Genomic DNA, 112,753 nt, shown 5'->3' on the forward strand with positions numbered 1-112,753 from the left:
CGGGTGGAGTTCCGGATCCGGCCGAACGAATTTTCGTTCGTCTTCGGGGATGGTCACTGGTTGACCACGCGGGATCCAGGGAGGCCGTTCACGACGAAGGCGGCGCTGGCGCGCGACATCACGCACCGCTATCTGACCAAGGGGGTGTTCCATCCGAGTCTGGAGACGACCTATGGGGCGGACTTCCGGGTCGATGGCGGCAGGTGGCGTGCGGTGTCGGGGACGGTGACGATCCAGGGGCCGGAGCTGGATCTGGAGGCGGTGACCGCGACTCCGGTGCTGGTCGACTGAGTGCGCCGCCGAGCGGCCGTCCCCGCCGGCCCGCAGGTCGGCCGACGCGAGCCTCACTCCCCGACGTATCGCGCGCCGACCATCTCCCGAATGGTGTCCATCTGCCGCAGCAGCGTGAGGGACTGCGCCCAGGGGACGAGAGGCGACTCCCGGAGCCCGGCGCGCAGGCAGCGGCCGACCTCGGCGGCCTCGTTGCCGTATCCGCGTCCGATGACCGGCTCGTCGCCGACGATCTCGACGACCGGCGCGGTGGAGGAGGAGTCGTTGGTGGAGCCCACGGCGTACTCCGTGAAGACGGCGCGCGTCGGGTGATGGAAGTCGGCGAGCTCGATCCGGCCGCGGTCGGTGGCGATGGCGGCCGCCCGCGAGGACCACGAGGACATCGACGAGTTCATCGTCGCGAGTACGCCGCCGGCGTACTTCCCCGTCATGACGATGTCCACGTCGAAGCTGCCGGCGTCCGTCTCGCGCACGTCGGCCTGGGCGGTGAGCGACTCGGCCTCGCCGAAGAGCAGGTGGGCGAAGGTGAGGGGATAGATGCCCATGTCGAGCAGTGCGCTGGCGCCGAGGGTCGGGTCGAACATCCGGTTCGACGCGTCGGCGCTCACGACGAAGCCGAGCTCGGCGTGGAGGAGCCGCGGGGTGCCGAACCGGCCTTCGCGCAGCCCCTCCTGGAGCTTGCGCACCACCGGGTGGCAGGCGGTCCACATCGCCTCCATGAGGAACCGGTCGTGCTGCCGGGCCAGCGCGATCATCTCCTCGGCCTCGGTCACGTTGAGGGTGAGCGCCTTCTCGCAGAGCACATGCTTGCCGGCCTCGAGCGCGAGCCGGGCGTGCTCGAGGTGCAGTCCGTGCGGGCTGGCGATGTAGACCACGTCCACCTCGGGATCGGCGACCAGATCCTCGTAGGAGCCGTGGGCGCGCACGGGTCCGCGCGCGTCGTACGCCGCCGCGAACTCCTCCGCCGCGGGCAGCCGCCGGGAGCCGACCGCCGTCAGGCGCGCGTCGGGGACCAGGAGCAGGTCAGTGGCGAACGAGTGCGCGATCTTGCCGGTGGCCAGGATTCCCCAGCGGATCGGCGCGGTGGAGGTCATCGCCTCACCCTAGTCACGTGAGGTTGGAACGATCCATGCCACCTTTCGCGTGGTGAACCACATCGGTGTAGTTCGTCGCGTAAGGTGGTCCCCGGATCGAAGTCGTCGAGGTTTTGGGGGATCCAGGATGGACGCCGCTGACGCCCTTCCCAACGGTGAGGCTGAGGGTGCGTCGCGCCTGAGCGAGCGCGACCAGCAGATCCTCGACTTCGAGCGCAACTGGTGGAAGTACGCCGGGGCCAAGGAGGCCGCGGTGCGGGAGAAGTTCGGCATGTCCGCGACCCGCTACTACCAGGTGCTCAACGCGCTCATCGACCGTCCCGAGGCGCTCGAGGAGGACCCGCTCCTCGTCCGCAGGCTGCGCCGGCTCCGCGCCGCGCGCCAGCGCCAGCGCTCCGCCCGCCGCCTCGGATTCGAGATCTGAGCATGCGCAGGCGTGACCAGCGCGGCATCGCGCTTCCTTCCCCGGTCGTGCTCCTGAGCATCGTGGCGGTCGCGATGGCGGTCGTCGCGTTCATCGTCACCAGCGGTCATGGCGACGACGAGAAGGAGATCACCCCCGCCGCGTCGACCCACAGCTCGGCGCCTGCGTCGCCGACGACGTCCGCCCCGGCGACGCCCCACAAGCCGAAGGCCAAGCCGAAGCCGAAGGTCGTCCGGTCGAAGGTCTATGTCGAGGTCTTCAACAACACGAACATCCGTGGCCTCGCCGGTCAGGTCGCCGGCAAGGCCAGCACCATTGGCTGGAACGTCGTCGGCGCCGACAACTGGATGGGCACCGTCCCTGCGACGACCGTCTACTACCCGCCGAAGCTGAAGGCTGCCGGCAAGAAGCTCGCCCTCGACCTCGGGATCAAGCGCACCCATGTCGCCGAGTCTGACTCGATGAAGGGCGACCGCCTCACCATCGTGCTCACCGGCCCCCTCTCCTGAGCGGCGAGTCCTGAGCCGCGAGAGTTCCGTCACGATTCAACCGGCGGCCCCTGACGCCGTCGCCGGCCACGTGGGACCCTGGGAGCATGGAGTTCACCTCGCCTGAGGGCGAGCAGAAGTACGCCGCCTTCCTCGCCTCGGCCGCCGGAGCGGTGGTGGCCCTCGACTTCGACGGCACGCTGTCGCCGATCGTCGAGGATCCGACGAAGGCCCACATCCATCCCGATGCCGGCGAGGTGCTCGTCGCGCTCGCGGAGAAGGTCCAGGCCATCGCGGTCGTCACCGGCCGCCCCGCGCGCCAGGTCCTCGACCTCGGCGGGCTCGAGGAGGTCGGCGACGCGCTCGCCGAGCATGGCAAGGAGCTCTACGTCTTCGGGCAGTACGGCAACGAGCGGTGGAGCTCGTCGCGTCGTACGATCGTCGGCCCTCGGCCGCCGGTCGGGCTCGCGACCTTCCTTCGCGAGCTTCCCCGCGCCTTGCGTACGGCGGACGCGGCGGACGCCTACGTCGAGGACAAGGGCCTCGCGGTGGCCGTCCACACGCGCCGCCTCGACGACCCGGACGGTGCCTACACGCGCCTTCTCCCGCTGCTGCGCGAGCTCGCCGAGGCACGCGACCTCGTCCTCGAGCCCGGCAAGCAGGTCATCGAGGTCCGCTCCGGCGGGATGGACAAGGGACTCGTCGTCGACAAGCTGGTCGACGACCTCCACGCCAAGGCGGTCCTCTTCGCCGGCGACGACCTCGGCGACGTCGAAGCGTTCGAGTCGGTCGCCGCCTGGGCGAAGAACGGACTGGCGACGCTGCTGGTCTGCTCGGCGTCGACCGAGGAGAGTGCCCTCGTGCCGCTCTCGGACGTCGTGGTGCACGGTCCCGACGGGGTCCTCGACCTGCTGCGGCGGCTCACTGCCGACGCGTCCTGACTGGCTCGCCGGCCGCCGAGCGGGCTGACTGTCCAGCAAGGTATGCAGCCGAACGCGCGCATCCCTGGCGGAACTCCACGAGGGAAGCGGCAACTCGCCTGCATACCTTGATGAACAGCCACCCTCGAGGCCGCCGCCGCTGACCTCTCGGCGTGTTCGCCGCGGGCGAACGGTCGAACCGGAGGGAACATCCGCATCCCCTCAAGAGTTGAGCCGCTATCACTCAACTCTTGCAGTACTGATTCCGAGGGGGAGGCCACGCACGTGACCAGTTTGCCCGTTCTCTTCATCCCTGATCTCGTCCTCCTGCCCGGCATGGTCGTCCCGATCGCCCTCGACGAGGCCGCCCAGGCCGCCGTCGATGCGGCCCGGGCCAGTAGCGACGGCAGGCTCCTCGTCGCGCCCCGCCTCGAGGACCGCTATGCGTCGTACGGCGCCATCGCCTCCATCGAGCGCGTCGGACGCTTCTCGGGTGGCGGCCCGGCGGCCGTCCTCCGCGCCGAGCAGCGCGGCCGGATCGGCTCGGGCGTGACCGGCCCCGGGGCCGCACTCTGGGTCGAGGTCGAGCCGGTCGCCGACGACGTCTCCGGCACGCCGTCCGATCGTGCCCGTGAGCTTGCCGAGGACTACAAGCGGCTCGTCGTGGCCGTCCTCCAGCGTCGTGAGGCGTGGCAGGTCATCGACCAGGTCACCCGCATCACCGACCCCGGCCAGATCGCCGACACGGCCGGCTACGCGTCGTACCTCTCCGACGACCGCAAGCGCGAGCTGCTCGAGACCCCCGACGTCGAGGAGCGGCTCGAGAAGCTCATCGCCTGGACGAAGGACCACCTGGCCGAGTCCAAGCTGACCGACAAGATCAGCGAGGACGTCCGCGAGGGCATGGAGAAGAGCCAGCGCGAGTTCCTGCTCCGCCAGCAGCTCGCCGCCATCCGCAAGGAGCTCGGCGAGGGGGAGCCCGAGGGTGCGGACGACTACCGCGCCAGGGTCGAGGCGGCGGACCTGCCCGACCACGTCCGGGAGGCCGCGCTGCGCGAGGTCGACAAGCTCGAGCGCGGCTCGGAGCAGAACCCGGAGACCTCCTGGATCCGGACCTGGCTCGACACCGTCCTCGACCTGCCGTGGAACGTCACGACGCAGGACTCCGCCGACATCAAGGGTGCCCGCGAGATCCTCGACGCCGACCACCACGGCCTCGACGAGGTCAAGGAGCGGATCGTGGAATACCTCGCGGTCCGCGCGCGCCGCGCCGACCGCGGGCTGCAGGTCGTCGGCGGCCGCGGCAGCGGCGCGGTCATCCTCCTCGCCGGACCTCCGGGCGTCGGCAAGACGTCGCTGGGCGAGTCGGTCGCCCGCGCGCTCGGACGGACGTTCGTCCGGGTCGCTCTCGGCGGCGTCCGCGACGAGGCGGAGATCCGGGGTCACCGGCGGACCTACGTCGGCGCCCTGCCCGGCCGCATCGTGCGCGCCATCAAGGAGGCAGGCTCGATGAACCCGGTCGTCCTGCTCGACGAGGTGGACAAGGTCGGCGCCGACTATCGCGGCGACCCGGCCGCCGCGCTGCTGGAGGTCCTCGACCCGGCGCAGAACCACACCTTCCGCGACCACTACCTCGAGCTCGACCTGGACCTCTCCGACGTCGTCTTCATCGCGACCGCCAACGTGGTCGAGACCATCCCGAGCGCGCTGCTCGACCGGATGGAGCTCGTCACGATCGACGGCTACACCGAGGACGACAAGGTCGCCATCGCCCGCGACTTCCTGCTGCCGCGGCAGCTGGAGCGGGCGGCGCTGACCGCCGACGAGGTGTCGATCTCTGACGACGCGCTGCGCGAGCTCGCGGCGAACTACACCCGCGAGGCCGGCGTACGCGTCCTGGAGCGGCTGATCGCGAAGGTGCTGCGCAAGGCGGCGACGCGGCTCGCCACCGGGGCGGCCGACCACGTGGACGTCGACGTCGACGGGCTGAAGGAGCTCGTCGGCCGGCCGCAGTTCACGCCGGAGTCGGCCGAGCGTACGGCGGTGCCCGGCGTCGCGACCGGGCTGGCCGTCACGGGTCTCGGCGGCGACGTGCTCTTCATCGAGGCCTCGGCCTCCGACGGGCAGCCCGGGCTCACCCTGACCGGTCAGCTCGGCGAGGTGATGAAGGAGTCGGCGCAGATCGCGCTCTCCTTCGTCCGCAGCCACGCGGCGGAGCTGGGCGTCGATCCGGCCAGCCTCGACCGGCAGATCCACGTCCACGTCCCGGCCGGTGCCGTCCCGAAGGACGGACCCTCCGCGGGCATCACGATGGTGACGGCGCTGACCTCGATGGCCACCGGTCGGCCGGTGCGCGCGGAGGTCGGCATGACGGGCGAGGTCACCCTCAACGGCCGGGTCCTGCCGATCGGCGGGCTCAAGCAGAAGCTGCTCGCTGCCCAGCGGGCGGGCCTGACCGAGGTGTTCATCCCGCAGCGCAACGAGCCCGACCTCGACGACGTCCCCGCCGAGGTCAGGGAGGCGCTCACGATCAACGTGGTGGGCGACGTCCTCGACGTCGTACGCGGGGCGCTCGAGCCGGTCGCCGGCGACGCGAGGCCGATAGCGCACAGCGACGCCGCCTGACGCCTCCTGACCAACGCGACCAAAGTGTCACCGTGACACTTGCCGAAATGGGTGGCAGTTCGGAGCTGTCACCCATCGCGCAAACTGTCACGGTGACACTTGGCATCTGCGCATGACGTCCGGATTCTGGACTTGATGCCCAGCATCTGAGAACCGGGTTTCTTGGCGCGAGATCCGCTCCCGTACAGTGACGACTGCTCATCGAGAGGGACTGAGGGAACGGCCCAGCGAAGTCCCGGCAACCGACCACGAGCCTCCTCCCTGTCCAGGGCGGGTCGTGGAGCAGGTGCTAATTCCGGCCCGGCGCGAGGGACGCGTGGGGAAAGATGAGGAGGAGGTTTCTCATGAGCGCTGTTGCCCCGGAGACGACGACCACCGGTCTGCGCGAGGGCGCCTTCGGCAACGCCGTGGCCCTGTCGTGTCGTGAGTGCGGCCACCGCATCGACCTCGGTCCCCACTACGCCTGTCCGGAGTGTTTCGGCCCGCTCGAGGTCGCCTACGACTTCCCGGCCGTGACCCGCGAGGAGATCGAGGCCGGTCCGCGCAACATCTGGCGCTACAAGGCGCTGCTGCCCGTCCCGACCGACATCGAGCAGAGCCCCAACACCGAGCCCGGCTTCACCCGCCTCCTCAAGGCCGACAACCTCGCCCGCGAGCTGGGCATCGACACGCTCTGGGTCAAGGACGACAGCACCAACCCCACCAACTCCTTCAAGGACCGGGTCGTGGCCTGCGCGCTGAGCGCGGCCCGCGAGCTCGGCGCCACCGTCTTCGCCTGCCCGAGCACGGGCAACCTCGCCAACGCCGTCGCCGCCGCCGGCGCGCGCGCCGGGATCAAGACCGTCGTCTTCATCCCGAGCAACCTCGAGCAGCCCAAGCAGGTCAACTCCGCGATCTTCACCTCCAACCTGGTCGCGGTCGACGGCAACTACGACGACGTCAACAAGCTCGCCCAGGAGATCGCGGCGGAAGAGGACGGCTGGGCGTTCGTCAACGTCAACGTCCGCCCGTTCTACGCCGAGGGCTCCAAGACGCTCGGCTTCGAGATCGCCGAGCAGCTCGGCTGGCGCCTGCCCGACCAGGTGGTCATCCCCGTCGCCTCCGGGTCCCAGCTGACCAAGGTCGACAAGGCCTTCCAGGAGCTCATCAAGCTGGGCCTCGTCGAGGAGAAGCCCTACAAGATCTACGGCGCGCAGGCGACCGGCTGCAACCCGGTGGCGACCGCTTTCAAGGCCGGCGTCGACGCGATCCGTCCGGTCAAGCCGGACACCATCGCCAAGTCGCTGGCCATCGGCAACCCGGCCGACGGGATCTACGTCCTCGACTCCGCCCGCCGCAGTGGTGGCGCCGTCGAGGAGGTCACCGACGACGAGATCCGCGAGGCGATCGTCCTGCTCGCGCGCACCGAGGGCATCTTCACCGAGACCGCGGGCGGCACCACCACCGCCGTCCTCAAGAAGCTCGTCGAGACCGGTCAGCTCGACCCGACGCTCGAGACGGTCATCATCAACACCGGCCACGGCCTCAAGACCCTCGACGCGGTCAGCGGTGCGGTCGGTCCCGCGGCGACCATCGCGCCGTCGTACGACGCCTTCGCGGAGACCGGCATCGGACAGGCCTGAGCCGGTCGGCCGGATCCGGCCGCACCATGCCCGGCGGTTCTCCGTGCGCTGTTAGCGCGGGGTTAACAATCGTCCGGTAGCACAGGGGTATGAGCGCACGCCCCGACCCCACGCCCTCGCAGGAAGCCAAGTGGCTCGGCCTCGTCGCCGCGACCGCCGGTGTCGCGGGCGCGGTCGGTGTCATCGGGGCCGCCGCCGGCGCCGGCTTCGTGACGCTGCTCAAGCGGCAGGCCGCGCACGCCCGCGACGTCATCGGCAAACCGCTCGGCGAGACCGCGCCCGACGCGGACAAGACCTACAAGAAGACGTACGGCGGCACCCCGGTCGAGCTGCTGCTCCTCGGCGACTCGATCGCGGCGGGCCTGGGGGCCGAGACCCCGAAGGGCACCCTCGGCGCCCGGCTCGCGAAGGGGATCGCCAAGAGGACCGAGCGTCCGGTCCGACTTCGGACGGAGGCGGTGGTCGGCGCCGAGACGTCGATGGTCGCCGAGCAGGTCGCCGGCCTGCCGCCGACCTATCGTCCCGATGTCGCCGTCGTCATCGTCGGCGGCAACGACGTCACCCACCGGGTGCCGGCCAGCGAGTCGGTCGCCGACCTCGTCGAGATCGTGTCGACGCTGCGCGAGCGCGGCGCCCAGGTCGTCGTCGGCACCTGCCCGGACGTCGGCGCCGTACGCCCGCTGCCACAGCCGCTGCGCACCCTCGGGCGGCGCGTCGCGCGCCAGCTCGCCGAGCGGCAGGCCGAGGGTGCCCTCGCGGCGGGGGCGCACGTCGTGTCGCTGGCCGAGGTCGTCGGCCCGTTCTTCATCACCAACCCCGACGAGATGTTCAGCATCGACCGGTTCCACCCCAGCGCCGCCGGCTACAAGCGGACCGCGAAGGCGATGCTGCCGTCCGTGCTTGCGGCTCTCGGCTACGTCGAGGAAGTGCCCTTCGGCCACCTGCTCCCGATCTCCGAGCCGGTGCCCGAGGCCGCGGCCGACGATCCCGAGCCGGATAATCCGGGACGTTCGGGTCGGTCTACTCGCGAGTAACCGACTCGAACGTACCGGAGTACCTCGCCTCGTGAGGTCATCACGACCCCGGGCAGCGCGAGGACCTGATCGCGTTCTACGAGCGCCGCGGCTACCGCCGGACGGGGGAGATGTCGCCCTTCCCCTACGGCGACGAGCGCTTCGGGATCCCGCAGCGCGACGATCTGCAGTTCGAGCGTCTGGTCAAGCCGCTCGACTGAGCCAGCGACCTCAGGCGTTCTCTTGCACTCGCCTAGGCCGAGTGCTAAACATGAGGCTGGCACTCGTAGCATGAGAGTGACAACGCAGGACCGGTGACGTTGAGGCTCCGTGTGATGGCGAGAAAGGGTTCGCCAAAGCCGGGGTCGGCCGTCGCGGGCAACCCATCGGTCTGACGTCCAACGAACTTCCCAAGCGAAGGATCGCAGGAGCAATGCCGAAGCTGATTGCTTTCAACGAGGAGGCCCGCCGCGGGCTGGAGAAGGGTATGAACACCCTCGCCGACGCGGTCAAGGTCACCCTCGGCCCCAAGGGCCGCAACGTCGTGCTCGAGAAGAAGTGGGGCGCCCCCACGATCACCAACGATGGTGTCTCCATCGCCAAGGAGATCGAGCTCGAGGACCCCTACGAGAAGATCGGCGCCGAGCTGGTCAAGGAGGTCGCGAAGAAGACCGACGACGTCGCCGGTGACGGTACGACGACGGCGACCGTCCTCGCCCAGGCGCTGGTCCGCGAGGGCCTGCGCAACGTGGCCGCGGGTGCGAACCCGATGGGCCTCAAGCGCGGCATCGAGGCCGCCGTGGCTGCCATCTCCGAGCAGCTGCTCGGTCAGGCCAAGGAGGTCGAGACCCGCGAGCAGATCGCGGCGACGGCCACCATCTCCGCCGGTGGCGACACCACCGTCGGCGACGCCATCGCCGAGGCGATGGACAAGGTCGGCAAGGAGGGCGTGATCACGGTCGAGGAGTCGAACACGTTCGGCATCGACCTGGAGCTCACCGAGGGTATGCGCTTCGACAAGGGCTACATCTCGGCGTACTTCGTCACCGACCCGGAGCGCATGGAGACCGTCCTCGAGGACGCGTACATCCTCATCGCCAACCAGAAGATCTCGAACGTCAAGGACCTGCTGCCGGTCCTGGAGAAGGTCATGCAGAGCGGCAAGCCGCTGCTCATCCTGGCCGAGGACGTCGACGGCGAGGCCCTCTCGACGCTGGTCGTCAACAAGATCCGCGGCACCTTCAAGTCCGTCGCCGTCAAGGCCCCGGGCTTCGGTGACCGCCGCAAGGCCATGCTGCAGGACATCGCGATCCTGACCGGTGGCCAGGTCATCTCCGAGGAGGTCGGCCTCAAGCTGGAGTCGACCGGCATCGAGCTGCTCGGCCAGGCCCGCAAGGTCGTCATCACCAAGGACGAGACCACCATCGTCGAGGGTGCGGGCGACGCCGGCCAGATCGAGGGTCGGGTCAACCAGATCCGTGCCGAGATCGAGAAGTCGGACTCCGACTACGACCGCGAGAAGCTCCAGGAGCGCCTCGCCAAGCTGGCCGGCGGCGTCGCCGTCATCAAGGTCGGCGCGGCCACCGAGGTCGAGCTCAAGGAGCGCAAGCACCGCATCGAGGACGCCGTCCGCAACGCGAAGGCGGCCGTCGAGGAGGGCATCCTCGCGGGTGGTGGCGTGGCGCTCGTCCAGGCCAGCAAGCAGGCCTTCGAGAAGCTCGAGCTCGACGGTGACGAGGCCACCGGTGCCAACATCGTCAAGGTCGCCGTCTCGGCGCCGCTGAAGCAGATCGCCGTCAACGCCGGCCTCGAGGGCGGCGTCGTGGCGGAGAAGGTCGCCGGCCTCGAGCCGGGTCACGGCCTCAACGCCGCCACCGGTGAGTACGTCGACCTGCTGGCCGCGGGCATCATCGACCCGGCCAAGGTCACCCGCTCGGCGCTGCAGAACGCCGCGTCGATCGCCGCGCTGTTCCTCACCACCGAGGCCGTCGTGGCCGACAAGCCGGAGAAGGCCGCCCCGGCGGGCGACCCGACCGGCGGCATGGGCGGCATGGACTTCTGAGTCCGAGCACCAGCTCACGCAGGGCCCTTCCTTCTCCAGGAGGGGCCCTGCGGCCGTCTCAGGACCTCGTCGCCCTCTCAGGAAGCCACCCGGTGAACTCTCAGGTTCGCCCGCGTGAATGATGGAGACATGAGCACCCAGGCTCCGCGAGAGGACGGCCCCGACTATCGGCTGCTCGTTCTCGCGGCCATCGTTCCCGTCCTGGTGATCGCCGCGATCCTCGTCCGTGTGATCGCGAACCGTCCCCACGACTCCAACGCCCACCCGGCGACCCTGACCCTCAACGTGCCGGCGCAGGCGCCGACGACCCCCTGCGGCACGCCCGACGCCAGCGCCCTGGCCGCACAGGCGAGCGCGGTGGAGGCCACCGTCACCTCGATCGACGGCAGCACCGTGACGTTCCAGCCCAAGCGGTTCTTCCGCGGCAGCGCCGAGCGCGTCCAGCTGCGACAGCTCGGCGACGCGACGCCGAGCGCGCTGCAGCTGCCGACCTTCGAGCAGGGCCGGACCTACCTCCTGGCCGCGGGGAGCGACGGCACCCTTGCCGGCTGCGGCCTGAGCGGCCCCGAGTCGTCGTCGCTCGAGAAGCTCTACACGAGCGCGTTCGGCTGACCTGCCGGCCCGCTGTCGCGGCCCGACGGCCACGCCACGGCGGAGCGGCGCCCGTCCGTCGTGTGACCGTTCTGACGCTGCGCGTGTATCCCCACGTCCGCCACCAGCGGTGGAGCATCATGGGGGCATGAGCCCCAGCGTCGCGCCCCGGACGGAGCAGAAGTCCCTCACCCCACCGCCGCCGCGTCGGTCGCCGGTGAGGTGGGCCGTGGGCGCACTCGCAGCCGCCGTGGTGGTCGTGGCCGCGGTCGCGTCGGTCGTGCTCTGGACCCATGAGGACTCCAAGGGCCACCCCGAGGACGACGGCGGCCTGAAGGCGGCGCCCTCGTCGGCGCCGTCCGCCGGCGCGTCCACGGCGCCCTCGACCGGGGCCTCCGCGACCGCCGGGCCCGGGGCGACGAAGCCCGTCGTCCTCACGGTGGTGCCCCAGCGGGGCCGCTGCCTGCTCCCCAGCGCCGACCGGCTCAAGGCGAGCGCCGCTCTCGCCTTCCAGGGCACCGTCGCCGAGATCGACCGAGGCGACCACACCGCCGTTCTCGACGTGACGCGGTGGCTCTACGCCGACGGCTTCGGCGGCACCGACACGGTCCGTGTCGACCTGCCGGCGGCCGGGACGGAGTCGACGCCGACCTTCAAGGTCGGCCACACCTACCTCGTCGCCGCCACCGGTGAGGGCCAGGTCATGGGCTGTGGCTTCTCGGGCGAGAAGAGCGGTGACCTGTCCACCCTCTACGGCCGCGCCTTCGTCTGAGCCGCACGCGACGGACGATGACCCTCCACGGACTCCTTCTCGCGGCCGGCGCCGGCCGACGGATGGGTCGGCCCAAGGCGCTGGTCGACGACTGGCTGCCGCGCTCCGTCGCGGTCCTGCGCGGGGGTGGGTGTGACGACGTCACCGTCGTCCTCGGCGCCGCCGTCGAGGAGGCCCGGCCACTGCTTCCCGACGACGTCCGGGTCGTCGTCGCGATGGACTGGGCCACGGGCATGTCCGCGTCGCTGCGCGCCGGTCTCGACGCCCTGGCCGCGCAGCACCACGGCGCCGCGACCGGAGCCGCCGACGCCGCGCTCGTCCACCTGGTCGACCTGCCCGACGTCGGCGCCGACGTCGTCGGCCGCGTGGGACGGTTGGCCGCCCCGGACGCGCTCGCGCGGGCGTCGTACGACGGCGTGCCGGGTCATCCCGTGCTGATCGGGTGCGACCACTGGGCGGGTGTCGTGGAGACCCTGGTCGGCGACCAGGGCGCGAAGGGCTACCTCGCCGCGCACGGCGCAGCCCTCGTGGAGTGCGGTGACCTGGCCGGGGGACAGGACGTCGACCGCCGCTGACGTCAGGTCGTGAGTGTCAGCGCGGTCCATGGGCCCCGCTGACACTCACAACACGAGGCCGCGACCGCTCGGCGGAAGACCCAACCGTGACCCAACGCACATCCGGCTACGCTCGAGATCATGGAGGAGCTCGACGCGGTGCCAGATCCCGTCCCGGACCCGGGAGCCGTGTCGGAACGGCTCGGATCGACGGGCTACCTGTCCGACCCGGAGCTCGCGACGGTCGTCTTCCTGGCGTTGCGGATGCAGCGGCCGCTCCTCCTCGAGGGTGAGCCGGGGACGGGCAAGACCGCGCTGGCCGAGGCGATCTCCGAGGCGTTCGCGCTGCCGCTGGTGAGGCTGCAGTGCTACGAGGGCATCGACGCGACCCAGGCGCTCTACGACTGGGACTTCCCCCGTCAGATCCTCCACCTGCGTGCGCTCGAGGCCGCCGGCCAGGCCCGCAACGGACAGAGCGTCGAGGAGGCCGAGAAGAGCCTCTACGACGAGCGCTTCCTGCTCGCCCGGCCGGTCCTCGCCGCGCTCCAGCAGAGCCCCGCAGTGCTTCTCGTCGACGAGGTCGACCGCGCCGACGACGAGTTCGAGGCGTTCCTGCTCGAGGTGCTCTCGACCTACCGGGTCTCGATCCCCGAGCTTGGGACGGTGGCCGCCGCCGTACCCCCGATCGTCGTCCTCACCTCCAACCGCACCCGTGAGCTCCACGACGCCCTCAAGCGGCGCTGCCTCTACCACTGGATCGACCATCCCGGCCTCGAGCGCGAGGTCGCGATCGTGCGCAGCCGTGCGCCGGAGGTCTCCCGTGAGCTCGCCGAGCAGGTCGTCGGTGTCGTGCAGCAGCTGCGGAGCGACAGCCTGCAGAAGCCACCCGGGGTCGCCGAGACCCTCGACTGGGCGCGGGCGCTCCACCACCTCGGCACCCAGCGGCTCGACCTCGCCACCGCGGCCGCCACGCTCGGCGCGCTCGTGAAGTATCGCGAGGACGCCGACCGCGTCCGTGCCGCGCTCGACCGGATGCTGGCATGAGAACACCCCACGACGCCGACGAGGTCTTCCTGGCGTTCACCCGGGCGCTGCGCGCGGCAGGGGTGCCGGTGACGCAGGACCGTGCGCAGGGCTATCTCGAGGCGGTCTCGATCGTCGGCGCCGGCGACGCTGCGGCGGCCTACGCCGCCGGCCGGGCCACGCTCTGCGCCGGCCCGGACGACCTCGCCCGTCACGACCAGGTGTTCGAGGCGTGGTTCGGCGTCCTCGACCCGCGGCTGACGCCGCCACCGGTCGCTAGGGTGATGACGGCGGCTCAACTTCCCGAGACCGCCGGGACCGGAGATGAGGGGGCTGGTCCCGACGGTGAGCCGGTCCGGGCCCGGGCCAGCGATGCCGAGGTGCTCCGTCACCGCGACGTCGCCGGCCTGGACCCGGCCGAGCGCGCACAGCTCGCCGCGATGATGGACCGCCTCGTCGTACGGCCGCCCCGCCGTCGTACCCCTCGCCAGCAGGCCTGGCGACGCGGGCGGGTCGACCCGACCCGGACCCTCCGCGCGAGCCTGCGCCGGATGGGGGAGCCGGCCGACATCCGCTGGCGCCGGCGCGGCACCCGGCCGCGTCGCGTCGTCGTGCTGGCCGACGTGTCCGGCTCGATGAGCGCGTACGCCGACGCCGTGCTGCGCGTCGCGCACCGGATGGTCACCTCGGCGGCCCGGTCCGCGCAGGCCAGGGTCGAGGTCTTCACCCTCGGCACCCGTCTCACCCAGCTGACGCGCGCCCTCGCGCTGCGCGACGCGGACCGCGCGCTCGTGGCCGCGGGCGACGCCGTACCGGACTGGTCCGGCGGCACCCGGCTCGGGGAGACGCTCCAGCGCTTCCTGGACCGTCACGCCGGCCTGGCGCGCGGCGCCGTCGTGGTCATGATCAGCGACGGCTGGGAGCGTGGGGACACGAGCCTCCTCGGGGAGCAGATGGCGCGGTTGCACCGACTCGCCCACCGGGTCGTGTGGGTCAACCCCCACCGTGGGAAGGACGGCTACGAGCCGGTCCAGGCCGGCGTGCTCGCCGTCCTCCCGCATGTCGACGACTTCCTCGCCGGGCACTCCCTGGCGACCTACGAGGAGCTCATGGAGGTGATCGCTCGTGCGTGACGTCCTGGACGAGCTGATGACGTGGTGGGACTCGGGGGAGACCGTGGGGATGGCGACGGTGGTCGCCACGTTCCAGTCGGCGCCGCGGCCGCCCGGTGCGTCGATGCTGGTCGGGCCCGACGAGACGGCCGTCGGGTCGGTGTCGGGCGGGTGCGTCGAAGGGGCGGTCTACGAGCTCGCCAAGGAGGTCGTGGAGTCCGGCACTCCGGTCCTGCAGCGGTACGGCGTCTCCGACGACGACGCCTTCGCGGTCGGCCTCACCTGTGGCGGCATCCTCGACGTGTTCGTCGAGAAGGTGGATCGGTCGACCTTCCCCGAGCTCGGCGAGGTGGCCGCCGACCTCCGGGCCGGACGCCCGGTCGCCGTCGCGACCGTCATCGAGCATACCGACCCGGCGGTGCTCGGGCGGCGGATGATCGTGCGTCCGGGGGTCGACGCCGGCGCGCCGTCCTCGACCACCGGGAGTCTCGGTAGCGCGCGGATGGACGACGCCGTGCACGACGACGCCCTCGGTCTGCTCGCGCACGGCACCAACTCGACACTCACCTACGGCACCGACGGGGAGCGCCGGGGTGAGGGGATGCGGGTCTTCGTCTGGGGCTTCGCGCCGAAGCCGCGGATGCTGGTCTTCGGGGCGATCGACTTCGCCGCGGCCGTGGCACGGGTCGGGTCGTTCCTCGGCTACCACGTGACGGTCTGCGACGCGCGTCCCGTCTTCGCCACCCACTCGCGCTTCCCGGATGCCGACGAGGTCGTCGTCGACTGGCCCCACCGGTTCCTCGCCAAGGAGTCGGAGGAGGGCCGGATCGACCCGCGCACCGTCATCGCGGTGCTCACCCACGACCCGAAGTTCGACGTGCCCCTCCTCGAGGTCGCACTCCGCCTCCCCGACGTGGCCTACATCGGGGCGATGGGGTCGCGACGTACGCACGACGACCGGCTGGCGCGGCTGCGCGAGGCGGGCATCACCGATGAGGAGCTGGCGCGGCTCTCCAGTCCGATCGGCCTCGACCTCGGCGCTCGTACGCCGGAGGAGACCGCCATCTCCATCGCGGCCGAGATCATCGCCGGGCGCTGGGGCGGCAGCGGCGAGCGGCTCGCGACCACGGCGGGCCGCATCCACCGCGAGGCAGCGCTGTCATGAGGTCGCGCGTGTCATGAGCTGAGCCGCCCGCCCAGCAGACCGGGCCGGTCCGAACAGAAATCTGTTCGGAGCGGGGCGGGCGCTACCACTCACTGGAAGACCCGTGGACGCCTCGCTTGGCGCCGCGCTGTGATGGAGGTCACATCAAGCTCGGGAGGCGTCGATGGCACGCACGTGGAAGCAGCTCGTCGCGGCAGTAGCAGGACTGGCGAGCGCGGTGACGCTCGCGGCCGGGTCACCGGCACTCGCACATCCGCCGGGCAGCCATACGCCCAACGGCCATGCGCCCAGCGGGCATGCGCCCAATAGCCATGCGCCTGCCAGTCACCGGTCCGCCGGCCACCCGACCAAGCCGACCCGCGCCGCGACCATGACCGAGCAGCGCTGCGAGGCGCTGGCCGATCTCCGCGTCCCGGCGCGCCGGATCGGCCTACCGACCAGCGGCGCGGAGATCGAGTCCGCGACGTGGAGCAGCAGTGGCGGGACGGGCGGCGGGGCGACGTACTGCCAGGTCGTCGGCTGGATCCGCCCCGTCCACGAGGGCTCCCCGTCGATGCAGTTCGAGGTCAACCTCCCGGCGGTCTGGAACCTGCGGACGCTGCAGATGGGCGGCGGCGGGTACGACGGCAGTCTCGTCACCGGGCTGGACCCCTACACCGCCCAGCCGGCGGGCGAGGAGACGCCGCTGCAGCAGGGCTACGTGACGCTCGGGAGCGACGGCGGCCACCAGGGTGGACCGGGCTTCGACGGGACGTTCGGCCTCGACGACGAGGCGCTGCTCAACTACGGCAAGGCGTCGGTCAAGAAGACCCACGACGCAGCCGCGGTCGTCATCAGGGACGCCTACCGCCGCATCCCGGCGTACAGCTACTTCATCGGCGGCTCCCAGGGCGGCCACGAGGCCCTCGACGCGGCCGCGCGCTACCCGAAGGACTACGACGGGGTCATCGCCAACTACCCGGCCTACAACGTGACGATGATGCACGAGGGCGCGGTCAACTTCCGTGACGCGCTGTATGGCGACGGCGGCGTCGGCTGGCTCAGCCCGGCGAAGACGAAGACGATCACCGACGCGGTGTACGCCGCCTGCGACGGCCTCGACGGGGCGACCGACCAGATCATCAGCGACGTGCGCGGCTGCGACCGCGCCTTCGACCCCGATACCCTGCGCTGCCCGAGCGGCACCGACGAGGGCGACTCCTGCCTCTCCGACGCCCAGTTGGCGTCGGCGAAGAAGATCGCGACCGACTACGACCTCGGCTTCCCGATCGCGGGCAACCGGATCTTCGCGAGGAGCGCGCTCTTCGAGGGGGCGCTCTACCAGGGCTTCTCCGGCTTCGGCGCGAGTCCCCAGCCGTCGAACCCGATCAGCGGGACCGAGGCGCTGCAGTACATCGTCCTCGACCAGACCTCGAAGTACATCGTCACGCGCGACCCCTCGCTCGACACGATGACGTTCGACCCGGCTCAGTGGAAGCGCCGCATCCAGCAGGTCGGGAGGATCATGGACGTCACGGATGTCAGCCTCAAGCCGTTCCTGCGCCGGGGCGGCAAGATCATCCTCACCCACGGGACCGCGGACGACTTCATCACGCCGCACAACACGATCCAGTACTACGACCGCCAGGTCCGCCAGCTCGGAGCGCGCACCCTCGACTCGTTCCTCCGGTTCTACGAGATCCCCGGCTTCGGTCACGGCCAGGGCCCGTTCGACGCGACGTACGACGGGCTCGAGGCGATCCGGGGATGGGTGGAGAAGGGCCACGCGCCGGCCGGCCTCGTGACCTACGACGGCAACGCCGGTGCCGACCGGTCGCGGCCGCTGTGCCGCTACCCGACCTGGCCGCGGTACGTCGGCCACGGCTCGCTCGACGACGCCTCCTCCTACACCTGCACGAGGTGATCCCGGGGCGAACCGAAGCCCGTGAGCCCGGTCACAGACCGGTGCTACCGTGGCCGCACCTATACGAGAGCCGGAGGCTGCGGTGGTCCAGTCCGAGGTGGAGCGGTCCGACTGGCCGGACCTGCAGGAGCGACGTGTCCAGGCGGTGCGCGCGTGGACCGCGTTCGTCGAGAACGGTGACGCCGCGGCGGCGATCGTCCGCCCCGAGATCCTCTCCAGCTGGACCCGCTCGGGCGCGTCGGTGAAGCCGGACGTGGCCGAGGCGCCGCTCGCCGACGAGTCCGAGACGCGCGACTACTGGCGGGAGTCACCGCTGCAGGTCGCGGTCGAGCGGGTCGAGGAGGAGCTGCGGCGTACGGCGGAGGACGGTGACCTCGTCATCGCCGTCACCGACCCGGACACCCGCATCCTGTGGACGTACGGCGGCCGGGTGATGCGCCGCAAGGCCGAGACGGTGAACTTCGTGCCGGCCGGGCGGTGGGACGACGAGTCCGTCGGCACCAACGCCCTCGACCTGGCGCAGCGCAGCGGCGCCCCGGCGATGGTCTTCAGCGCGGAGCACTACGCGGAGGCGGTCCACAACTGGGTCTGCTGGGCCGCGCCGGTCCACGACCCCGTCACGGGAGCGCAGCTCGGCGTCATCGACCTCTCCACCACCTGGGACCGCACCCACCCGATCGGCCTCGCCACCGCCCGCATGACCGCGCGGCTGATCGAGTCGGCGATGCCGCACGTGCCGATGCCGCGCACCCCCGCCGGCTCACTCGCCGGGCCGTCGGAGGACCTCCGCGAGCCCGGCCTCGTCATGACGCTGCTCGGCTCGGTGGAGACCTGGCTCGACGGTCAGCGGCTGCTGCTCAACCGCCGCCAGAGCGAGGTGCTCGCGCTGTTGGCGCTCCATCCCGACGGCCTCTCGCTCGAGCAGCTCCACGCGATGCTCTACGGCGACCAGGCGGTGACCTTCTCCACGCTCAAGGCGGAGGTCTCCCACCTGCGCCACGCGCTCGGCGGCCAACTCTCGTCGCGTCCCTACCGCCTGCTGATGCCGGTCGCCACCGACGTCGAGGACGTCCTGCGGCTCCTGCGCCGGGGCGACGTCGCCGCCGCGGTCGAGGCCTACGGCGGCGACCTGCTCCCGGGCACCAACTCGCCGGCGCTCGCGGAGATGGGGGAGTACGTCGCCGTCGCGGTCCGCGAGGCGCTGCTCGCCGACCCGCAGCCGGACGCCGTCGTCCGCTACAGCGAGCTGGCGCCCTACGACACCGAGGTCGTCGAGGCCTGCCTCGCCCTCCGACCGATGCTGGGTGGGCGCCCGCACCCCGCCGTACCCCTCCTGAAGGGCCGCCTCGCCGTCGCCACCCGCTGAGCGCACCTGGAGCACGCGCTCCGCTGCGTTGTCGGCCCTCGCCGACCCGCTTCGCTTGACGGTCGCCTTCGGGTCTCCGCCTTGCGGCGCACGCACTCCAGGCGCGCTGAGCGCACCTGGAGCACGCGCTCCGCTGCGTTGTCGGCCCTCGACGACCCGCTTCGCTTGACGGTCGCCTTCGGGCCTCCGCCTTGCGGCGCACGCACTCCAGGCACGCTTCGGAGCGAGCCCCGGTCACCGACGCCCGGGGCGCCGCGGCAGGAGGCAGGCGGCCGACCGGGCGCGCAGGGCGCCGAGCCAGAGGCCGGCGCCGTAGGCGAGGTCGTCGAGCCGGCGGGCGAGGAGCTGGTACGGCGCGCCGGGGTGCTCGACCTCGGCGAGGACCGTGTCGACGAGGAGTGCGGTGACGACGGCGCGGCGGACCGTGCGTGAGGGCAGGAGGAGCGCGGTGAGGGGCCACCAGTGGCGCAGCAGGAGCGCGGACTCCTGCCGGATCGCCCAGCCGAGCCCCTGTGCGGCCAGCCGACCGGCCAGCAGCCGGCGCGCGCCGGGATCGTCGGGCGCCTCGGGGAGTCGCCGGTCCAGCTGCCACCAGCCGTAGCCGACGCCGGCGGCCGCGATCGGCCACGACCAGCGGCGCCGGACCAGGACCGCGGCGGCCGCAGCGGCCCCGGTGACCGTGAGCACCGCTGGTGCTCCGTGGCGTCCGTGCCGGGCCGCGAGCGGGGCACCACCGGTGCCATAGACGAGCTTGCGGCCCAGCCAGTCGCGGACGGTCGTCCGGGCGTCGTGGTGGGCGACCTCGGCGGGGTCGTAGCGGACCCGGTGGCCGGCGCCGACCAGTCGCCACACCAGGTCGACGTCCTCGCCGACCCGCAGGCCCTCGGTGAAGCCGCCGATCGGGTGGTCGCGGAGCGCGGCGACCCGACCCACGAGGCAGGCGCTGGGCAGCCAGCCGACAGCGGCGCCCGGCTCGACCGAGCACGCGCGGGTCCCGAGCGCGAGGGAGGAGACCTCCTCGTCGTACCGTTCGAACCAGCGCGGCCGCCCGCCCGACCGTCGTGCGACCGCCCGGCTGCGGACGAGGGGGCCGACGAGGGCGACCCGGGCGTCAGCGAGGTGGCGGGCGAGCCGGACGAGCATCGCGGCGTCGGCGACGACGTCGGAGTCGACGAAGGCGACGTAGGGCGTGCGCACCTGCGCCAGGCCGGCGTTGCGTGCGCTCGCGGGACCGACGTTGACGGTCAGCGGGAGGACCTCGGCCCCGTGGTCGGCGGCGACCTTCGCGACGGCGCTCGGCTCGAGCGAGGCGTCGTCGACGACGAGGACCCGGAGTCCGCGGAGCGGGGCCAGGCAGCGGTCGAGCTGCTCGGGGCGGTCGCGGACCGGGACCACCACCGTGAGATCGGCGCCGCGCTCGGTCGGAGCGGCCGACACCGGGCCGGCGGGCGGGTCGAGCACCGGGTCGGCGATGTTGGCGTCGACGAGTCTGCCGGCCAGCGCGTCCGACACCGCATCGGTGACCCGCACCCGCCCGTCGACGATGCGTCGTCCGGCGGCGGGCGCCAGCCGCAGGGCGCGGATCGGCGAGCCGCCGACGAGGAGGCGCCCGTCCGGGCCGCCCAACCGGCGTACGTCGTCGCGCACCCGGACCTCGAACCCGATCGGGAACCTCATGGTCTGGCTCATGCCCGGAAGCCTCCGTCCGCGTGCACGACCGAGCCGTTGACGGCCGCCCCTTCGCGCGAGCAGCAGAACGCGATCGTGGCGGCGATCTCGGCCGGCTCCAGCGGCCGCTGGAGCAACTGGTGGGCCGCCAGGTCGTCGACGTCGGCGTCCGGGTAGAGCCGCGCGGTCTCGGCGAGCATCGGTGTCCGCGTGGAGCCGGGGGAGACCGCGACGGCGGTGACGCCGGTGCCGGCCAGGTCGGCGGCGAGGCCCCGGACCATGCCGACGACCGCATGCTTGGCGGCGTTGTAGGCGGCGAGGTGGAAAAGACCGTAGGACCCGGCCGCGGAGGCGACCGCGACGAAGCGACAGCCGGAGGGGTCCGGGCCCGCGAGCATGGCGGGGACTGCGGCGGCCGCGGTGTTCCAGACCCCGCGGGCGTTGGCGTCCCACAGCAGCGCGAGCTGGTCGTCCGCGGTCTCCCACAGGGGCTGCCCGCCGCCGACGAGGCCGGCGGCCGCCACCGCCACGTCGAGGCGGCCCCACCGGCCGACGGCCTCGGCCACGGCGGCCTCGAGGGCGGCGCGGTCACGTACGTCGGCGACGTGGGCGACCGCGTGGTCGTACGGCGCGACGACCGCCTCCAGGTCCGCACGGGCCGGCATCGGGTAGGGCTCGGCGTCGGGTCCGGCGCACCAGTCGAGCGCGAGGACGGCGTAGCCGTCCGCGGCGAGCCGTCCCACCACCGCGGCTCCCATGCCGCGGGCCGCCCCGGTGACCAGGGCGACCCGCTCGACCGTGGTCACCGGCCCAGGGTGAGGTGGAAGCCGTCGGGGACGATGAGGTCCTCGGGGGTGAGCTGGGAGATGTCGGACTTGCCCAGGCCGAGCAGGGCGGAGTCGATGCCGCCCTTGAGGACGTCGAGGACGTTCTCGACGCCGGCCTGGCCGTTGGCGGCCAGTCCCCAGAGGTAGGCGCGGCCGATCATGACGGCCTTGGCGCCCAGGGCGAGGGCCTTGACGACGTCGGAGCCGCGGCGGATCCCGCCGTCGAGGACGACGTCGACCTGGTCGCCGACGGCGTCGGTGACCGACTTCAGGCAGCGGATCGTGGCGGGGGTGCCGTCGAGGTTGTTGCCGCCGTGGTTGGAGACCGAGAGCCCGTCGACGCCGGCGTCGACGGCGCGGCGGGCGTCGTCGACGCGGGTGACGCCCTTGAGCAGGAACGGACGCCCCGAGAGCGCCTTCCACTCCTTGCCCATCCACGCCACGTCGTCCCAGGAGGGCGGCGGGGTGGTCATCCACTCGTAGTAGGCGCCGAAGAAGGTCGGTGCGGAGCCTCCGGGCGGCGCGAGGTTGGGGGCGGTCAGGTCGGGGACGACCCCGGCCTGGGCGAACTGCTTCATCCAGCGGACCTTGGTGGCCACCCGGGGGGCGAAGCGGAGCATGGTCTTGAGGTCGACCTTCTCCGGGATCTCCGGGCTGCCCCAGTCGCGTCCGATGGAGAAGGACCAGTCCAGGGTGGCGATCAGCGCCTTCGCGCCGGCGGCGTGGGCGCGTTCCATGCGCTGGATCATGACGTCGCGGTCCCCGGTCCAGTACATCTGGAAGAAGGTCTGGTCGTTGACCGCGCAGACCTCCTCCACCGACTTCGAGGCGAAGTTGGACAGCCCCATGATGGTGCCGCGCGCGGCCGCGGCCCGGGCCACGGCGACCTCGCCGTCGGGGTGGACGGCCTGGACGCCGGTCGGCGAGATGATCACCGGCAGCGCGATGTCCTGGCCCAGCACCCGGGTGTTCATGGTGCGGTCGACCTGGTGACCGGCCACGTGCGGGGCGAGCCGCAGGTCGGCGTAGGCCCGCTGGTTCTCCTCGATGGTCTGACCCCGCTCCGAGCCGGCCACCAGGGCGCCGTAGACCGGCTTGGGCAGCCGCTTGCGGGCCCGTTCCTGGGCGACCGCGACCGACTCGAACCAGGGGTTCTGCTTCCAGGGGTTCTCGATCTTGAGCTTGTTCATGAGGAGAGGTCCATTCCAGCCAGCGGGCTCTCGTCGCAGGCGCTGGCCGGAGGCCGGCGCTGGAGCGTGAGCAGGACGGGCGCGTTGCGCGGGGGTACGACGCGCGAGTGGTCCTGGCTGGCGGCGGGGACCTCGCGCGGGGCGGTGAGCGCGTGCTCGCCGTAGCCCTGGACGCACTCGGGGTCCGGGCCGTCCAGCGGCAGGCCGGTGAAGAACTTCGCCGCCATGCAGCCGCCCCGACAGGAGTCGTAGAAGGAACAGGAGGCGCAGGCGCCGCCGGTCTGCGGGGCACGCAGCTCGGCGAACAGCTCCGAGTCCTGCCAGACCCGCCCGAAGCCGCCGTCGGTCAGGATGTTGCCGGCCAGGAACTCCTCGTGGATCGCGAACGGGCAGGCGTAGACGTCGCCGATCGGGTCGATCAGGCACACCACCCGGCCCGCGCCGCACAGGTTGAGCCCGGGCAGCGCTCCGCTACCATCCTCGGGCCCGAACGCGGCGAGGTGGAAGAACGAGTCGCCGGTCAGCACCTTCTCGCCGTTGGCCATCAGCCAGTCGTAGAGCTCACGCTGCTGGGCGGGCAGCGGGTGGAGCTCGTCCCACACGTCCGCGCCGCGGCCCGAGGGACGCAGCCGCGTGAGCCGCAGGGTGGCGCCGTAGCGGTCGGCGATGGCCTTGAACTCGTCGAGCTGGCCGATGTTCTCCCGGGTGCACACCACCGAGACCTTGGCGTCGGCGAAGCCCGCCTCGTGCAGGTTGCGCAGCGCGGTGATCGCGGTGTCGTAGGACCCGGGGCCGCGGACCCGGTCGTTGACCTCGGCGGTCGCACCGTCGAGGGAGATCTGCACGTCGACGTAGCCGCCGGTCGCCGGGCCGGCGAGCCAGCGGGCCCGCTCCGGGGTGAGGCGGACGCCGTTGGTGGAGAACTTCACCCCGACGTGGTGGGCCACGGCGTACTCCACCAGCTCCCAGAAGTCCGGGCGCACGGTCGGCTCACCACCGCCGATGTTGACGTAGAAGACCTGCATGCGCTCCAGCTCGTCGATGACGGCCTTGCACTGCTCGGTCGAGAGCTCGCGGGGGTCGCGGCGACCCGAGGAGGACAGGCAGTGGGCGCACGCCAGGTTGCAGGCGTAGGTCAGCTCCCAGGTCAGGCAGATGGGCGCGTCCAGGCCCAGCTCGAACTGCTGCACCAGGCTCGCCGGCGCGGTGGGGGAGCCGGCGGCCATGGCAGGGCGCGGCGCGGCGGGACGTTCGGGGGCGAGGGTCATGACGCCCTCCTCTCAGCACCCGAGCCAGGCTCGGTGCGGGGTCGGATCATGTCGGTGCGCGCCAGGCCGGTCAGCGCGGCGAGGTACGCCGGCCGCTGCTGCTCCGGGACGCCCGCGGCGTCCATCGCCGCAGCGACGTCGGGCGCGTCACCCAGCGCGCGGACCAGCGTCACCAGCGCGGGGGTCTTGAGGAAGGTCAGCTTCCGGTTGCCGAAGTGGTAGGCCAGCGCCCCGAACGGCTCGGGGCGGAGCGCCACCGACGGCGAGAGCTCCCAGCCGTCGGTGACGCTCACCAGCGTGTCCGCCTCGGACATCAGTACACGCCGCACATGCCGTCGATCGAGACCTCCTCGATGAGGCTCTCGGCGGTCAGGTCGTGCTGCTGGTCCTGCTCGAGCTGCGGGTCCATCTCGGTTCCTCTCCTGCGGCAACGGGGGTTGCGTTCTGTGACTCAAGACACATTAATGGCACTCGTGGTCACAAGCGCCAGCCCTTCGTCGCACTTCTTCCGTCCGGTGGAAGGAGTGGCCCCATGGACCGCCCGGTGACGGTCGGGGCGCGCGGTCGCCCCGGCGTCACCTCGCACGGTGAGATCGAGCAGGCCGCGTTCCGGCTCTTCGCCGAGCACGGCTTTGCCGCCACGACGTTGGACGCGATCGCGGCGGAGGTGGGGGTGGGCCGGCGCACGCTCTTCCGCTACTACCGCTCCAAGAACGACATCCCGTGGGGCCGGTTCGACCGGACGCTCGCCGGGTTCCGCGCCCTGCTCGACGCCCAGCCGAGCGACCTGCCCCTGCACGAGGCCGTCCATCGCGGCGTCGTCGCCTTCAACGAGTTCCCCGAGGACGCGCAGCCGCCGCATCGCGAGCGGATGCGCCTCATCCTCACCACCCCCGAGCTCCAGGCCCATTCCGTCCTGCGCTACCAGGAGTGGCGCGAGGTCATCGCCGACTATGTGGCCCGCCGGACGGGTGCTGCCCCCACCGACCTCCTACCCCGGGTCGTCGGTCAGGTCTCGCTGGCGCTCGCCCTCTCGGCGTACGACGCATGGCTGGCCGACGCCTCGACGCCGGTCCCGGTCCTCATCGACCGGGCGATGACCGGCCTGCGCGACTACCTCGGCGGCGGTGGCTGAGCGCGTCAGAAGAACTCGTCGAGGAGCTGGTAGTAGTGCAGCCGCCACCGCTCGGCCTCGACGGGGTAGGTGGCGAGGAAGCGGGCCGCGCACTCGTGGCCGTACTGCGGGTTGAGGTGACGCGACTCCATCGACCGGGTCATGAGTGCGAGGTCGGCGTGACAGTCGGCGAGGCCGAGCCGGCTCACGTCGACGACCCCGGTGACGTCGTACGTCTCGGGGTCGACGAGGACGTTGTCGAGACAGAAGTCGCCGTGGCAGACGACGAGGTCGAGGTTCTCCTCCAGCGACGCGCGCAGCCCGCCCGCGGCGAGCTCGTCGAAGACGTCCATCGCGCTCCGGCCGAGCCTGACGAGGTCGAAGTCGGACTCGTCGACCAGGCCGGCGTCGACCCGCTCGGCCGCCTGTGGCAGCGTCACGTCGAGCCGCCGGTCGAACGGACAGTCGTCGACGTCGAGGTCGTGGAGGTCGGTGAGGTACATCGCGATCGACGAGGTGACGCGCGCGGTGGCGTAGGCGGGGACCTGGCTGGCCGGCATGCCCGGCACCGCGCCGGTCACCAGCGTCGAGGTCTCCGCGTCCTCGTGCCAGTCCACGACCTCCGCAGTCTCGAGCCCGGCGCTGCCGAGCCAGGCCAACCGGTCCCGCTCGTGCGCGAGTTCCTCGCGCGCCAACGAGTCGGTCGCCGACTTCGCGAAGCAGCGCCCATCGGGACTGCGGCGTACGACGGTGTCAGAGTGCCCGTGCGCCACGACGTGCCAGTCCTCCACAACTGTTCACTGTAGGGAATCGGTGACAGGAATGTTGCTCGCTCGTGCAGATCGGGGTGGGTCGGCGTCGGTCCCGCCGACCGGCTTGGTCGCCAACCAGTACCCAACCCTCGCGTTTCTAGTGTGAGCCTCACCACACCGACGTGGCACGCGTCCAGAACGGGAGTGCTCATGACCCGGATCAACGTCACCGTCGACGGCATGAAGGTGGCCGACGACGTCGAACCTCGCATGCTGCTCGTGCACTACCTGCGCGAGCGTCTCGGCAAGACCGGCACCGTCGTCGGCTGCGACACCAGCAACTGCGGTGCCTGCACCGTCCATCTCGACGGCCAGTCCGTGAAGTCCTGCAACGTGCTCGCCGTCCAGGCCGACGGTCACGAGGTGACCACGGTCGAGGGCCTGGCGCAGGACGGGCACCTCCACCGGGTGCAGGAGGCCTTCCGCGAGTGTCACGGCCTCCAGTGCGGCTTCTGCACGCCCGGCATGATCATGGCGAGCGTCGACCTGCTGGGCCGCAACCCGCACCCCTCCGAGGAGGAGATCCGCGAGGGTCTCGAGGGCAACCTGTGCCGCTGCACCGGCTACCACAACATCGTCCGGGCCGTGCAGTTCGCCTCGGGTCACCTGGCCGCCGCGGTGACCGCCGGCGGCGGCGCGACCGAGGAGGTGGCGCAGGCATGACCGCGACCGAGGCTCGCCCCGACCGCAGTCCCGAATTCGGGGGCAACGAGATCGGCCGGGACCGGCGCCGCAAGGAGGACGCCCGGCTCATCACGGGACGCACCCGTTGGACCGACAACATCACGCTCCCCGGGATGCTCCATCTCGCGATGGTGCGCAGCCCGTTCGCCCATGCGCGGATCACCGGCGTCGAGACCGCCGCCGCCAAGGACTCCGTCGGCGTGGTCGCCGTGCTCACCGGCGCCGACTTCGACGAGAGCCTCGGCGTCTGCATCAACGCCTGGCCGATCACGCCCGACCAGAAGGCGCCGACCCACCCACCGGTCGCGACCGACCGGATCAGCTTCGCCGGCGAGATCGTCGCCGTCGTCGCCGCACGCTCGGCCGCCGAGGCCCGCGACGCGGCCGACCTCGTCGAGGTGGAGTACGACGAGCTGCCGGCCGTCGTCGACCTCGAGGAGGCCGTGAAGGACGAGGTCCTGGCCCACCCGGACCTGGGCACCAACAAGAGCGCGCTGTGGGTCTTCGACTCCGCTCAGGCCGGCACCGGCGGCAACGTCGACGAGGCCATCGCGGCGGCACGCGACGGCGGCATCGTGCTCGAGCGGACCTACCGCCAGCAGCGGCTCATCCCGGCCTTCATGGAGCCGCGCTCCGTGGTCGTCGACCCCACCGGTGAGCAGATCACCGTCTGGAGCGCCACCCAGATCCCGCACATCCTGCGGTTCGCGCTCGCCGCGACCACGGGTGTGCCCGAGTCCAAGATCCGCGTCATCGCGCCCGACGTGGGCGGCGGCTTCGGCGGCAAGCTCCAGCAGACCCCGGAGGAGATGCTCGCCTTCGCGGTCGCCCGGCGCCTCGGCAAGCCGGTGAAGTTCACCGAGACCCGCTCCGAGTCGCTCATGAGCGCCCACCATGGTCGCGACCAGATCCAGAAGCTCACCCTCGCGGCCACCAAGGACGGCCGGGTGACCGGCCTCAAGGTGGAGCTGACCGCCAACCTGGGCGCCTACGTCGCGTTGGTCGGCGGCGGCGTGCCGGTCCTCGGGGCGTTCATGTTCAACGCGATCTACAAGTTCCCGGCCTACCAGTTCAACTGCCAGACGGTGCTCACCAACACCACCTGGACCGACGCCTACCGCGGCGCGGGGCGGCCGGAGGCGACGTACGCCATCGAACGGCTGATGGACGAGCTCGCCGCCGAGGTCGGCGTCGACCCGCTCGAGGTGCGCGAGCGGAACTGGATCACCCATGAGGAGTTCCCGTTCACCACCGTCGCCGGGCTCGAGTACGACTCCGGCAACTACGAGGCCGCCACCGCGCGCGCCAAGGAGATGTTCCGGTACGACGAGCTGCGGGCCGAACAACAGGCCCGCCGTGCCTCGGGCGACCCGGTGCAGCTCGGCATCGGTGTCTCGACCTTCACCGAGATGTGCGGCCTGGCGCCCTCGCGGGTCCTGGGCTCGCTCGACTACGGCGCCGGCGGCTGGGAGCACGCCGAGATCCGGATGCTGCCGACCGGCAAGGTCGAGGTCGTCACCGGTGCCAGCGCCCACGGCCAGGGGCACGAGACGGCGTTCAGCCAGATCGTCGCCGACCGGCTCGGGGTGCCGTTCGAGGACGTCGAGATCCTGCACGGCGACACGATGGTCGCCGCCAAGGGGCTCGACACCTACGGCAGCCGGTCGCTCGTGGTCGGCGGCGAGGCCGTGGTCCGCGCCGCCGACAAGGTCCTCGAGAAGGCCCGGCCGATCGCGGCCCACCTGCTCGAGGCCAGCGTCGACGACCTGGAGTTCAAGGACGGCCGGTTCGGCGTCCGCGGCACCGACCAGGGCATCGGGCTGACCGAGGTCGCCGCCGCGGCCTTCGCGGCCCACAACCTGCCGGACGGGGTCGAGGCCAACCTCGACTCGGAGGCGACCTACGACCCGGTCAACTTCAACTTCCCGCACGGCACCCACCTGTGTGCGGTGGAGGTGGACACCGAGACGGGCGAGACCCGGATGCGCAAGTACGTCGCTTGCGACGACATCGGCGTCATCATCAACCCGCTCATCGTCTCCGGGCAGGTGCACGGCGGCTTGGTTCAGGGCATCGCGCAGGCGCTGTGGGAGGAGGCGGTGTACGACGACACCGGCACCCTCGTGACGGGCTCGTTCGTCGACTACCTGCTGCCGACCGCGGCCGACACGATCAGCTTCGACATCGACCACACCACGTCGCCGGCGACGACGAACTCGCTCGGCACGAAGGGCGTCGGCGAGGCCGGCACGATCGCGTCGACGCCGGCGGTCGTCAACGCCGTCGTCGACGCGCTCCGGCCGTACGGCGTCCACGACGTCCGCATGCCCTGCACGCCCGAACGGGTGTGGCGGGCCATCCGTGAGGGCGGGGCCGGCGGCGACACCACCGGCGCCGCGGCGCCTCACTTCGATGCCTCGACGGGCATGGAAGGCACCGTCGACCGCACCGACGGATCCAGCCCGGAAGGAGGAGACCAGTGATCCCCGCACCGTTCGACTACGTCGCCCCGACCACGCTCGAGGAGGCGCTCACCGCCCTCTCCGAGCACGGCGACGTCGCGAAGATCATCGCCGGCGGTCAGAGCCTGCTGCCGGTCCTGCGGATGAGGCTCAACGCCCCCGAGTGGGTGATCGACCTCGGCAGGATCGAGACGCTCCGCGGCGTACGCGACGACGGCGATGCCCTCGTCATCGGCGCGATGACCCCGCACTCGGTCGTCGCCGCGGATCCACTGGTGGCCGAGCACGCCGCGCTCCTGGCCCGGGCCACCGCCACCGTCGCCGACGAACAGGTCCGTCACCGCGGGACCTTCGGCGGCGCCCTCGCCCACGCCGACCCGGCCGGGGACCTCGGTGCTCCGGCGCGGGCGCTGGGGGCGCAGCTCGTGATCGCGGGACCGGGCGGCACGCGCACGGTCGAGGCCGACGACTTCTTCCGGGGTCTCTTCGAGACCGCGATCACCGAGGACGAGATCCTCACCGAGGTGCGGATCCCGAAGCACCCCGGCTGGGGCGCCCACTACGAGAAGTTCGTCCGGGTCGCCCACCAGTGGCCGATCGTCGCGGTCGGCGCCTCAGTGAAGGTCGAGGGCGGCACGATCGCCGGCGCGGCCGTGGGCCTGACCAACATGGGCAGCACCCCGTTGCGGGCCCGCGCGGTCGAGGCGGCGCTCGTGGGGCAGGCAGCCACGGAGGAGGCCTGCCGGGCGGCCGCGGAGAAGGCGGTCGAGGGCGCCGAGCCGCCCTCGGACCTCAACGGCGACGCCGACTACCGCCGCCACCTCGTCACCGTCCTCACCCGGCGCGCGCTGCTCGCCGCCATCGCCGACGCGGGGGCGTGATCCTTCCGCTGGGAAGCACGACCCATCCCCAAGAGCGCGCCCGCTGGCTAGGTTGGTCAGCGGGCGCGCCCCAGCCTGACCGACGCAGCCTGACCGACGCAGCCTGATCGACGCAGCCCGTCCCGAACCGTCATGAGGAGATCCGTCCCGTGGAGCTGACGCACACGTTCACCGTCCCGACCACCATCGACGAGACCTGGGCGAAGTTCCAGGACATCGCCGACCTCGCCGAGTGCTTCCCCGGGGCCCAGGTCACCTCGGTCGAGGGCGACAGCTTCGAGGGGACCGTGAAGGTCAAGCTCGGGCCGATCGCGCTCGTCTACGCCGGGTCCGGCACCTTCACCGAGAAGGACGAGGCCGCCCACAAGCTGGTCGTCGAGGCCAAGGGCCGCGACAAGCGGGGCAACGGCACGGCCGGGGCCACGGCCACGCTGACCATGAACGAGGACGGCGCCGGCACCGCCGTCGAGGTCCACACCGACCTGGCCATCACCGGCAAGCCCGCGCAGTTCGGCCGGGGCGTCATGCAGGACGTCTCCGACAAGCTGCTCGGTCAGTTCGTCGCGTGCCTCGAGCAGCGGACCGCGACCGAGCAGACGGCGCCCGAGCCCGCGGCCACGACGCCGCCCGAGGGTGCCGCGACGGCGGAGGACGGTGCGGCCTCGATGGTGACCGAGGAGCCGGCCGCCGCGTCGGTCAACCCGGCCTCGCCTGCTGCGGCCGAGGCGGCGGCGCCGCAGGCGTCCGCCCCGCGCCCGGCGTCCGCGCAGCCGTCCGCGCAGCCGTCCGGGTCGACGTCCGGGTCGAGCCGCGCGGGCGGCAACGACGACGCGCTCGACCTCGGTGCGACCGTGCTGCCGGTGCTGATCAAGAGTTATGGCAAGCAGGCCGCCGTCGGGCTCGCGGGACTCCTCGGCCTCGTCCTTCTCGTCCGGCTGCTTCGCCGCCGCTGACGCGCTCGTCGGGGAGTTGTCAGGGGATCTGTCGGCTTGTCAGGTGTCTCGTCCCCTGACAAGCCGACAGATCCCCGGCCAGCCGGGGAAATGCGCGGCCGCCGGCCGCCGCCCGCTCACCACTGGAAGTCGTAGCCGAAGTCGTCGTAGTCGTCGTCGTTCTGCGACTGGCTGCGGTCGTCGCGACCGCGGTCGTTGTTCTTCTCGAGCTTCTTGAGCTTGTCCTTCTCCTTGGGCGACGGCGGCGGTGGCTGCGTGGTCTTCTGCTGCTGTTTGCCCTGCTGCGGGGGTGTCTTCAGCTTGTCCTCGAGCCGCTTCTTCACCGCCGCGGCGTCCTTCGACTCGCGCGCCCCGAGCCCGGCGTGGGTGGGACAGTCGCCGGCGTCGAGCGTCGCGATGCCGTCCTTCCAGGCGTCCTCGGCCTCGTCCCGCGAGCCGGCGCCGGCGGCGGCGTCGCCGATCTTCTCGTCGGCCAGGGCGAGGTTGATCCGCACCGTGCACTCGTGCTCGTGGGGGACGGTCTCCAGCGCGGCGGTGTAGTAGCGGGCGGCCCGCTCGTAGTCGGTCAGCAGGAAGGCCGCGTCGCCGGCGTCGTACGGCGCCAGCCAGCGTTCCATGATGTTGACCGACTGGTTGGCGGCGTACTCCTCGAGCGCGACGGCGCCGCGCCGCTCGTCCCAGGCCGCCTGCCCTGCGGTGTCGTGGTGGGTCATCGCCACGACCTTCCCGAAGAACGCGATCGCGAGCGCCGCGGGCAGCAGCCCGGCGAGATGGAGGACCCGGCGGCGGTGGGCGCGCGGGTTGTCGGACGTCATCGCAGCAGCCCCCTGACCTCGCGGGCGGTACGACGGTGGGGCCACAGCTCCCACAGCAGCAGCGGGACGAGCGCGATCCCGAACGCCCAGGTGACCTCACGCTTGTGACGGCTGCTGCCGCCGGAGGTCGCGGGCGTGGCGTGGAACGACGCGGCGACCTCGGCGAGACCGGCGTCGTCCTGGCGGGCGCGCTGCCGGACGTCGACGCCGAGCTGACCGGCGACCGTGCGCAGGTTGCCGGGGTCGGCGTGGGACACCGCGTCGCCGCCGTCCTGGTCCGTCATGTAGCCCTCGCCCGGGTGGTCGTCGTCGATCCGCATCCTGCCGCCCTGCTCGGTGCCGTAGCCCAGGACGATCCCGCCGTCGACGTACTCCTTGAGGGAGCCGAACGACGCCTGGGTGCCGGAGGAGGTGTTCTCCCCGTCGCTCACGAAGACGACGAGCCGGCGGTGGTCGGGATACTGCTCGACGTCGTCGCTGAGCGTGGACCGCATCGCCTCGATCGGGCTGTCGATCCGCGAGCCGGCGCCGTCGTAGGGGCCCTCGGGCTCGATGGTCTCCGCCCACGCGTCGAACGCGCTGGTGTCGGAGGTGAACGGCAGCTGCAGCCGGACCACCTCGCCGCCGAAGGTGATGGCGGCGAAGCGCGCGCCCGGCAGGTCGTGCGCGAGGGTGGTGAGGTCGTGGACGGCGAGGTCGAGCCGCGGCTTGCCGCCGGGCCCGTCGAGGGCGTCCATCGAGCGGGTCCGGTCGACCACGACGAGGACGTCGAGGTCGCTGTGCTCCAGCGTCGCCTTGGCCTCGCCCCAGCCCGGCCGGACGAGGATCAGGACCATGACGACGACGATCAGCACGCGGCGTACGACGGTCAGCGCGAGCCTCCACGTGGACGACCTCATGCCGCACCTCCGCCGAGCCGGCGGGCGAGCGCGACGCCCCAGCCGCCGAGAAGCATGAGCACGCCGAGGCCGGTGACGGCGATCGCTGCCCCGGGCCGCTCGTCGACGGTGATCTCGGGAGGCTGCCGCACGCGGGCGGCCTCGAGCTGCTCGATGCTGGTGACGATGCGGTCCACGGAGCCGTCCTCCCCGAGGAGGGCGAAGGTGCCGCCGGTCGAGGTCATCGCGTTCGCGAACTCGTCGCGGCGCGAGCCGCCGGGGGCCAGGTCGAGCGAGCCGATGCCGTAGAGCCGGACGTCGTGGTCGCGGGCGTAGGCCGAGACCTCGGGCCAGGTGAAGATCGGCGCGCCACCCTGCGGGTCGTTGTCGGAGGCGACGATCACGGCCCGGCCACGCTTCTGGTCCGCATGGTCGAAGCGCTGGGTGCAGGAGACGATGCCGTCGGTGATGATCGACGCCCGGCGGCCGAGGAACGTGCCGGCCAGGTAGTCGAAGTCCTGACGGGCGAATGCGTCGGACGCCTCGGCCAGCTGCCGCTTGACGAACGCATAGTCGTCCGTGAGCGGGAAGACCGTCACCGCGGCGTCGCTCCACAGCACGAGGCTCACCCGCTCACCGCGCAACCCGTCGACGATCTGCCCGAACGCGTCGAGCACCTGGACGTCCTCGTCGAACATCGACGTGGAGGCGTCCAGGCAGAGGACGACGTCACGGTTGGCAAGGCTGCGCTCGGTCACCGCGGTCGCCTGGGGACGCGCGGCGAGGAGGATCGCGCCGGCCGCGGCCACCAGCACCGCCACGGTCTGCCACGTGGCCAGCCAGGACTGCTGACGGGCCAGGGTGCGGAAGCGTGCCAGGCCCCGGATCCGCTCGGAGTGCGCGACGAGCATCGCCTCGCGCGGCGTGCGGGAGCGCCCGCGCCAGCAGGACCAGACGACCAGCGCCGCGACGACGAGCACGGCCAGCACGACCGCCAGCCACGGCCATCTCAACCCGGGGTTCAGGTCCACGTGCCCACCAGCTCCCGGGCCCGGCGGACCGCCTCGGGGAAGCGGTCGGCGGCGTGGCCCTCCTCGCTCGGGGCGAAGGCGGGGGGATACATCAGCTCGACCGCCTGGGCCAGCGGGACGACGCCGGCCGCGCGCAGGTCGGCGAGGGTCATTCGGTCGGCCGGCACCGGCGTCACCTCGCCGACGTAGGACCGCACGGTGTGGCTGACCCGCTGGTGGCCCTCGCGGGCGCTGAGCGCCCCCTCGTAGACCGCCTTCTCGATCCGGTCGAGCTCGGCGAGGTGGACCGGCCGTGGGTCCGGCCGGGGCGCCGGCGGCGTCCACGCGACGGCGGGGGGAGGCGTACGCCGGCGGCCCCACCAGGTGACCGCGACGTAGTAGACCGCGACCACCAGCAGTCCGGCCAGGGCGAGCCAGAGCCACAGGTCGGAGTGGCTGATCGGGCCGTGGAACTCGGTGGGCAGGTCGTCAGTGTCGGGCATGACGGTGCCTCTCCAGGAGTCGGAAGACGGCGCCGAGGGCGCTCCGCTCGTCGCGGACGCGCTCGTAGGCGATGGCGAGCCCGTCGAGCACCTCACGCATCCGCGCGTCCTCGGCGGCCGCCAGGGCGGCGTACTCCTCGGCCAGGCGGCGGTCGTGCAGCCAGTCGGGCAACCGCGCCCCCGAGGCGACCTCGACGGTGCTCGAACGCCCGGCGTCGGTCGTCGGGTCGAGGTCGTCGAGGGTCACGAACAGCACCTCGTGCTGGACCGCCAGCCGCCGCAGCGCCGCGTCGAGACCCTCGGAGACGGTGTGCTCATCGCTGACGACCACGAGGATGGCGCGGCGCCGGACGGTCCTCGCCACGTAGCGGAGCAGGGCGAGGAGGTCGGACGCCGGCGCCGTCGGCGTGATGGCGTCGTGGATCGCGGCCAGTCCCTGCTCGAGCGCGACCTCGGTGTCGGCCGAGGGGCGGAGGTGCTGCTGCTGCCCGTCGCCGTGGACCACGGCCACCTTGTCACCGTGGCGGACGGCGAGCCAGCCGACGACGCCGGCGACGAAGACCGCGAGGTCCCGCTTGCTCGCGGCGGTGGTGAGCTGGGCGCTCATCGACCGTCCGGTCGAGACCGCCACCACGACGAGGTGCTGGCGCGTGGCGGTGAACCGCTTGACCAGCAGCTGGCGCGTGCGGGCGGTCGCCTTCCAGTCGATGTCCTTGACGTCGTCGCCGCGGACATACTCCCGCAGGTCGTGGAAGTCCATGCTCCGCCCGAGCTGCACGGAGGCGTACTCGCCCTCCAGCAGCCCCACCACCTTGCGGTGGGCGTGCAGCGCGACCCGCGCCTTGATCCGCGGCAGGTACGTCGTCATGGCCGGTGCCTCACGGTCGTGGTCCGCCGCTCACGGGCTCGGGACGGCCCGGACGACGGCGTCGACGAGGGTCTCGGGGGCGACCCGCTCGGCGAGGGCCTCGAAGCTGAGGTGGAGCCGGTGGCGCAGGACGCTGTGGCGCAGGTCGCGGACGTCGTCGGGGGTGACGTAGCTGCGGCCCTGCAGCAGCGCGACCGCGCGGGCGGCCTGGAAGAAGGCGATGCTCGCGCGCGGGCTGGCGCCGATCTCGACGTACGCCGCCGCCTGCGGGCCCAGCAGCCCCCCGACGTTGCGGGTGGCGGCGACGAGGCTGACGATGTAGCGCTTGATCGCGGGATCGACGTAGACCCGCTTCGCCAGCTCCTGCAGCTCGACGATGTCGTCGGGGGAGGCGACCGGGGCGGTGTCCTCGTGGTCAGGTCCGAGGGTGCCGGACTCGATCCGGTCGAGGACGACCAGCTCGTCGGCCTCGCTCGGATAGGTGACCACCTCCTTGAGCAGGAAGCGGTCCATCTGGGCGTGGGGGAGGACGTAGGTGCCCTCCTCCTCGATCGGGTTCTGGGTGGCGAGCACCATGAACGGCCGGGGGAGCGGGTGGACGACACCCGCGATCGAGGTCTGCCGCTCCTGCATCGCCTCGAGCGTCGCCGACTGCGTCTTCGCGCTGGAGCGGTTGATCTCGTCGAGGAGGACGAAGTTGGCGTGCACGGGACCGAGTTGAGTCTCGAACTCGTGGTTGCGCGGGTCGTAGACCTGGGTGCCGATGATGTCGCTCGGCAGCAGGTCGGGGGTGCACTGGATCCGGCTGAAGCGGGCGGCGACGGTCTGGGACAACGTCGAGGCGGCCAGCGTCTTCGCCAGTCCCGGCACGCTCTCGAGCAGGACGTGCCCCTCGGAGAGGAGCGCGACCAGCAGTGCGCTGCGCAGCCGCTCCTGACCGACGACCCGCTCGCTGAAGGCGGTGGTGATCCGGCCCAGGGTCTCGGCGGCCCGCGCGAGCTCGGTCTGGGACGGCGGCGGTGCGGCGGTGGCGGCGGTCGCAGTCATTCGGGGCCTCTCAGAGGTGATCGCAGGACACCGTCGATCTTCCCCCTTCGAGCCAACGGAAACGTCAGGCGACCAGAATGGTCTCCTGGCTCGCGTCCGGCTGCGGCCGCTGGCCGTTGACCTCGGGCGTGAGCTGCGGCTCCAGTCGAGTCACCGAGACGGCGCCGACCAGCAGACAGCCGGCGGTCAGCAGCGCGACGTACACCCATCCGAGATGGGCGCCCACCAGCGCCCCGGCGATCGGCGGCGCGATGATCGCCGGGAGCTGGAAGCAGGCCGCGTTGAGCGCGTTGAACCGTCCGCGCAGGTGGTCGTCGGCCAGCTCGTTGACGATCGCCGGAACGGTGGGCTGCAGCAGCGTCTCGCCGAGCCCGAAAACGGTGGCGCAGGCGACGACGAGCAGCGTCGCGGCGATCGTGCCGGGCACCATCCCGGAGAGGCCGAGCAGGAGCCACGAGACGGCCCAGACCAGGCCCATGACGGCGACGACACGCGTACGACGACGCCCCTCGATCCGCTGCATGACGACGAGCTGGAGCAGCACGATGATCGCCGTGTTGCCGGCGAACGCGAACCCGAGCGCGCGGGTCGACACCTGGCTGATCGAGGTCGCGAAGGCGGTCATGCCCGCGTTGAGCTGGGAGTAGCCGACGAACGACGACACGAAGGTCAGGAGCAGTAGGGTCGGGACGGCCGGCTTGGTCAGCACCTCGCGGTAGCCGGCCTTCGGCACGTCCCGGGAGCGCTCCGGTCGCCCGGCGACGTGACGCAGCGGCCCGAGCAGCAGCACGAGACCGGGCAGGTAGCTCGCCGCGTCGCCGAGGTAGACGAGCTGGAACGTCCAGGCGTGGTGCACGTCGACGAGGACCCCGCCCACCAGGCCACCGAGGCCGATGCCGAGGTTGAGGAGCGTGAAGTTCACGCCGAAGTAGCGCTGCCGCATCCCGGGCGGGATGACCGAGGCGATCAGCGTCTGTGCGGCCGGGAAGCTGGTCCCGAAGGCGAGGCCGTTGAGCACGAGCGCGATCGCCGCGACCGGCACGGTGGTCGCGAACGCGAGCACGACGTCGCTGGCGAGCATCGTCGTCAGCGTGGCCGCGAGCATCCGGCGCGCGCCGATCCGGTCGATGAGCGCGCCACCGGGACCGACGACGAGGAAACCGACCAGCGGAGGGAGGCCGAGCAGCAGACCGGCCGTGGAGAGCGAGAACGCCCGGACGTCGTGGAGATAGACCACCGCGAACGGGAGCACCAGGCCGCTGCCGAGGAACTCGAGGACCACGATCGAGAGGAGCATGCGCCCCTCGCGGGGGAGGTCGCTCCAGAAGGAGAGCAGGGAGGGGCGAGCGGGCGCGGGCGGCGTGGACATCGTCCGCAATTCTTCCGGCGATCGGCGTCGCTGGCGAATCAATAAATCGCTCAGAAGACGTTGAGGGGGCGGAACTGCACCGAGATCCGCGGCCCCGCGCCAGCGACCTTGGGCACGGCGTGCTCCCAGGTCCGCTGACAGCTCCCGCCCATCACGAGCAGGTCGCCGTGGCCCATCTCGATCGAGAGCGAGTGCCTGCCGTCGCCCGGCGCCCCGCTGCGCGGCCGGAGCACGAGCCGACGCGGGTCGCCGACCGAGACGATCGCGACCATCGTGTCGCTCATCCGGCCGCGGCCGATCCGGTCGCCGTGCCAGGCGACCGAGTCGCGGCCGTCGCGGTAGTAGCAGCAGCCCGCGCTGACGAACGGCTCACCCAACTCGTCGGCGTAGTGGGCGCTCAGCGCCTCGCGTGCCGTGGCGAGCGTGGGATGCGGCAACGCCTCGCCGGGGAAGTAGGTGTGCACTAGGCGGGGGACGTCGACCATGCGGTCGTACATCTGGCGTCGCTCGGCCCGCCACGGCACGTCGCGCACCAGCGCGTCGAAGACGTCGTCGGGGTCGGGCAGCCACGCGCGGCGGACGTCGACCCAGGCGCCGCGGGTCAGCGGCGTACGCGTGAATCCGTCGTCGCCGAGCGGCTCCTCGGCGGCCGGTGCGAAGAGCGTGGCCTGGAAGTCCATGCCGTCACTGTAACCCCTTGGATCGAATAGGTGTTCGAAGTTCTCCATTCGCCGGACGCGGGCGGGATTTCGGACCTACTGTGTGCGCCATGGAGCAGGCGGTAGCGGCTCAGGGGCGATCACTGAAGCACGTGCAGGTCAGAGAGTACGTTCGCGCGCTCGTCGCGGGTGACTCCCCGGGCACCCCGGCGCCGTCGGAGCGCGAGCTCGTCACCCGCTTCGGCGTCGCGCGCATGACCGTGCGCCAGGCGATGGACGCGCTCGTGGTCGAGGGACTCCTGGAGCGCATCCCCGGGCGCGGCACCTTCGTCGCGCGCCCGCGCCGTTCGCCCAGCACCGTCGTCGGCCTCACCGAGGAGATGGCCCGCCGCGGCGTCACCGTCGAGTCACAGACGCTGCTCGCCCGCCGCGAGCACGCAGGGCCGGGCGTCGCTCGAGCCCTCGGGCTCCATGAGGGCGACAGCGTCGTCCACTGGCGACGGCTACGCCGCGCCGAGACCGAGCCGTTCTGCGTCGAGGACGTCTACCTCGAGGAGGGGCTCCTGCCCGGGCTCCTCGACGGCCTGCTGCCCAGCAGCCTCTATGCCCAGCTGGCCCACCAGGGTCTGCGCCCGACCTGGGTCGAGGACGCGGTCACCGCCGACGTCGCCGCGGGTGAGGAGGCCGGCATGCTCGGGCTCAGCCACGGTGCTCCCGTCCTGCGCCGTCAGCGGCGCGCGCTCGCCTGCGACCGCGTCGTCGAGGTCTCCCGGTCGGTCTTCCGCGCCGACCGCTACACGCTCCGGCTCCAGCTCGGCCGGGCCGGCTGAGCGCACGGCGGCAGGCTCAGAGCGCGCCCAGGGGAGCGACCACCACGCCGCTGTCCTCGCAGACCCACACCGGGTCGGGACCGCCGAGGTCCGGCGAGATGCTCAGCGAGTGGAGCGGCGCGTCCGAGGGACACGTCGTGCAGATCGGCCACCGCTGCGGGCCGCCGTTCAACGCACCGTCGAAGAGCGCGTCCTGCACGTCCTGGGCGACCAGGCCGGCGACGTACACCAGACCCTCGGGCCACTGCTCGGCCCACCAGCCACGCTCCGACATCGCCTCCTCGAGGATCGACACGGTGCCCGGGGTGGCGAGGGCGCGGGACTCGAGGTCGCGCAGCACCTTCGCGCGCGCGTCGAACAGAGCAGTGGTGTCCATCGCCTCCATGGTGGCGTACCCGTCCAACCGGGTGCGGTATTGATGGAGGGTGACCGTCCTCATCGACCCGCCCAACGCCGCCGGCCACGGACGGCTGTGGTCCCACCTCGCGAGCGACGCGTCGTACGACGAGCTGCACGCCTTCGCGCGGAGCGTCGGCATCCCTGAGCGGCGGTTCGACCGGGACCACTACGACATTCCCGCTGAGGCGTACGACGCCATGGTGGCCGCCGGGGCCACGCCGGTGCCGAGCCGGGAGCTGGTCGCACGGCTCGTCGCCGGTGGCCTGCGCCGGCGCAAGAGCGAGCTCAGGCGGCGCTGACGGCCGGCTCGTCGCCGGTGGGCTCGGTCGGCTCGGTCGTCGCGGTCAGCCGACCGCCTGGGCGGCCAGCGCCGGCTCCAGCGCGGTCAGCTCTCGCTCGAGGTTGGCCCGCGCCTGGGTCTCCCAGCGCTCGCGCGCGTAGGAGGTGTGGAAGAGGCTCTCCTTGGCGAGCAGCCCGCGCAGGACCTGGGCGCGCCCGGCGGTGAACTGGTCGTTCGGCAGATGGGCGTACTCGACTCGGACCGCGGCGGCGTACTCGTCGTACCGCTCCCGGTCCGCGGCCAGGATCGCCAGGTCGGCGTCGGAGAGCACGCAGCCCTCCGTGTCGGTGTCGGCCGGGTCGTGGAACTCGGTCAGCCGGACGAGCCGGGCGACCTCCTGGACCAGCGTGGGGGAGGCGTACGCCGGCAGCGCGTCCTCCGCCCAGGCCGCCGAGCGCTCCTCCGCGTCACGCTCGCCGTCGTAGACCGCGTCGTGGAACCACGCGGCGAGCTCGACGGCCGCCCGGTCGAAGGTCACCCCGGCGTGGGCGAGCTCGTCGATCCGGGCGAGCACCTCCGCGAGATGGCGCGTGTCGTGGTAGTGCCTGCTGGGGTCGGCGTACGCCGCCAGCAGGTCGTCCTTCAGAGCCGCTGCCTCAGGCAGCGGCCAATCTTGAGGCAGCTCCATGCCGCGCAACGATAGCCCCGCAGATCCCGGCCGACGACCCTTGCTCCGAACTCGGGACGATCTCAGGCCGTGTAGGAGCGCAGCCACATGGTGTGCGGCGACGCGCCCAGCTTCTCGAGGGTCTCCGGCGCCACCGGCGTGGTGACGTCGGTGACGACGTAGCCGCGTTCACCGTGGGTGGCGAGGTACTGCCCCGACACGTTGACGCCCTCGCTCGCCAGGAGGTTGTTGACCTCCGCGAGCACGCCGGGCACGTTGACGTGGAGGAAGCCGATCCGGGCGCCCTCGCTCAGCGGCGGCGGCTGCACGGCGGGGAGGTTGACCGACAGTGCGGTCGAGCCCTCGAGGACGAAGTTCTTCAGCTTCGTGGAGACGAAGTAGCCGATCTCCTCCTGCGCCTCCTGCGTCGAGCCGCCGACGTGGGGGGTCAGGATGACGTTGTCGAGGCCGCGCAGCGGGGACTCGAACGACTCACCCTGGGCCTTCGGCTCGATCGGGAAGACGTCGAGCGCGGCGCCGGCGATGTGGCCCGACAGGATGTGCTCGCGGAGCGCCTCCGTGTCGACGACCATGCCGCGCGAGGCGTTGATGAAGAGGCTGCGCGGCTTCATCTTGGCGAACTGCTCCTCGCCGAAGATGCCGGCGTTGCCGGGGCGGCCGTCGACGTGCAGCGAGACGACGTCGGCCTCGGCGAGCAGCGCGTCCAGGCTTGCCATCCGGCGGGCGTTGCCGTGCCGGAGCCGGTCGGCGATGTCGTAGAAGATGACGTTGAGGCCCATCGCCTCGGCGAGGTTCGACAGCTGGGTGCCGATGTTGCCGTAGCCGACGATGCCGAGCGTGCGACCCCGGACCTCGTGGCTGCCCTTGGCCGACTTGTCCCAGATGCCGTCGTGCATCCGCAGGTTCTTCTCCGCCAGACGGCGGGCCAGCACGATGATCTCGGCGATGACGAGCTCGACGACGCTGCGGGTGTTGGAGTAGGGCGCGTTGAAGACGACCACACCGTGCTCGGCCGCCGAGGTCAGGTCGACCTGGTTGGTGCCGATGCAGAAGCAGCCGATCGCCTTGAGGTCGGTCGCCGCGTCGAGCACCCGCGAGGTGATGTGGGTGTTGGAGCGGATGCCGAGCATGGTCACGCCCGGCAGCTTCGCGACGAGCTCGTCCTCGGACAGGGAGTGGCTGAGGAGCTCGACCTCGAAGCCGGCCTTCTCGAGGTTCTCCACAGCGACGGGATGGATGTTCTCCAGGAGCAGCACCTTCACGTCACAAGGGTAGGCGCGATGCGCGGCTCCCGGAGAATCCGACCGAGGGGTGGGACGTCCCTACTTCAATCGCCCTTCACGTTGACGATCTGACGGAGCGTGTGCCGGACCTCGACGAGGTCCTTGGCGTCGGCCATGACCCGGTCGATGTCCTTGTACGCCGCCGGGATCTCGTCGATGAACGCGTCGGTGTCGCGATACTCGATGCCTACCATCGCCCGGCGCAGGTCGTCCTGGGTGAACTGCCGGCGCGCCGCGGACCGGGAGAACTCCCGGCCCGCGCCGTGCGGTGCCGAGTTGAGGGCCAGCGGGTTGCCGAGCCCGCTGACGACGTACGACGCCGTCCCCATGCTCCCCGGGATGAGGCCCGCGCGCCCCCGCTCGGCGTTGATCGCGCCCTTCCGGGAAAGCCACACCGTCCTGCCGAAGTGCCGCTCCTGCTCGGTGTAGTTGTGGTGGCAGTTGATCTCCTCGCAGCGCACGAGCTCGTCGGCCGAGCTCAGCCCGACCCACTCGGCGAACTGCCGCACGACACGGTCCATCATCTCCTCGCGGTTGAGCAGCGCGTAGTGCTGCGCCCACCGCATCTCGCGGATGTAGGCGTCGAACGCGTCGGTGTCCTCGACGAGGTAGGCGAGGTCGCGGTGCGGAAGCGCGACGTGCCACTTCCGGCAGAGCTCGGACGCCACCTTGATGTGGTGCTGTGCGATCTTGTTGCCCACACCGCGCGATCCGGAGTGGAGGAAGAGCCACACCCGGTCGAGCTCGTCGACCGTCACCTCGATGAAGTGGTTCCCGCTGCCGAGGGTGCCGAGCTGGAGGTCCCAGCGCTTGGCGTAGCGGCCCGGCTCGAAGCCGGCCCGCTCCGCCTCGGCGGTGAGCTGCGCGAGCCGCTGCTCGGTGTGGGCGCGGCTGACCTTGCGGTTGGCAGCGCCGGCGCTCAGCGGGACGGCCCGCTCGATCGCCTCGCGCAGCGGCCGCCGATCGCCGGGCAGCTGGTCGCGGGTGAACGGCGTCCGCACGGCGATCATCCCGCAGCCGATGTCGACGCCGACCGCGGCGGGCATGATCGCGCCGAGGGTCGGGATGACCGATCCCACCGTCGCGCCCAGGCCCAGGTGGGCGTCGGGCATCAGCGCGAGGTGCGGGTGGATGAACGGCATCGTCGACGTCGTCAGCGCCTGCTCGCGCGTGCTGTCCTCGAGGATCGAAGCCCAGCTCATGAGCTTCGCAGTGATCTTCTCCATCGATGGTTCCTGACTCGTGGCCCTTCTCGTGATCGACTCTGGGTACCCGCCGGGCGGCGGGCCGATCGGCGAGGCTAGGGGCGCCGAAACCGGTTGCACCACGGATATCCGGTGTGCCCTGCGCGACGTGACCTAGGTTGGTGGCATGGCCGAGCCGCGCACACGCACCCAGCGCATCGGGCTCGGCCCGACTCGGGACGTCCTCATGCTCGACGGCCGCGCCACACTCACCCCGGCCGCCGCGATGACCGATGACGAGCTCGCCGCCTACCTCGACAAGTGCGGCGGGTCCGACCCGCGCACGTGGGCAGACACCGTCCTCCGCGTCCGCCTCGACCGGGCGCAGGCGTGGCGCGAGGAGAACGAGTTGCGCGGCCGGGTGCTCATGCGCGACGGTCGCTGGCTCGAGGACGACTGAGCCTCGGCGTACGGGCTGGGTCAGGCTGCGCCACGGCGCCCGTGGGCGGCGCGGAGCAGCGCGGCCTCCTGCGCCGAGACGGTGTGTGTCCCGGTGGCGTCGACGAGGCGGACCAGGCCGTGTGGTGTGGTCCAGAGGTATCGCCCCAGGCCGAGCTGCTCGACCCGGTAGGCGAGGTGGGTCTTCGCTCGATGCGAGCCGCGCGTGAGTGGCGCGACGTTGAGGTCGCTGGTCTGGCCCGGTGGGCCACCGGGATCGTAGGGGACCGGGTGGTCGTGGTCGACCCGACGCCCGACGGCGGTGGCGTGCGGGAAGACGTCGGAGGCTGCGAGGCGCAGGCGCGTGCGCTCCTTGAGGTGTTCGGGGTGCTCGTAGGAGTTGACCGACCGGATCTCTGCGAGGTCGATCACGGGGGCGAGCTCGATGTCGGTGTGGCCGACCAGCCGCGCGAGGTGGGACGCGAGCATCGGGCCGAGCCCCTCGACCCGGGCCACCCCGTCGCCGGAGAGCAGCGTCGACTCGTGGAGATGGACGTAGACCCTGGCTCGGGGTCGCGGTCGCGCCGGGGCGTCGTCGGCTCCGAGCGCGCCGAGGAGATCGAGGAGGGCGGCTGGCCGCGCCAACCAGCCGAACGCGGCCGCGCGCAGCTCGTCCCGGGTGGCGTCGTCCGCCAGCTCCGGATGGTGCTCGGCCCTGACCTCCGGGGTGCGGGCGAGCACGTCGGCCGTGCGGTCGACGAGCTCGTCGACCCAGTAGGCGGTCTCCGGGCTCACCTTCGCGTAGACGCTCCGAGTGGCCAGGACCTCGCCGCTGGCGTCCGGCCCGTCGGCTCGCGGCCGCCCGATCCACACGCCCCGCTCGCGCGCCTTCTCGGCCAGCTGCGCGGCGTGGAGCACCGTGTCGGCCTCGATGACCTTCGCCTCCGCGATCGCCAGCAGGCGAGACGGGGACTCGTGGCGAGCGTCCGAGACGGCCTGGTCGACGACGCCGACGACAGCCTTCGAGAGCCGGCGCGACCTCGCCGCGACCTTGCGAGCGACCCACGGCTCGATCTCCAGCGCGCGCACCGCGGCCCAGAGCAGGGGAAGACGGTGCCGCAGGTCGAGTGCGTCGGCCAGGGCGGCGCGGGTCGCCGCGGTCGTCGTCGCCCGTGCGATCGCAAGCTCGGGCACGGCCAGCTCGCGCACCGCCGGAGTCCCGTCGCCGCCGAGCTGCAGCAGCCGGTCGCCACCGGGCGCGGACGTGGGCGGCTCCTCGCCGTGGCGGTCGGCCCAGGCGAGCCCGACCAGAAGGTCCTCCACCACCGGCGCACGCCGCTCGCGCACGAGCTCCTCGGCGCGCCGCAGGAGCGCGTCGGGGGAGTCGCTGACGTCGATCGGCATGCCTCCAGTCTACGCCCGATCGCAGCATAAGGGAACACTTGTTCGGACTCTGTGGACAACCCGGCCGCCGTCCGGGGATCGTCGGCGGGGTCGCACGCTGGTCGTCCGGCACCACGAGAGGGGCCAGCATGGCCACAACCGACATTCCCCTGATGACCGTGGCGCTTCCGTGGGACCGGTGCCACGATCGGTCCCATGGCGTACGACGGCATCCTGGCCACCCGGATCCGGGACGCCGTCGGGCGCGCTGCCGTCGAGGCCGGCCACGAGCCGCGCGAGATCGCGATGTTCGGTGGGCTCTGCTGGACGGTCAACACCCACATGGCCGTCGGGATCATCCGCGACGAGCTGATGGTGTCGGTCGGGCAGGACGGCGTCGACGCCGCTCTCGTGCGGGGCGCCCTCCGGGGCATGATGGGCGAGCGGCCGATGGCGGGCACGGTGCTCGTCGACGCCGCCGACGTGCCGGACGAGGCGCACCTGGCCGCGTGGGTCGGCCCGGCCGTTGCCCGTGCTGTCTCGAAGCCGCCGAAGCCGTCGACGAGGCGCTAGCTGACCTTCAGCACGTCCACGCGAACGGCTCGGCGCTGACCTCTCGGGTCGGCACGATCATGCGAACAGGTCCCACCGCGTCAGGCCTGCGGGTCCTCCAACGACCCGAGCGACTCGGCGTCGACGATGCGGTAGGCGTACCCCTGCTCGGCGAGGAAGCGCTGCCGGTTCTGGGCAAACTCGGCGTCCACGGTGTCACGGGAGACGATCGTGTAGAAGTGCGCGGTCTTGCCGTCGCGCCCGGGTCGCAGGAGACGCCCGAGCCGCTGCGCCTCCTCCTGGCGGGAGCCGTAGGAGCCGGAGACCTGGATGGCGACCTCGGCGGACGGCAGGTCGATGGAGAAGTTCGCGACCTTGGAGACGACCAGCAGCTTCTCCTCGCCGGCGCGGAAGGCGTCGAAGAGCCGCTGTCGCTCGTTGACCGGTGTCTTGCCCTCGATGACGGGCGCGTCCAGGGCCGCGGCGATCTCGTCGAGCTGCTCGAGGTACTGCCCGATGACGAGCGTCGGCTTCCCCTCGTGGTTGGCGACGATGTCACGCACGACGTCGATCTTGTGGTGGGTACACGACGCGAGCCGGTAGCGCTCCTCGGGCTCGGCCGTCGCATAGACGAGCCGCTCGTCGTTCGGCAGCGTCACCCGGACCTCGACGCAGTCGGCCGGGGCGATCCAGCCCTGCGACTCGATGTCCTTCCACGGGGCGTCGTACCGCTTCGGGCCGATCAAGGAGAAGACGTCGCCCTCGCGGCCGTCCTCACGCACCAGGGTCGCCGTGAGTCCGATCCGACGGCGGGCCTGGAGGTCGGCGGTCATCCGGAAGATCGGCGCGGGCAGCAGGTGGACCTCGTCGTACACGATGAGCCCCCAGTCGCGGGCGTCGAGGAGCTCGAGGTGGGGGTAGACGCCCTTCCGCTTGGTCGTGAGGACCTGGTACGTCGCGATCGTGACCGGCCGGATCTCCTTGACCGATCCGGAGTACTCGCCGATCTCGTCGGGGGTCAGCGACGTCCGGCGGACGAGCTCGTCCTTCCACTGCCGTGCGGAGACGGTGTTGGTGACGAGGATGAGGGTGGTCGCCTTGGCGTGCGCCATGGCGGCGGCGCCGACGAGCGTCTTGCCGGCCCCGCATGGGAGTACGACGACCCCCGACCCGCCGTGCCAGAACGACTCGGCCGCCTCCTGCTGATAGGGCCGCAGCTCCCAGCCGTCCGGGGTCAGCTCGATCTCGTGCGCCTCGCCGTCGACGTACCCGGCGTAGTCCTCGGCCGGCCAGCCCAGCTTGAGCAGCGCCTGCTTGAGGTTGCCGCGTTCGGAGCCGTGCACGACGACGGCGCCCTCCGAGCCGGGCACGGCGTCGTCGATGCGCGCGCCGAGCATCCCGGCGACCTTCTTGCTGCGGACGACCTCCTCGAGGACGGCCCGGTCGGAGGAGACCAGCAGCAGCCCGTGGACGCCCTCCAGATGCGGGGGAGCCTTCTCGAGGCGGAGCCGACCGTAGCGGGCCATCGTCTCGGCGACGTCGACGAGCAGGGCGTGGGGGACCGGGTAGCGCGAGTACTCCAGCAGCGTGTCGACGACCTGCTCGGCGTCGTGGCCGGCAGCGCGCGCGTTCCACAGACCGAGCGGGGTCAGCCGGTAGGTGTGGATGTGTTCCGGCGACCGCTCGAGCTCCGCGAACGGCGCGATCGCCTTCCGCGCGTCCTGCGCGCGGGGGTGGTCGACCTCCAGCAGCAGCGTCTTGTCCGACTGGACGATGAGGGGGCCGTCGTTCACAGCGGTCAAGCGTACGAGGGCGGGCCCAGGTTGTGAGTGTCAGCGCGGACCGGGGGCCGCGCTGACACTCACAACGCGCGCACCGACCGGATGCGTGGGACCGAGAAGGTGAGTACGCCGTCGGCGGCCCGGTCCCGGGCGGTGAGCTGTCCACCCTCCACCGACAGCGGCTCGACGACGCGGTCGGTCGGCACGCCGCGCGAGTCGAGGTAGGTGATCGTGACGCTCCGGCCCGCGTCGACGGCCTCGCGCAGCACCGCGAGCGAGCTGCCGGGGGTGACGGCCGGGGCGGTGGCCGGGCGCTCGGCGTGGGCCCGGTCGCCGGCCCGGATCGAGGAGACCACCGCGGCCACCCGTGCCGTCTCGCGGGCCTCCGCCGCCCCGGCCGGACGCCGGTCGCGGTCCCGCGGGGTCCGCGCGCGCCGCGCGTCGGGGCGGGCGACGTGGACGGCGCCGTGCTCGTCCTCGACGACGGGCGAGGCGCCGAGCTCGCGCAGCCGGGGGAGGAGGACGTCGATCGGGAGGGTGCTGACCAGCACCGTCGGCGCGAGTCGGCGCAGTCCGAGGCTCTCCGACGCGGGGTGCGCGAGCAGCTCGGCGAGGGTGGTCTCGTCGTCCCCGCGCAGATAGGCCGCGGCGTACCCCACGCGCACGGAGCCGAAGGTCCGGGCGGTGTCGTCGACGAGATAGCTGAGCGGCTGGGGAACCGGCGTCCGCGACACCGTGGCGAGGAACGCGTGCAGCTCGGTCGCGGTGAAGCCGCGGTCGAGGGCGCGGCGTACGGACGCCTTCGTGAAGCGGTAGACCGTCGCACCGCCGCGCGACTCCACGTCGGCGACGAGCTGCAGCTGCCGGGCCAGGTGCGACTCGAGGGGGCCCGGGGCGACCGCCGTCAGGTCCGCCTGGAGCAGCACGTGGTCGACGGGCTCGGGCAGCAGGGCGGCGAGCGTCGGGGTCGGATCCTCGCCGGCGAGCAGAGGCCGGGCGTACGACGCGAGCCCGCCGAGACCGGTGACCCCGAGCGCCTCGGCCTCGGTGAGTGTCCAGGCCACCTGCTGGGCGCGCGTGCGGGGCCGGCGCGGCCGCTCCCAGCCGAGCCGGGCGACGACGGCGGGGCCACCCGTGCCGGCCGCTAGCACCTCGCCCTCGGGGATGGCGGCGAGGACGTCGAGCGTCATCCGGCGCGTCTCCGCCATGAAGGCGTCGGCCAGCTCAGGGACGAGCGCGTTCCAGGCCTTGCCGCTGGTGTCACGCTGCCCGACGAGCCCCGGCATGCGGGGTGAGGCGAGCCAAGCGCGGACGAGCGTCACCCACCGCGTCGCCGGCGATTGTTCGACCCAGGTGTCGACGAGGTCGGTCGGGAGCCACGCCGGGTTGCCGTCGGCGTCGGCCGCGGTCGTGACGAGGCCGGCCGCGGAGGCCACCTCGACGAGCAGTGCCGCGGTCGGCTCGTCGACGTGCAGCCGCAGGGCGGTCGCCTTGAGGTCGCGTACGCCGAGACCGCCACTGCGCAGGGCGGCCGGCGGTGTCGCGCCCCAGCCGTCGAGGAGCAGCTCGATCCGGCGTACCACCTCGAACGCGGCGCCGGCGGCGGCGCGGTCGACGAGCGACGCGGCCCGTGCGGTGGTGGGGACCTCGGGTCGAACGTCGACCCGGGTGGTGGTCGTGCGGCCGCCGCGGAGGGCGATCCCGACCTCGCCCGGCAGGAAGACGGCCCCGGAGCTGCGGGGCACGAGGAGCCGCCGCGAGATCAGCTCTTCGGCGGGCGTCGTGGCCTGGTCGGGTGTGATCGTCGTCCGCGCCGAGCCGGTGGTGGCCTCGCCGCCCTGCTCGGCCACGTGGTCGAGGAGGGCGCGGGCCGCGGGGGAGAGCTCCGCGAGCCGGGCCTCGATCTCCGCGGCCGAGAGCGGCTCGGCGGAGCGCGGCTGGAGCCCGCTCGTGCCGGGACCGCCGCGCATCGCGTCGCCGACACCGGTCAGCGCCCGCAGCCCGCCGACGGAGCGCCAGGCCAGCGCCAGGTCCTCCAGACGGGCGACCGCCGCCCGCACCGCGCTCGCGTCGGCGCTCACGATGGAAGACAATTCCTCGACGGTGGTTTGGCCCGCCACGACGAGGGCATCAAGCACCGAGAGCTCGCACCGGTCCAGCTGGTCGAGCGCACGCACCAGCGAAGATCGGGTCGCCGCTCGGGCAGCGAGCTGGCCGGAGTCATGAGGGGCAGGAGTGGCGAGATCAGGACGGGCCAGCAGCAGCAGGGACAGACGGGCGTCCGACCAGGCGCGCACCTGGTCGGCGAGGGATCGGAAGCCGCTGGTCATCGTTTCAACGCTAGCGTTCCTCCACCACGCCGAGGGGAGTCGCCGGTGAAGAAGCTGGTCGTCCACCACGGCGCTGCCACGGATGTGGGCCTCGTCCGGCAGATCAACGAGGACTCCCACCTGGCAGCGCCGCCCGTCTTCGTCGTGGCCGACGGGATGGGCGGCCACGACGGGGGAGACATCGCGAGCGAGATCGTCGTCCAGGAGCTCGCCAGGCTCGCCGACCACAAGTTCGACCCCGAGGCGGGGCAGGTCGCCATCACCGAGGCACTCGGCCTCGCCCAGCGGCGCATCACGGCCTACGTCGTCGACCAGCAGGCGCGCGGCGCCCATGACTTCTCCTCGGGCACGACCTGCGTCGCCGCGCTCCTCGTCGAGGGGTCGGCCGGCCCGCAGTGGCTGCTCGCCAACGTCGGCGACTCCCGCATCTACCGCTTCTACGACGGCGAGCTCGCCCAGGTCAGCGTCGACCACAGCCTGGTGCAGGAGTTGGTCGACGCCGGCAACCTCACGCCCGAGGAGGCCGCGCACCATCCCGACCGCAACGTCATCACCCGGGCCCTCGGCGGCCTGGCGCCGGCGGTCCCGGACTTCTTCCACGCCATGCTGCCTCCGGGCGCCCGCCTGCTGTTGTGCTCCGACGGCGTGAGCGGGATGATCGACGACCCGGCCATCGCCGGGATCCTCGCCGAGTCGACCGATGCCCGCGACACCGCGGAGCGCCTCGTCGCGGCCGCCGTCGCGGCCGGCGGGCGTGACAACGCGACGGCCGTCGTCGTCGATGTGGTGGGATTGACCGACGAGAACCCCTACGACTCCGCGCAACAGCGCGCGAGTCTGGAGCAGAAGCTGGGAGTCCTGCCGTGAGTGAAGCCGCTGGTACGTCCTACACCCCGGGCAGCTGGTTCGGGATCGTCGGCGACAACGCCACCGTCCTCCTGCCACCGTCCGAGAAGGCCCGCGCCGGGTCGTTGTGGGCGCTGGTCGACGACGGGGGCGGCTTCGACGAGGTGCTCGACGCCTTGGTCTCCTCGGGCCTGCGCACGCTGCCGGGGTTCGTCCTCGTCGCCAAGCAGGACGACGTCACCCGCGTCGTCGTCCGCGGCTCCGCCGTCGCGACGTTCACGACCACCGACGGTGAGACCGTCGTCGACGGCTCCGACGCCGCGACGTGGGCCGAGCGGTCGTTGACCGAGGTCTCCGCGATGAGCATCGACCTCGGCGAGGAGCCCAGCGGCCCCTCGCACGTCCTCACCGGCGGCCTCGTCCGCGTCTCGGGTCTGCAGATGCCGCCGCCCGCGCCGGCCGCTCCCGCCCCCGCGCCGGCCGCTCCCGCCCCCGCTCCGGTCGCTGCGCCGCCCACGGCCCCGCCGCCGGCCCCCGCGGCCGAGAGCTCGGCCGGCTTCGCGGCGCCCGCGCTCAGCGTCGTACCCCCGATCCCGGACGCGCCCACCGCCGCCGAGCCGTCGGAGCCGTCTGAGCCGTCTGAGCCGTCTGAGCCGTCGGGGCCCTCGGCGCCCGCCCCTGCCGCGCCCACCTTCCCGCCGGGCAGCGACCCGCTGACCGACCCGTTGACAGACTCGTTCAGCGCCCTGCTTCCGTACGCCGACGCCGCGCCCGCCGAGGGAGCCGCCGACGACACCTCCGACGAGCCCGCCGACGAGCCCGCCGACGAGCCCAGCGACGACGAGCCCGCCGACGAGCCCAGAGACGACGAGCCCGAGCACGGCGATGCCGAGAGGGCAGCCGAGGCGACGGGCCTGGGCGCCGACGACGAGACCGGTGACCAGCCGGTGACCCCCGACGTGGCCGACGAGATCGGCGCGGCGCCGGCGGACGGTGGGTTCGATGCGCACGTCGGCTCGGCGCCGGGCTTCCCGCCGCCTCCGCCGGGTTTCCCGCCGCCGCCCGCGCCGCCCGCGGCTCCGTCCTTCCCGGCGCCGTCCACCCCGCCGCCGCCTCCGGCGTGGGGTACGCCGCCGGAGCAGCCCGCCGAGCCGGCTGGTCCCACCGACGACCACGACGGCCTGACGCGCGCCGGTGCGCCCGCGGCGGCTGACTTCTCCCGTCCGGCCGCCGGCATCCCGGGTCAGCCCGAGGCGCCGAAGGTCACCGCCTACCCGGTCGCCCGCCTGGAGTTCTCGAGCGGCGACCGTGTGGACGTCGACCGTGCGGTCCTCATCGGCCGCGCGCCCGAGGCCGGCCGGCTCAACCGCGACGACCAGCCGCTCCTGGTCACGGTGCCGAGCCCTCATCAGGAGATCTCGTCGACCCACTGCGAGATCCGCCCCGGCACGGGGGTCGACCACGGGGCCGCCGTCGTCACGGATCTGGGCTCGACCAACGGCACCGTGCTCGTCCAGCCCGGCCTGCCGCCGGAGGAGCTCCGGCCGGGTGTCCCGGTCCAGCTGATGCCCGGCGCCGTCGTCGACCTCGGTGACGGACTGACCATCCGGGTCTCGCATCCGTGACCCAGCCGGTGACCCAGCTGGTGCAGGCGCCTGCGGCGGCGCTCATCGTGGCCGAGCCCGACCGCCGGTTCTACGCGTTCGCCGTCGACCGGCTGGTCGCCTGGCTGGTCTACGCCGGGGGAGCGGTCGGTGCGTGGGCGGTCTTCTTCCGGCACGGCTCGGTCGTCGCCGGCATCGTGCTGCTCGCGGTGGTGGTCCTCGCCGTCTGGCTCGTCGGTGCGCTGATGACGGGACTGGCCGGCGCGACGCCCGGGAAGAGCCTTCTCGGGCTCAGGGTGGTCAGCGTCGACACCGGCCGACCGACCGGGCTCGGGGCGGCGCTGCTGCGCCAGGCGGTCCTCGGCGTCGCGACCGTCCCCACTGCTGGCATCGGCACCGCCATGCTCGCCTGGATGGCGGCGATGGACCCGACCGGACATCGCCGTGGCTGGCACGACTCGCTGGCCGGCACGGTCGTCGTCGACGTACGCCCGCAGCCGGAGGCGCGCGCCGAGGACGAGGCGCCCGTGCCGCGGCGCGTCGTCAACCTCACCGCCATGCGGCTCATGCCCGCGCCGGCGACGCCGGACCCGGAGCCGGCGCAACCCGTGCGGCTCGAGGGCTCGACCTTCACCGGCTCCCGGCCGATCCAGTTCCCGTTCGGCCAGGCGGCCCCCGCGCCGAACGCCACGCCCGCGCCGAGCCCCGCGCCTGCGCCCAGCCCCGCGCCTGCGCCGGTCTCGGCCCCGGCGCCCGCCCAGCACGCTCGGCCGGCGACCCCGGTCGAGCCCGCGCTGCCGGCGTACTCCCCGGCAGCTGCCCAGGCACCGGCCACGCAGGCGCCGGCCCCCGAGCCTGCTCCGGCGCGCCATGTCGCGCCGGCGGCTCAGCCTGCCGCCCCAGCGGCCGCGACGGCCCGCTGGCGGGTCTCGTTCGACACCGGTGAGAGCTTCGTCGTCGCCGGTCTGGCGCTGGTCGGGCGCGGACCGGAGCCGCGGCCGGACGAGCAGGTGTCCCACCTCGTGGCGCTGACGTCGAGCGACATGTCGCTGTCGAAGACCCATGCGCAGTTCCAGGTCGTGCCCGACGGGACGCTCGTGGTGATGGACCGCGGCTCCACCAACGGCACGACGCTCATCCGCCAGGGTGCGGCCCGCCCGCTCGGTGCCCGCAAGCCGGCCACGCTCGTCCACGGTGACCGGGTGCGGTTCGGCGACCGCGAGATGCTGGTCGTCCGCGAGGGCTGAGCCGGGCCGTCGGGCCTACGCGTTGGGGACGTGGTCGAACGTCGCCGGGCGGTGCAGGAAGCGGAAGTGCGAGGCCGGCCACACGAGCGCGACGACCTTGCCGACGACGAGCGAGACCGGGACGAAGGCGTTCTGGCACCGCCGTGCCAGCGTCGCGTTCGTCTTCGCCCGTCGCAGCTCGGGCGGGCTGCAGAGGTGGTACGACGAGTCGGCGGAGTCTCCTCGGTTGTCACCCATCACGAACAGTCGCCCGGCGGGCACCTTCGCGGTCCAGCCGCGGCACCCTCCGCCGTACGTCCCCTCGGCCTGCTCCATCGGGCCGTCGCAGTCCTCCTGACGCGCGATGAACCCGTCCTCGTCGAGCGGCTGGCCGTTGACCTCGATCCGCCCGTGCGAGTCGCAGCAGTGGACGGTGTCGCCGGCGACGCCGATGACGCGCTTCACCAGGTGGCCGCCGGTGGGGTAGAGCCCGACCTTGGCCAGGACGCGCCCGACGGCGCCGGTGGGCGGCGCGTCCGCGTCGGCATCGAGCCAGCGGCCGGGGTCGGCGAAGACGATGACGTCGCCGCGGCGCGGCTGACCGTGCAGCCAGTAGGACGGCTTCTCGACCAGGATCCGGTCGTTGATCTTCAGCCCCGGCTCCATCGAGATCGACGGGATGTAGAACGCCTGGACGAAGAAGGTCTTCACGACGAGGGCGAGGACCACGGCCACGACGATGAGGACCGCCGTCTCGACGACGACCCGGACGGGTCCGCTGCGATGGGGCTTCGCCGTCTCGGGCGCGTCGGTGCTCACGCGGGGACTTTAGCCAGTGACAGGTCGGCCGACCTGCTCGGCTAGTGTCGACGGCATGTCGTCCGGGTCCCCGCCACCGCCGCTGGTGGTCGGGTTCGACCTCGACATGACGCTCATCGACACGGTCCCCGGGTTCCGCACGATGTTGCGGTTGCTGGGCGAAGAGTTCGCCGTCGAGCTCCCGGTGGAGCAGCTCATCTCGAAGCTCGGCCCGCCGCTCGACCACCTGCTCACGCCGTACCTTCCCGCCGACCGGATCGACGCCGCCGTCGACCGCTTCCGGGTGCTCTACCCCGACCATGCGATCCGGTCCGTGCCGGCGCTGCCCGGCGCGGTCGAGGCGCTCGCCGCCGTACGCCGCCATCGCGGCCGCGTGCTGGTCGTGACGGGCAAGTTCACCGCCAACGCCCAGCTCCACGTCGACCACCTCCGCCTCGAGGTCGACCTGCTCGAGGGCAAGGTGTGGGGCGTCGGCAAGGGGGAGGTGCTGCGTCGCGAGGGTGCGAGCATCTACGTCGGGGACCACGTCCACGACGTCGAGGGCGCCCTGGCTGCCGGGGCGTTGAGCGTCTCCGTGCTCACCGGCGGCTGCACGCGGGCGGAGCTCGAGGCGGCGGGGACCCACGTCGTGCTCGAGGACCTGGGCCAGTTCCCGGCCTGGCTCGACGACCACCTGCTGGCCACCCGGCTCGCCGCGCTCGAGGCCGACCTGCAGCAGCGGGGGAGCGTGATGGTCGCCTACTCCGGCGGCGCCGACAGCGCGTTCCTGCTCGCCGCCGCCGTGCGCGCGCTCGGCGCGGACCGCGTCGTCGCCGCGACCGGCTACTCCGACAGCCTGCCCCTGCGCGAGCGCGACCCCGCGGCGCAGTTCGCCGCGGACCTCGGCGTACGACTCATGACACCGCGCACCCACGAGATGGACCGGGAGGGCTACCGCGCCAACGGCCCCGACCGGTGCTTCTTCTGCAAGGCCGAGCTGCTCGAGACCCTGGTCCCGCTCGCGCGGGAGCACGGTCTCGCCCACGTCGCAACCGGCACCAACGCCGACGACGCGGTCGCGGGCTTTCGGCCCGGCATCCGGGCCGCCGACGAGCGCGGAGCGATCGCGCCGCTGCGCGACGCCGGCCTGACCAAGGCACAGGTCCGCGAGGCGTCCCGGCGCTGGCGCCTGCCGACGTGGGACAAGCCGGCCGCGGCCTGCCTCTCCTCCCGGGTCGCGTACGGCGTCGAGGTCACGCCCGGCCGGCTCGCCCGGGTGGAGCGTGCCGAGGACGCCGCCCGCGCACTGCTCGCCGGGGCCGGCGTCCGCAACCTCCGTGTGCGTGACCTCGGCGACCGCGCGTCGATCGAGCTCGACCGCGCGCTGCTGCCGCTCGATCCCGCGCTCGAGGAGCGGGTGGTGGCCGCGGCAGTCGTCGCGGGCTTCGCGGAGGCGGTGGTCGACCCGCGTGGCTTCCGCTCGGGCTCCATGAACGAGGCTCTGCGCCGTCCGTGACGCAGACCCTCCGCCGGCTGTGGGACCACGCCACCGCCGTCCAGCCCGTGCCCGAGCCGGCGTGGGTGATCGGCACCGGTGTCGTCGCGCTGCTCCTCGTCCTCCATCGGCCGACGTGGCAGCGCGTCCGTCTCGGCATCACCGTCGTCCATGAGGCGGGCCACGCGCTCGTCGCGGTGCTCGTGGGTCGTCGGCTCTCGGGGATCCGGCTCCACTCCGACACCTCCGGGGTCACCGTCTCGCGCGGGCGGCCCCGCGGACCCGGCATGGTCCTCATGCTGGCCGCCGGCTACCTCGCCCCCGGCCTGCTCGGGCTGCTCGCCGCGCTGCTCCTCACCGCCGGTCACGCCCTCGGCCTGCTGTGGATCCTGGTCGTGGTCCTGCTCGCGCTGCTGGTCTGGGTCCGCAACGGCTACGGCCTGCTCACCGTCGTCGTGCTCGGCGGGGCGCTCGCCGTCGTCAGCGTGTACGCCGCCGGCCCGGTGCAGTCGACGATCGCGACCCTGGTCACGTGGCTGCTGCTCCTGGCCGCCCCGCGGCCGGTGCTCGAGCTGCTGGGCCGCGGTCGCGCCGTACGCCGTGGCTCGGACGTCGACCAGCTCGCCCGGATCACGCCGCTGCCGGCACTGTTGTGGGCCTGGCTGCTGCTCGCCGCGGATCTGGCGGGGCTCGCCGTCGGCGCTGCGACGCTCGTCCCGCAGCTGGTCTCCTGAAGCCCGGAAGCCCGCCGACCGGGTTAGGTCACATGCCCTAGGCTTCATCTCTGCCCGACGCCGACCGGCCGGGCGACCAACGCGAGCAAGACGTCGAGCAAGAAGAGGTCAGACCGGTGCCCACTGGCAAGGTGAAGTGGTTCGACGCCGAGAAGGGTTTCGGCTTCCTGTCGCAGGACGACGGCCCGGACGTCTATGTCCACGCCGACGCGCTCCCCGCGGGCGTCGCGAAGACGCTCAAGGCCGGCACCCGTGTCGAGTTCGGCATCGCGCAAGGGCGCCGCGGCGACCAGGCGCTCTCGGTCCGTGTGCTCGGCGGCGCCACCTCCGTCGCGCGCAACCAGGCAGCGGCCCGCCGCAAGAAGCCCGACGAGATGGTGGTGATCGTCGAGGACCTCACCAAGATCCTCGAGCGGATCGAGGAGGGCTACCGCCACGGACGCCACCCCGACCCCAAGGTCGCCAAGCGGGTGGGCGAGGGCCTCCGCGCGCTGGCCGACGAGTTCGACCAGCTCTGACGCGCGGCTGAGGCCTCACGCCCGGTCGACGCTCACCTGAGGTCGCGGCGAGGCGAGGACGTAGACCGCCCAGGCGGCGAGCACGGCGAAGGCCACCCAGAGCCCCAGCCTCGCGTTGAGCGGCAGCGCGATCCCGACGAACCCACCGACGACCCAGGCGAGCTGGAGCGTCGTGTCGGAGCGCGCGAAGGCGCTCGTCTGCACCCGCTCCGGCACGTCGCGCTGGATGGTGGAGTCGAGGGAGAACTTCGCGAGCGCCTGCCCGGCGCCGGCGACCAGGCCGATCAGCGCGAGCGTCAGCACGCCGTAGAACAGCGCGCACACCGCCGCCGCGGCGGCGTCCACGAGCAGCACCACGGTGACCGTGATCTGCGGCTTGATCCGGCGCAGCAGCGAGGCGGCCACCACGCCGAGGAAGTTCCCCGCACCCGCGCCGCCCGCGACGATCCCGAGCAGGAGCGTCGGCTTCCAGCCGGGGAGAGGATGCTCCTGCAGCAGGAACGACATGAACATCAGCAGGAAGCCGTAGAGCCACTTCGGCGCGCAGTTCGCGCGCAGCGCGAACGCGACCGCGGCCGGGATGCGGACCCGCGGCCGCGCCGGGCGCCCGCGGCGGGTGAGCGGCTGGGTGTCCTCGTCGGCGTGACCCTCACGCCCGGTGAACGCGAGCGTCCCCTCGCCGTGGCTGCTGTCGACCTGGGCGGGCAGCCGGATCGCCAGCACGGTGGCGACGATGAAGAGCAGCGTCGCATAGCGCAGCACCCAGTCCGGACCGAGGACCGCGCACAGCCCCGCGAGCGGTGCGGAGACCGCCACCCCGACCATGCCCGACATCGACACCCGGCCGTTGGTCTTCACGAGCGTGAAGCCCGCGGGGATCAGGCGAGGCACGGCCGCGGCCCGCGTCACGCCGTACGCCTTCGACATGACGAGGACGCCGAGCGCGGCGGGGAACATCGCGAGCGACTCGCTGGTGATGGCGTCCGCGAGGATCCAGCACAGGAACGCCCGGATGCCCATCGTGGCGCCGATCGCCCAGCGGCGACCGTGCGCGAACCGGTCGAGGAACGGGCCCAGCAGCGGGGCGACGATGGCGAAGGGCAGCATCGTCAGCCCCAGGAAGAGCGCGACGTGGGACCGCGAGCTCTCACCGCCCGTGCCCGGCATGGAGAAGAACAGCGAGCCGGCCAGCGAGATCGCGACCGCGGCGTCCCCGGCGGTGTTGAAGGCGTGCATCTCGAGGAGACGGTTGAGCCCCGACTCCGCGGCCCCCTGCGCGTCGGCCGCCCGGCGCGCGGTGGTCATCGCGAACCTGCCGGCGCGGCGCACGCCACGGGCGGTCGCGGTCATGCCCCGACCGACCGCCTTCGCGGCGTCCTTGGGTCGCGGCCCCGGCCCGGAGGTCTCCGAACCGGCCTCGTCCTGCGGATGCGGGTCACGCCAGCGCTGGTCGGGGTCGGTCGAGCTCATGCGCTCCATCCTGCCCCCTCGCGCCGACACGCGCGGTGGGACGACACGACCCCGACCTGACAGTGGCAGGGGTCATGGGTGAGGATGTGCCCGTGACCACGACCGCCAGCCCCTCCGCCGACCAGGCCGCGCTCGCCGCCGTCGACGAGGCCCGCGCTGCCCTCGTGTCCGACGTCGGGTCGCACGACGTGGGGGACTACCTCGGGCCGATCGTCGAGGACGAGCTCGTCGTGACCCATCTCTTCGCGTGCACGCGCGCCGGCTACGTCGGCTGGCACTGGTCGGTCACGGTCGCCCATGTGCCGGGCGACGATGCGCCGGTCACCGTCGATGAGGTCGTCCTCATGCCCGGCGCCGAGGCGATCGTCGCTCCCGCCTGGGTGCCCTACCGGGACCGCATCGAGCCGGGCGACCTGTCGCCGGGCGACCTGCTGCCCGTGGCCGACGACGACCCGCGGCTGGTGCCGACCTACGCCTTCGGCGACGACCCGCTCGACGCGGACGCCAAGGCGCAGGTCCGCCAGGTCGCGCAGGACCTCGGTCTCGGCCGGATCCGGACGCTCTCGCCGGAGGGCTTCGACCTCGCCGCCGAGCGGTGGTACGCCGGCTCCGGCGGCCCCTCGGCCCCGCTCGCCCAGGCCGCCCCGGACCAGTGCCACAGCTGCGGGTTCCTGGTCCGCCTCACCGGTCATCTCGCCGCACACTTCGGCGTGTGCGCCAACGGCGACGCGAACGACGACGGCCGGGTCGTCAGCATGGACCACGGATGCGGGGCGCACTCCGAGGTCCGCCTCGCGAAGAAGCACGAGCCCAAGCCTCTCCCCGAGCCGGTCTTCGACACGCTCACTGTCGACGAGGTCGAGAGCTTCTAGCGGGGGGACGCCCCACTCACGGCGTCTGCGCGAGCCGCTTGGCGCGCAGGCGCCGGCACCACTCCACGCCGATGGCACCGAGGCCGAAGCCGGCCAGACAGGTCCACAGCCACCAGAGGTGTCCGTCGTCCTTGAGCCGTCCGTAGAACGGCAGGAGGGCGAGGAAGGCGACGGCCCAGACGAGGGTGCCGATCTCGACCGTGCGCACGCCATCGACGTCGAGCGGGGGGATCTCGGGCAGGTTCCCGTCCGTCTCGATGCGCTCGTCGTCCACGCCCGCATCGTAGTCCGTCTCGCTTGGTGAGCCCCAGACGCGCGAACGGGAATGATTAGCATGGGTAATGAGTTAGGCTCATGACATGCCCACGCTGGAGAACATCGCTCGCACGGACGCCGGCCTGGCGTCGGTCCTGCGCATCTCGGTCATGCGGCTCCGCCGCCGTCTTGCCAACGAGCGTCATCCGAGCAACGTGCTCTCGCTCGGCTCGATGGCGGTGCTCGGAGCCCTCGTCGCCAACGGCGAGACGACGCTGGGGGAGCTGGCCGCCCGCGAGCGGGTCCAGCCGCCCAGCATGACGCGGACGGTCAACTTCCTCGAGGAGGGTGGCTTTGTCACCCGCCGCCCCGGGGACTCCGACCGCCGACAGGTCCTGGTGTCCATCACCGAGAAGGGCCGCAAGACCGTCAAGGCCGACCGCGCCAGCCGCGACGCCTGGCTGGCCCAGCGCCTGTCCGAGCTTTCCCCCGACGAGATCGACGTGATCCGCCGGGCCGCCCCCATCCTGGAGAGAATCGCTTCCCAATGATCGGCACCGCATGAGTCCGACCTTCCGCGCGCTACGCAACCCGAACTACCGGCTCTACCTGGCCGGTAGCGTGGTCTCGAACACCGGGACCTGGCTCCAGCGGACCGCGCAGGACTGGCTCGTGCTCAAGCCGCTCCACGGGGGCGGGACCGATCTCGGCATCGTCACGGCGCTCCAGTTCCTCCCGGTGCTGCTCCTGACGCCGTACGCCGGGGTCGTCGCGGACCGCTTCTCCAAGCGCCGGATGCTCCAGGTCACGCAGGCCTCGATGGCCGCGGCGTCCTTCCTGCTCGGTGTCCTCGCGCTCGCGGGGGTCGCCGAGATCTGGATGGTCTACGTCATCGCGTTCCTCTTCGGGGTGGGCTCGGCCTTCGACGTGCCGGCGCGCCAATCGTTCGTGTCGGAGATGGTCGGCCCCGACGACCTCACCAACGCCGTCGGGCTCAACTCGGCGAGCTTCAACACCGCGCGCATCGTCGGTCCGGCGCTCGCCGGCCTGCTCATCGCGCTCTTCGGGGGCGGTGCGACCGCGACCGGCATCGTGATCCTGATCAACGCGGTCTCCTATCTCGCGGTCATCGGGCAGCTCCAGCGGATGAACACCGCCCTGCTCAACTCCCCGAAGCTGCGTGCGCGCGGCAAGGGCGCCCTGCGCGAAGGGGTGGCCTATGTCCGCACCCAGCCGCGCATGCTCTACGTCCTGGTGCTGGTCTTCTTCGCCGGCACCTTCGGCATGAACTTCCAGGTCACGTCCTCCCTGATGGCGACCCAGGTGTTCGGCAAGGGCGCGGGCGAGTTCGGCATCCTGGGCTCGACCCTCGCGATCGGCTCGCTCACCGGAGCGCTGCTCGCCGCCCGCCGTACGACGATCCCGCTGCGGCTCCTCGCGTTCGCGGCGGCCGGCTTCGGCGTCGCCGAGATCGTGGGCGGGTCGATGCCGACCTACGTCAGCTTCGCGATCTTCTGCCCGCTCATCGGGTTCTGCACGATCACGCTGCTCAACAGTGCCAACGCGACGATGCAGACCGCGTCGGACCCGGTGATGCGGGGTCGCGTCATGGCCCTCTACATGACCGTCGTCCAGGGCGGGACCCCGATCGGCTCGCCGGTCATCGGCTGGGTGGGGGAGCACCTCGGCGCCCGGTGGGCGCTGTGGTCCGGAGGCGCGCTCACGCTGGTCGGCGTCGTGCTGGCCGTCCTCCTCCTGGCCCGGTTGAGCCAGCAGCATCGCAGCGTTTTGACCGCACCTACAGCGCCCGGTAGCCTTTTTCCGCGTGTCTGGGACAACCAGGCCGTTGCGCGTGCCCGGAAAGCATCCGAGAGTCAAGAGATCGAGGACCGGGCGCCGCTCCCACACTGAGATCGGTGATCATGCCGTGAAAAGCGGTGTTGAGGAAGGGCGACACGCCCGACCTCGGGGGCGAGACGACACCGGTTGGTAGTGCACCACTCAGACACGAACGCCAGCGATGGCAGCACGGTCCTGCGGGGCAGATCGCCGCGTAGTGAGAGCAGAAAAGAAGGGGAACCACCAGGTGCCCACCATTCAGCAGTTGGTCCGCAAGGGCCGCCAGGACAAGGTGTCGAAGAACAAGACGCCTGCCCTGAAGGGGTCTCCGCAGCGCCGTGGCGTCTGCACCCGCGTCTACACCACCACGCCCAAGAAGCCGAACTCCGCCCTCCGGAAGGTCGCCCGTGTGCGCCTCTCGAGCGGCGTCGAGGTCACCGCTTACATCCCGGGCGTCGGTCACAATCTTCAGGAGCACTCGATCGTGCTCGTCCGCGGTGGTCGTGTGAAGGACCTCCCCGGTGTCCGCTACAAGATCATCCGTGGCACGCTCGACACCCAGGGCGTGAAGAACCGCAAGCAGGCACGCAGCCGCTACGGCGCGAAGAAGGAGAAGTAAGGATGCCGCGCAAGGGTCCGGCCCCGAAGCGGCCGATCGACGTCGACCCGGTCTACGGGTCCCAGCTCGTCTCCCAGCTGGTCTCCAAGGTGCTGATGGACGGCAAGAAGCAGGTCGCTCAGCGCATCGTGTACGGCGCCCTCGAGGGCTGCCGCGAGAAGACCGGGACCGACCCGGTCGTCACGCTCAAGCGTGCGATGGACAACGTGAAGCCGGCCGTCGAGGTCAAGTCCCGCCGCGTCGGTGGCGCGACCTACCAGGTTCCGATCGAGGTCAAGGGCACCCGCGGCACCACGCTGGCGCTGCGCTGGCTCGTCGGCTACGCCCAGGACCGTCGCGAGAAGACGATGGCTGAGCGCCTCATGAACGAGATCCTCGACGCCAGCAACGGTCTCGGCGCCTCGGTCAAGAAGCGCGAGGACACCCACAAGATGGCGGAGTCCAACCGGGCCTTCGCGCACTACCGCTGGTAAGCGACACCGGGGGCCACCAGCGGCGGCCCCCGGATCGCGCCAATCCCGACTTCTAAGGAACGCACAGACAGTGGCTGTCGACATCACCACGGACCTCAAGGTCGTCCGCAACATCGGCATCATGGCTCACATCGATGCCGGTAAGACCACCACCACCGAGCGCATCCTGTTCTACACCGGCATCACCTACAAGATCGGTGAGGTCCACGAGGGCGCTGCCACGATGGACTGGATGGAGCAGGAGCAGGAGCGCGGCATCACCATCACGTCCGCCGCGACGACCTGCTGGTGGAAGAACCACCAGATCAACATCATCGACACCCCCGGCCACGTGGACTTCACCGCCGAGGTCGAGCGTTCCCTGCGCGTCCTCGACGGCGCTGTCGCCGTGTTCGACGGCGTGGCCGGCGTCGAGCCGCAGACCATGACGGTCTGGCGCCAGGCCAACAAGTACTCCGTGCCCCGGATGTGCTTCGTCAACAAGCTCGACCGCACCGGCGCGGACTTCTTCCGCTGCGTCGACATGATGGTCGAGCGCCTCAACTCCACCCCGCTCGTCCTCCAGCTGCCGATCGGCGCCGAGTCCGACTTCCTCGGTGTGATCGACCTGGTCGGCATGCGCGCGCTGACCTGGCGCGGCGAGACCAAGATGGGCGAGGACTACTCCGTCGAGGAGATCCCGGCCGAGCTCGAGGACCAGGCCGCGGAATACCGCGAGAAGCTCCTCGAGACGCTGGCCGAGGCCGACGACGAGGTCATGGAGAAGTACCTCGAGGGTGAGGAGCTCTCCGTCGACGAGCTCAACGCGGCGATCCGCCGCGCCACCCTGGCGGACAAGCTCAACCCGGTCCTGTGCGGCACGGCCTTCAAGAACAAGGGCGTCCAGCCCCTGCTCGACGCGGTCGTCAACTACCTCCCCTCCCCGGTCGACATCGAGGCCATCGTCGGCCACAAGCCGGGCGACGAGGAGACTGAGATCGCCCGGAAGCCCTCCGACGCCGAGCCGTTCTCCGGCCTCGCCTACAAGATCGCGTCCGACCCGCACCTCGGCAAGCTGATCTACGTCCGCGTCTACTCCGGCAAGCTGGAGGCCGGCTCGACCGTGCTCAACTCGGTCAGCGGCAAGAAGGAGCGGATCGGCAAGGTCTACCAGATGCACGCCAACAAGCGTGAGGAGATCGCGTCGGTCGGCGCCGGCCAGATCGTGGCCGTCATGGGCCTGAAGGACACCAAGACCGGTCACACGCTATGCGACCCGGCCAACCCGGTGGTCCTCGAGTCGATGACCTTCCCGGCCCCGGTGATCGAGGTCGCCATCGAGCCGAAGACGAAGGGCGACCAGGAGAAGCTCGGCATCGCGATCCAGCGTCTCTCCGACGAGGACCCGACCTTCACCGTCAAGACCGACGAGGAGACCGGCCAGACGATCATCGCCGGCATGGGCGAGCTCCACCTGGAGATCCTCGTCGACCGGATGAAGCGCGAGTTCCGGGTCGAGGCGACCGTCGGCAAGCCGCAGGTGGCCTACCGCGAGACCATCCGCCGCAAGGTGGAGAACCACAGCTACACCCACAAGAAGCAGACCGGTGGCTCCGGCCAGTTCGCGAAGGTCGTCGTCTCGCTCGAGCCCAACCTCGACCCCGAGACGGGCCTGGGTGCGGGCTACGAGTTCGCCAACAACGTCACCGGTGGTCGCGTCCCGAAGGAGTACATCCCCTCGGTCGACCAGGGTGGCCAGGACGCCATGGAGTTCGGCGTGCTCGCCGGCTTCCCGATGGTCGACGTGAAGTTCTCGCTCGAGGACGGCGCCTACCACGACGTCGACTCGTCCGAGCTCGCGTTCAAGATCGCCGGCAACCAGGCCTTCAAGGAGGCCGCCCGCCAGGCGAAGCCGGTCCTGCTGGAGCCGATGTTCGCCGTCGAGGTCACCACGCCCGAGAACTTCCTCGGCACGGTGATCGGTGACATCAACTCCCGCCGCGGCCAGATCCGTGCGCAGGAGGAGCGCCACGGCGACATCGTCGTCAGCGCGCTCGTCCCGCTGTCCGAGATGTTCGGGTACGTCGGTGACCTGCGGTCCAAGACCTCGGGCCAGGCCTCGTACTCGATGGAGTTCGACTCGTACGCCGAGGTTCCCACGAACATCGCCGACGAGATCATCAAGAAGGCTCGCGGCGAATAATCGCCCATGCCTCGGTTCACCGCACTCAGTACGAGTCAAGTAACACACACACCAGGAGGAGCCCACAGTGGCTAAGGCGAAGTTCGAGCGGACCAAGCCGCACGTCAACATCGGCACGATCGGTCACATCGACCACGGTAAGACGACCCTTACCGCGGCGATCACGAAGGTGCTGCACGACAAGTACCCGGAGCTGAACCCGTTCACGCCGTTCGACGAGATCGACAAGGCGCCCGAGGAGCGTCAGCGCGGTATCACGATCTCGATCGCTCACGTGGAGTACCAGACGGAGAACCGTCACTACGCCCACGTCGACTGCCCGGGTCACGCGGACTACATCAAGAACATGATCACCGGTGCGGCGCAGATGGACGGCGCCATCCTCGTGGTCGCCGCAACCGACGGCCCCATGCCGCAGACGCGTGAGCACGTGCTGCTCGCCCGCCAGGTCGGCGTCCCGGCGATCGTCGTCGCGCTCAACAAGTGCGACATGGTCGACGACGAGGAGCTCATCGAGCTCGTCGAGATGGAGGTGCGCGAGCTCCTCAACGAGTACGAGTTCCCGGGTGACGACATCCCGGTCGTCCGCGTGGCCGCCTTCCCGGCGCTGCAGGGCGACGCCAAGTGGGGCGAGTCGATCGCCGAGCTCATGCAGGCCGTCGACGACTACATCCCGACCCCGGAGCGCGACACCGACAAGCCGTTCCTGATGCCGGTCGAGGACGTCTTCACGATCACCGGTCGTGGCACCGTCATCACCGGTCGTATCGAGCGCGGCATCGTCAAGGTCGGCGAGGAGGTCGAGATCGTCGGCATCCGCGAGAGCTCGCAGAAGACCACCGTCACCGGTGTCGAGATGTTCCGCAAGCTCCTCGACGAGGGCCAGGCGGGCGAGAACGTCGGTCTGCTCCTGCGTGGCACCAAGCGCGAGGACGTCGAGCGCGGCATGGTCGTCATCAAGCCGGGCACCACGACCCCGCACACCAACTTCGAGGCGTCGGTCTACATCCTCTCGAAGGAGGAGGGCGGCCGTCACACGCCGTTCTTCAACAACTACCGCCCGCAGTTCTACTTCCGTACCACGGACGTGACGGGCGTCGTGACCCTGCCCGAGGGCACCGAGATGGTCATGCCGGGTGACAACACCGAGATGTCGGTCGAGCTCATCCAGCCCATCGCGATGGACGAGGGCCTCCGCTTCGCGATCCGTGAGGGTGGCCGCACCGTCGGTGCGGGCCGCGTCACCAAGATCAACAAGTGATCTAGAGCGGGTTCGTCCCGCGACCCACGGAGGGCTCCCCGGCTTCGGCCGGGGAGCCCTTCCGGCATTTCGGGCTGCGCATGTCGGGCCCGGGCAATTCGGCGAAGGCGTACGCCGACGAGACAATGTGCCCATGAACGAGCGCGTCCGCCCGGCCCGGCCCCACCACAAGCTGACCGAGGACGGCCGGCCGCTGCGCGAGGTGCTGACCTACGCCCGGCGGGGGAGCCGCTTCACACCGAAGCAGCAGGCGGCATGGGACGCCCACCACGCCGCCTGGTTCATTCCTGACGAGGCGGTCGACGAACCCGGCTTCGCCGTCCCCGACGCGTTCGGCCGGGAGGCGCCGCTCATCGTGGAGATCGGCTCAGGTGTCGGCGAGGCGACCGCGGCGCTGGCGGCGAGCCGGCCGTCGTACAACGTCCTGGCGCTCGAGGTCTGGCGGCCGGGGGTCGCGGAGACGCTCGGCCGGCTGGACGACGCGGGCGTCGACAACGTGCGCCTGTGCAGTGTCGATGCGGTGTGGATGCTCGAGCAGCTGGTGCCGGCGGCCACCCTGGCGGAGCTGTGGACGTTCTTCCCGGACCCCTGGCACAAGAGTCGGCACCACAAGCGTCGGCTCGTCAACGCGGTGAATGCCCGGATGATCGCGGAGCGGCTCGCCCCCGGCGCCGCCTGGCGGCTCGCCACCGACTGGTCGGACTACGCCGATCAGATGCAGGACGTTCTCGGCGCCGAGCCGCTGCTCGAGGGGGGAGTGGTCGAGCGCTGGGACGAGCGTCCGGTCACGAAGTTCGAGCGCAAGGGGCTGGCGAAGGGCCGGTCGATCACCGATCTGGTCTATCGGCGGGTGGGCTGATCCCCGCCAGCGAGCCTTGGCGCCGCGCAGATTTGGCGACACGCCCGGGAGTCTGACAAACTTGTCTGGTTGCTCCGGCGAGTCGCTGGGGTGCGGCACATCTTGATTACTGAATCGCGTCTCCCGCGGAGCCTCACGGCCTCGCTCCGGGAACTGGTCGGTGATCGGTGTGTGCCCATCCCGACCCCCACAGCGATGTGGGAGAGGCGGTTCGATCCTGGCAAGCCGCCAGGTGCCGAAACAACTGCAGGCGAGTCCCTCGCCGAGGCAGGCAGGTCCGCATGCTCAGAGTGCCCCTCTGATATGCGACACGCCCGACCGCGGGGGTCGAGTCGGCAGCGGTTGGAGTGATGGGGCGGGACCGACTCAACCGGAGGACGTCCCGAAACGCACGCGGCAACGCTTACGAGAAGGACGAGAGAGACAGATGGCGGGACAGAAGATCCGCATCAGGCTCAAGGCCTATGACCACGAGGTGATCGACACCTCGGCGCGCAAGATCGTGGACACGGTCACCCGTACGGGTGCCAAGGTCGCCGGCCCGGTGCCGCTGCCGACCGAGAAGAACGTGTACTGCGTCATCCGCTCGCCCCACAAGTACAAGGACTCCCGCGAGCACTTCGAGATGCGCACCCACAAGCGCCTCATCGACATCATCGACCCCACGCCGAAGACCGTCGACTCGCTCATGCGTCTCGACCTCCCCGCCGGCGTCGACATCGAGATCAAGCTCTGAGGTCCCTGACATGACGATCGAACGCAACGTGAAGGGCCTGCTGGGCACCAAGCTCGGCATGACCCAGCTCTGGGACGAGAACAACCGCGTCGTCCCCGTGACCGTGATCGCCGCGAGCACCAACGTGATCACTCAGATCCGCACGCCTGAGACCGACGGCTACAACGCCGTCCAGGTCGGCTTCGGCGAGATCGAGGGTCGCAAGGTCACCAAGCCGCTCGCGGGCCAGTTCGCCAAGGCCGGCACCACGCCGCGCCGGCACCTGGTCGAGATCCGCACCGCCGACGCCGCGTCCTACACCGTCGGCCAGGAGCTCCCCGTCGACACCTTCGCCGCCGGCGAGGAGATCGACGTGACCGGCACCAGCAAGGGCAAGGGCTTCGCCGGCACGATGAAGCGTCACGGCTTCGCCGGTGTGTCCGCCTCGCACGGTGCTCACCGCAACCACCGCAAGCCGGGCTCGATCGGCGCTTGCGCCACCCCCGGTCGCGTGTTCAAGGGCGTCCGCATGGCCGGCCACATGGGTACCGACACCGTCACCACCCAGAACCTGACCGTGCACGCGGTCGACGCTGAGAAGGGCCTGATCCTCCTCAAGGGCGCCGTCCCCGGCCCCAAGGGTGGTCTCGTCGTCCTGCGCTCGGCCGCGAAGCAGACTCAGATTTCTGGCAAGGAGGCCTGAGCATGGCTATCAACACTGTCAAGGTCGACCTGCCGGCCGAGATCTTCGGCGTCGAGGTCAACGTGCCGCTGATCCACCAGGTCGTCGTCGCGCAGCAGGCCGCCGCGCGCCAGGGCACGCACGCCACCAAGACCCGCGGCGAGGTCCGCGGTGGTGGCCGGAAGCCCTACAAGCAGAAGGGCACGGGCCGCGCCCGCCAGGGTTCGACCCGCGCGCCGCAGTTCGCCGGCGGTGGCACCGTTCACGGTCCCCAGCCGCGCAACTACGACCAGCGGACCCCCAAGAAGATGAAGGCCGCCGCGCTCCGCGGCGCGCTCTCGGACCGCGCCGTGAACGACCGGATCCACGTGGTCGAGTTCGACCTCGGCGAGACCCCGTCGACGAAGGCCGCGCTCACCGCGCTCCGCGCGCTGACCGACCGCACGAAGTTCCTGGTCGTGCTCGACCGGGCCGAGACCGTGGCGTGGCTGTCGCTGCGCAACGCGGCTGAGGTCCACATCGTCGCCGCCGACCAGCTCAACACGTACGACGTGCTGGCCTCGGACGACGTGGTCTTCTCCAAGGCCGCCTACGACGCCTTCGTGGGTGCGAAGACCGGTAACGAGACGGAGGCTGCCAAGTGAGCACGCTGCACTACGACCCGCGCGACATCCTGATCGCGCCCGTCGTCTCGGAGAAGAGCTACGGGCTGCTCGACCAGAACAAGTACACCTTCCTCGTGCGTCCGGACGCCAACAAGACCGAGATCAAGATCGCGGTCGAGAAGGTGTTCAACGTCAAGGTGACCTCGGTCAACACGATCAACCGCCCCGGCAAGACCCGCCGCACGCGCGTCGGCCTGGGGAAGCGCAAGGACACCAAGCGCGCGATCGTCAGCCTCGCCGAGGGTGACCGCATCGACATCTTCGGGGGTCCGGTCTCCTGACCGGGTCGTAGGAGGACTGAAGAACACATGGCTATCCGCAAGTACAAGCCGACCACCCCGGGCCGTCGTGGCGCCTCGGTGGCCGACTTCGTCGAGATCACCCGGACGACCCCCGAGAAGTCGCTGACGCGTCCGCTGCCCAAGAAGGGCGGTCGCAACAACCAGGGCCGCATCACCACCCGTCACCAGGGTGGTGGCCACAAGCGGGCCTACCGCATCATCGACTTCCGTCGCTACGACAAGGACGGCGTTCCGGCCAAGGTCGCTCACATCGAGTACGACCCCAACCGCACCGCGCGCATCGCGCTGCTCCACTACGCCGACGGCGAGAAGCGCTACATCATCGCGCCGAAGGACCTGGTCCAGGGCTCCGCGGTGGAGTCGGGCCCGACGGCCGACATCAAGCCGGGCAACAACCTGCCGCTGCGCAACATCCCGGTCGGCACGACCATCCACGCGGTGGAGCTGCGTCCGGGCGGCGGCGCGAAGATCGCCCGCTCGGCCGGCATCAGTGCCCAGCTGGTCGCCCGTGAGGGCAGCCGCGCCACGCTGCGCATGCCCTCCGGCGAGATGCGCTTCGTCGACGTCCGCTGCCGCGCGACGGTCGGCGAGGTCGGCAACGCCGAGCAGTCGAACATCAACTGGGGCAAGGCCGGCCGCATGCGGTGGAAGGGCAAGCGCCCGACCGTCCGTGGTGTGGTCATGAACCCGGTCGACCACCCGCACGGTGGTGGTGAGGGCAAGACCTCGGGTGGTCGTCACCCGGTCAGCCCGTGGGGCAAGCCCGAGGGCCGCACGCGCAAGCGGAAGGCCTCCGACTCCCAGATCATCCGTCGTCGCAAGTCCGGCAAGGGTAGGAAGTAACCGACATGCCTCGCAGCCTGAAGAAGGGCCCCTTCGTCGACGACCACCTGCAGAAGAAGGTGGACGCCGAGAACGAGAAGGGCACCCACAACGTCATCAAGACCTGGTCGCGCCGGTCGATGATCGTGCCGAGCATGATCGGTCACACGATCGCGGTGCACGACGGCCGCAAGCACGTCCCGGTGTTCGTGTCCGACTCGATGGTCGGCCACAAGCTGGGCGAGTTCGCCCCGACCCGCACGTACAAGGGTCACGTGAAGGAAGACCGGAAGGGCCGCCGCCGCTGAGGCGGGGCGCTCCCAACCTGGAGAAACTGGAGATAACGAGCAAATGAGCGTTACTGAGCGCCGGCGCGTGAGCGCCCGCCGCGAGTCGCTGCTCGGCGACCAGCCGGGTGCCTTCGCGAGTGCCCGCTACGTGCGGATCACCCCGCTGAAGGCGCGCCGGGTCGTCGACCTGGTCCGTGGCCTGCCCGTCGACGAGGCACTGTCGCTGCTGGCCTTCGCGCCGCAGGCCGCCTCGGAGACCGTCTACAAGGTGCTGGAGAGCGCCATCGCCAACGCCGAGACCACTGAGGGTCTCGAGCGCGGCGACCTGGTGGTCTCCGTCGCCATGGTCGACGAGGGCCCGACGATGAAGCGTTGGCGTCCGCGTGCCCAGGGCCGCGCGACCCGCATCAACAAGCGGACCTCGCACATCACCCTGGTCGTCCAGCCCCACAGCGTCCTCGGACAGAAGAAGAAGGGGGCCTGAGGTCTCATGGGTCAGAAGATCAACCCGAACGGCTTCCGCCTCGGCATCTCGACCGACCACAAGTCGCGTTGGTACGCCGACAAGCTCTACAAGTCGTACGTCGGCGAGGACGTGGCCATCCGCAAGCTGCTCTCCAAGGGCATGGAGCGGGCCGGCATCGCCAAGGTCGAGATCGAGCGCACCCGCGACCGCGTCCGGGTGGACATCCACACGGCGCGTCCGGGCATCGTGATCGGCCGCCGCGGCGCCGAGGCCGACCGCATCCGTGGCGAGCTCGAGAAGCTCACCGGCAAGCAGGTCCAGCTGAACATCCTCGAGGTCAAGAACCCCGAGGTCGACGCTCAGCTGGTCGCGCAGGGTGTGGCCGAGCAGCTGTCGGGCCGCGTGCAGTTCCGTCGCGCGATGCGCAAGGCGATGCAGACCACGATGCGCTCGGGTGCCAAGGGCATCCGGATCCAGTGCTCGGGCCGCCTCAACGGCGCCGAGATGTCGCGCACCGAGTTCTACCGCGAGGGTCGCGTGCCGCTGCACACCCTGCGTGCCGACATCGACTACGGCTTCTACGAGGCCCGCACGACCTTCGGCCGCATCGGCGTGAAGGTCTGGATCTACAAGGGCGAGGTGTCCGGCTCCCGTGCCGAGCGCCAGGCCGCCCAGGCCGCTCGCGCCGGTGTCCCCGGCCGCGGTGACCGCCGTGGCCGTGGCGACCGTCCGAGCCGTGGCGGCGACCGTCCGAACCGTGGTTCGCGCGGTTCCCGTGGCGCCGACGCGCCCGCGGTGACCGAGGCGCCGGCCGGCGGCGACACCGCCGCGGCCGCCACTCCCGCTGAGACCCAGGAGGGCTGACCGTCATGCTGATGCCCCGTCGGCTGAAGCACCGCAAGCAGCACCACCCCAAGCGCACCGGCGCGGCCAAGGGTGGCACCAAGCTGGCCTTCGGTGACTTCGGTATCCAGGCGATCGAGGGTCACTACGTGACCAACCGACAGATCGAGTCGGCGCGTATCGCGATGACCCGTCACATCAAGCGTGGCGGCAAGGTGTGGATCAACATCTACCCCGACCGCCCGCTGACCAAGAAGCCCGCGGAGACCCGCATGGGTTCCGGTAAGGGCTCGCCCGAGTGGTGGGTCGCCAACGTCAAGCCCGGCCGTGTCATGTTCGAGCTCTCCGGTGTGCCGGAGGACGTGGCCCGCGAGGCGATGCGCCGCGCGATCCACAAGCTCCCCATGAAGTGCCGTTTCATCACGCGAGAGGCTGGTGAGTTCTGATGACGAACTCCCTGAAGGCGCACGAGCTCGACGAGCTCAACGACGTCGACCTCGAGGCGAAGCTGCGCGAGGCCAAGGAGGAGCTCTTCAACCTCCGTTTCCAGGCGGCCACCGGCCAGCTGGAGAGCCACGGTCGGCTTCGCACGGTCAAGAAGGACATCGCCCGGATCTACACCGTGGTGCGTGAGCGCGAGCTCGGCATCCGGACCGCCCCGGGTGCAAGCAACGAGGAGGCCTGAGATGGCTGAGCAGACCACTGAGCGCAACCGGCGCAAGACCGCGCAGGGCCTCGTCGTGAGCGACAAGATGGACAAGACCATCGTCGTCGAGGTCGAGGACCGCGTGAAGCACCCGCTCTACGGCAAGGTCATGCGTCGTACCAGCAAGCTGAAGGCCCACGACGAGCAGAACACCGCCGGCATCGGCGACCGCGTGCTCGTCATGGAGACCCGCCCGCTGTCGGCGACGAAGCGCTGGCGCCTGGTCGAGATTCTCGAGAAGGCCAAGTGAGCGAGGGCCGAGCGAGCGTGCTCGTCTCGGCCCGAGCGAACGCAGGCCGCGAGCATCGCGAGCAGGCCACGTGACCTGCGTCCCTCGGGGCGCATCCGGTCGGCGGCGTACGCCGTCAAATTGACCCTGGGAGGCAGGCCCAGCGACCATAGGTAGCTGGGCCTGTCGCCCGCCACATCCCTATCAGTTCGGCAAGGCTCATCCGCCCTGGACGCGGCTGAGAACCAGCTCGACAAGGAGAAGTAATGATCCAGCAGGAGTCGCGACTCAAGGTCGCCGACAACACGGGTGCGAAGGAGATCCTCTGCATCCGCGTTCTCGGTGGCTCGGGTCGTCGCTACGCCGGCATCGGTGACGTCATCGTCGCCACCGTGAAGGACGCGATCCCCGGTGGCAACGTCAAGAAGGGTGACGTCGTCAAGGCCGTCGTCGTGCGCACCGTGAAGGAGCGCCGTCGTCCGGACGGTTCCTACATCCGCTTCGACGAGAACGCTGCCGTCATCCTCAAGAACGACGGCGAGCCGCGAGGCACCCGCATCTTCGGCCCGGTCGGCCGCGAGCTGCGCGACAAGAAGTTCATGAAGATCATCTCGCTGGCGCCGGAGGTGCTCTGACTCATGGGTAAGAGCCACATCAAGAAGGGCGACACCGTCAAGGTGATCGCGGGCAAGGACAAGGGCGCCGAGGGCAAGGTCATCGCCGTCATCCCGTCCGAGGAGCGCGTGATCGTCGAGGGCGTCAACCGGGTCAAGAAGCACACCAAGGTGCAGGACCAGGGCGGCCGCGCCGGCACCACCGGCGGCATCGTCACCACCGAGGCCCCGATCCACGTCTCCAACGTGATGCTGCTCGAGGACGGCGAGACCGTCCGCGTGGGCTTCCGCCGCGACGCGGTGACCAAGCGCCGCCCGGACGGGTCGACGTACGCCGCCGAGCGCAGCGTCCGCATCTCGCGCAAGACCGGTAAGGAAATCTGACATGACCGAGACCGCAGTGAAGACGGCTCCGCGTCTCAAGGCCAAGTACCGCGCTGAGATCGCGCCGGCCCTGCAGCAGCAGTTCGAGATCGCGAACGTCATGCAGATCCCCGGCCTGACCAAGATCGTGGTCAACATGGGTGTCGGCGAGGCTGCTCGCGACTCCAAGCTGATCGAGGGCGCCGTCCGCGACCTCACCGCGATCACCGGCCAGAAGCCGCTGGTCAACCGCGCCAAGAAGTCGATCGCGCAGTTCAAGCTGCGTGAGGGCATGCCGATCGGCGCGCACGTCACGCTGCGTGGCGACCGCATGTGGGAGTTCCTCGACCGCCTGCTGACCCTCGCGCTGCCGCGTATCCGCGACTTCCGCGGCCTCAACGGCAACCAGTTCGACGGTCGTGGCAACTACACCTTCGGTCTCACCGAGCAGGTCATGTTCCACGAGATCGACCAGGACAAGATCGACCGCTCGCGGGGTATGGACATCACCCTCGTGACGACGGCCACCACCGACGACCAGGGTCGTGCGCTGCTCAAGGCGCTCGGCTTCCCGTTCAAGGAGAACTGAGAAAGATGGCGAAGACCGCGCTCAAGGTCAAGGCCGCTCGCAAGCCCAAGTTCGCGGTGCGCGGCTACACCCGCTGCCAGCGCTGCGGCCGCCCCAAGGCTGTGTTCCGCAAGTTCGGCCTCTGCCGGATCTGCCTGCGGGAGATGGCTCACCGAGGCGAGCTTCCCGGCGTCACCAAGTCCTCCTGGTGAGCGATCACCGTTCCAACATCCACGGACGTTGAAGGTCGCCGGCGCTGAGAGCCCGGCGAAACCACGACGAGAAAGGGCCATTCGGCCATGACGATGACTGACCCGATCGCAGACATGCTCACCCGTCTGCGCAACGCCAACCAGGCGTACCACGACGCCGTCTCCATGCCTTACAGCAAGCTCAAGCAGGGCGTCGCGGAGATCCTCCAGCAGGAGGGCTACATCACCAAGTACGAGGTCGCCGACCCCGCTGAGGGCGAGGTCGGCAAGACGCTGACCATCACCCTGAAGTACGGCCGCAACCGTGAGCGCTCGATCGCCGGCGTACGCCGCATCAGCAAGCCCGGTCTGCGTGTCTACGCCAAGCACACGGGCCTCCCCAAGGTGCTCGGCGGCCTGGGTGTCGCGATCATCTCGACCAGCCAGGGTCTGCTGACCGACCGCCAGGCGAACCAGAAGGGCGTGGGTGGGGAAGTCCTCGCCTACGTCTGGTGACGAGAGACCGAGAGAGGAGCAGAAGAACATGTCGCGTATTGGCAAGCTTCCTGTCACGGTCCCGGCCGGGGTCGACGTCGCGATCGACGGCGCCCAGGTGACCGTCAAGGGCCCGAAGGGCACGCTGTCGCACACCGTCGCCTCGCCGATCACGGTGGAGCAGAGCGACGGCGTCCTGGAGGTCAAGCGCCCCGACGACGAGCGCCAGAGCAAGGCCCTGCACGGCCTGAGCCGCACCCTGATCAACAACATGGTCATCGGCGTGACCGAGGGCTACGAGAAGAAGCTCGAGATCGTGGGCGTCGGCTACCGCGTCCTGTCCAAGGGCCCGACGCAGCTGGAGTTCCAGCTCGGCTACTCGCACCCGATCACGTTCAACGCCCCCGAGGGCATCACGTTCACGGTCGAGGGTCCGACCAAGTTCGGCGTCCAGGGCATCGACAAGCAGCAGGTCGGTGAGGTCGCGGCCAACATCCGCAAGCTGCGCAAGCCCGAGCCCTACAAGGGCAAGGGCGTCCGTTACGCCGGCGAGAACATCCGCCGCAAGGTCGGAAAGGCTGGTAAGTGACCATGGCCATCTCGCTGTCGAACAACAAGCACACCGCTGCTCGCGTCAAGTCGCGCCTGCGTCGTCAGGTCCGCGGCCGCAAGAAGGTGTCCGGTACGCCGGAGCGCCCGCGCCTCGTCGTCACCCGCTCGGCGAAGCACATCACCGCCCAGGTCGTCGACGACCTCGCCGGCAAGACGCTGGTCTACGCCTCGTCCATCGAGGCCGACCTGCGCGGTGCCGAGGGCGACAAGACCGCCAAGGCCAAGCGTGTCGGCGAGCTCGTCGCCGAGCGGGCCAAGGCGGCCGGGGTCGAGACCGTGGTCTTCGACCGGGCCGGCAACAAGTACCACGGCCGTATTGCGGCGCTCGCTGAGGGCGCTCGCGACGGCGGCCTGGCCTTCTGATCGCAAGAGCAAGAGAGTAGAGGAAGAGTCTGATGAGCGGAGCCCAGCGCGGACAGCGCGGTGGCGATCGACGCGGTGGCCGCGACGACCGTCGCGGCCAGAACGCCGAGAAGACCGCCTACATCGAGCGCGTCGTTGCGATCAACCGTGTCGCCAAGGTCGTGAAGGGTGGTCGTCGCTTCAGCTTCACCGCCCTCGTGATCGTCGGTGACGGTGAGGGTCTGGTCGGCGTCGGCTACGGCAAGGCGAAGGAAGTTCCCGCGGCGATCGCCAAGGGTGTCGAGGAGGCGAAGAAGCACTTCTTCCGCGTCCCCCGCATCCAGGGCACGATCCCGCACCCGGTGCAGGGCGAGAAGGCGGCCGGTGTCGTCCTCCTGCGTCCGGCCGCTCCTGGTACCGGTGTCATCGCCGGTGGCCCGGTGCGCGCCGTGCTCGAGTGCGCCGGCATCCACGACGTGCTGAGCAAGTCGCTCGGTTCGTCCAACCAGATCAACATCGTCCACGCGACGGTCGAGGCCCTCAAGATGCTCGAGCAGCCCGAGTCCGTCGCGGCTCGCCGCGGCATGAGCGTCGAGGACGTCGCTCCGGCCGCCCTGCTCAAGGCGCGGGCCGAGGCTCCGGCGGAGGTGTCGGCCTGATGGCACAGCTGAAGGTCACACAGAACAAGGGCCTCGTCGGCCTGAAGAAGAACCAGCGTGAGACCCTGCGCACGCTCGGCCTGAAGCGGATCAACGACGTGGTCGTCAAGGAGGACCGCCCGGAGATCCGGGGCATGGTCAACACCGTCCGTCACCTGGTGACGGTCGAGGAGGTCGACTGACATGACGCTCAAGCTTCACAACCTGCACCCGGCTCAGGGCGCGAAGACCGCCAAGACCCGCGTCGGTCGCGGTGAGGGCTCGAAGGGCAAGACCGCCGGCCGTGGCACCAAGGGCACCAAGGCCCGCTACCAGGTCAAGGTCGGCTTCGAGGGTGGCCAGATGCCGATCCACATGCGGCTCCCGAAGCTGCGCGGGTTCAAGAACCCGTTCAAGGTGGAGTTCCAGGTGGTCAACCTCGCCAAGCTCAACGAGCTGTTCCCGGAGGGTGGCACCGTCACCCCCGAGCTCCTCGTCGAGAAGGGCGCGGTCCGCAAGGGCCAGCCGGTCAAGGTCCTCGGTCAGGGCGACCTGACCGTCAAGGTCGAGGTCAGCGCGAACGCGTTCTCCGGCTCCGCCAAGGAGAAGATCGAGGCCGCCGGCGGGACCGTCACGGTCCTCTGAGGTCTCGCACCAGCTCGTGTTCACTGGGAGCGCGGACGGGCACCCCGTCGAGGGGCACCCCGTCCGCGCTCTTCGTTTCCCCAGCCTGTTAGGCTGCGCGGGGCTTCGCCGTGGCCGCCAGGGCCCCTGCGAAACTTGATCGTCGAAAGAGGAACCCATCCGTGCTTGGCGCGTTCGCTTCCGCGTTCCGGACTCCGGATCTGCGCAAGAAGCTGCTGTTCGTCCTGATGGTCATCGTGATCTTCCGGGCGGGCTCGCAGATCCCTGCCCCCGGTGTCGACGTCGCGAACGTCCAGGAGTGCATCAACGGGGTGAAGTCGGGGTCCGGTCAGGGTCTCTACAACCTGGTCAACCTGTTCTCCGGCGGGGCGCTGCTCAAGCTGACGATCTTCGCCCTCGGCATCATGCCCTACATCACCGCGAGCATCATCTTGCAGTTGCTCGTCGTCGTGATCCCGCGGCTCGAGGCGCTGAAGAACGAGGGCCAGGCCGGCCAGACGAAGATCACGCAGTACACCCGCTATCTCACGCTGGGTCTCGCCGTGCTCCAGGCGACCGGCATCGTCGCGCTCGCGCGCTCGAAGAACCTGCTCCAAGGGTGTAGTCAGGACCTGTTGCACGACGACAGCACCAAGACGTTCCTCGTCATGGTCGTGACGATGACCGCGGGCACGGCGGTCATCATGTGGCTCGGTGAGCTCATCACCGAGCGCGGGATCGGCAACGGGATGTCGATCCTGATCTTCACGCAGGTCATCGCGACGTTCCCCGCCACGATGTGGTCGGTCAAGCAGGACCACGGCTGGTGGATGTTCACGATCGTGACGGTGATCGGCCTGGCGATCATGGCCGCCGTCATCTTCATCGAGCAGGCACAACGCCGGATCCCGGTGCAGTACGCCCGCCGCATGGTGGGGCGGCGCATGTTCGGTGGCAGCTCGACCTACATCCCGCTCAAGGTCAACCAGGCCGGCGTCATCCCGGTGATCTTCGCGAGCTCGCTGCTCTACCTGCCGGCGATGGCCGCGCAGTTCAACCAGAACAGCAAGTCCCGCTGGGTCACCTGGATCAACGACTACCTCGTGCGAGGCGACCACCCGCTCTACATGGCGGTGTTCTTCCTCCTCATTGTCTTCTTCACCTACTTCTACGTGTCGATCACCTTCAACCCGCACGAGGTGGCCGACAACATGAAGAAGTACGGCGGCTTCATCCCCGGGATCCGGGCGGGCAAGCCGACCGAGGACTACTTGTCCTACGTCCTGTCCCGCATCACGCTGCCGGGCTCGCTCTACCTCGGTCTGATCGCGCTCATCCCGCTGATCGCGCTCGCGCTGATCAACGCCAACCAGAACTTCCCGTTCGGTGGCACGTCGATCCTCATCATGGTCGGCGTCGCCCTCGACACGGTGAAGCAGATCGAGAGCCAGCTCCAGCAGCGCAACTATGAAGGATTCCTGCGATGAGGTTCCACCCCAGAAAATCACTCGCTTCGCTCGCGATTTCCAGGGGGCCCCGGAAATGCGATTGATCATCATGGGCCCGCCGGGCGCCGGTAAGGGCACCCAGGCGAAGTTCATCGCCGAGCACTTCGGCATCCCGGCCATCTCCACCGGCGACATCTTCCGCGCCAACGTCTCCGCCGGCACGCCGCTCGGCGTCGAGGCGAAGAAGTACATGGACGCGGGGGAGTACGTCCCCGACGAGGTCACCAACCTCATGGTCCGCAACCGGATCGACGAGCCCGACGCCGAGCACGGCTTCCTGCTCGACGGCTACCCGCGCACGCTCGCCCAGGTCGACGAGCTGGACGGCATGATCGGGTTCACCGGTCACCGGCTCGACGCCGTCGTGGTGCTGACCGTCGACCAGGAGGAGATCGTCCAGCGCCTGCTGCAGCGCGCCGAGGTCGAAGGTCGCGCCGACGACACCGAGGACGTGATCCGTCGCCGCCAGGAGGTCTACCTCGAGCAGACCGAGCCGCTCATCGCCGTTTACAAGGAGCGTGGCCTGGTCCACGAGATCGACGGCATGGGTGAGGTCGAGGACGTCACCAAGCGCGTCTTCAGCGCCCTCGACGTGGTTCCTGAATCCTGACGTACCGGTTTTCTGATGGGACTGTTCGACCGCGGCGTTCAGATCAAGACGCCTGACCAGATCGACGCGATGCGTCGGGCCGGCGTCGTCGTCGGGGAGACGCTCGAGGTGCTGCGCGCCTCGGTGCGTCCCGGGATGACGACGGCCGAGCTCGACGCGATCGCGGAGGACCAGATCCGGTCCCGGGGAGCCGTGCCGTCGTTCAAGGGCTACCACGACTTTCCGGCGTCCATCTGCGCGTCGGTCAACGACGTCGTGGTCCACGGCATCCCGGGGGAGCAGGTGCTCGCCGAGGGCGACGTGATCTCGATCGACTGCGGCGCGATCGTCGATGGCTGGCACGGCGACTCGGCGATCACGGTGGCGCTCGGCGCGGTGTCGCCCGAGGTGACGGAGCTGATGCGCGTCACCGAGCAGGCGATGTGGCACGGCATCGCGGCCGCGCGCCTCGGGGGCCGGGTCACCGACATCAGCCACGCGGTCGAGAGCTACGTCCGCAGCCAGCCTCGCGGGGCGTCGTACGGCATCGTCGAGGAGTACGTCGGCCACGGCATCGGCTCGGAGATGCACCAGGCGCCGAACGTCCCGAACTTCGGCAAGCCCGGCCGTGGGCCCAAGCTGCAGCGCGGCCTCGCGCTCGCCGTGGAGCCGATGATCACGCTGGGCACCAAGGAGACCGAGGTGCTCGAGGACGAGTGGACGGTGATCAGCCTCGACGGCAGCCCGGCCGCCCACTTCGAGCACACCTTCACCCTGACGCCGAACGGTCTCTGGGTGCTCACCGCCCTCGACGGCGGGGAGCAGATGCTCCGCGAGCTCGGCGTTCCCTTCGGCGGGCGCTGACCTCCGACTCCGGCACGGGCCGGGACGCTCACCACGGTGAGGGTCCCGGCCCGTTCTCGTTGACCGGCCCGCGGACCGGGTTGACTCGTTAGGTAAGGCTGACCTTAGTATCGTCCTATGAATGACGAGCAGGTTCCGCCCACCGTTCTGGTGACCGGTGCCGCGTCGGGGATCGGGAGGGCGACCGCGCTTCGCCTGGCCGGCTCCGGTGCGGCCCTCGCCCTGCTGGACCTCGATCGTGAGGGCCTGGCGCTGACCGCGAAGGAGGCCCGCGCCGCAGGAGCCTGCGCCGTCTTGGACCGCGTCGTCGACGTGGGCTCGCGCTCACAGGTGCGGGTCGCGTTCGCTGCTGCCGAGCGCGAACTGGGCGCGCTCTCCGGGCTCGCCTGTGCCGCCGGGATCCTCGTCCCGGGCGGGCTGGCTGACCTGGTGCCCTCCGACTGGGACCGGCACCTCTCCGTCAACGCCACCGGCGTCCTGAACTGCCTCCAGGCGGGGGCGACCCACCTGCGTGACGGTGGCGCGGTCGCCGTGGTCAGCTCGAACGCGGCCCGCGTCCCGAGGACGGGGCTGCTCGCCTACGCCGCGTCCAAGGCTGCGGCGTCCGCCGTCACGCGGTGCGCAGGGCTCGAGCTCGCGGCGCGTGGCATCCGCTGCAATGTGGTGGAGCCCGGGTCGACGGACACGCCGATGCAGCGCGACCTCTGGCCCGACCCCGAGGTGGGCCGCGCCGCCGCGCTGCAGGGCGACCCGGCGTCGTACCGCCTCGGGATCCCGCTCGGCCGCATCGCCGACCCCGACGACGTCGCCGCGGTGGTCTGCTTCCTGCTTTCCGACGCCGCGCGCCACGTCACCCTCCAGCAGGTGTACGTCGACGGGGGTGCGTCGCTGTGACGGCCGTCGAGGAACTGGTCGGGGCGGGCACGCGCGGCCGCCATGCGGCGTACGACGTCCCACTGGTCTTCACCGGGGACGACGGCTTCACCGCGGCCGAGCTCCGCGGCACGAGCGTGGCCGAGCACACCGACGCTGCGTGGGCCGACCAGGTGGTCACGGGTCTGTGGCCGGGGGAGCGGGCGCTCGTCGCGTTGTCGTTCGCGCCCGGCGGTCGCGGCGTCGCCCACCGGGTCGTGCCGCTCCCGGGTGGCCCGGCGGCGCGCGACGAGGCCGTCGCCCGCCACCGCGTGCGCGCCGTCCCGACGCCGGCGGCCTACGCCGACCAGGTGCGCGCGGCGCTCGGGCGGATCGCGGACGGCCAGGTCGACAAGCTCGTCCTCGGCCGGTGCCTCGAGGCGGTCAGCCACCCGCCGCTGCGCCCCGACACGGTCGTCGCCGGACTGCTGTCCGCGCGACCTGGACGCTATGTCTTCAGCCTGCCGCTCGACGCGGCGCCGGACGCGCCCGTGCTGCTGGGCGCCAGCCCGGAGCTGCTGGTGCGCCGACGCGGCGCGCTCGTCGCGAGCACCCCGTTGGCGGGCTCCGTGCCGCGCAGTGCGGATCCCGCCGAGGACCGGAGGCGGGCGGAGGCGCTCCAGGACTCGGCCAAGGACCTCGCCGAGCACGCCTACGTCGTCGACGGCATCGTCGCCGCCCTCCGCGACGTGTGCGTCGAGGTCGACGCTCCCGCGCGCCCGCAGCTGCTCTCCACCGACACGCTGCACCACCTCGCCACGCCGATCCGCGCCCGCCTGGCCGGAGACGGCCCGTCGGCGCTGCGGCTCGCCCAGCTGCTGCACCCGACGCCGGCTGTGGGCGGCGTGCCGACCACGGCGGCCCTCGCGGCGATCACGGAGCTCGAGGGCGACCTGCGCGGTCCCCTCGCCGGCGCCGTCGGCTGGGTCGACGGTCGCGGGGACGGGGAGCTCGCCGTCACGATCCGAGCCGGCGTCCTCGACGGTGAGCGGCTCCGGCTCTTCGCGGGAGCCGGCATCGTCGCCGGCTCCGACCCCGAGCTCGAGGTGCGTGAGACGGCGGCCAAGCTCGCCACGATGGCGCACGCCGTCGGTCTCGACCTCGCCGGCGAGGTGATCGCATGACGACCCCGACCCGGTCGACGCGGTCTCGGGCGCTGCCCTACCCACGCCACGGCGAGGCCGAGCGCCGTCGCTTCCGCGAGCTCGGGCTGTGGACGCCGGAGTCCTTCGCGGACTTCGTCGTCGACCGGACGAGGAGGTACGCCGCCAACACCGCCGTCGTCGGCCGTGACTGCCACGGCGCCGAGGTGCGCTGGACGTATGCCGACCTCGGCCAGCAGGCCGCGCTCGCGGCGCGGCGGCTGGCGTCGTACGGCGTGGCGCGGGGTGACCGCGTCGTCGTCGCCCTGCCCAACGTGGTGGAGTACCTCGCGGTCGTCCTCGGGCTGTTCCGGATGGGCGCGGTCCCGGTGTTCGCGCTGCCGACGCACCGCGAGATCGAGCTGGGGCAGTTCTGCACGATCGCCGACGCCGCGGCGCTCGTCGTCGTCGGCGACCCCGACGGCACCGACCACCGCGGGCTCCACAAGCTGGTGTCCGACCGGGTCGCCGAGCAGGGCGTCGAGCCGCCCGTGCTCGTCGACGTGGAGGAGTGGGAGCGCGGCGACGCGGGCGGCGTTGCGGTGGAGGTGGCCGACGTGGCCGCGGACGAGCTGGCGTTCCTCCAGCTCTCCGGCGGCACGACGGGGATCTCGAAGCTGATCCCGCGCGCCGCGGAGGAGTACCTCTACTCCGTGCGCGCGTCCGCCGAGATCTGCGGCCTCGACCAGGACACCGTGATGCTGGTCGTGCTGCCGGCCTCCCACAACTTCCCGATGAGCTCGCCGGGCATCCTCGGCGTCCTCCACGCCGGCGGGACGGTCGTGCTGGCGCCCGACCCGAGCCCACGGACCGGCTTCGCGCTCATCGCGCGGGAGCACGTGACCGTGACCGCCCTGGTGCCGCCGCTCGCCCAGGCGTGGATCTCGGCGGCACGCCGGCGCCGGCCTGACCTCAGCAGCCTGCGGACCGTCCAGGTCGGCGGTGCCAAGCTCAACGACGTCGTCGCCCGCGACGTCGAGCCGGTGCTGCACGGACGTCTCCAGCAGGTCTTCGGAATGGCCGAGGGCCTGGTCAACTACACCCGCGACGACGACCCCGACGAGCTGGTGCTGACGACGCAGGGCCGCCCGATGAGCGCCTACGACGAGGTTCGGGTCGTCGATCCGGACGACCCGTCGCGCGAGGTGACCGACGGGCAGGAGGGCGCGCTGCTCACCCGCGGGCCCTACACCATCCGGGGCTACTACGGCGGCCCGTCCTGGACCGAGGCGGTCAACGCCTCCTCGTTCACCGAGGACGGGTTCTACCGCACCGGTGACCTCGTGCGACGCCATCCGTCGGGCCACCTCACCGTCACCGGGCGGGACAAGGACCAGATCAACCGGGCCGGCGAGAAGATCGCCACCGACGAGATCGAGGGTCACCTGCTCGCCCGGCGCGAGGTGCTCGACGCGGTGGCCGTCGGCCTGCCCGACGCCTACCTCGGCGAGCGGATCTGTGCCGTCGTACGCCTTGAGCCGGGCGCCGAGCGTCGCCCCGAGGAGCTCGCCGAGGCCCTGCGCACGGCGGGACTGGCGACGTACAAGATCCCCGACTCCTTCGTCTTCCTCGACGACTTCCCGGCCACGCACGTCGGCAAGAACAGCCGCCGCGAGCTGCGCCGCCTGCTGACCGACCAGCTGGCCGACCAGCTGACCGACTGACCACCGACCCCTTCGAAGGGAAGCGACATGGCCCTGCCGACCCTCATCGAGTACGCCGCCCCCGTCCCGCCCCAGCGGGCGCTCCCGCTGAGCACCGCGCCGTGGGTCCTGGACCCGACGCGCGCCGCGGTGCTCGTGCACGACCTGCAGCGCTACTTCCTGCGGCCCTACGCACCGGGCTGCGAGGCCCTGACCGGCGCCCTCCAGGCGACCGCCCGGATCCTCACGGCCGCGCGCGCCGCCGGGGTGCCGGTGTTCTACACCGCCCAGGACGGCGACCACGCCGACCGCGGGCTGCAGGCCGACCTGTGGGGCCCGGGCATGTCGGCCGTCGCCGACCACACCGGGGTCGTGCCTGAGGTCGCGCCGGCGCCCGAGGACACGCTGCTGGTCAAGCGGCGCTACAGCGCCTTCGCCAAGAGCGACCTCGCCGAGCGGCTCGCCGGGGCGGGACGGGACCAGCTCGTCATCACCGGTGTCTACGCCCACATCGGCATCACCGCGACCGCCTTCGACGGCTTCCAGCGGGAGGTGCAGCCGTTCGTCGTCGCGGACGCGGTCGCCGACTTCGGCGCTGACCAGCACGCCCGCGCCCTGGACCAGATCGCGGCCTGCTGCGGTGTCGTCGCGCTCGCCGACCACGTCGTCGCGGCCTTCACCCCCGGGCGCGCGGATGGCTGGGACGGCCAGGTGCGGGCCGCGCTGGCGCGGCTCCTGCCGACCGAGCTGGTCGAGCGCGCCTTCGCCGAGCCGGAGGCGGACCTCTTCGAGCTGGGCCTCAACTCGCTGCAGGCCTTCGACATGCTCGACGACCTGGCCGATGCGGGCGTGGACATCGACTTCGGGGAGTTCACCCGCCGCGCCTGCGTCGCCTACCTGGTCGAGCAGGGCGAGCGGGTGGGGTCGCCGGCGTGACGGGCGGCTGGCTCCCGCTCACCGCCGCCCAGCGCGGCCTCTTCTTCGCCCACGAGCTGGCCCCGGACAATCCGTGCTACACGACGGCGGAGGTCGTCGAGCTCACCGGTGCCGTGGACGAGGAGCGGCTGCGGGCGGCGCTCCTGGCGGCGTACGACGAGTTCGAGCAGCTCCGGGCGACGTTCCGCCTCACCCCCGACGGCCCGCAGCAGCGGGTCGGGCCGGCGGCGGGAGCCTGGCTGGAGGTCGTCGACATGGACTCGGCGGATGCGGCCGAGGAGTGGCTGCGCGCCGACCTCGCCGCGCCGATGGACCTCGCCACCGGTGCCGTGCGCAGCGCCCTGCTGCGCCTGCCGGACGCGGCCTGGTGGTATCACGCCGCGCACCACGTCGTCCTCGACGGGTACGGCGTGCAGCAGCTGCTCAAGCGGGTCGCCGAGCTCTACGCGGCGTGTGACACCCAGAGTGCGCCGGAGCGCACGCTGGATGTCACATCGCTGGCCGAGCTGGTGGGCAGCGAGCCTGCCGACCCCGACGGTCTCGCCGCCTGGGACGCCCGGCTCGCGGCGATGAGCGGCCCGGCCTCGCTCGCCGGCCGCGAGGCAGCGCCCTCGCCACGGGCGATCAAGCGGAGCATCGTCCTCAGCGACGCGCAGCAGCAGGCGATCGCCCAGGGGGCGCGTCGTCTCGGGGTCGGCTGGCCGGACCTCGTGGTCGCGGCCGTCGGCGGCTACGTCGCCCGGATGGCGGGGCTCGCCGCCGCCCGGGTGGGGCTCCCGCTGATGAACCGCTCCCTGCCCGGCCGCGGCACGCTTCCCTCGGCCCGGACCGTCTGCACCGCCATGAACGTCCTGCCCGCGACGATCCCCGCCGACGGCACCGTCGCCGAGGCGCTCGCCGCCACCGCGGCCGAGCAGGCGGCGCTGCGCGAGCACCCGCTCACCCGGCAGGAGGAGCTCACCCGACGGCTCCATGCCCGCGACGCCGGCGCCCAGCTCTTCGGCGCGCAGGTCAACCTGGTGCCCTTCGAACTCGAGGTCGAGCTGGCCCACCCCGACGGGCGCCGCGCGACCGGCGCCGTCCGCAACCTGACCGCCGGGCCGGTCGAGGACCTCACCGTCTGTCTGCGCGGGACGCCCGGCCGGCGTCGTACCGTCCGGCTCGAGATCGACGCCAACCCGGTGCTCTACGCGGCCGATGAGGTCGAGCTCCACCTCGCGCGGCTGGCCGCCTGGCTGGAGACGTACGCCGGCGCCGACCCTGCCACCCGGGTGGACGACCTTCCGCTGCTGACCGAGCGGGAGCGCGTCTGGGTCACCGAGGAGGTCAACGACACCGCCGTCACGCGCGAGAGCGCGACCCTGGGGCAGCGGTTCGCGGAGCAGGCGGCGCGCACGCCCGACGCGGTGGCGCTGGTCCTCGGTGGCGAGACGCGGACCTACGGACAGCTTCTCGCGGCCGCCCGTCGGGTCGCGGCGGGACTCGCAGCGCAGGGTGTCGGGCCGGGTGACGTCGTCGGCGTCGCCCTGCCGCGCGGGTTCGCGCTCTACGAGGTGATCCACGGCATCCAGCTCCTCGGGGCGGTCTACCTGCCGCTCGACCCCGACCTGCCCGAGGCCCGGGTCGCCGGGATGCTCGAGGACGCGGGCGCGGCGCTGATCGTCGCGCCGGACACGATCCCCGACGCCGAGCCCGAGGGCGCGCTGCCGGGTGCCGACGTGGACGGGCCGGCGTACCTGCTCTTCACCTCGGGCTCGACGGGACGGCCCAAGGGCGTGCTGGTCGGGCATCGCGCGATCGACAACCGGCTGGCCTGGATGCAGCACCACCTGCCGCTCGGGGTCGGCGACCGGGTGCTGCACAAGACGCCGATCTCGTTCGACGTCTCGATCTGGGAGCTCTTCTGGCCGCTGCAGGTCGGCGGCTGCGTCGTCATCGCGGAGCCGGGCGCGCACCGCGACCCGCGGGCGCTCGCCGACCTGGTCGCGACGGAGAAGGTCACGACGCTCCACTTCGTGCCCTCGATGCTGCGGGCCTTCCTCGCCGACCGGCGGGCGCGGGAGCGGGTCGCCGCGGCCGGCGTACGCCACGTGGTGACGAGCGGTGAGGCGCTGACGCCGGACCTGGTCGCGGGCTGCGCGGCGTGGTTCGGCGTGCCGCCGATCAACCTCTACGGGCCCACCGAGGCCGCCGTCGACGTGACGTGCTGGGATTGCGCCGTGGGGGAGGAGTCGGTCCCGATCGGCCGGCCGGTCCAGAACACGCGGTGCTTCGTGCTCGACGCCGAGCTGCGCCCGGTCCCGGTCGGCGTGGCCGGCGAGCTGTGGCTCGGCGGCGTCCAGCTGGCCGACGGCTACGTCGGGCGGCCGGATCTGACCGCCGAGCGGTTCGTCGAGACCGGCTACGGCCGGCTCTACCGCACCGGAGACCTCGCCGCCTGGCGCCCGGACGGCGCCCTGCGCTATCTCGGCCGCACCGACGACCAGGTGAAGATCCGCGGCCAGCGGGTCGAGCTCGGCGAGATCGAGTCGGCGGTGGCCGGCGTGCCCGAGGTCGCCGGCGTCGCGGCCGGGGTGGTCGGCCAGCGACTGGTCGTGTGGTTCGTGCCGGGCCAGGGCGTGAGCGCGGAGACCGCCGCGCGCGCGCTCCGGGCGGCCGCCGCCGCCCGGCTGCCGGAGTCGTGGCTGCCCCATCACTGGGTGGCGGTCGAGGAGATCCCGCTCGGGACGAGCGGCAAGACCGACCGCAAGCGCCTCGCCGCGAGCGCTCCGCCGGTGCTCGAGGCGGGCGCCGGCGAGACCGGTCCGCGCGGTCTGCTCGAGCAGCGGCTCTGTGCGGTGGTCGCCGACGTGCTCGAGCTGCCGGTCGTCGGCCCGAACGCCGACTTCTTCGCCCTGGGCGGGGACTCGCTGCGCGTGCTCCGGCTCCTCGGCGCGGTCGAGGAGGAGGTGGGCGTGACGCTCACGCTCGGCGACGTCTTCGCGCATCCCACCCCGAGCGGGCTCGCCGCGATCGTCGCCGGGACGGGTGAGCGGGCGGCCGAGACGGATGAGGTGCTGACGCTGCGTCCCGCTGCCGACAGCGAGAAGGCGCCGCTCTTCCTGCTCCCGCCCGCGGGCGGGCTGGGTTGGTGCTACACCGGCCTGCTCCGCTCCCTCCCGGCCGACCAGGGGGTCCACGCCATCCAGGCGCCGGGCCTCGCCGAAGGGCGACCCGAGCCGGTGGCCGATCTCGACGCCCTCGCCAATCGGCAGCTGGCCGCGATCCGCTCCGTCGTCGGCGACGGGCCGTTCCATGTCGCCGGCTGGTCGCTCGGGGGGATGGCCGCCCACGCGGTCGCCGCGGCGGCCCGCGCCGACGGGCAGAGGGTCGACGCCGTCGTACTCCTGGACGCCTATCCCTGTGACCAGTGGCAGCACCTCGCCGAGCCGACCGAGCAGGAGGCGCTCGTGGGCGTGTTGCGGCTCGGCGGTCTCGAGCCGCCCGATGGCCCGCTCGACCGCGCGACGGCGGTGCGGCTGCTGCGGGAGTCCGGGAGCGCGGTCGGGGAGCTGCCCGAGGGCGTGATCGAGGGGTGTCTCGCCTCGGTCGTCGAGTCGGCCCGGATCGTGCGCACCTCGAAGCACGCCGTCCTCCCCGGCGACCTCACGGTGCTCGTGGCGACCGCGCCACGCGAGGAGAGCTGGCTCGACGCCACCGGCTGGAAGGCGTACGTCGCCGGGGAGGTGCGTCAGATCGAGATCGCTGCGACCCATGGCGACCTGGTCCGGCGACCGGTCGTCGACGAGGTCGGCGCGGTCCTCGCCGGGCTGCTCGATGGGTAGCCTGCGCTCCTTCGTGCGCTTCGCTGCGGTCGACGAGGTGGAGGGTGACGAGGCGCTGCTCACCGCCGTGGAGCGGGCGCGGCGCGACCGGTTGGTGCGCGCGGAGGACCGGGCGGCGTACGTCGCGGCGCACCTGCTCGCGCGGGCGTGTGTCGCGCAACTGCTCGGCATCGCCCCTGCGGAGGTGGAGCTGCGGCAGCGCTGTGCGCGCTGCGGCAGCGACCAGCACGGTGCGCCGTACGTGCCCGGTGTGCTCCTGCCGCTGCACGTCAGCCTCAGCCACACCGAGGGCTACGTCGCCGCCGTCGCCTCCCAGGTCCGCTGCGGGATCGACGTCGAGGCCGTGCGGAGCGAGCCGCCGCCGTGGGGAGCCCTCAGCGGCCCGGAGGAGGCGTGGGTCGCGAGTCAGGCCGACCCCGGGCGTGCGTTCACGCGGCTGTGGGTGCGGAAGGAGGCGCTGGTGAAGGCGGGCGTCGGCTCGCTGGAGAAGGCGGCCGCCCTGGACGTCCTCGCCGACGGCCGGCCCGCCGACCGTGCCGCCGGGCTCGTGCTGCAGGAGTGGTCCGCCGCCGGCGCGGTCGGCGTCTGCGCGTTCGGCGCTCACTGACGAACCTGCGAACGGCCCCGCTCTCCGTGGAGAGCGGGGCCGCTGCGTTGGGGGCGCTGTGTGATGGGGCTAGGTGGTCACCGCTTGACCTTCGCGGTCGGGGCCGAGGCCTTGACCAGCGTGGTGTAGCCGGCCTTGGTGCCGGTCACCTTCACCACGAGCTTCTTGCCCTTGAACTTCTTGATGACCTTGAGAGCGGCCTTGGTCGCGCCCTTGATCTTCGTGCCGTTCGCGAACCACTGGTAGTGGAACTTCGTGCCGGCGGTCCACTTCCCGGGCTTGGCGGTCAGCTTCTTCCCGATCTTCGCCTTGCCCGAGATCTTCGGCTTCGCGGCGGAGAGGCTGCCCTTGGCGACCTTCTTGGCGGCGGACGTCTTGCTCGCGGTCTGGTAGCCGGTCTTCGAGCCGGTGACCTTCACCGAGAGCTTCTGGCCGGCGTCGGCCGCGACCGGGGTGTACGACGCCTTCGTCGCGCCCTTGATGGTCTTGCCGTTGCGGAGCCACTGGTAGGCGAGCTTCGCGCCCTTGGTCCAGGAGCCGGCCCTTGCGGTCAGCTTGTGGCCGACCTTGGCGGTGCCCGAGATCGTCGGGGTGGCGGACTTCAGCGTGGCAGGCGCCGCGGCCTTCGGAGTGATCTTCCAGACCTTGTTGTCGTCCGACTTGTCGACGACGTAGACGTTGCCGCGGCCGTCGGCCTCGACGTGGTTGGCCCTCGTGACCGGCAGGTTGGCGACCTTGTTGCCGTCCAGATCGGTCACGGTCACGGTGGTGCCGCCGAAGTTGGCGGTGTAGACGCGCTTGTTGACCGGGTCGACGTCGACGCTCACCGGCTGGGTGCCGGTCGGCACCTCCTTGATGGTGGCGCCGGTGGCGGCGTCGGCGACCAGGAGCTCGTCGGTGTTCTGGCTGGCGACGTAGAGGCGGCCGGCGTGGTAGGCGATGCCGGTCGCGCCGCGACCGTCGGTCTCGATCCCCGGGAGGGTGAGCAGCTTCACGTCACCGGACTCGGTGTCGATGGCGGCGACCTTGTCGCTGCTCAGGCTCGGGGAGTAGAGCGTGTGGGTGGCCGCGTCCAGGGTGAGGCTCACCGGGTTGAAGACGGCGCGGTCGCCGGTGTCGATGTTCGTGACGTGCGCGTACGGCGTGCCGTCCCCGTTGTTGTCGCCACCCTCGAAGACGGCGATGTAGCCCTCGCCGCTGCTGCCCTCGCTCGCCGAGCTGATGAAGACCTGGTTGGTCGACGGGTCGTAGACGACGTCGCGACCGTGGCCGACCGTGGCGTCGGTGTCGGCGCTGGTGAACTGCTTGAGCAGCGTCAGGTCGTCCTCGGAGTAGACCGCGACGGTGTTGGCGCGGGTGTTGGTCACCCACACGGTGCCGTTGACGTCATCGACGCCGATGCCGAACGTCGTCTGGCCGGCGTTGCCGTCCTTGTCGCTCACCTGGGTGACGTCGTGGATGGACTCCTCGACCGCGAGGGTGTCGGGGTTCAGCTTGTAGAGCCCGTTGGTGTCGGAGACGTAGAGCGCCTTCTGCTTGGCGCTGTAGGCCGACTGATAGAGGCCCGCGCCCACGTCGCCGGACTTGGTGGAGGTGATGGTGAACTTGTCGGCACCGACGACCGTGTTGTCCGGTGAGATCTTCGCCGAGGAGGTGTACGTCGCGTCCGGTCCGGTCTGGGTGACGGTGACCGTCTGGGTGCCGAGCTCCGCGGCCGCGGCGATCTGGTAGGCGACCGTCGCGGTGCCGTCGTCGGCGGCGGTCACCGGCAGGCCGGTGAAGGTCGCGCCGGGAAGGTCGATGCCGGTGATCTGCGCGCCGCCCGGGAGGTTGGCGAGCGAGAGCGTCCCACTGCTGCCCTGGGTGAGCGCGGAGAAGGTCAGCGCCGGGAGGACGTCGACGCTGGCGGTGAAGGTCGTGCCCTGGTCGCCGGTGAGGGCGACGGTGTGAGCGCCGGCGCGCAGCGAGCCGTCGGCGAAGACGAGGGTCGCACCGCTGAGCGAACCGTCGTCGGCGGCCGTGGCATGGTCCGCCGTGGTCGCCGCAGTGCCGCGCCCGATGGTCCAGGTGGCCGATGCGCCGTCGACGGTCGCGGTCACGTTCTCGCCGGCGATGAAAGCGCCGGAGGCGGCGGCCGGGGTGAGGGTCACCTGATCGGCTGAGGCGCCGCGGCCGCCCGTGGTGGACGAGACCGTCACCTTGTCACCGATGGTGAAGGTGAGCAGCACGCTGCGTCCCTTGTCACCGCTCTCCATCGACCCGGTGAGCAGGCGAAGCGTGTGCGTGGTGCCGACCTCCCACGCAGTATCGAGAGCCGGCGAGGTGTTGTCCGGAGTGGGGAACGGAATGTCGGCGCTGAAGTTGCCGTCGGCGTCCGCTTCGATGGCGTCCCAGACGTCGAAACCGTCGGCGGACTCGCCCGTCGCCGGGTTGGTGACGGGGCCGTCCGCCGGCTCGGTGTCGAGCGCTTCGCCGAGCTTGACCGCGATCGTCGAGCCGTTGTCCGGGTCGCTGCCACCTGTCCAGCCGGAGCCTTCGAGGTGGATCTTGTTGCCGATGACGACGACATCGTCGACTGACGCGCTCGCACCGTCGGACGTGGACTGGGTGTCGGCGTACGCAGGTGCGATGGCGGAGACGCCGCCGAGGCCGACGACCGCCGCGGTAGCGAGCCCGACGATGCGGACGGCGCGGCGGTGAGGCAGGGGAGTGGTCACGGATCTGACTTCCTGGTTCGTGGGACGTACCGAGACGTACCCGATCTAGTTAGGTGAGGCGACCCTAACTTAGGTCTGACAAAGTTCGGAAGGGTGTTCATGCCGTGGGCTGGATCGCGCCGCGCCTCCCTAGACTCCGGGCCATCGGGCGGACGGAGGGGCGATGGCGGCGATGGGCAGCGAGCGGGCGCGGGAGACCGTGCGCCGGCTGCAGGCGGACATCATGAGCGGACGCTGGCCGGTCAACAGCCGGATCCCGACCGAGGCCGCGCTCGCGGCCGAGCTCGGCGTGGGGCGCAGCACGATCCGGGAGGCGGTCCGCAGCCTCGCCCACCTCGGCATGCTCGAGCCCGCTCCGGGGCGAGGCACGTTCGTGCGCTCGCTCAACCCCGTCCGCGGCGTACTCTCCGACTTCCTGGCGGGCCACTCCTGGGCGGACATCCTCGCCGTACGCAAGGGGCTCGAGGTGCAGGCCGCGGAGCTGGCGGCCGGTCACGCGACGCCCGAGGCGCTCGCTCGCCTGGAGGCCGCGCATCACGCGGATGTCGCGGGCGGGGACGGTGCGGAGCGGGGGCGTACGCCGGGCCAGTTCCACTCGATCCTCGTGGAGATGTCGGGCAATACCCTGCTCGCTGAGCTGTACGCCGTCATCCTTGCTGCACTGCGGCAAGGCCTGCGGGACGGTCGGGTGATGGCGGGTCAGGACGACGTGGCGCGCCGGTCCGAGCACGCCGCGCTCCTCGCCGCGATCGCGGCCCGCAACCCGACCGCCGCGGCCGCGGTGGCGGCCGGGCATGCCGAGCACGACTTCGTCGCGCGCGACTGACGCCCGGACGGCTGCGGAGGCCGCGTATCGCCAGATGGGCAGTGGGCCTCCACGAAAGATCAGACCGATGTTAGGGTCGCCTCACCTAACTGATGTCGTCTGGATCGGTTGACCCTGTCATGTCTCCTCACGTCCGCTCGTCGGCCGCTGCCCGCGCAGCGATGGCCCTCGTTCTCCTCCTGCTCCTCCCGTTCGCGCTGAGCGCCTGTGGCGAGAGCAGCACCTCGGCCGCGGGCTCCGACGGTGCCACCCGCACGGTGACCGACGTCGAGGGGACCGCAGTGACGGTCCCGGCGCACCCGACCCGCGTCGTCACGGTCAGCGAGCCGACGATCGACGGTGCCCTGGCGCTCGGTGTCACGCCGGTCGGGGCGATCGCCGGCCGTGGCCAGTCGGGCGTCCCGAACTACCTGGCCGACCTGGCCGGCGACGTACCCGTCGTCGGCTCCGTCTCCGCCCTCGACTACGAGGCGATCGCCAAGCTCAAGCCCGATCTGATCCTCGTCGATGGCACGAGCGTCAACAGCGACGACGTCCTGAAGATCCTGCGCAACATCGCGCCGACCTTCTACGCCGGGTACGCCGGCGGCGACTGGCGCGAGGAGTTCGGCCGCGTTGCCGACGCCCTCAACCTCGCGGACAAGGGCAAGAAGGTCGTGGCCGACTACGACACCCAGGTCGCGGCGGCGAAGAAGAAGCTGACGACGTATGCCGATGACACCTTCTCCATCGTGCGCTGGCAGGGTGGCTCCGCCTCGGTGATCCTCAAGGAGCTCCTCGCCGGCCAGGCGCTCACCGACCTCGGGCTGAAGCGGCCGGCCAGCCAGGACAAGCGCGGTCGCGGCCACAGCGAGCCGGTCTCGTTGGAGAACCTCGGCCAGATCGACGGCGACTACATGTTCTTCGGCACGCTCGGCGGCTCCTCGGAGGGCAACCCCGACGCCGGCGGCAGCAGCGACCTCAAGGGCGCCGAGAAGGCGCTCGCCGAGGCCCGCGAGGTGCCCGGCTGGGACCAGCTCACCGCCGTCAAGGAGAAGCACGTCATCCCCGTCGACGGCTCGCTGTGGACCTCCACCGGCGGCCCGCTGCTGATGTCGCGGCTCGTCGCCTCGGTCGTGAAGGCGCTGGCATGAACACCCCACGACGTCCTCGCTTCGCTCCGGGCGCCGCGGGGACCCCGAACAGCATGACCCGCCGGCTGCGGCTGCTCGCCGCCTTCGTGGCGCTCGCGCTCGCGCTCCCGATGGCGCTCGTCGCTGCGCTGGCGATCGCCCCGGCGTCGTACGCCGCCGGCCCGAGAACCGACAACGGCGACGGCTGGGTCTTCCTCAAGACGAGCGACCCGGTCGAGCCCGGCGGAAAGGTCGAGTTCGGCGGGAACGGCTTCACCCCGGGTGTGGAGCTCTCGATCAAGATCGACGACGGCGCGGTGACTCTCCCGAATGGCGATCAGGTCATCGCGACGGTGACGGCGGGAGCCGACGGGAAGGTCTCGGGCAGCGTCACGCTTCCGGCCTCGACGCCGGAGGGCGACCAGCACTGGCTGCGCTTCCTGGGTGCCGGGGTCTCGAAGCACACCACGACCAAGGAGGGTGCTGACGCCTTCTTCACCGTGAAGGCTCCCGTGCCATCCTCGGACCCGACCGTGTTCTTGAAGACCTCCGGATCGATCGCGCCGGGTGGTGGGATCTCCTTCGGAGGCAGCGGATTCACGCCCGGCGCCGAGGTGACCGTCAAGCTCGACGGCGTCACGGTGCTCGGCACGGTGACCGCTCTGGACAGCGGAAAGGTCACCGGGACGATGACGCTGCCGGCCGACGCGACCGAGGGGACGCACTGGCTCCACATCGCCGGTGCTGGTGCCTCGGCCGATACGCCGGCCTTCACGGTCGCCAAGGCGGCCGCGCCCACGCCGAAGCCGGAGAGCACCGGCACCGAGTCCGTGCGGATCGCCACGGCCAGCCCGGTGGCGGCGGGTGACACCCTTGCCGTTGCCGGGAAGGGCTTCGTGCCCGGCAAAGCGGTGGCGGTCAAGCTCGATGATGCCGATCAGCTCGTCACCACCCCGGCGACGCTCACCGTCGGCGCCGACGGTCGGTTCAGCGGAAACGTGATGGTCCCCGCGGGGACCACCAACGGCTGGCACTGGCTGCGGTTCCTCAGCGCGGCGAGTGATGGGAGCGGGATCTCCAAGATCGCGACCTTCGCCGTCGGCAGCCAGATGCCGGCCGGCCCGGCGCCGACGCCGGAAGGGGCGGCCGCGCCGGTCGTCAACGGCACGTGCAGCAGTGGCGCGACCGCGCAGGTGACCTTCCCCGAGCCGGTCGTCAAGCCGGGCGGCCAGCTGCACGTCGTCGGCAGCGGCTGGTGCGCGTCCACGGGCGGATCCGTCCTCGGGGTGAAGATCGACGGCGGCGCCTACAGCCGCCTCGACACGTCCGTCCTCGCCTCGAAGCCGGACACCTGGGCGATCATCCGAGCCGACAGCACGGGCGCGTTCGACGTACGCATCACCCTGCCTGACGGCACCGCGAAGACCTCGACCCCGGCGATGCTGCAGGGTGCTCACACGCTGACCCTGCTCACCGGGAGTCTCAAGGACGGCGACGTGCAGCGCTCGATCGAGTCGCCGGAGTTCATCGTCGGGAAGTACCGGCCCAACGGCCTCCCCGACCCGGTGAAGGTGAGCCAGCTGAGCACGGGCGTCACAGCGAAGGTCGTCGGCGACACGCTGCACGTGCGCGTCACGGGCGGCGAGAAGGGCGACTGGGTCTTCCTCTCCGGCCTGGCTCCGGACGGCTCGCCGCGCTATCCGTGGGGGGAGACGTGGTTCCGGCTCGGCGCCGGTGGCCGCCTCGTCACCGACCTCGGATCCGTGCCGATGATGGGAGAGAACCGGCTCGTCGTCCAGAGCGGCAACCAGGGCGAGATCGGTCGGCTGCTCGGTTGGGCGAGCGTGGTCTTCCCGGGCGGCGCTGCGCCGACCACGTCGACCACGCCGAGCACCACGCACGGCACGTCGACCGCCTCCAGTGGCTCTCCGGCCGCGACCACCCCAGGTGCGACGCCCGCGGCCGTCGGCACGACCACCGACCCGGCTCCGCCGGTCCAGTCGTACGCCGACCTGAAGGACGCCGACAAGCTGATGGCCTCCCTCGTGGGAACGGTGTGGTCGGCCAAGGTGCCGAACGCATCCGGACCGCTGTTCATCTATGTCTATGACCGGAGCCGGGCGATCCCGGCCGGTTGGATCGCGGCCGACGCGGACAAGCTGATCCGCGTCGACCTGCGGGACCTGCCGACCGCCGCCTACCGGGTGAGCGTCCAGGACGCCTCCGGCCGGCTCCTCGGCTGGGGCAACGCCGACCTCACGGCGGCGGTCGCCGAGACCGAGAGCGACGAGGCACCCGCCAGCGTGCCGGAGGTCGCCGCGCTGGCGGCGGCCGCTCCGGTCGGCTGGCTCGGCCGCCACCTCTCCGCCACCGACGGCTGGATGCTCGGCCTCGGCGCAGCCCTGCTCGGGGGCGTCGGCATCGGCGCCGTGACGCGTCGCGGAGGTGCGGCATGAGGCGCCTGCTCGGCACGCTCGGCCTGCTGGCGGCCGGTCTTCTGGTGGCGGCACCGGCCACGCCGGCGTACGCCATCCCCTCCGGCGGTGCGAGTGCGGACACGACGGGGACCTCGGCCTCGGTGAGCCCGCGCACCTTGCACCCGGGCGACACGATCCACTTCACCGTCTCGGGGTTCCCGGCGGGGGAGACGGTGAGCATCAAGATCGACGACCAGAAGTTCTGCAGCACGCTGGTCTCCTTCGGCGCCTGCGTGGTGCACCAGCAGCGGGTCGGCAGCAACGGGGTCGCGAGCGGGTCCTTCGTGCTGCCCGCCGACATCCCGGTCAACAAGAAGCATTGGCTACGCTTCCTCGCGAGCAAGGACGAGGGCGGGAAGATCACGCCCTACAGCTGCCGCGGCAACACCGACTTCACCGTCGTGGCCGCCGCCGCGCAGGCGGCCGGCGGCGAGCCGGCGGCGACCGCCACGGGCGCGCCGACCACGACCACCGGCTCATCGGCGCCGTCCGGGGCGCCGGTCACCGCGCCGAGCGTCGTCCCGGCGGGCAAGGTGCTGACGGTTCCGGCACCGGGCGGAACGGCCTCGAGCTCTTCGACGTCATCGGCGGACTCGTCGGCGGCCGGAGAGCCGAGCGCCTCCCCGTCCGCACCGGCGACCGCAACCGACGAGGCGGCCGCGACCCCCGCAGCCGCGGCCGCGGACCGGACCGACGAGAGCCACGTCCCGGTCGTCGGGATCGTCGGGCTGGTCCTCCTTGCAGCGGCCGCGCTGGGCATCGCCCTGCAGCTCCGCCGTGGCAGCAAGGGCCGTGCCTAACCGGGAGCGCAGGCTCGGGCTGCTGCTCCTCGGACTCGTCCTCCTCGTCGTCGCTGCCGCGCTGAGCCTGTCGATCGGCAGCCACCACGTCCCGCTGGGGCGGGTGTGGCGGCTGCTGCTGGACCCCGACAGCAGCTACGACGCGACGGTGCTCCGCGAGATGCGGCTGCCGCGCACGGTGGCGGGCATCGCGGTCGGCGCCGCGCTCGGCCTGGCGGGCGCGCTCATGCAGAGCCTCACCCGCAACCCGCTCGCCGACCCCGGCATCCTCGGCATCAACGCCGGCGCCTCCCTCTTCGTCGTCGCCGTGGTCGCGATCGTCGGTGTGAGCGGGATCTGGTTCTACCTCTGGTTCGCCTTCCTCGGCGCCGCGGTCGCCGCGGTCGGCGTCTACCTGCTCGCGGGCACGTCGGGGCAGATCGCCACCCCGGCACGGCTCGCCCTCGCCGGCATCGCGGTGAGCGCGGCCCTGGCGGCGATCACGCAGACGGTGATCCTGGCCGACCAGGAGGCGTTCAACGAGTTCCGCTTCTGGGTGGCCGGGTCGCTCGAGGGCCGCGGCTGGCCGGTCCTCGAGGCGGTCGCGCCCTTCCTCGTCGTGGGCGTCGTCGTCGCCCTGGCGGTCGGCCCCGCCCTCAACGCGCTCAGCCTGGGCGACGATGCCGGCCGGGCGCTCGGCGTACGCCTCGTGCGGACCCGCGCGCTCGCCATGCTCGCCGTCACGCTGCTGTGTGGCGCGGCGACGGCCGCGGTCGGGCCGATCGGCTTCGTCGGGCTGGCGGTCCCGATGCTCGCGCGTGCGCTCGTCGGCCACGACCAGCGCTGGGTGGCGCTGATGTGCCTCGTGCTCGGTCCCGTCTGGGTGCTGCTCGCCGACGTGCTCGCCCGCGTCGTCGTCGGCTCCCAGGAGACCCAGGTCGGGATCGTCGCGGCCCTCCTGGGAGCGCCCGTCTTCATCGCCGTCGTACGCCGCCGGAAGGTGCCTGCGCTGTGACGACCCATGTCCTCATCAGGGTGGGCGAGCGGTCCGTCCGGTTCCGGCGTCGGGTGGCCTGGGTGCTGCTCGCGCTCGCGGCGGCCGCCGTGGTGCTCGCCGGGATCGGGCTGATGCTCGGCGACTACGGGATCTCGCCGGGTCAGGTCCTGGCGGCGCTGACCGGGGGAGGGGACGACCGGCTGGCGGCGTACTTCGTGCGCGAGGTGCGCCTGCCGCGCGTCGTGACGGCCCTCGTCGTGGGCGCGGCCCTCGGCGTGGCCGGAAGCCTCTTCCAGAACGTCACCGGCAACCCGCTGGGCAGCCCCGACATCATCGGCTTCACGACCGGGGCGGCGACGGGTGCGCTCGTGCAGATCATCGTGCTCGGCAGCGACACGGGCTCCGTCGCGATCGGCGCGGTCCTCGGTGGACTCGGCACGGCGCTCGTCGTCCACCTGCTCACCCGACCGCACGGGCTCACCGGCCAGCGCCTCGTGCTGGTCGGGATCGGCGTGGGAGCCACGCTGACCGCCGTCGACAAGCTGCTCGTCGTACGGGCCTCGCTCGTCACCGCGCAGACCGCCGCCCAGTGGCTGGCCGGTTCGCTCAACGCGGTCCTGTGGCCGCGCGCGACCGTCGTGCTGGTCGCGGTCGCCCTCCTCATCGGCGCCGCCTTCGCGCTGGCCCGGCCGTTGCAGCTGCTGACCCTCGGCGACGACACGGCGCGGGCCGTCGGCGTCCCCGCGCAGTGGGTGCGCACCCTCGCGGTGCTCGTCGCGGTCGGGCTGGTCAGCGTCGCGACCGCTGCCACCGGGCCGATCGCCTTCGTGGCGCTGGCCGCACCGCAGGTGTCGCGCCGCCTGGCCGGCACGCCGACGTCCGGCGTCGCCGGGCCGGCGCTCACCGGCGCCGTGCTGGTGCTCGGCAGCGACCTGCTCGCCCAACGGCTGCTCGCCCCGACGGAGCTGGCTGTGGGCGTCGTGACCGGCGCCCTCGGAGGCGTCTACCTGATCGGGCTGCTGGCCCTGGAATGGAGGCGCCGGTGAGCCGGCTGGCGGCGAAGGGGCTCGAGGTCGGGTACGGCTCGGAGCGTGGCGCGCGGCGGGTCCTGCACGGCCTCGACGTCGCGATCCCCGACGGTGTCATGACCGTCATCGTGGGGCCCAACGCGTGTGGCAAGTCGACGCTGTTGCGCACCCTCGCGCGGATGCTGCCCGCCTCGGCGGGGACCGTCGTGGTCGACGGCCGGCCGACTGCGGACTACGGGCCGAAGGAGCTCGCCCGCGTCCTCGGCCTGCTGCCGCAGTCGCCCACCGCGCCCGACGGGATGACCGTCGCCGATCTGGTCGCCAAGGGGCGCTATCCGCACCAGAGCCTGCTGCGGCAGTGGTCGCGGCGCGACGAGGAGGCGGTGGCGGCCGCGATGCAGGCCGCCGACGTCGCGGCGCTCGCGCAGCGGCCGGTGGACGAGCTCTCCGGCGGCCAGCGCCAGCGCGTCTGGCTGGCGATGGCCCTGGCCCAGGAGACGCCGCTCCTGCTGCTCGACGAGCCGACGACGTACCTCGACATCGCCCACCAGCTGGAGGTCCTCGAGCTGGCCAGACGGCTCGCCCGCGAGGGGCGCACCGTCGTGGCGGTCCTGCACGAGCTCCATCTCGCGTTCCGGTACGCCGACCACCTGGTCGTCATGAGCGAGGGACGGATCGTCGCGGAGGGGGAGCCGAGCGCGATCGTCACCGAGCAGCTCATGGCCGACGTCTATGACCTGCCCTGCCGGATCATCCCCGACCCGCTGACCGGGACTCCCCTCGTGCTGCCGCTCGTCGGTACGGTGGGCCACCCCGGTGCGACGACTGCTTGAGAGGAACACGCCGGATGACGACTCACCTGCGACCTCCGAAGCCGCCGCGGCCGGAGCCGGTGCCGCGCGTCCGGAGCTGCCTCATCGACCGCCTCGCGCCCGAGGACGTGCCGATGTTCTGGGACCGGATCGCCCAGCACCTGCCCCTCGTCGAGGCGGTCGAGTCGAGTGCGCCCGGAGAGGGGCCCGGCGAGGTCGTCGTCACCTTCTGCTGGCGTGACCGTGACGCCGAGCAGGTCCTGCTCTTCGCCAACCGACTGACCGACGAGACCCAGCTCGCCGACACCCTCCTCGAGCGCCACGGCGACACCGACCTGTGGCACGCGTCGTTCCGGATGCGCGCCGACTGGCGGGCGTCGTACGCCTTCCTGATCAAGCGGCCCGGGGAGCCGGCGCCGTGGGTCGGGGACGGCCACGTCGGGCTCCGCGCTGCGCTCGACCGCGGCCTGCCGGACCCGCGCAACCCCGACTCGTGCGAGAACCGCGCCGGCACCCGCCAGTCCGTCGTCTCGCTGCCCGACGCGCCCGAGCAGCGCTGGCTCTCCCGACGGCTCGACGTGCCCGCCGGCGCCGTCGTCCGCCACGAGGGTCCGGACGGGCGCGAGGTGTGGCTCTATGACCCTGCCGACGTGCCGGCGGACGTGCCGCTCCCGCTCGTCGTCGCTCTCGACGGCGAGGTCTGGACCTCCCGCCAGTCGCTGCCGACCACGCTCGACAACCTCATCGCCGACGGCATGATCCCGCCGGTCCGCGCGGTGCTGCCCTCCTCGGGGGACCGGGAGACGCGCTGGGCGGAGCTCGGCAACGACGGTGGCAGCACCTACGTCGCCGACGAGCTCGTGCCCTGGACGCGGACCCTCCGCGCGGTGGAGGAGCGCGTCGTCGTCGTCGGGCAGAGCCTGGGTGGCCTCACCGCGCTCCGGGTGGGCCTGGCGCGACCCGACGTGGTCCGTGGCGTCGCCAGCCAGTCGGCGTCGCTCTGGCTCGACGACCTCGCGGAGCTCGTCCGGGCCGGGGTCGACACCCGGATCCACCTCGCCTGGGGCCTGCAGGAGTGGGTGCTCGACGCACCCCACCGCGCGCTCGCCGACCAGCTCGTGGAGGCCGGGATCGACGTCGAGGCCGCGCCGGTCAACGGCGGCCACGACTACGCGTGGTGGCGCGGCACCGTCGCCGACGGCCTGCGGGCACTCCTCGGATAGCGGCACCAGCCCCGCTCCGGCGAACGGCTCGTGAACGACGGACGTCGATCCGGCGACGGTCTGCGAGGACCCGTCCCGAGGGGCCGCTGAGGCCGTCTTCTCGTGGTTAGTGTGGGCGCGCATCCGCGACGGAAAGGACGGGCCACGGTGAAGAAGGTCCTGGTGACGGGCGGTGCCGGATTCATCGGACGGCACCTCACCGAGGCACTGACCACGCAGGGGGACTACGACGTCACCGTGCTCGACAACGAGTCGCTGGGCGACCGCCGCCACCTCGACCTGACGACGGTGCGGTTCCTGGCCGGCGACCTCCGCGATCGCGACGCCGTCGCGGCCGCGCTGACGGGGCAGGACGCGGTCGTCCACCTCGCCGCGGACACCCGGGTCATCGACAGCATCGAGGATCCCGCCCACAACTTCGCGAACAACGTCGTCGGCACGTTCCAGCTGCTCGAGCTGTGTCGCGAGCTCGGGGTGCCGCGGATCGTGGCGGCGTCGACCGGAGGCGCGATCGTGGGCGATGTCCCACCGCCGGTGCACGAGCGGATGGCGGCGCAGCCGACGTCGCCGTACGGTGCCTCGAAGCTCATGCTCGAGGGCTACCTGAGCGCCTACACCGCGGCGTACGGCCTCGCCGGCTGTGCCCTCCGGTTCTCCAACATCTACGGGCCCCGCTCCTTCCACAAGGGCTCGGTGGTCGCGCACTTCTTCAAGCAGGTCCTCGCCGGCGACCCGCTGGTGGTGTACGGCGACGGGAGCCAGGCGCGGGACTTCCTCTACGTCGGCGACCTGGTGGAGGGCATCCGCGTCGCGCTCGAGAGCGAGGCGACCGGCGCCTACCAGCTCGGCAGCGGTACGCCGACCACCGTGAACCAGCTGCTCGACCTCATGCGCGAGGTCACGGGCCGTGAGCTCGACGTCCTCTACAAGGACTTCCGCCCCGGCGAGGTCCGCGAGACCTGGTGCGAGATCGAGAAGGCCCGCTCCGGATTCGGCTTCGCGCCGTCCACGCCGCTGCGCGAAGGCCTGGCGAAGACGTGGGCGTGGTTCGCCGCCCAGCAGCAGGTCTGACGACGGCGTGACGAGGAGCTGACGATGTCGCTGAAGGACAGTCTCAAGAACGTCCTCGCCCGGCCCGAGGCCGACCTGGAACGGATCGAGGCGGCGCGACGCGAGGCGGTCCTCGACTACCAGCGCGAGGTCGCGCAGCGCGAAGAACGCCGCCGGGAGCGGAAGGCTGCTCGCCAGGAGCAGACGCGTGCCGAGCGTTGGGCCCGTGGCGACGACCTCCCGGCGTACTACGACGACGTGACCCGGGGACGCATCGCCCGGGTGCGCCCGCGCACCATGACCGCGCACGCGAAGCTCGACGCGCTCATCGAGGCGACACGCTACGTCGTGCGGCAGCGGATCCCCGGCGAGGTCGTCGAGTGCGGCGTCTGGCGGGGCGGCAGCATGCAGGCGGTCGCGCTGACGCTCCTCGAGCTGGACGAGACCACGCGCGAGCTGCATCTGTTCGACACGTTCGAGGGCATGCCACCGCCGTCGGAGGACGACACCCGGACCGAGCACGGCGAGACCGTCGCGGCCGCGGATCTGCTCGCGGCGTCGCCCAGGGAGTCGAGGATGTGGGCGGTCGCCGATCTCGATGACGTCCGGGCGGGGATGGCGGAGACGGGCTACCCGGCCGAGCGGATCTGCTACCACCCGGGTCTCGTCGAGGAGACCACCCCCGGTGAGGCGCCGGAGACGATCGCGCTCCTCCGTCTCGACACCGACTGGTACGAGTCGACCCGGCACGAGCTCGACCACCTCTACGACCGGCTCAGCCCCGGTGGGGTGCTCATCATCGACGACTACCGGGACTGGGACGGTGCGCGCAAGGCCGTCGACGAGTGGCTCGCCCGGACGGGGGAGCCACTGCTGCTCGCTCCGATGGCGTCCGGCCGCATCGCCGTGAAGCCCCGCTGAGTCGTCCGGGCCACACCATCGGGGCGTGCCGGCCCGGGCCCGGCGGATCAGCCGAGACGGATCAGCCCCAGACGGATCAGCCCCGACGGATCAGCCCCGACGGATCAGCCCCGGCGGATCAGCCCCGGCGGATCAGCCGAGGAACGTCGAGACGCGCCGACGCGCGCCGGCGAGGAGGCTCCTCCTCCGGCGCGGCCCCGACGTCGCGAGGATCGGCTCCAACTCGGTCCAGACCGACGCCCAGTCCAGGGAGAAGTTGGCGAGGTTCTGCCGGCGGTCGTCGCTGCGCTGTCGACGGATCGAGCGCGCCGAGTCGTCACGACCGACCACGACCCGTGGCTCGTGCGAGCCGAGACGCTGGGAGAACCCCGGCCAGCGCTCCTGCGGGATCCGCGCGTAGTCCTCGGAGGCGTAGACGACGCCGGGCAGGTCGGCGAGCCAGTCCACCTTGTGGTGCGCGGTCCCCAACGGTGTCAGGTAGCAGGTGCACCGCCGGATCAGGGCGATGCTGGCCAGGAGGTCGAGGCCGAGGATGCTGACGACCCGGTCGGGTTCGCGCGCGCCGGCACGCACGTCGTCGACCAACGCCGTCAGTGCGCGCAGCTGACTCTCCCAGCGGCCGGCGACATAGCTCCTGCCTGCGGGGACCGAGAAGCCGTCGAGGACGAAGCAGGCGTCGGGATAGGTCTGCAGGGTGCGATCGATGAGCTTCGGCAGCTCGACGGCGGCGTCGGACCATGCCTTGTCGCCCACACGCAGCGCCACATAGATCCGCCGGTCGAACGACGCGAGCCGGTCGAGGAGCGGCCGGACCTCGGCGTCGTCACGGCGACGGTCGGCCGCGGCGGCGACGCGCTGCATCGCCTCCGGGAAGAGCAGGGTGGAGCCGAGCGGCACCAGGATCCGGCCGGGATCCGCGACGTGCGTGCCGTCGATGCCACCGGCGCGCTTCTTCACGATCGTCGCGTGCCGGATCTCGGGATAGAGCCGCCGGAGCGGGCCGAAGTACTCCGACGCGTGTGCGCGCACCTCGCGCACGTTCGGGAGCGTGCCGAGCAGGCGCTCCCGGGCGAGGGCGCCGAGCGAGTTCCACAGCACGTGGGCGTAGTTCTCGGGCCCGCCGACCCGGACCGCCACCGTCGCGGTCGTGTCGTCCGACAGCGACCGGTCGGACTCGGGCGCGGGGTGGCGGGCGATCTGCCAGGCGAGGTTCATCTTCACGATCGGCCAGGTGCGCAGGTCCATCGGCAGGGTCTGGTCGAAGGTGAGCAGGACGTCCTCATCGGGCAGGTAGAGCCCGGACACCTGACCGGCCACCCCGCCCACCACGAGGTACTGCGCGCGACCCCGGGCGTCGCGACCCCGGAACCGGTAGACGAGCTTGTCCCAGTGGGCGTAGTAGCCGAGGTAGGTCGCCGGCTCTCCGGTGTGGGCGTCGTTCACGCTCAGCGTCCCGGTGCGCAGCGCGAAGGTCTGGTACGCCGAGAGCCGCTCGGACGCGACGGCGCGTCGTCGTTCCTCCGGGGAGGAGAAACGCAGGGTGCGGGCGTACTCGGCCACCGCGGGATCGAGGTCGAAGATCGGGCTGCGGAGGAACTCCCGCACGGCCGGCGCGCCGTCGTACTCCTCGACGGGGACGTAGCGCGTGCGGTCCCACAGCGTCGCCGCCAGGTCGCGTACGGCGGGGGAGGCTCCGCACAGCGCCGTGACCTCCGCCGGGTCGGGCGCCGCCCCGGTCGCGCCCGACGCGAGCACTGCACGTGCGGCCGCGGTGAGGACCGGGACCGGGGGCTCCGGGAGCGACGCGAGAAAGGCGTCGAGCCGCGCCGGGCCCTCGATCTTCACCAGCTCGACGGCGAGCGCCGTCTGGAACCGCTCCGGGCTCTCGGCGATCAGCCCGAAGATCGTGTCGGCGGCCCTCGTCGGTGACATGGCGCGCAGCAGTCGAGAGGCCAGCCGTGAGGCGGCGCCTCGGTCGTCGGCGTCGCGCGCCAGCTCTTCCGGCAGTCCGACGGCAGCGGTCACCAGGCCTCCTCGTGGTCGTCAGGGGCAGAGGGAACGCGAGCCGGATGAACGCCTGATGAACGGCTGGCTACGCCTCCCGTCCAGGGCCGGGAACACGCGCTTCGGCCGTCTAGTGTGGCCGCAGCCTGACGGCGGCCGGCAGTCGGGCACAGCCGAACGAGCAGCCGGACGAGCGGCCGACACAGTGAGGAGAACCCCCTTTGGAGCGCGACAACCGACTGTCCCGCGTGATGCGTCGGACGCTGGCCACCGGTCGGGAGGCGCTGCGGTCCGGCGTGGGCCGCCGGTCGAGCGAGCCGGCCCCACGGGGACCGATCCGCCCGGCTCCACAGGTGCGGGTCGAGTCGACCCAGCTCGGGCCCGCCATGGACGAGATCGTCGCCCGGGCGCGGCGCAACCAGCGGGCGTACGGCGTCAACGCGGACTACGACCTGGTGCGTGAGCACTTCGACCACGTCCACTTCCTGCTGCAGGCGCGGGCGTTGCACGAGGAGCCGTCGCTCGATCCCATCCGGCTCTTCCTGCGCAACGGGGCGGAGGCCACGAACAGCCCCGACATCAACTTCTCGATGAAGAGCTATCTCGAGCGCCATCCCGAGCACGCCGAGGGGCCGGAACGCAGCCCCTACCTCGAGTGGCTCAAGCGGGGCAGGGACGCCGGCGAGATCGCCGACCCAGCGCCGAGGCTCGAAGAGATGGCCGAGATCATCGGCCTGCGCCCCGCGGAGGTGGTGGCCCATCTGTCCGCGACCAGGACCGATCTCCAGGATCGCCTGCGTCACGGCGAGCTCGGCGAGATGATGGCGCGGGCCGCCGAGATCGAGCCGCTGATCGCGAGCGTCTGGAGCGAGGCGGCGAACCCGAAGATCGCTCCGTTCGTGCCCGCGACGGTCGACCAGGTCGTCGCCGTCCATCGCTGCCTCGAGGCGGCCGGCTTCCGCCGCGCCCGCCTCGTCCTGGTCATCAACCGTCCGCGCTGGGGCGGCGGTCGCCGCATGGAGGGCCACCTCACGCATGCGCTCGCCGACCGGCTCGATCCGCGGGACGTGGTCGTCCTCTACACCGACGACGAGGGCACGACGCCACCGGGCCGATTTCCCGCGGGCGTCCGCGAGGTGGACCTGCGTGCCATGGTGGAGGGGCTCGGCCCGCGCCACTCCCAACGGGTCTTGGTCGAGGTGATCCGAGCCTTCCATGCCGAGGCGGTCGTCAACATCAACTCGCGTCTGCTGTACGACGCCCTGGTGCCCTACGGCCGGGCGCTCAGCGCCTCCGAGCGCGTCTTCCTGCTGTTGTTCTGCAACGAGCAGACCGCCCAGGGGAGCTGGGTCGGGCATCCGCTGCGGCAGTTCTACCGGAACTTCGACGTCGTCGAGGGTGTCCTCACCGACAGCGACTTCCTGCGCGACTGGCTCCGGCAGACCTACCTGGTCGGCGAACGGGCCGCGGAGAGACTGCACGTCCTCCGGGCGCCCGTCGACCCGGACCTGCCCCTCGTGGAGCCTGCGCCGCGCCCGCCCGGTCGTCGTCCGCAGGTGTTCTGGGCGGGGCGCTGGGACCGCCAGAAGCGGATCGACGTGGTGCTGGAGGTCGCCCGCCGGATGCCCGACGTGGACTTCCGGATGTGGGGTGAGGCCGTGCTGGAGGGAGGCGGCGACCCGCTCGCCAGTGTGCCGGCCAACGTCACGCTCGAGGGCAGGTACGGCCGGCTCACCGAGCTCGACCTCGGCGCGGCCGACGCGTGGCTCTACACCTCGGCCTGGGACGGCGTGCCGAGCCAGCTCCTCGAGGTGTCGATGACCGGCATCCCGATTGTGGGCAGTCTCGCCGGCGGCACCGGCGAGATCCTCGACGTCGAACAGGCGTGGCCGGTCGCCGAGGCCGGCGACCCCGAGGCCTATGAGAAGGCGCTCCGCGACGTGCTCGCGGACCCCACGGCCGCGCGCGAGCGGGCGGGAAGACTGCGCCGACGCCTGGTCCGAGAGCGGTCCGTGGAGGCCTTCGCCGAGCATGCCGCGTCCGTGCTGTTCCCTGCGACGCAGGAGGGCGCCCGATGACCGATCTGAGCCTCATCGTGACGGTCCATAGCGAGACCTACGTCTGCGGCCCGACCATGCGCTCGGCCGACATCGCCGTCGACGAGGCCAGGGCCGCGGGCCACACCGTGCAGACGGTCATCGCCCTCGACCGGGCGACGCCGGAGACCGCGGCGTACTTCTCGGAGCCGCACTTCGACCACTGGGAGCGGTGGGAGATGGACGCGGGCGACCTCGGGCTCGTCCGCAACGCGTCGGTCCCGCGCGCTGATGGCCGCTATATCGCGTTCCTCGACGCGGACGACCTCTTCAGCGCCAACTGGCTCGCGAAGGGCGTCGCGGCGCTCGACGAGGCGGTCGATCGGGGTGAGCGACTGATCGTCCATCCCGAGCTCAACGTGTTCTTCGACGGCATGAGGTCGGTGTTGGTCAACTGCGACCAGCGCTCGCCGCTGTTCGCGCCCGAGGCTCTCTACGTGCGCAACTACTACGACTCGCTCCTGATGGCCCCCCGGGAGGCTCACCTCGAGCACCCCTACGTCACCCGCGACCTCGACGCCGGGCTGGCGTTCCAGGACTGGCAGTTCACCGCCGAGACGCTCGGCTCCGGCTGGCGACACGCGACGCTGAGGGACACGATCATCTTCAAGCGGCGGCGCGACTCCTCGTTGCTGACCGAGGCCGTCGGACGGAAGGCGCTGCTGCGCGCGTTGCCGGAGCTGGCCGCCGACCGCGTCCGCGGTCTGGGCCAGGAGGTCCGCCGGGCCTGACCCGCGGGTGCTGCCGCGCGGCGGATGTGGGTAGCAGAGGCAAGGGCGGCGTACGCGTTGAGCGCTGGCCGCTGAGGGCACGCGTCCGGGGTATCGGCGGAGGTGCCGGGCGGAGGTGCCGCTCCGCAACGCCGGGCAGAAGTGACGAAGGCCGCCACTCCCACGCGTGGGAGCGGCGGCCTTCGCCACAGATCGTGCCCGGCGTCAGCCGGCCTGCCCGGCCAGGGCCCCGGCGAGCGGGGCGTCCGGGGCGGTGACCCGGTGCTCCTCGTTCCACGCCGAGAGGGCGGGGATCTTGGCGAGGTCGCAGCGGTCGGCGTACTTCCGGGTGATGTCGGTGACCTCCTCCATCAGCCCCTCGCTGAGGGTGATGGGGGTGAGGCCGAGGTGCAGGAAGCGGTCGTTGGCGACGTGGAGCTCGTTCTCGTCGGCCTCGTTGCGCGGGTTCGGCCGGAGGGCCACCTGCGCGCCGGTCCGGTCCGAGATCATCTTGGCCAGGTCGCGGACGCGGTGGGTCTCGGTCATCTGGTTGAAGACCGAGACCCGGTCGCCCTTGGCCGGCGGGTGCTCCAGCGCGAGCTGGATGCACGTCACCGTGTCCTGGATGTGGATGAAGGCGCGGGTCTGGCCGCCGGTGCCGTGGACGGTCAGCGGGTAGCCGATGGCGGCCTGCATGAGGAACCGGTTGAGCACGGTGCCGTAGTCGCCGTCGTAGTCGAACCGGTTGATCAGCCGCTCGTCGAGCTTGGTCTCGCGCGTCTGCGTGCCCCACACGATCCCCTGGTGGAGATCGGTGACCCGGAGCTTGTCGTTCTTGTTGTAGTAGGCGAAGAGCAGCTGGTCCTGCGTCTTCGTGAGGTGGTAGATGCTGCCAGGGTTGGCCGGGTAGAGGATCTCCTGCTCGACGACGTTGCCCTCGCCGGCGTCGACCTTCACCTTGAGGTAGCCCTCGGGGATCTTCATCCCCGCGGTGCCGTAGCCGTAGACGCCCATCGTGCCCAGGTGCACGACGTGCACGTCGAGACCGCTCTCGACGACGGCCGCCAGGATGTTGTTGGTCGCGCTCAGGTTGTTGTTGACCGTGTAGCGCTTGTGGCGGCTGCTCTTCATCGAGTACGGCGCCGCCCGCTGCTCGGCGAAGTGCACGAGCGCGTCCGGGCGCCAGTCCTCGAGCAGGTCGAGCAGACGCTGGTAGTTGACCGCGACGTCGATGTCGTGGAACGCGATGTCCTTGCCCGACACTTCGCGCCAGGCACGCAGGCGCTCGCCCATCGGGCGGATGGGGGTCAGTGAGGAGACCTCGAGCTCGATGTCGATCTTGCGACGCGACATGTTGTCGACGATCGCGACATCGTGGCCCTGCGCGGAGAGGTGGAGCGCGGTCGGCCAGCCACAGAAGCCGTCGCCGCCCAGAATGAGCACCCGCATGGATTTCCCTTCGTCCTTCTCGGCCGCGAACAGCGGCACAACGGGAGCGAACCGGTCAGAGTCGGGTTCGCTGATGGAGGCGGCAGCGGCGCGCCTGGGGGCGCGCTCGAGCCGGCCGGTCTCGGGGTTGAGGTGGAGCCCGCACTCCTTGACGGAGTCCAACTCCCACCACCACCGGCCCGCGCGGACGTCCTCGCCGGGCGCGACCGCCCGGGTGCACGGCGCGCAGCCGATGCTGGTGTAGCCGTGGTCGTGAAGCGTGTTGTAGGGGACCGCGTGGTCGTGGATGTAGGCCCACACCTGGTCCGTCGTCCAGTCGAGCATCGGGTTGACCTTGTGGAGCCCGTGCTCCTCGTCCCAGGCGACCTCGTCGAGGCCACGCCGGGTCGGTGCCTGCTCGCGCCGGAGCCCGGTGATCCAGGCCCGCTTGCCGGCGAGGACCCGCCGCAGCGGGGCCACCTTGCGTACGGCGCAGCACCCGTGGCGCTGCTCCACGCTGTCGTAGAAGCCGTTCGGACCGTGCTCGGCGGTCCAGGCCGCGACCTCCTGCGCGTCCGGGGAGACCATCTCGACGATGGGCCCGTAGCGCTGGCGGACGCTGTGGGCCAGCGCGTGGGTCTCCTCGGGCAGGCGGCCGGTGTCGAGGCTGAAGATGCCGATGTCCAGGCCGTGCCTCGCGATGAGGTCGGTCATCACCATGCTCTCGGGCCCGAAGGCGTTCGCCAGCACCGCCGGGCCATGGTCGGAGGCGGTGCTCCGCAACAGCGCCAGGGTGTGGGCGAGAGGGGCGGAATAGTCCACGAAAGGACAGCTCCCTTGGGGGTGGGGATCGTCAGAGTCGGGCGACTCTAAACACGGAAATCGGGCTCGTGGACCCCTCGGAACGGCCTTGTGCCAGGTGTTCATCTGCCTGTCTCCCGGCGGTCGGCAACGCGTTCTCCTGATGCCGCATAAAGGCTCCGAAAGCGCGTGGGACGGCCCATCCGTCCCGGTCGTCCCGACCCCGCCCACGACAGAGAGGTCTGCCGAGCCCGATGACGTCGATGAAGCGGTGGGCACGCCGCCTGAGCACCCGCCGCGACGGCCCGCCCGACCCGGCCCCGCAGCGGGCGCGCCCGCACCCGGGTCTGCCCGCCGACCCGAGGGCCGCGCTGCGCGCGCTGCTGCCTGCGGACGGTCGCGAGGACGACCGCGTCGACGCGGTGTGGGAGCGCCTCCTCCTCTGCGCCCACCCGGCGCTCTACGCCGCCCAACTGACCGCCGAGGAGCGGGCGGCGTATGACCCGATGCTCGATCCCGACGTCGCCGTGGCGCACTACCTCGGTCACGGCGCCCGGGCGGGCCGGCGGATCAGCGCCGTCTTCCACCCGCAGTGGTACGCCGATCGCCTGGCCGAGCGGGGGCAGTCGGTGCCCGACGGTGTCGTGCCGTTCCTGCACTGGCTCGCCGTCGGCTGGGAGCAGCGGATCGTGCCGACGCCGCTGTTCGACGAAGCGTTCTATCGCGAGCGGCATCCGCTGGTCGCCCACCCGTGGCCGTTCGTGCACTACCTCAACCGCGGCCTCTACGAGGCGAAGTGGTGCCCGAGCCCGATCGGGCGGCACCACCCCGGCGCCGACGACGCTGTCGACGTCGACGGGCCCGACCGGATCGCGCGCCGCGCGCCGCTCCTCCTGCGCGAGATGCTCCACCGGGCCGAGGCGTACGACCTCGCTCGGACCAGCTGGCTCGAGGAGGGGTGTCTGGCCGCACTGGCGTCGTACGCCCGGCTCGACTCCGCGCCGATGCGGGCGCTGGTCGCGAAGGCGGCGGCCATCGAGCCGCTGGTCCACACGCCTCGTCCGGTCCACCGGAAGGTGAGCTGCCCGCCGCATCGCCATCCGCGGCTCTACCTCACCGACCTCGTCGAGGCCACCCGCCACGAGGTGGGCGTGACCCACGTCGACACGGTCGTCCTCGTGCCCGACACGAGTGAGCCCCACCCGAGCGAACCCGGCACGAGCGGCCGGCGGCTGGTCGCGGCGATCCGGGCAGCGGAGCCGGAGGGTGAGCTCCTCGTGATCGGCACCGACGCGGAGCCGGGTCCGGGAGGCGGAGACGGCCACGGTGCTCCGCGGACGCTCGAGCTCGCCGCCCGCACCCAGGGGCTGCCGCGCGACCAGCAGGTGGACCTGCTCCTCGACGTCGTGCGCGGGCTGACCCCGCGTCGGGTGGTCGTCGCGGACAGCCGCCTCGGCTGGGACCTGGTCACGACGTACGGGCGCCAGCTCTCCCGCCAGACCTCGCTCGGCGCGTTCCTGCCGACCTGGGACCATGACGAGGCGGGCCGTCGGGTCGGCTTCGCGATCACCGAGTTCCGCGACTGCTTCGCGCAGCTCGACTGGGTGGTCGTCGTCGACGACGCGCTCCGCAAGGAGCTCGTGGACCGGTATCTCCTCCCTGCCGTGTCCCAGCGTCGGCTGCTCCTGGTCGAGGAGCCGGGGGAGACGGACTCCTGGGACGCGGCGGTCGCCGCGGCCCTCCCGCTGCCGAGGAGGCGCGCATGAGCACAGGACCCGACATCTCCGCGGTGATCACCGCGCACACCGAGGGCCCGATGGCGGGCCTCTCGTTCCGCAGTCTGCTCGACGCGGTGGGCGTGGCCCGGGCCGACGGCGTGACGGTGGAGGTCCTCGTCGTCCTCGACGCACCGGACCCGGCGACGTGGGAGGCGTTCAGCGAGGCCGAGCAGCTGGGGTGCCGCGTCATCGAGGTGTCGTACGGCGACCAGGGACCGGTCCGCAACGCGGCCGCGTCACGGGCGAGCGGGCGGTATGTCGCCTTCCTCGACGCGGACGACCTATGGAGTGAGAACTGGCTGGCGGAGGCCTACCGGATGTGTGAGAGCGACCCCGGCCGGGTGATCGCGCACCCGGCGGTCAACTGGTTCTTCGGCGGGACGAACTACGTCTACTTCCTCACCGACCAGACCGACCCGGGCTTCGACCCGGCCTACCTCCGCGTCGCCAACTACTGGGACACCCTCTGCCTGGCGCCGGTTGCCGCCTACCGCGACATCCCGTTCCTGACCCGGGACCTCGCCGAGGGATTCGCCTACGAGGACTGGCACTGGAACATGGAGACCGTGGCCGCCGGCTTCATCCACCGGGTCGCGCCCGACACCCTCCACTTCAAGCGGCGTCGCGTCCGGTCGCAGACGGTGGAGGCCACGGCCAACAAGTCCCTCACCCGACCGAGCCGGTTCCTCGACTACGCCTGGATCGCCGACCAGGAGCGTGGGCACGACCGTGGGAGCCCGCTGCGTCGGACCCCCGCGACCCCGACCGTCATGTGACGCAGGCGGACCCGCGCTCGGAGGTGGTGCTGCCGCGCACGAGCGTGATGTCGACGCAGACCTGGCCGCCCGTCGCCGGCAGGGTCAGGCGCGGGCGGCTGGTCCGGCCGGTCTCCCCGGACTGCTGGACCTGCCAGAGCCAGCTGTCACCGGCCTTCCGATCGGGCTGCGTCCAGCGGAAGACGACCCGTTTGCCGGTCTTCGTCCCCGTCACATCGGGTGCGGCGAGCGGGGCCTCGGGGACGACGGCGTCGGGGGTGGGCGCCCTTGTCGGGTCGGCCGTGCCCGGGTCGTCGGAGCCGCCGCCGCGCACGAGCAGCGCGAGGAGGAGCGCGACCGCGACGGCGACGCCGCCGAGCGACCACCACAGCGCGCCGCGGGACCGCTCGCGCGCGGCCGCGGGCCGCACGGTCGGCGCCTGGACGAGCGGGTCGGCCGTCGTACCGCTGCTGGTCTGGGCGTGCACGACGCCGAGCGGCTTCACGCGGGTGGCGTCCGGCGAGGTGTCGTGGCCGCCGCCGGTGTCCTCCCGGACGCTCTCGACCGCGACGGCGGTGCGGGCATAGCCCAGCGAGGCCTCGATCCGCTGCAGCGCCCGGGCGACCTCGAGGGCGGTGGCCGGCCGGTGGGACGGCTCCTTGGCGAGGCACTGCTGGAGCAGCTGGTCGAGCGCGGGAGGTACGTCGGGCCGGCCGGTCGGCGGGGAAGGCGTGTGCAGGATCCGGGTGACGAGGGCGTGGTCGGAGTTGTCGCCGTGGGGTACGACGAACGGCGAGCGCCCCGCCAGCAGGTTC

111 protein-coding genes, 2 pseudogenes and 1 riboswitch (1 of these 114 cut by a window edge) are annotated in these 112,753 nt (G+C 71.7%); of the genes and pseudogenes, 83 read left to right on the forward strand and 30 right to left on the reverse strand.

All coding sequences use genetic code 11. The features are described 5' to 3' along the window. Window positions 1-291 (forward strand): annotated as a pseudogene (locus AB3X52_RS02920) (hypothetical protein); the annotation flags it as partial. Window positions 292-344: 53 nt separating this feature from the next. Here AB3X52_RS02920 and AB3X52_RS02925 read toward each other — a convergent pair. Continuing rightward, the gene (locus AB3X52_RS02925; RefSeq protein WP_367991282.1) at window positions 345-1,385 is read right to left on the reverse strand and encodes a Gfo/Idh/MocA family protein; all 1,041 of its coding nucleotides are present in this window, start codon (window positions 1,383-1,385) and stop codon (window positions 345-347) included. A 127-nt stretch (window positions 1,386-1,512) separates the two neighbouring features. Between AB3X52_RS02925 and AB3X52_RS02930 the strand changes: the two genes are divergently transcribed. The 15 genes from AB3X52_RS02930 to AB3X52_RS03000 all read left to right on the forward strand — a co-directional run bounded on the left by AB3X52_RS02930 (window position 1,513) and on the right by AB3X52_RS03000 (window position 19,025). Then, window positions 1,513-1,809 (forward strand): DUF3263 domain-containing protein, encoded by a 297-nt coding sequence (locus AB3X52_RS02930; protein ID WP_367991283.1) that lies wholly within the window; start codon window positions 1,513-1,515, stop codon window positions 1,807-1,809. A gap of 2 nt (window positions 1,810-1,811) precedes the next feature. Then, window positions 1,812-2,318, forward strand: coding sequence for a LytR C-terminal domain-containing protein (locus AB3X52_RS02935; protein ID WP_367991284.1), 507 nt, complete (start codon window positions 1,812-1,814; stop codon window positions 2,316-2,318). 86 nt (window positions 2,319-2,404) lie between these two features. Continuing rightward, a complete protein-coding gene (otsB, locus tag AB3X52_RS02940; RefSeq protein WP_367991285.1) occupies window positions 2,405-3,238 on the forward strand; it encodes a trehalose-phosphatase in 834 nt (277 codons plus the stop codon). Between the two features lie 264 nt (window positions 3,239-3,502). Then, window positions 3,503-5,842, forward strand: coding sequence for an endopeptidase La (gene lon, locus AB3X52_RS02945; protein ID WP_367991286.1), 2,340 nt, complete (start codon window positions 3,503-3,505; stop codon window positions 5,840-5,842). 195 nt (window positions 5,843-6,037) lie between these two features. Further along, window positions 6,038-6,175: riboswitch (SAM riboswitch) on the forward strand. A gap of 11 nt (window positions 6,176-6,186) precedes the next feature. Then, window positions 6,187-7,464, forward strand: a complete 1,278-nt coding sequence (thrC, locus tag AB3X52_RS02950) for a threonine synthase (RefSeq protein ID WP_367991287.1) — start codon at window positions 6,187-6,189, stop codon at window positions 7,462-7,464. Window positions 7,465-7,553: 89 nt separating this feature from the next. Beyond that, on the forward strand, window positions 7,554-8,498 hold the full coding sequence (locus tag AB3X52_RS02955) for an SGNH/GDSL hydrolase family protein (RefSeq protein ID WP_367991288.1): 945 nt from the start codon (window positions 7,554-7,556) through the stop codon (window positions 8,496-8,498). 412 nt (window positions 8,499-8,910) lie between these two features. Beyond that, on the forward strand, window positions 8,911-10,539 hold the full coding sequence (groL, locus tag AB3X52_RS02960; RefSeq protein WP_367991289.1) for a chaperonin GroEL: 1,629 nt from the start codon (window positions 8,911-8,913) through the stop codon (window positions 10,537-10,539). 129 nt (window positions 10,540-10,668) lie between these two features. Then, window positions 10,669-11,151 carry a hypothetical protein gene (locus tag AB3X52_RS02965; protein WP_367991290.1) on the forward strand — a complete coding sequence of 161 codons (483 nt, stop codon included), beginning with the start codon at window positions 10,669-10,671 and terminating at the stop codon, window positions 11,149-11,151. A 127-nt stretch (window positions 11,152-11,278) separates the two neighbouring features. Beyond that, window positions 11,279-11,902 (forward strand): hypothetical protein, encoded by a 624-nt coding sequence (locus AB3X52_RS02970; protein ID WP_367991291.1) that lies wholly within the window; start codon window positions 11,279-11,281, stop codon window positions 11,900-11,902. A 17-nt stretch (window positions 11,903-11,919) separates the two neighbouring features. Continuing rightward, window positions 11,920-12,477: a nucleotidyltransferase family protein gene (locus tag AB3X52_RS02975; protein ID WP_367991292.1), complete on the forward strand. Its 558-nt coding sequence runs from the start codon at window positions 11,920-11,922 to the stop codon at window positions 12,475-12,477. A gap of 120 nt (window positions 12,478-12,597) precedes the next feature. Beyond that, complete coding sequence (locus AB3X52_RS02980; protein ID WP_367991293.1) at window positions 12,598-13,500, forward strand: AAA family ATPase; 903 nt, start codon at window positions 12,598-12,600, stop codon at window positions 13,498-13,500. Next, the gene (locus AB3X52_RS02985) at window positions 13,497-14,612 is read left to right on the forward strand and encodes a vWA domain-containing protein (RefSeq protein ID WP_367991294.1); all 1,116 of its coding nucleotides are present in this window, start codon (window positions 13,497-13,499) and stop codon (window positions 14,610-14,612) included. Before AB3X52_RS02980 ends, AB3X52_RS02985 begins: the two co-directional genes overlap by 4 nt. Continuing rightward, window positions 14,605-15,756 carry an XdhC family protein gene (locus AB3X52_RS02990; protein ID WP_367991295.1) on the forward strand — a complete coding sequence of 384 codons (1,152 nt, stop codon included), beginning with the start codon at window positions 14,605-14,607 and terminating at the stop codon, window positions 15,754-15,756. The genes AB3X52_RS02985 and AB3X52_RS02990 overlap by 8 nt, the downstream gene beginning before the upstream one ends. A 163-nt stretch (window positions 15,757-15,919) precedes the next feature. Then, entirely contained in the window at window positions 15,920-17,659 is a 1,740-nt protein-coding gene (locus tag AB3X52_RS02995) for a tannase/feruloyl esterase family alpha/beta hydrolase (RefSeq protein WP_367991296.1), read from the forward strand. Between the two features lie 82 nt (window positions 17,660-17,741). Next, window positions 17,742-19,025, forward strand: a complete 1,284-nt coding sequence (locus tag AB3X52_RS03000; protein ID WP_367991297.1) for a transcriptional regulator — start codon at window positions 17,742-17,744, stop codon at window positions 19,023-19,025. 234 nt (window positions 19,026-19,259) lie between these two features. On the opposite strand, the gene mftF is transcribed toward AB3X52_RS03000, so the two are convergent. Genes mftF through mftA form a run of 6 tightly spaced genes read right to left on the reverse strand, consistent with a single transcriptional unit; the run spans window position 19,260 to window position 24,387 of the window. Beyond that, the gene (gene mftF / locus AB3X52_RS03005) at window positions 19,260-20,714 is read right to left on the reverse strand and encodes a mycofactocin biosynthesis glycosyltransferase MftF (protein ID WP_367991298.1); all 1,455 of its coding nucleotides are present in this window, start codon (window positions 20,712-20,714) and stop codon (window positions 19,260-19,262) included. Beyond that, the gene (locus tag AB3X52_RS03010) at window positions 20,711-21,499 is read right to left on the reverse strand and encodes a mycofactocin-coupled SDR family oxidoreductase (protein ID WP_367991299.1); all 789 of its coding nucleotides are present in this window, start codon (window positions 21,497-21,499) and stop codon (window positions 20,711-20,713) included. The genes mftF and AB3X52_RS03010 overlap by 4 nt, the downstream gene beginning before the upstream one ends. Then, window positions 21,496-22,710 (reverse strand): pre-mycofactocin synthase MftD, encoded by a 1,215-nt coding sequence (gene mftD, locus AB3X52_RS03015; RefSeq protein ID WP_367991300.1) that lies wholly within the window; start codon window positions 22,708-22,710, stop codon window positions 21,496-21,498. The genes AB3X52_RS03010 and mftD overlap by 4 nt, the downstream gene beginning before the upstream one ends. Continuing rightward, on the reverse strand, window positions 22,707-23,978 hold the full coding sequence (mftC, locus tag AB3X52_RS03020) for a mycofactocin radical SAM maturase (RefSeq protein ID WP_367991301.1): 1,272 nt from the start codon (window positions 23,976-23,978) through the stop codon (window positions 22,707-22,709). The genes mftD and mftC overlap by 4 nt, the downstream gene beginning before the upstream one ends. Continuing rightward, window positions 23,975-24,292: a mycofactocin biosynthesis chaperone MftB gene (gene mftB, locus AB3X52_RS03025; protein ID WP_367991302.1), complete on the reverse strand. Its 318-nt coding sequence runs from the start codon at window positions 24,290-24,292 to the stop codon at window positions 23,975-23,977. The genes mftC and mftB overlap by 4 nt, the downstream gene beginning before the upstream one ends. After that, window positions 24,292-24,387 (reverse strand): mycofactocin precursor MftA, encoded by a 96-nt coding sequence (mftA, locus tag AB3X52_RS03030; RefSeq protein ID WP_367991303.1) that lies wholly within the window; start codon window positions 24,385-24,387, stop codon window positions 24,292-24,294. The genes mftB and mftA overlap by 1 nt, the downstream gene beginning before the upstream one ends. 123 nt (window positions 24,388-24,510) lie before the next feature. Here mftA and mftR point away from each other — a divergent pair, with 123 nt between their 5' ends. Beyond that, window positions 24,511-25,113: a mycofactocin system transcriptional regulator MftR gene (gene mftR, locus AB3X52_RS03035; RefSeq protein ID WP_367991304.1), complete on the forward strand. Its 603-nt coding sequence runs from the start codon at window positions 24,511-24,513 to the stop codon at window positions 25,111-25,113. A 5-nt stretch (window positions 25,114-25,118) separates the two neighbouring features. Here the strand turns inward: mftR and AB3X52_RS03040 are convergent, their stop codons facing one another. Beyond that, window positions 25,119-25,883 (reverse strand): APH(3') family aminoglycoside O-phosphotransferase, encoded by a 765-nt coding sequence (locus AB3X52_RS03040; RefSeq protein ID WP_367991305.1) that lies wholly within the window; start codon window positions 25,881-25,883, stop codon window positions 25,119-25,121. Between the two features lie 171 nt (window positions 25,884-26,054). Between AB3X52_RS03040 and AB3X52_RS03045 the strand changes: the two genes are divergently transcribed. The 4 genes from AB3X52_RS03045 (at window position 26,055) to AB3X52_RS03060 (ending at window position 30,884) form a co-directional block, all read left to right on the forward strand. Beyond that, complete coding sequence (locus AB3X52_RS03045) at window positions 26,055-26,567, forward strand: (2Fe-2S)-binding protein (protein WP_367991306.1); 513 nt, start codon at window positions 26,055-26,057, stop codon at window positions 26,565-26,567. Further along, window positions 26,564-29,071 carry a xanthine dehydrogenase family protein molybdopterin-binding subunit gene (locus tag AB3X52_RS03050; RefSeq protein WP_367991307.1) on the forward strand — a complete coding sequence of 836 codons (2,508 nt, stop codon included), beginning with the start codon at window positions 26,564-26,566 and terminating at the stop codon, window positions 29,069-29,071. Before AB3X52_RS03045 ends, AB3X52_RS03050 begins: the two co-directional genes overlap by 4 nt. Next, the gene (locus AB3X52_RS03055) at window positions 29,068-29,931 is read left to right on the forward strand and encodes an FAD binding domain-containing protein (protein ID WP_367991308.1); all 864 of its coding nucleotides are present in this window, start codon (window positions 29,068-29,070) and stop codon (window positions 29,929-29,931) included. Before AB3X52_RS03050 ends, AB3X52_RS03055 begins: the two co-directional genes overlap by 4 nt. A gap of 149 nt (window positions 29,932-30,080) precedes the next feature. Then, on the forward strand, window positions 30,081-30,884 hold the full coding sequence (locus tag AB3X52_RS03060; protein ID WP_367991309.1) for an SRPBCC family protein: 804 nt from the start codon (window positions 30,081-30,083) through the stop codon (window positions 30,882-30,884). Window positions 30,885-31,000: 116 nt separating this feature from the next. Here AB3X52_RS03060 and AB3X52_RS03065 read toward each other — a convergent pair whose 3' ends face one another. From AB3X52_RS03065 to AB3X52_RS03100, 8 genes are all read right to left on the reverse strand, one after another. Continuing rightward, window positions 31,001-31,699: a hypothetical protein gene (locus AB3X52_RS03065; RefSeq protein ID WP_367991310.1), complete on the reverse strand. Its 699-nt coding sequence runs from the start codon at window positions 31,697-31,699 to the stop codon at window positions 31,001-31,003. Continuing rightward, on the reverse strand, window positions 31,696-32,598 hold the full coding sequence (locus AB3X52_RS03070) for a vWA domain-containing protein (protein WP_367991311.1): 903 nt from the start codon (window positions 32,596-32,598) through the stop codon (window positions 31,696-31,698). The genes AB3X52_RS03065 and AB3X52_RS03070 overlap by 4 nt, the downstream gene beginning before the upstream one ends. Continuing rightward, window positions 32,595-33,608, reverse strand: a complete 1,014-nt coding sequence (locus AB3X52_RS03075) for a VWA domain-containing protein (RefSeq protein WP_367991312.1) — start codon at window positions 33,606-33,608, stop codon at window positions 32,595-32,597. The genes AB3X52_RS03070 and AB3X52_RS03075 overlap by 4 nt, the downstream gene beginning before the upstream one ends. Further along, a complete protein-coding gene (locus tag AB3X52_RS03080) occupies window positions 33,599-34,090 on the reverse strand; it encodes a hypothetical protein (RefSeq protein WP_367991313.1) in 492 nt (163 codons plus the stop codon). The genes AB3X52_RS03075 and AB3X52_RS03080 overlap by 10 nt, the downstream gene beginning before the upstream one ends. Next, complete coding sequence (locus AB3X52_RS03085; RefSeq protein ID WP_367991314.1) at window positions 34,077-34,958, reverse strand: DUF58 domain-containing protein; 882 nt, start codon at window positions 34,956-34,958, stop codon at window positions 34,077-34,079. Before AB3X52_RS03085 ends, AB3X52_RS03080 begins: the two co-directional genes overlap by 14 nt. A gap of 30 nt (window positions 34,959-34,988) precedes the next feature. After that, the gene (locus tag AB3X52_RS03090) at window positions 34,989-36,005 is read right to left on the reverse strand and encodes an AAA family ATPase (RefSeq protein ID WP_367991315.1); all 1,017 of its coding nucleotides are present in this window, start codon (window positions 36,003-36,005) and stop codon (window positions 34,989-34,991) included. Window positions 36,006-36,069: 64 nt separating this feature from the next. Further along, entirely contained in the window at window positions 36,070-37,374 is a 1,305-nt protein-coding gene (locus AB3X52_RS03095; RefSeq protein WP_367991316.1) for an MFS transporter, read from the reverse strand. 50 nt (window positions 37,375-37,424) lie between these two features. Next, the gene (locus tag AB3X52_RS03100) at window positions 37,425-38,054 is read right to left on the reverse strand and encodes an alpha-ketoglutarate-dependent dioxygenase AlkB (protein ID WP_367991317.1); all 630 of its coding nucleotides are present in this window, start codon (window positions 38,052-38,054) and stop codon (window positions 37,425-37,427) included. Window positions 38,055-38,185: 131 nt separating this feature from the next. Here AB3X52_RS03100 and AB3X52_RS03105 point away from each other — a divergent pair, with 131 nt between their 5' ends. Then, complete coding sequence (locus AB3X52_RS03105) at window positions 38,186-38,863, forward strand: GntR family transcriptional regulator (protein ID WP_367991318.1); 678 nt, start codon at window positions 38,186-38,188, stop codon at window positions 38,861-38,863. A gap of 16 nt (window positions 38,864-38,879) precedes the next feature. Here AB3X52_RS03105 and AB3X52_RS03110 read toward each other — a convergent pair whose 3' ends face one another. Then, complete coding sequence (locus tag AB3X52_RS03110) at window positions 38,880-39,302, reverse strand: DUF8819 family protein (protein WP_367991319.1); 423 nt, start codon at window positions 39,300-39,302, stop codon at window positions 38,880-38,882. Here AB3X52_RS03110 and AB3X52_RS03115 point away from each other — a divergent pair. After that, window positions 39,289-39,561, forward strand: coding sequence for a DUF4031 domain-containing protein (locus AB3X52_RS03115; RefSeq protein ID WP_367991320.1), 273 nt, complete (start codon window positions 39,289-39,291; stop codon window positions 39,559-39,561). The genes AB3X52_RS03110 and AB3X52_RS03115 overlap by 14 nt on opposite strands. A gap of 45 nt (window positions 39,562-39,606) precedes the next feature. On the opposite strand, the gene AB3X52_RS03120 is transcribed toward AB3X52_RS03115, so the two are convergent. The 3 genes from AB3X52_RS03120 to AB3X52_RS03130 form a co-directional block, all read right to left on the reverse strand. Continuing rightward, on the reverse strand, window positions 39,607-40,230 hold the full coding sequence (locus AB3X52_RS03120) for an HD domain-containing protein (RefSeq protein ID WP_367991321.1): 624 nt from the start codon (window positions 40,228-40,230) through the stop codon (window positions 39,607-39,609). A gap of 62 nt (window positions 40,231-40,292) precedes the next feature. After that, complete coding sequence (serA, locus tag AB3X52_RS03125) at window positions 40,293-41,492, reverse strand: phosphoglycerate dehydrogenase (RefSeq protein ID WP_367991322.1); 1,200 nt, start codon at window positions 41,490-41,492, stop codon at window positions 40,293-40,295. A gap of 65 nt (window positions 41,493-41,557) precedes the next feature. Further along, complete coding sequence (locus tag AB3X52_RS03130) at window positions 41,558-42,739, reverse strand: RtcB family protein (RefSeq protein ID WP_367991323.1); 1,182 nt, start codon at window positions 42,737-42,739, stop codon at window positions 41,558-41,560. 145 nt (window positions 42,740-42,884) lie between these two features. Between AB3X52_RS03130 and AB3X52_RS03135 the strand changes: the two genes are divergently transcribed. Further along, on the forward strand, window positions 42,885-43,157 hold the full coding sequence (locus AB3X52_RS03135) for a hypothetical protein (protein ID WP_367991324.1): 273 nt from the start codon (window positions 42,885-42,887) through the stop codon (window positions 43,155-43,157). A gap of 20 nt (window positions 43,158-43,177) precedes the next feature. On the opposite strand, the gene AB3X52_RS03140 is transcribed toward AB3X52_RS03135, so the two are convergent. Continuing rightward, window positions 43,178-44,539: a hypothetical protein gene (locus AB3X52_RS03140; RefSeq protein WP_367991325.1), complete on the reverse strand. Its 1,362-nt coding sequence runs from the start codon at window positions 44,537-44,539 to the stop codon at window positions 43,178-43,180. A 195-nt stretch (window positions 44,540-44,734) separates the two neighbouring features. Between AB3X52_RS03140 and AB3X52_RS03145 the strand changes: the two genes are divergently transcribed. After that, window positions 44,735-45,091 carry a hypothetical protein gene (locus AB3X52_RS03145; protein WP_367991326.1) on the forward strand — a complete coding sequence of 119 codons (357 nt, stop codon included), beginning with the start codon at window positions 44,735-44,737 and terminating at the stop codon, window positions 45,089-45,091. An 80-nt stretch (window positions 45,092-45,171) separates the two neighbouring features. On the opposite strand, the gene AB3X52_RS03150 is transcribed toward AB3X52_RS03145, so the two are convergent. Then, on the reverse strand, window positions 45,172-46,863 hold the full coding sequence (locus AB3X52_RS03150; RefSeq protein ID WP_437440530.1) for a DNA repair helicase XPB: 1,692 nt from the start codon (window positions 46,861-46,863) through the stop codon (window positions 45,172-45,174). 68 nt (window positions 46,864-46,931) lie between these two features. After that, window positions 46,932-49,181 carry a helicase-associated domain-containing protein gene (locus AB3X52_RS03155; protein WP_367991328.1) on the reverse strand — a complete coding sequence of 750 codons (2,250 nt, stop codon included), beginning with the start codon at window positions 49,179-49,181 and terminating at the stop codon, window positions 46,932-46,934. A gap of 45 nt (window positions 49,182-49,226) precedes the next feature. Between AB3X52_RS03155 and AB3X52_RS03160 the strand changes: the two genes are divergently transcribed. The 3 genes from AB3X52_RS03160 to AB3X52_RS03170 are packed head-to-tail and all read left to right on the forward strand — an operon-like array spanning window position 49,227 to window position 52,878. After that, entirely contained in the window at window positions 49,227-50,048 is an 822-nt protein-coding gene (locus AB3X52_RS03160) for a PP2C family protein-serine/threonine phosphatase (RefSeq protein ID WP_367991329.1), read from the forward strand. Next, window positions 50,045-51,652, forward strand: coding sequence for an FHA domain-containing protein (locus tag AB3X52_RS03165; RefSeq protein WP_367991330.1), 1,608 nt, complete (start codon window positions 50,045-50,047; stop codon window positions 51,650-51,652). The genes AB3X52_RS03160 and AB3X52_RS03165 overlap by 4 nt, the downstream gene beginning before the upstream one ends. Next, window positions 51,649-52,878: an RDD family protein gene (locus AB3X52_RS03170; RefSeq protein ID WP_367991331.1), complete on the forward strand. Its 1,230-nt coding sequence runs from the start codon at window positions 51,649-51,651 to the stop codon at window positions 52,876-52,878. The genes AB3X52_RS03165 and AB3X52_RS03170 overlap by 4 nt, the downstream gene beginning before the upstream one ends. 15 nt (window positions 52,879-52,893) lie before the next feature. Here AB3X52_RS03170 and lepB read toward each other — a convergent pair whose 3' ends face one another. After that, a complete protein-coding gene (gene lepB, locus AB3X52_RS03175; protein WP_367991332.1) occupies window positions 52,894-53,676 on the reverse strand; it encodes a signal peptidase I in 783 nt (260 codons plus the stop codon). A gap of 55 nt (window positions 53,677-53,731) precedes the next feature. Here lepB and larE point away from each other — a divergent pair, with 55 nt between their 5' ends. The 3 genes from larE to AB3X52_RS03190 all read left to right on the forward strand — a co-directional run bounded on the left by larE (window position 53,732) and on the right by AB3X52_RS03190 (window position 56,402). Further along, window positions 53,732-55,171, forward strand: coding sequence for an ATP-dependent sacrificial sulfur transferase LarE (larE, locus tag AB3X52_RS03180; protein ID WP_367991333.1), 1,440 nt, complete (start codon window positions 53,732-53,734; stop codon window positions 55,169-55,171). Further along, window positions 55,168-55,884, forward strand: coding sequence for a M50 family metallopeptidase (locus tag AB3X52_RS03185; protein WP_367991334.1), 717 nt, complete (start codon window positions 55,168-55,170; stop codon window positions 55,882-55,884). Before larE ends, AB3X52_RS03185 begins: the two co-directional genes overlap by 4 nt. A 116-nt stretch (window positions 55,885-56,000) precedes the next feature. Next, the gene (locus AB3X52_RS03190) at window positions 56,001-56,402 is read left to right on the forward strand and encodes a cold-shock protein (RefSeq protein WP_367991335.1); all 402 of its coding nucleotides are present in this window, start codon (window positions 56,001-56,003) and stop codon (window positions 56,400-56,402) included. A 15-nt stretch (window positions 56,403-56,417) separates the two neighbouring features. On the opposite strand, the gene AB3X52_RS03195 is transcribed toward AB3X52_RS03190, so the two are convergent. Next, window positions 56,418-57,872, reverse strand: coding sequence for an MFS transporter (locus tag AB3X52_RS03195; protein WP_367991336.1), 1,455 nt, complete (start codon window positions 57,870-57,872; stop codon window positions 56,418-56,420). A gap of 92 nt (window positions 57,873-57,964) precedes the next feature. On the opposite strand from AB3X52_RS03195, the gene AB3X52_RS03200 reads away from it, so the two are divergent. Further along, a complete protein-coding gene (locus AB3X52_RS03200; protein ID WP_367991337.1) occupies window positions 57,965-58,744 on the forward strand; it encodes a DUF3027 domain-containing protein in 780 nt (259 codons plus the stop codon). Window positions 58,745-58,760: 16 nt separating this feature from the next. On the opposite strand, the gene AB3X52_RS03205 is transcribed toward AB3X52_RS03200, so the two are convergent. Beyond that, window positions 58,761-59,018: a DUF2530 domain-containing protein gene (locus tag AB3X52_RS03205; RefSeq protein ID WP_367991338.1), complete on the reverse strand. Its 258-nt coding sequence runs from the start codon at window positions 59,016-59,018 to the stop codon at window positions 58,761-58,763. 85 nt (window positions 59,019-59,103) lie between these two features. Here AB3X52_RS03205 and AB3X52_RS03210 point away from each other — a divergent pair, with 85 nt between their 5' ends. The 37 genes and pseudogenes from AB3X52_RS03210 (at window position 59,104) to AB3X52_RS03390 (ending at window position 88,424) form a co-directional block, all read left to right on the forward strand. After that, window positions 59,104-59,550 (forward strand): MarR family winged helix-turn-helix transcriptional regulator, encoded by a 447-nt coding sequence (locus tag AB3X52_RS03210; RefSeq protein WP_367991339.1) that lies wholly within the window; start codon window positions 59,104-59,106, stop codon window positions 59,548-59,550. Window positions 59,551-59,560: 10 nt separating this feature from the next. After that, a complete protein-coding gene (locus AB3X52_RS03215; RefSeq protein ID WP_367991340.1) occupies window positions 59,561-60,910 on the forward strand; it encodes an MFS transporter in 1,350 nt (449 codons plus the stop codon). Between the two features lie 175 nt (window positions 60,911-61,085). Beyond that, window positions 61,086-61,457, forward strand: a complete 372-nt coding sequence (rpsL, locus tag AB3X52_RS03220) for a 30S ribosomal protein S12 (RefSeq protein WP_028660598.1) — start codon at window positions 61,086-61,088, stop codon at window positions 61,455-61,457. Window positions 61,458-61,459: 2 nt separating this feature from the next. Beyond that, window positions 61,460-61,930 (forward strand): 30S ribosomal protein S7, encoded by a 471-nt coding sequence (gene rpsG / locus AB3X52_RS03225; RefSeq protein WP_367991341.1) that lies wholly within the window; start codon window positions 61,460-61,462, stop codon window positions 61,928-61,930. Between the two features lie 121 nt (window positions 61,931-62,051). Beyond that, complete coding sequence (gene fusA / locus AB3X52_RS03230; RefSeq protein WP_437440531.1) at window positions 62,052-64,112, forward strand: elongation factor G; 2,061 nt, start codon at window positions 62,052-62,054, stop codon at window positions 64,110-64,112. 67 nt (window positions 64,113-64,179) lie between these two features. Continuing rightward, window positions 64,180-65,373, forward strand: coding sequence for an elongation factor Tu (tuf, locus tag AB3X52_RS03235; RefSeq protein ID WP_367991343.1), 1,194 nt, complete (start codon window positions 64,180-64,182; stop codon window positions 65,371-65,373). Between the two features lie 133 nt (window positions 65,374-65,506). Next, window positions 65,507-66,232 (forward strand): tRNA (guanosine(46)-N7)-methyltransferase TrmB, encoded by a 726-nt coding sequence (trmB, locus tag AB3X52_RS03240; protein ID WP_367991344.1) that lies wholly within the window; start codon window positions 65,507-65,509, stop codon window positions 66,230-66,232. A gap of 427 nt (window positions 66,233-66,659) precedes the next feature. After that, on the forward strand, window positions 66,660-66,968 hold the full coding sequence (rpsJ, locus tag AB3X52_RS03245; protein WP_008360994.1) for a 30S ribosomal protein S10: 309 nt from the start codon (window positions 66,660-66,662) through the stop codon (window positions 66,966-66,968). Window positions 66,969-66,978: 10 nt separating this feature from the next. Beyond that, window positions 66,979-67,650 carry a 50S ribosomal protein L3 gene (gene rplC, locus AB3X52_RS03250; RefSeq protein ID WP_367991345.1) on the forward strand — a complete coding sequence of 224 codons (672 nt, stop codon included), beginning with the start codon at window positions 66,979-66,981 and terminating at the stop codon, window positions 67,648-67,650. 2 nt (window positions 67,651-67,652) lie between these two features. Continuing rightward, a pseudogene (rplD, locus tag AB3X52_RS03255) lies at window positions 67,653-68,252 on the forward strand (50S ribosomal protein L4); the annotation flags it as partial. Between the two features lie 17 nt (window positions 68,253-68,269). After that, window positions 68,270-68,575, forward strand: a complete 306-nt coding sequence (gene rplW, locus AB3X52_RS03260) for a 50S ribosomal protein L23 (RefSeq protein ID WP_367991347.1) — start codon at window positions 68,270-68,272, stop codon at window positions 68,573-68,575. Between the two features lie 27 nt (window positions 68,576-68,602). Further along, window positions 68,603-69,439 carry a 50S ribosomal protein L2 gene (rplB, locus tag AB3X52_RS03265; protein WP_367991348.1) on the forward strand — a complete coding sequence of 279 codons (837 nt, stop codon included), beginning with the start codon at window positions 68,603-68,605 and terminating at the stop codon, window positions 69,437-69,439. A gap of 5 nt (window positions 69,440-69,444) precedes the next feature. After that, on the forward strand, window positions 69,445-69,726 hold the full coding sequence (rpsS, locus tag AB3X52_RS03270) for a 30S ribosomal protein S19 (RefSeq protein ID WP_367991349.1): 282 nt from the start codon (window positions 69,445-69,447) through the stop codon (window positions 69,724-69,726). Window positions 69,727-69,769: 43 nt separating this feature from the next. Beyond that, complete coding sequence (gene rplV / locus AB3X52_RS03275; protein ID WP_367991350.1) at window positions 69,770-70,192, forward strand: 50S ribosomal protein L22; 423 nt, start codon at window positions 69,770-69,772, stop codon at window positions 70,190-70,192. Window positions 70,193-70,198: 6 nt separating this feature from the next. Next, complete coding sequence (gene rpsC, locus AB3X52_RS03280; protein ID WP_367991351.1) at window positions 70,199-71,038, forward strand: 30S ribosomal protein S3; 840 nt, start codon at window positions 70,199-70,201, stop codon at window positions 71,036-71,038. A gap of 5 nt (window positions 71,039-71,043) precedes the next feature. Next, entirely contained in the window at window positions 71,044-71,463 is a 420-nt protein-coding gene (gene rplP, locus AB3X52_RS03285) for a 50S ribosomal protein L16 (protein WP_367991352.1), read from the forward strand. Next, window positions 71,463-71,702 (forward strand): 50S ribosomal protein L29, encoded by a 240-nt coding sequence (rpmC, locus tag AB3X52_RS03290; protein WP_367991353.1) that lies wholly within the window; start codon window positions 71,463-71,465, stop codon window positions 71,700-71,702. The genes rplP and rpmC overlap by 1 nt, the downstream gene beginning before the upstream one ends. Window position 71,703: 1 nt before the next feature. Beyond that, complete coding sequence (gene rpsQ / locus AB3X52_RS03295) at window positions 71,704-71,973, forward strand: 30S ribosomal protein S17 (protein ID WP_367991354.1); 270 nt, start codon at window positions 71,704-71,706, stop codon at window positions 71,971-71,973. 245 nt (window positions 71,974-72,218) lie between these two features. Beyond that, window positions 72,219-72,587 carry a 50S ribosomal protein L14 gene (gene rplN / locus AB3X52_RS03300; RefSeq protein WP_367991355.1) on the forward strand — a complete coding sequence of 123 codons (369 nt, stop codon included), beginning with the start codon at window positions 72,219-72,221 and terminating at the stop codon, window positions 72,585-72,587. A 3-nt stretch (window positions 72,588-72,590) separates the two neighbouring features. After that, complete coding sequence (gene rplX, locus AB3X52_RS03305; protein ID WP_367991356.1) at window positions 72,591-72,950, forward strand: 50S ribosomal protein L24; 360 nt, start codon at window positions 72,591-72,593, stop codon at window positions 72,948-72,950. Window position 72,951: 1 nt separating this feature from the next. Next, complete coding sequence (gene rplE / locus AB3X52_RS03310) at window positions 72,952-73,518, forward strand: 50S ribosomal protein L5 (protein ID WP_367991357.1); 567 nt, start codon at window positions 72,952-72,954, stop codon at window positions 73,516-73,518. A gap of 5 nt (window positions 73,519-73,523) precedes the next feature. Next, complete coding sequence (locus AB3X52_RS03315; RefSeq protein WP_017932844.1) at window positions 73,524-73,709, forward strand: type Z 30S ribosomal protein S14; 186 nt, start codon at window positions 73,524-73,526, stop codon at window positions 73,707-73,709. Window positions 73,710-73,796: 87 nt separating this feature from the next. Then, window positions 73,797-74,204: a 30S ribosomal protein S8 gene (gene rpsH, locus AB3X52_RS03320; RefSeq protein WP_367991358.1), complete on the forward strand. Its 408-nt coding sequence runs from the start codon at window positions 73,797-73,799 to the stop codon at window positions 74,202-74,204. A 28-nt stretch (window positions 74,205-74,232) separates the two neighbouring features. After that, window positions 74,233-74,772 carry a 50S ribosomal protein L6 gene (gene rplF, locus AB3X52_RS03325; protein WP_367991359.1) on the forward strand — a complete coding sequence of 180 codons (540 nt, stop codon included), beginning with the start codon at window positions 74,233-74,235 and terminating at the stop codon, window positions 74,770-74,772. 2 nt (window positions 74,773-74,774) lie between these two features. Beyond that, window positions 74,775-75,158, forward strand: a complete 384-nt coding sequence (rplR, locus tag AB3X52_RS03330; protein ID WP_367991360.1) for a 50S ribosomal protein L18 — start codon at window positions 74,775-74,777, stop codon at window positions 75,156-75,158. A 32-nt stretch (window positions 75,159-75,190) separates the two neighbouring features. After that, window positions 75,191-75,796 (forward strand): 30S ribosomal protein S5, encoded by a 606-nt coding sequence (rpsE, locus tag AB3X52_RS03335; RefSeq protein WP_367991361.1) that lies wholly within the window; start codon window positions 75,191-75,193, stop codon window positions 75,794-75,796. Further along, window positions 75,796-75,978, forward strand: coding sequence for a 50S ribosomal protein L30 (gene rpmD, locus AB3X52_RS03340; RefSeq protein ID WP_225282794.1), 183 nt, complete (start codon window positions 75,796-75,798; stop codon window positions 75,976-75,978). The genes rpsE and rpmD overlap by 1 nt, the downstream gene beginning before the upstream one ends. Before the next feature lies 1 nt (window position 75,979). Further along, a complete protein-coding gene (rplO, locus tag AB3X52_RS03345; protein ID WP_367991362.1) occupies window positions 75,980-76,420 on the forward strand; it encodes a 50S ribosomal protein L15 in 441 nt (146 codons plus the stop codon). Window positions 76,421-76,581: 161 nt separating this feature from the next. Then, window positions 76,582-77,886: a preprotein translocase subunit SecY gene (gene secY / locus AB3X52_RS03350; RefSeq protein WP_367991363.1), complete on the forward strand. Its 1,305-nt coding sequence runs from the start codon at window positions 76,582-76,584 to the stop codon at window positions 77,884-77,886. 55 nt (window positions 77,887-77,941) lie between these two features. Next, the gene (locus tag AB3X52_RS03355) at window positions 77,942-78,517 is read left to right on the forward strand and encodes an adenylate kinase (RefSeq protein ID WP_367991364.1); all 576 of its coding nucleotides are present in this window, start codon (window positions 77,942-77,944) and stop codon (window positions 78,515-78,517) included. A gap of 15 nt (window positions 78,518-78,532) precedes the next feature. Further along, complete coding sequence (gene map / locus AB3X52_RS03360; protein WP_367991365.1) at window positions 78,533-79,360, forward strand: type I methionyl aminopeptidase; 828 nt, start codon at window positions 78,533-78,535, stop codon at window positions 79,358-79,360. A 117-nt stretch (window positions 79,361-79,477) separates the two neighbouring features. Further along, complete coding sequence (locus tag AB3X52_RS03365) at window positions 79,478-80,254, forward strand: SDR family oxidoreductase (RefSeq protein WP_367991366.1); 777 nt, start codon at window positions 79,478-79,480, stop codon at window positions 80,252-80,254. Further along, window positions 80,251-81,396 (forward strand): isochorismate synthase, encoded by a 1,146-nt coding sequence (locus AB3X52_RS03370; RefSeq protein WP_367991367.1) that lies wholly within the window; start codon window positions 80,251-80,253, stop codon window positions 81,394-81,396. Before AB3X52_RS03365 ends, AB3X52_RS03370 begins: the two co-directional genes overlap by 4 nt. Continuing rightward, entirely contained in the window at window positions 81,393-83,078 is a 1,686-nt protein-coding gene (locus tag AB3X52_RS03375; RefSeq protein WP_367991368.1) for a (2,3-dihydroxybenzoyl)adenylate synthase, read from the forward strand. The genes AB3X52_RS03370 and AB3X52_RS03375 overlap by 4 nt, the downstream gene beginning before the upstream one ends. Window positions 83,079-83,105: 27 nt before the next feature. After that, a complete protein-coding gene (locus tag AB3X52_RS03380; RefSeq protein ID WP_367991369.1) occupies window positions 83,106-83,993 on the forward strand; it encodes an isochorismatase family protein in 888 nt (295 codons plus the stop codon). Then, on the forward strand, window positions 83,990-87,817 hold the full coding sequence (locus AB3X52_RS03385) for a non-ribosomal peptide synthetase (RefSeq protein ID WP_367991370.1): 3,828 nt from the start codon (window positions 83,990-83,992) through the stop codon (window positions 87,815-87,817). The genes AB3X52_RS03380 and AB3X52_RS03385 overlap by 4 nt, the downstream gene beginning before the upstream one ends. A gap of 13 nt (window positions 87,818-87,830) precedes the next feature. Continuing rightward, a complete protein-coding gene (locus AB3X52_RS03390; protein WP_367991371.1) occupies window positions 87,831-88,424 on the forward strand; it encodes a 4'-phosphopantetheinyl transferase family protein in 594 nt (197 codons plus the stop codon). 77 nt (window positions 88,425-88,501) lie between these two features. Here the strand turns inward: AB3X52_RS03390 and AB3X52_RS03395 are convergent, their stop codons facing one another. After that, window positions 88,502-91,141 (reverse strand): hypothetical protein, encoded by a 2,640-nt coding sequence (locus AB3X52_RS03395; RefSeq protein ID WP_367991372.1) that lies wholly within the window; start codon window positions 91,139-91,141, stop codon window positions 88,502-88,504. A gap of 163 nt (window positions 91,142-91,304) precedes the next feature. Between AB3X52_RS03395 and AB3X52_RS03400 the strand changes: the two genes are divergently transcribed. From AB3X52_RS03400 to AB3X52_RS03445, 10 genes are all read left to right on the forward strand, one after another. Beyond that, window positions 91,305-91,967, forward strand: a complete 663-nt coding sequence (locus AB3X52_RS03400; protein WP_367991373.1) for a FadR/GntR family transcriptional regulator — start codon at window positions 91,305-91,307, stop codon at window positions 91,965-91,967. Window positions 91,968-92,128: 161 nt separating this feature from the next. Beyond that, a complete protein-coding gene (locus tag AB3X52_RS03405) occupies window positions 92,129-93,100 on the forward strand; it encodes an ABC transporter substrate-binding protein (protein WP_367991374.1) in 972 nt (323 codons plus the stop codon). Next, complete coding sequence (locus AB3X52_RS03410; protein ID WP_367991375.1) at window positions 93,097-95,535, forward strand: hypothetical protein; 2,439 nt, start codon at window positions 93,097-93,099, stop codon at window positions 95,533-95,535. The genes AB3X52_RS03405 and AB3X52_RS03410 overlap by 4 nt, the downstream gene beginning before the upstream one ends. After that, window positions 95,532-96,356, forward strand: coding sequence for a hypothetical protein (locus tag AB3X52_RS03415; RefSeq protein WP_367991376.1), 825 nt, complete (start codon window positions 95,532-95,534; stop codon window positions 96,354-96,356). Before AB3X52_RS03410 ends, AB3X52_RS03415 begins: the two co-directional genes overlap by 4 nt. Then, window positions 96,349-97,350 (forward strand): FecCD family ABC transporter permease, encoded by a 1,002-nt coding sequence (locus tag AB3X52_RS03420; protein WP_367991377.1) that lies wholly within the window; start codon window positions 96,349-96,351, stop codon window positions 97,348-97,350. Before AB3X52_RS03415 ends, AB3X52_RS03420 begins: the two co-directional genes overlap by 8 nt. Continuing rightward, complete coding sequence (locus AB3X52_RS03425; protein ID WP_367991378.1) at window positions 97,347-98,378, forward strand: FecCD family ABC transporter permease; 1,032 nt, start codon at window positions 97,347-97,349, stop codon at window positions 98,376-98,378. The genes AB3X52_RS03420 and AB3X52_RS03425 overlap by 4 nt, the downstream gene beginning before the upstream one ends. Continuing rightward, on the forward strand, window positions 98,375-99,193 hold the full coding sequence (locus AB3X52_RS03430; protein WP_367991379.1) for an ABC transporter ATP-binding protein: 819 nt from the start codon (window positions 98,375-98,377) through the stop codon (window positions 99,191-99,193). Before AB3X52_RS03425 ends, AB3X52_RS03430 begins: the two co-directional genes overlap by 4 nt. Window positions 99,194-99,207: 14 nt before the next feature. Then, on the forward strand, window positions 99,208-100,395 hold the full coding sequence (locus tag AB3X52_RS03435) for an enterochelin esterase domain-containing protein (protein WP_367991380.1): 1,188 nt from the start codon (window positions 99,208-99,210) through the stop codon (window positions 100,393-100,395). A gap of 147 nt (window positions 100,396-100,542) precedes the next feature. Then, window positions 100,543-101,466, forward strand: a complete 924-nt coding sequence (locus tag AB3X52_RS03440; RefSeq protein ID WP_367991381.1) for an NAD-dependent epimerase/dehydratase family protein — start codon at window positions 100,543-100,545, stop codon at window positions 101,464-101,466. Window positions 101,467-101,490: 24 nt separating this feature from the next. Continuing rightward, window positions 101,491-102,366, forward strand: coding sequence for a TylF/MycF/NovP-related O-methyltransferase (locus tag AB3X52_RS03445; RefSeq protein ID WP_367991382.1), 876 nt, complete (start codon window positions 101,491-101,493; stop codon window positions 102,364-102,366). A gap of 132 nt (window positions 102,367-102,498) precedes the next feature. Here the strand turns inward: AB3X52_RS03445 and AB3X52_RS03450 are convergent, their stop codons facing one another. Next, window positions 102,499-104,391, reverse strand: a complete 1,893-nt coding sequence (locus AB3X52_RS03450; protein ID WP_367991383.1) for a hypothetical protein — start codon at window positions 104,389-104,391, stop codon at window positions 102,499-102,501. 200 nt (window positions 104,392-104,591) lie between these two features. On the opposite strand from AB3X52_RS03450, the gene AB3X52_RS03455 reads away from it, so the two are divergent. Beyond that, entirely contained in the window at window positions 104,592-106,448 is a 1,857-nt protein-coding gene (locus AB3X52_RS03455) for a glycosyltransferase family 4 protein (RefSeq protein ID WP_367991384.1), read from the forward strand. Continuing rightward, the gene (locus AB3X52_RS03460; protein WP_367991385.1) at window positions 106,445-107,197 is read left to right on the forward strand and encodes a glycosyltransferase family A protein; all 753 of its coding nucleotides are present in this window, start codon (window positions 106,445-106,447) and stop codon (window positions 107,195-107,197) included. The genes AB3X52_RS03455 and AB3X52_RS03460 overlap by 4 nt, the downstream gene beginning before the upstream one ends. A gap of 204 nt (window positions 107,198-107,401) precedes the next feature. On the opposite strand, the gene AB3X52_RS03465 is transcribed toward AB3X52_RS03460, so the two are convergent. Then, window positions 107,402-109,426 (reverse strand): phosphoadenylyl-sulfate reductase, encoded by a 2,025-nt coding sequence (locus AB3X52_RS03465; RefSeq protein ID WP_367991386.1) that lies wholly within the window; start codon window positions 109,424-109,426, stop codon window positions 107,402-107,404. A 233-nt stretch (window positions 109,427-109,659) separates the two neighbouring features. Between AB3X52_RS03465 and AB3X52_RS03470 the strand changes: the two genes are divergently transcribed. Both AB3X52_RS03470 and AB3X52_RS03475 read left to right on the forward strand, forming a co-directional pair. Continuing rightward, on the forward strand, window positions 109,660-111,171 hold the full coding sequence (locus AB3X52_RS03470; RefSeq protein WP_367991387.1) for a hypothetical protein: 1,512 nt from the start codon (window positions 109,660-109,662) through the stop codon (window positions 111,169-111,171). Then, entirely contained in the window at window positions 111,168-111,959 is a 792-nt protein-coding gene (locus tag AB3X52_RS03475) for a glycosyltransferase family 2 protein (RefSeq protein ID WP_367991388.1), read from the forward strand. The genes AB3X52_RS03470 and AB3X52_RS03475 overlap by 4 nt, the downstream gene beginning before the upstream one ends. Here the strand turns inward: AB3X52_RS03475 and AB3X52_RS03480 are convergent. Then, window positions 111,952-112,753, reverse strand: the 3' portion of a protein-coding gene (locus AB3X52_RS03480; RefSeq protein ID WP_367991389.1) for a serine/threonine-protein kinase. It continues 596 nt past the right edge of the window; the window shows 802 of its 1,398 coding nt (coding positions 597-1,398); its start codon lies beyond the right edge, outside the window; the stop codon is at window positions 111,952-111,954. The genes AB3X52_RS03475 and AB3X52_RS03480 overlap by 8 nt on opposite strands.

Origin of the sequence: Nocardioides eburneus (assembly GCF_040838215.1) — a bacterium.
Taxonomy (GTDB): Bacteria; Actinomycetota; Actinomycetes; order Propionibacteriales; family Nocardioidaceae; genus Nocardioides; species Nocardioides eburneus.

Coding starts and splice junctions, on each gene's coding strand:
- AB3X52_RS02925 (WP_367991282.1), bottom strand. CDS start 1,385: ATGACCTCCACCGCGCCGATCCGCTGGGGAATCCTGGCCACCGGCAAG.
- AB3X52_RS02930 (WP_367991283.1), top strand. CDS start 1,513: ATGGACGCCGCTGACGCCCTTCCCAACGGTGAGGCTGAGGGTGCGTCG.
- AB3X52_RS02935 (WP_367991284.1), top strand. CDS start 1,812: ATGCGCAGGCGTGACCAGCGCGGCATCGCGCTTCCTTCCCCGGTCGTG.
- otsB (WP_367991285.1), top strand. CDS start 2,405: ATGGAGTTCACCTCGCCTGAGGGCGAGCAGAAGTACGCCGCCTTCCTC.
- thrC (WP_367991287.1), top strand. CDS start 6,187: ATGAGCGCTGTTGCCCCGGAGACGACGACCACCGGTCTGCGCGAGGGC.
- AB3X52_RS02955 (WP_367991288.1), top strand. CDS start 7,554: ATGAGCGCACGCCCCGACCCCACGCCCTCGCAGGAAGCCAAGTGGCTC.
- groL (WP_367991289.1), top strand. CDS start 8,911: ATGCCGAAGCTGATTGCTTTCAACGAGGAGGCCCGCCGCGGGCTGGAG.
- AB3X52_RS02965 (WP_367991290.1), top strand. CDS start 10,669: ATGAGCACCCAGGCTCCGCGAGAGGACGGCCCCGACTATCGGCTGCTC.
- AB3X52_RS02970 (WP_367991291.1), top strand. CDS start 11,279: ATGAGCCCCAGCGTCGCGCCCCGGACGGAGCAGAAGTCCCTCACCCCA.
- AB3X52_RS02975 (WP_367991292.1), top strand. CDS start 11,920: ATGACCCTCCACGGACTCCTTCTCGCGGCCGGCGCCGGCCGACGGATG.
- AB3X52_RS02980 (WP_367991293.1), top strand. CDS start 12,598: ATGGAGGAGCTCGACGCGGTGCCAGATCCCGTCCCGGACCCGGGAGCC.
- AB3X52_RS02985 (WP_367991294.1), top strand. CDS start 13,497: ATGAGAACACCCCACGACGCCGACGAGGTCTTCCTGGCGTTCACCCGG.
- AB3X52_RS02995 (WP_367991296.1), top strand. CDS start 15,920: ATGGCACGCACGTGGAAGCAGCTCGTCGCGGCAGTAGCAGGACTGGCG.
- mftF (WP_367991298.1), bottom strand. CDS start 20,714: ATGAGCCAGACCATGAGGTTCCCGATCGGGTTCGAGGTCCGGGTGCGC.
- mftD (WP_367991300.1), bottom strand. CDS start 22,710: ATGAACAAGCTCAAGATCGAGAACCCCTGGAAGCAGAACCCCTGGTTC.
- mftC (WP_367991301.1), bottom strand. CDS start 23,978: ATGACCCTCGCCCCCGAACGTCCCGCCGCGCCGCGCCCTGCCATGGCC.
- mftB (WP_367991302.1), bottom strand. CDS start 24,292: ATGTCCGAGGCGGACACGCTGGTGAGCGTCACCGACGGCTGGGAGCTC.
- mftA (WP_367991303.1), bottom strand. CDS start 24,387: ATGGACCCGCAGCTCGAGCAGGACCAGCAGCACGACCTGACCGCCGAG.
- mftR (WP_367991304.1), top strand. CDS start 24,511: ATGGACCGCCCGGTGACGGTCGGGGCGCGCGGTCGCCCCGGCGTCACC.
- AB3X52_RS03045 (WP_367991306.1), top strand. CDS start 26,055: ATGACCCGGATCAACGTCACCGTCGACGGCATGAAGGTGGCCGACGAC.
- AB3X52_RS03050 (WP_367991307.1), top strand. CDS start 26,564: ATGACCGCGACCGAGGCTCGCCCCGACCGCAGTCCCGAATTCGGGGGC.
- AB3X52_RS03065 (WP_367991310.1), bottom strand. CDS start 31,699: ATGACGTCCGACAACCCGCGCGCCCACCGCCGCCGGGTCCTCCATCTC.
- AB3X52_RS03070 (WP_367991311.1), bottom strand. CDS start 32,598: ATGAGGTCGTCCACGTGGAGGCTCGCGCTGACCGTCGTACGCCGCGTG.
- AB3X52_RS03080 (WP_367991313.1), bottom strand. CDS start 34,090: ATGCCCGACACTGACGACCTGCCCACCGAGTTCCACGGCCCGATCAGC.
- AB3X52_RS03085 (WP_367991314.1), bottom strand. CDS start 34,958: ATGACGACGTACCTGCCGCGGATCAAGGCGCGGGTCGCGCTGCACGCC.
- AB3X52_RS03090 (WP_367991315.1), bottom strand. CDS start 36,005: ATGACTGCGACCGCCGCCACCGCCGCACCGCCGCCGTCCCAGACCGAG.
- AB3X52_RS03095 (WP_367991316.1), bottom strand. CDS start 37,374: ATGTCCACGCCGCCCGCGCCCGCTCGCCCCTCCCTGCTCTCCTTCTGG.
- AB3X52_RS03100 (WP_367991317.1), bottom strand. CDS start 38,054: ATGGACTTCCAGGCCACGCTCTTCGCACCGGCCGCCGAGGAGCCGCTC.
- AB3X52_RS03110 (WP_367991319.1), bottom strand. CDS start 39,302: ATGAGGACGGTCACCCTCCATCAATACCGCACCCGGTTGGACGGGTAC.
- AB3X52_RS03120 (WP_367991321.1), bottom strand. CDS start 40,230: ATGGAGCTGCCTCAAGATTGGCCGCTGCCTGAGGCAGCGGCTCTGAAG.
- AB3X52_RS03130 (WP_367991323.1), bottom strand. CDS start 42,739: ATGGAGAAGATCACTGCGAAGCTCATGAGCTGGGCTTCGATCCTCGAG.
- AB3X52_RS03135 (WP_367991324.1), top strand. CDS start 42,885: ATGGCCGAGCCGCGCACACGCACCCAGCGCATCGGGCTCGGCCCGACT.
- AB3X52_RS03140 (WP_367991325.1), bottom strand. CDS start 44,539: ATGCCGATCGACGTCAGCGACTCCCCCGACGCGCTCCTGCGGCGCGCC.
- AB3X52_RS03145 (WP_367991326.1), top strand. CDS start 44,735: ATGGCGTACGACGGCATCCTGGCCACCCGGATCCGGGACGCCGTCGGG.
- AB3X52_RS03155 (WP_367991328.1), bottom strand. CDS start 49,181: ATGACCAGCGGCTTCCGATCCCTCGCCGACCAGGTGCGCGCCTGGTCG.
- larE (WP_367991333.1), top strand. CDS start 53,732: ATGTCGTCCGGGTCCCCGCCACCGCCGCTGGTGGTCGGGTTCGACCTC.
- AB3X52_RS03195 (WP_367991336.1), bottom strand. CDS start 57,872: ATGAGCTCGACCGACCCCGACCAGCGCTGGCGTGACCCGCATCCGCAG.
- AB3X52_RS03210 (WP_367991339.1), top strand. CDS start 59,104: ATGCCCACGCTGGAGAACATCGCTCGCACGGACGCCGGCCTGGCGTCG.
- AB3X52_RS03215 (WP_367991340.1), top strand. CDS start 59,561: ATGAGTCCGACCTTCCGCGCGCTACGCAACCCGAACTACCGGCTCTAC.
- rpsG (WP_367991341.1), top strand. CDS start 61,460: ATGCCGCGCAAGGGTCCGGCCCCGAAGCGGCCGATCGACGTCGACCCG.
- fusA (WP_437440531.1), top strand. CDS start 62,052: ATGGCTCACATCGATGCCGGTAAGACCACCACCACCGAGCGCATCCTG.
- trmB (WP_367991344.1), top strand. CDS start 65,507: ATGAACGAGCGCGTCCGCCCGGCCCGGCCCCACCACAAGCTGACCGAG.
- rpsJ (WP_008360994.1), top strand. CDS start 66,660: ATGGCGGGACAGAAGATCCGCATCAGGCTCAAGGCCTATGACCACGAG.
- rplC (WP_367991345.1), top strand. CDS start 66,979: ATGACGATCGAACGCAACGTGAAGGGCCTGCTGGGCACCAAGCTCGGC.
- rplB (WP_367991348.1), top strand. CDS start 68,603: ATGGCTATCCGCAAGTACAAGCCGACCACCCCGGGCCGTCGTGGCGCC.
- rpsS (WP_367991349.1), top strand. CDS start 69,445: ATGCCTCGCAGCCTGAAGAAGGGCCCCTTCGTCGACGACCACCTGCAG.
- rplV (WP_367991350.1), top strand. CDS start 69,770: ATGAGCGTTACTGAGCGCCGGCGCGTGAGCGCCCGCCGCGAGTCGCTG.
- rpsC (WP_367991351.1), top strand. CDS start 70,199: ATGGGTCAGAAGATCAACCCGAACGGCTTCCGCCTCGGCATCTCGACC.
- rplP (WP_367991352.1), top strand. CDS start 71,044: ATGCTGATGCCCCGTCGGCTGAAGCACCGCAAGCAGCACCACCCCAAG.
- rpmC (WP_367991353.1), top strand. CDS start 71,463: ATGACGAACTCCCTGAAGGCGCACGAGCTCGACGAGCTCAACGACGTC.
- rpsQ (WP_367991354.1), top strand. CDS start 71,704: ATGGCTGAGCAGACCACTGAGCGCAACCGGCGCAAGACCGCGCAGGGC.
- rplN (WP_367991355.1), top strand. CDS start 72,219: ATGATCCAGCAGGAGTCGCGACTCAAGGTCGCCGACAACACGGGTGCG.
- rplX (WP_367991356.1), top strand. CDS start 72,591: ATGGGTAAGAGCCACATCAAGAAGGGCGACACCGTCAAGGTGATCGCG.
- rplE (WP_367991357.1), top strand. CDS start 72,952: ATGACCGAGACCGCAGTGAAGACGGCTCCGCGTCTCAAGGCCAAGTAC.
- AB3X52_RS03315 (WP_017932844.1), top strand. CDS start 73,524: ATGGCGAAGACCGCGCTCAAGGTCAAGGCCGCTCGCAAGCCCAAGTTC.
- rpsH (WP_367991358.1), top strand. CDS start 73,797: ATGACGATGACTGACCCGATCGCAGACATGCTCACCCGTCTGCGCAAC.
- rplF (WP_367991359.1), top strand. CDS start 74,233: ATGTCGCGTATTGGCAAGCTTCCTGTCACGGTCCCGGCCGGGGTCGAC.
- rplR (WP_367991360.1), top strand. CDS start 74,775: ATGGCCATCTCGCTGTCGAACAACAAGCACACCGCTGCTCGCGTCAAG.
- rpsE (WP_367991361.1), top strand. CDS start 75,191: ATGAGCGGAGCCCAGCGCGGACAGCGCGGTGGCGATCGACGCGGTGGC.
- rpmD (WP_225282794.1), top strand. CDS start 75,796: ATGGCACAGCTGAAGGTCACACAGAACAAGGGCCTCGTCGGCCTGAAG.
- rplO (WP_367991362.1), top strand. CDS start 75,980: ATGACGCTCAAGCTTCACAACCTGCACCCGGCTCAGGGCGCGAAGACC.
- AB3X52_RS03355 (WP_367991364.1), top strand. CDS start 77,942: ATGCGATTGATCATCATGGGCCCGCCGGGCGCCGGTAAGGGCACCCAG.
- map (WP_367991365.1), top strand. CDS start 78,533: ATGGGACTGTTCGACCGCGGCGTTCAGATCAAGACGCCTGACCAGATC.
- AB3X52_RS03365 (WP_367991366.1), top strand. CDS start 79,478: ATGAATGACGAGCAGGTTCCGCCCACCGTTCTGGTGACCGGTGCCGCG.
- AB3X52_RS03375 (WP_367991368.1), top strand. CDS start 81,393: ATGACGACCCCGACCCGGTCGACGCGGTCTCGGGCGCTGCCCTACCCA.
- AB3X52_RS03380 (WP_367991369.1), top strand. CDS start 83,106: ATGGCCCTGCCGACCCTCATCGAGTACGCCGCCCCCGTCCCGCCCCAG.
- AB3X52_RS03400 (WP_367991373.1), top strand. CDS start 91,305: ATGGCGGCGATGGGCAGCGAGCGGGCGCGGGAGACCGTGCGCCGGCTG.
- AB3X52_RS03405 (WP_367991374.1), top strand. CDS start 92,129: ATGGCCCTCGTTCTCCTCCTGCTCCTCCCGTTCGCGCTGAGCGCCTGT.
- AB3X52_RS03410 (WP_367991375.1), top strand. CDS start 93,097: ATGAACACCCCACGACGTCCTCGCTTCGCTCCGGGCGCCGCGGGGACC.
- AB3X52_RS03415 (WP_367991376.1), top strand. CDS start 95,532: ATGAGGCGCCTGCTCGGCACGCTCGGCCTGCTGGCGGCCGGTCTTCTG.
- AB3X52_RS03435 (WP_367991380.1), top strand. CDS start 99,208: ATGACGACTCACCTGCGACCTCCGAAGCCGCCGCGGCCGGAGCCGGTG.
- AB3X52_RS03445 (WP_367991382.1), top strand. CDS start 101,491: ATGTCGCTGAAGGACAGTCTCAAGAACGTCCTCGCCCGGCCCGAGGCC.
- AB3X52_RS03460 (WP_367991385.1), top strand. CDS start 106,445: ATGACCGATCTGAGCCTCATCGTGACGGTCCATAGCGAGACCTACGTC.
- AB3X52_RS03470 (WP_367991387.1), top strand. CDS start 109,660: ATGACGTCGATGAAGCGGTGGGCACGCCGCCTGAGCACCCGCCGCGAC.
- AB3X52_RS03475 (WP_367991388.1), top strand. CDS start 111,168: ATGAGCACAGGACCCGACATCTCCGCGGTGATCACCGCGCACACCGAG.